Origin of the sequence: Clostridium sp. (assembly GCF_050717535.1) — a bacterium.
GTDB lineage: Bacteria > Bacillota > Clostridia > Clostridiales > Clostridiaceae > Clostridium_AD.
In genome coordinates, this window is sequence record NZ_JBOITM010000041.1 from 57,672 (window position 1) to 173,014 (window position 115,343).

The following is a 115,343-nucleotide window of genomic DNA, read 5'->3' on the forward strand; positions in this document are numbered from 1 at the left end:
AAGCATTTTTTATTTATCGTTGGTGCAATAAAACATTTGCAGGTCAATGGTTTTCAAAAAATACCTGAAATTATTACAACTGTTGATAACAAGGATTATATAGCACTTGAGAAGAAATATGCTTATCTAACACCTTGGGTAAACGCAAGGGAGTGTAATTACGATAATCCTGTAGAAATAAAGTTATGCACTTCAAAGCTTGCGCAGCTTCATAAAAAAAGTTTGAATTTTAAGGTTACACCAGATATGAAACCCAGGATAGCATGGCTTAAATGGATAGAAACATTTAAAACCAGGGAAAGGGAAATATTAGATTTTAAAAGAAGAATACATGAAAAAACATGTATTACTGAATTTGATAATAACTATTTAGCAATAATGGATGAGGAGCTGGAACGATGTAATAGATCAATATATAATTTATGCAAAAGTGAATATGTAAGTAAGATGAAGGAGGAAATAAAACATAGGGGATTATGCCATCATGATTATGCTCATCACAACGTATTAATAGGAAAAAATGGAGAAGTGAATATTATTGATTTTGATTATTGTATCTTAGATACTCATTTACATGATTTAAGTAGCCTGTTAATAAGAAGAATGAAAAATGGAAAATGGAGTTTAGATAACGCACTTTTTATAATGGATAGCTACAATGATATAAATCTAGTATACAAAGATGATAATGAGATAATGGCAGCATTTATGGAATTTCCCCAGGAATATTGGCAAATAGGAATTCAATATTATTGGGAAAAAAAAGACTGGGGAGAAGAGTTCTTTTTAAAAAAACTTCAGAAGAATTATGAGGATAGAGAGGAGAAGCAAATTTTTATTGATAAGTTTAGCAAAATAAAATATGGGAGGTAGTATTGTGGGGAAAAATAAAGATGATTTGTACAATGAAGAAGTGGAAATTGACATGTTACTGCCAGAAGAATCTACTGTAGAGGAATATGACACAAGACTTGATAATATGAAGGAGGAAGTTAAAAAACTTAAGAAAATAAGAAAAAGACAAAAGAAACTTAGAGAATTAGAATTTGAACAAAAAGAGATATTGAAGAAGATGGACAAAAATTATAAAAAGAATAGATAGATTAAATTAGAGGTGATGCCAGTGGCAATAAGCATCTATAATGAATTTTCTGACTATATGGTGTTTAGAGGTATTAAAAATGTAGAGCCAAATGAATTTAAATATATAGATATGGATTTAGACATAACTGAACAATTAGTAATTGAACAGTTTCGTGCTATTAGTGCTTTTCATGAAAAATCTTTAGGATTTAACGGGTATCTTAGAAATAGGTTAAATAACAATACAGGAAAAGTAATAGAGGAATATAAAATTTCTATTAAAAAGCTGGCTGGAGATATAAAAAATATTAAAAAAAATGAATGTACGGATCCCTGTGAAAAATTAATTATTGAATATGGACAGGAAGTTATAAAGAGAGGGGAAGGATGTATAAGAGCAGCATATGAATCAGATTATATAGGGATTATAACAAGGAGTATGAGAAGAAACGAAATATGTTTAGGTAATACAGGTTTTCAAAACCTACGAAAAAATCATTTTGTTGAAGTAGTTAGTTTCGACAATTGTAATTATAACATGGTGGAAATAGATTGTTTCATTTTGCTTAGTAAATTAAAAAGAAAAGGACTGAATTTGGACTTTCGTAAACTTATTAATGAATTCTGTTACATTGAGGAATTAGGTGAGAGGAGTTCTAAATTTCTAATTGCTCTAATTTCTTATCCTAATGAATTCATAAAGTATTGTAATAGGTATAGAGAAGCTAAAAAATATGGGCAGGATGACAAATTTGCAAAGAAACTTAGAAAAGCTTTAATTCAAGATGGAGATTCATTACTTTGATGAGAGTTTAGAAGGAGATTATAGTACTAAGGTTATGATTGAAGAGGTGATAACATGCTAGATGCTAGATATAAAGATAAGAATTATTTAAGTAAATATGATTTAGATGTAAATTTATTTAGCGAATTTGATCTATTAGTTCATGATGTGATTCCAGTAAGGAAGGTATTCATACTTGATACTGATAAAGGGGATAAGGTTTTAAAAAAAGTGAGTTATGGTATCTCCAGACTAGAATTTATTAACTATGGTATTGAGTATATTAAAAATAATAGTTTTAATAGAATTATTCAATTTGAAAAGACAAAAAATAATCTTATATATGTTCCTTGGAAAGATGAGATATATTGTATTATGAGTTTAGTAGAAGGGAGAGAATGTGAGTATAGCAATCCAGTTGATGTTATATTAACTTCAAGAGCACTCGCAGAGCTCCATAGTGCATCAGTAGGGCTTATAAAGAATGAGGATTTTGAAGTGCTAATAGCAAAAAATCACAAGAGATATTTTTGTGGTAAAATGATTGAAAATTTTAATGAAAAATTAAGAGAACTTATATTTTTTAAAAGTATAGCAACACTATACCAAAATAAAAATGAATTTGACTATATATTTCTAGAGCATATACAATATTATGAGGAAAATATAATCCAAAGCATAAAAATTTTGCAATCATCCGAATACTACAATTTATGCACGGAAAAAGAAAAAATTGTATTTTGCCATCATGACTTAGCTCATCATAATATATTGATTAATAAGGAAGAAGTATATTTTTTAGATTTTGATTATGCAATAGTAGATTTAAGGGTACATGATATTTGTAATTTTATAAATAAGGCTATTAAAGATTTTGCTTATAGTATAGAGAAATGCTACAGTATTTTAAATGAATATACACAAGTAAACCTACTAGATCCTAGAGAATTAAAAGTGTTGTATGGTTTGCTTAGTTTTCCAGAGGATTTTTACGGTGTATCTAGAGATTATTATACAAGGAAAAAACAATGGAGCGAAGAAGTGTTTTTAAATAGATTAAAAAGAAAAGTGGAATATAGAGAGGACAGAGAAAAATTTTTAGAGGATTTTAAAAATCATTATAATTGCTAGGTCCAATATTAACCCCCATTATAGTGTAAGGAGCACTATGATGGGGGTTAAATTTTGCTACTTATTCAATAATATATTTTCATAGGCATTTAGGGTAGATGCAGCGGTATGTTCCCAAGTTAGTGTGGATGCTTTTTTTAACCCTTTAGTTATAAGGGATTGTTTTAAAGAATTATCAACAAGCACGTTATACATTTTTTCACATAAGTCGTTAACGTCATATGGATTTACAAGTAAAGCTGAATCTTCCAGTATTTCTGGAATAGAGGTAACGTTAGAAGCGATTACAGGTACTCCACAAGCCATTGCTTCAATTGGGGGTAGCCCAAAGCCTTCGTAAAAAGAAGGGTATACAAAAAGCTCGCAAGCATTATACATGAAAGGGATATGGTCCATAGAAATAAAGCCTGGGAAAATCACTTTATCCTCAATCTTCAAATCTTGTGCTCTTTTTTTATATATATCATAAGATTTACCTTTGCTACCTGCAATTACAAGTTTCATATCTTTTTTTAGTTTTGCTAGGAGTAGACTAAATGATTCTAGTAATCCAACAATATTCTTTCTAGGACTAAAGCCCCCGATATATAGAATATAGTCTCCATCAATAGCATAATTCTTTTCAATAATAATTTTGCTAAGAGTTTTGTTATAAGGTCTGTAAATATCCTCACTAGCCAAATAAGTAACATATATTTTTTCGCTTGGAAAGTTAAAAGCTTTAATAATATCTTGCTTTGAATATTCTGACACAGTAATTATTCCATCGCACAAGGGAATAATATTAGGTATTTTTTCATTGAAAATTTTCAGATATTGTTCACCAACCGTATCTGGCATTTTATAGGGGATAACATCATGTAACGTAATAACAAAGGGGCAGCCTTTGCTATCCGGAAGTCCAATACCATTTTGAGGAACATGATATATGTCTATATATTTGTCTATTAATGGGTTAGGGATGTTCACTTCATTCCAAAAGTTACTTTGATTTTCTTTCGCAATATTATTAATATGAAAATTTTCTTTAAAGGGTATGGCGAGCTTACAGTCTTCAGGTACAAAGAGTGAATAATTATTACAATTATCTATTTTATTTAAAGAGTGAATTAGTTGGTAACAATAAGTTCCTATACCAGTTCCCCTGTACCATTTTGCAGCTCTAGCGTCAATTCCAATTCTCATTTTAAGACTCCTTAAAGACTGATTTAATATGTGAATATACTTCATTATATTAAAAGAACGAATAAATGTTATTAAATAATATAAGAATATATTCTAAAAAAAAATATTGGTAATATAAATTATAAAGGGGGGGGATGAGTAACATGATGAGGGAATTTGAAATTGAAAGACAATATGGTATTAAAATAGAAAGTATACGTCCCAATAAGGGGGTATATTTCTTGAAGACAAATGATGGAAATAAGTGCCTAAAGAAAATCAATTACGGAACACAAAAACTTTTGTTTGTATATGGAGCCAAAGAACATCTTGCAAATAATGGATTTGACAAGGTGGATAGGTATTTTTTGAATACTGAAGGAAATCCTTACGCCTTAGTTAATGAAGATATTTATACATTATCGTCTTGGATAGATGGTAGGGAGTGTGATTTTCATAATGAGGATGATTTAGTGGAAGCTGCAAAAAAATTAGCCTATATGCATATTGCATCTAAGGGATATGAGCCGCCAGACAATAGTAAGCTAAAGACGGATCTTGGTAGATGGCCACATTTAATGGAAAAACGAATAAAGTCTTTTGATAAAATGAAAGACATGATTAGAAAAAAGAAAAATTTTAAAACAGATTTTGATATTAATTATATCAAGAGTTATGAGGATCAAAAGGAATTAGCAAAAAGAGCTATGGCAATACTCGATGATTCTATGTATTTTGATATATGCAGGCAAACAGAAGATGAAAAAGGTTTTTGCCACCATGATTATACGCATCATAATATAATTATTGATAAAAATAATGATGTTAATATAATTGATTTTGATTATTGCAAAAGAGAAGTAAAAGCATTTGATCTATCTAATTTTTTGATAAAAGTGCTTAAGAAGCAGGATTGGGACATAAGATATGCTGAAATAATACTCCAGGCATATAGTAGTGTAAATCCTCTGTTAGAAGAAGAGTACAGGCTCATATATGCATTTTTAGTATTTCCACAGCGATACTGGAGGCTTTGTAACAGATATTATTATAATGAAGTTACCTGGATTCAAAATACCTTTAACAAGAAGATGGAGGAGTTAATTTCTGAAAAAGAAAAGAGCATGGCATTTATTGAAGATTATAAGAAAGTCTTCAATCAAAGGTAGCAGTCAGTATGCTATAAATAATATATATCAGTTTATAAATAGTATGTACCAGATTGTTTAATAAAGTTATGTAGATATAATGTTTACATAACTTTTTTACTTTCACCTATTGTGTACATTTCCATAATATATATTATGAGTTTGAATATGGAGATGATATTATGCAAATAGGCGACATTGTAGTAAGAAAATCCTATGGTGGTGACATTACCTTTAAAATAATAGATGTTATGCATGTAGATAATACTGATGTGTATTTACTTAAGGGAATAAATTTAAGAATTGAAGCAGACTCTCTAGTTGAGGATTTAGAATTAGTATCAGAAAATAATATTGGCGAAATCGATAAGGTTTTTAATAAAAAAGTAAATACGGCAATCAAGAGGATATTAGTGAATAGGGTTAAAGGAAATAGGGGAGATAGAGCAGGTGCTATAGATATTAATGGTAAAATCAAAGAGATGCAATCGAAACAAGAAAAGTACAAGGAATACAAAGAATATAAAAATAAAGATATGGTTTTTGGAAGACCAGGCAAAATACTACATGTTGATGGAGACCCAGAATATCTAGAAGTTTGTCTGAAAACATATAAACAGCTATCTTTAGATGCAGTAGGTAAGGTAATATCTGAAAAGGATCAACCTAATGAAATAGTAAATTTAGTTAAAGAAGTTAAACCAGATATAGTAGTAATTACAGGTCATGATGGTATGGTAAAAGGAGTAACTGATTATATAAGTTTAAACAGTTACAGAAATTCAAAGTACTTTGTGGAGTCTGTTATAGCTCTTAGATCTTATAATAGTAACTATGATGATTTAGTTATATTCGCAGGAGCTTGCCAATCTTGTTATGAGGCAATTTTAGATGCTGGTGCCAATTTTGCTTCTTCTCCAAATCGCGTCTTAATTCATTGTTTGGATCCTGTTCTAGTAGCAGAGAAGATAGCTTATACAAATGTGGAAAATGTTGTAGCTATAGAAGATGTTATACAAAATACTATAACAGGCCTCAAAGGTATAGGAGGCCTTCAAACTAGAGGAAAATACAGAGAAGGATTCCCTAAATCACAGTATATATAGACAAATACCCCATATTTTGTATGGGGTATTTGTTTCTAAAACTGAATATATATATAATTAAGGGAGATACTATAAAAGGCAGTATGTAAAATGTTATATAATTAGGATATATTCTTGGTTTACAATGTTAGAGTTCATAAAAGGGAGAAAAATCAATTCTGTGCCGAATAATCTGTAAAAATGCATTTTGTTAACATAAAATTAACATTGACAAAATTGTTATATTAGTGATAAAATAATTAGCTTACTTGACAAAAATAAATAAACCGTGTATAATGTATAATGTGGAGAGAAGGTGTTTACTGTGGAACAGATTAATGTATTGACTTCAATAAAAGATGAAATTGAAAGTCATGTTGGCGAAAGAGTAACATTAAAAGCAAATGGTGGAAGACGAAAAATTCTTGTGGATAATGGAGTTATTGAAAAGACATATACAAGTATTTTTGTTATTAGATTAGAAAATGACACCCACAGGACTGTGACATATAGTTATTCAGATGTTTTGACAAAAACAGTTCAAATAGTTTTTGCAGGATAAAACGATACTGTACCATGGTATCGTTTTTTAAATTTATAAATTGATTTTATGAATATGAAATTAACAAGGCATATATTAAATAAAGTGCATGTGAACATTAAAAACAATGCATTTTACAAAATATGTGCTTTAATTTTTTGAAAATTAAAGAATATGAGGAATTTTGCAATACGAATAAAAATATCAAATATCATATTTTCTTTACTATTTCTATATATATTAATAGTTAGTATTTTAGGAGGGTGGCAGTTCATAAATGCTACCCCAATAGAAATACAAGGAGGTATAGTATGGAGATAAATTTAATAAGAGAAAATATAGAGTATGAACAACTGCTAGGAGAAAATACTGCTGATACAGTAGTAAAAGAAGAATATGTAATACCAGATACTCATCCAGATGTTAGAGAAATTCTTATGCTAGATGTTAAAGCTCTTATAAACTCTAAAGAAATAATTCAAGATAAGGTATATTTAGAGGGACAAATTCAATACAATGTACTTTATATGACAAAAGATCAAGAACGGACTGATATGGAAAATGTTATATATAGTTCCAAGTTTTCAAATACAATTGATATAATGGGTGCTAAACCTGAAATGCTTTGTGATGCTGAGTGTTTTGTAGAACATATGGAGTGTAGGATAATTAATGAGAGAAAAATATGTTTAGAAGGTATCCTAAAATTAAAATCTGAAGTATATAAAAATTTTAATTTTGAAATAGTTAAAGATATTGAAGCTGTGAAGGATGTTCAATATCTAAAGAATCCTACTAGCATAGATAAAGTTATAAGAAGCTTTAATGGTGAACTAATTGGGAAAGCTAATATTAAAATTCCTATGGAGAAACCAGAAATTGCTAAAATTATAAAATGTGATGTTAATATTCATAAGAAAGAAGTAAAGCTGTACGATGGAAAAATTTCAATTAATGCTTTTGCATGTGTTAATATGATATATAAGGGAACAGATAGCAGAGAATTAAGTTATATTGAGCAGGAAGTTATGTTAAATAAAGAGCTAGACTTTGAGGATGTAAATCCTTACATGGATAATTATACAGACTTTACTGTAGATGCTATGGATTTTGACATTAAGGAAGATGACTTAGGGGAAAAACGAATTATTGATGTAGAATTTTTAATAAAAACAAATACAAGGGCTATGCACAAAGAAGAAGTGGACATGATTGAAGATATATATTCACCAACTACAAAGCTTGAGATGGATAAAAAAGACTACGTACTTAATGTAATGCAAGGACAATTATTAACTGAGACCTTGGTTAAGGGAGATATAGAACTAGATAGTAATATGGCAAAGCCAAGCAAGGTTATTATGTGTAATGCCAGCGTCTCTGTAACAGATAAAAAAGTTATTGAAGATAAGGTTATAATTGAAGGCATAATGAATGTAACCGTACTATATAGAAGCGACGATGAAGAAAGATATCTTTCAGCTGTGTCTGAGGAGATTCCGTTTACCTGTGGTGCTGAAATATTAGGAACTAAGATAAATATGAGCAGTGTGTGTAAGGTAGCTCTTGAAAATATAAATGCAGATATTGAGGCAGGAAATATATCAGTTAGAGCTGTAGTGAAAGTATATGCAAGAGTTAACTATATGGTACAAAAGAAATTTTTAGTTGATGTTTATCCTATAGAAGGTGAAGCACCTAAGAAAACAGCTAGTATTACTATTTATGTAGTGCAATCAGGGGATACATTGTGGAAAATTGCTAAAAAGTATAATACTACTATGCAAGAAGTTGCAAGAGTCAACCAAATAGAAGATCCTAATGTTATAAAAGTTTCACAAAAACTTATAATACCAGGTAGAATAATTATATAGGTGGATGTAAAAGAATAACAAGTTGATATACTAGTATATTGACTTGTTATTTATTTACATGTACCTTATTTTAAATTATATGTAGCAATATTAAATTTGTTGTAATATACTAATTTTATTAACAATATTTCACAAGAAAAGGCTCATCTTATATAAGCCTCTGAATTCCTAAGGGTGACTAAACAATTATTGGCTAATAAGTTGTTAGTTAAGCCATTTTAGTGGGTTAAGCCGTCTTGTTGGATAAAGCCACCTTAGTGGATTCCTAATAAAAAGTTGGAGGAAAATTATGTTAGTAAAAGCTTATGGAAAAATAAATATATCTTTAGATATAGTAGGTAAAAGAGAAGATGGATATCATTTACTTAAAATGATTATGCAAAATGTAGATTTATATGATTCTATGTCCTTTCAAAAATGTAATAAGGGTATTAATATAAGTTGTAATAAACCATACATACCTACGGATGAGAAGAATTTAGTATATAAAGCTGCAAAACTTTTTATTGATACTTATGATATTCACGAGGGTATAAATATATATCTTAAGAAAAATATTCCAGTAGCTGCGGGTATGGCAGGTGGAAGTGCAGATGCCGCTGCTGTTTTTAAAGCATTGAGACAGGTATTTGAAATAGAGGTAGATGACAATGAACTTATGAATTTAGGCATAAAAATTGGTGCAGACGTTCCTTATTGCATAATGGGAGGAACGGCCTTATGCGAAGGAATAGGAGATATTATTACTCCACTAGCACCTTTTAAAAATCAAATTTTAGTATTGGTTAAACCTAATTTTGGAGTATCAACTAAAGAGGTTTATAAGAACTTAGATATTAATAAGATCTTTAAGCATCCTAATACAGAAGCATTAATAAAAGCTATGGAAGAAGAAAAATTAGAGGCTGTATGCAGCGGGATGAAAAATTTGCTCGAAAATGTTACATTAAGAAAATACCCAGTTTTAAAAAGAATAAAAGAAGATATGGTTAGGATGGGTGCAATGGGCGCAATGATGAGTGGAAGTGGCCCTACAATATTTGCTTTTTTTGATGATATGTTAAAAGCGCAAAGATGTTATGATAAATTTAAGACCCAATATAAAGAAGTATACATAACAAGAACGATTTAGTAATGATTTTGTATTTAAATATGAGAACGTGGAAAAACCTTTGTGGCTTTTTCACGTTCTTGTTTTTTGCGTTCAGAATGGGAGAAATATAAGCTACATTTAAATGAATATTTTTTATCAGTGTCGTTAAAACTAGTTTAAGAAGTAAAATGAATTTACTAAAACAAGGAGAAAAACAATGAAAATCTTAAATTTATTTGATGTGTACTTTTTATCGATGATGGTAATTCAGGGTTCAGTAGTAGTTATTATAGACGCAAAAAACTTCAAAAAATCAGGTGATGACAGTACTAGTAAAAAAGCACGCATCTTAGGTTCACTTGCAATTATTATAGCAATTATTTTATTTATGCTAAGGTCCATATTTTAACTGAATTTCATCATTTAAGGCTATGGCTTAAATGAATCTGAACAGTTATAGCTTAAACCCAATTATTTATATATAAGGATGTGAAGACTATGAAAGAGATAATTGATGATAAGATCCAGCTTAATGCAGAAAAAAACATAGAATATTTAAAAGAACTTTTGGAAGATAACTCCGATGTTATTTTTAGAGTTTTTAATGTTGGAGAACGGAAAGCAGCACTAGTTTATATTGATGGGATGGCGGATAAGCTACTATTAGATCATTATGTTTTAGAACCATTAATGTTATGTTCAAAAGGTGTGGAGGATGTTAAGCAAATAAAAGACGAAATACTAGCAGTGACAGATATGCACGAAGTAAAAGAATTAAGTGAAGGAGTTAATTCTGCCCTTGCTGGAGATACATTAATGTTTATAGATGGGTTAGACTGTGCCTATGTTGTTGCAACACGTTTTTGGCCTGCTAGAGGGGTAGGAGACCCATCTAGTGAAACTGTAATTAGGGGAGCAAGAGATGGTCTTACAGAAACTATAAGATTCAACACTGCATTGATTAGAAGGCGAATTAGAGATACAAGGTTAAGAATTAAAGCTACAACAATAGGAACTAGATCAAAAACTGATATGGTTATTATGTACATTGAAGATATAGTCAATAAGACAGTACTTGAGGAACTTGAGGATAGAATAGATAAAATAAATATTGATGTAGTCTTTGACAGTGCTTACATTGAACAATTAATAGAGGATAATAAATATTCACCCTTCCCTCAAATACAAAGTACAGAGAGGCCAGATGTAGTAGCGGCAGCTTTATACGAAGGCAGAGTAGCGGTGGTTGTAGATAATTCTCCTTTTGCAATTATTGTTCCAACTACTCTGCCTAATTTATTTCAATCACCAGATGATTATTATCAAAGATGGATGCATAGTTCTATGATTAGATTTATTAGGATGATTTCTATAATCGTTTCGCTGACGGCACCAGCGCTTTATGTAGCAATTACCTCTTTTCAACCAGATATAATACCTACTAAATTGGCTTATTCTATAGCAGCTTCTAGGGAAGGAGTGCCATTTCCTGCATTTGTAGAAGCTATTATTATGGAATTGTTTTTAGCTCTTCTTATGGAGGCTGTAGTTAGGCTGCCAAGGCCCATCGGGGCTACTATTGGCATTGTAGGTGGGCTTGTTATAGGGCAAGCTGCAGTAAGTGCAGGAATAGTTAGTCCTATTATGATAATTATTGTGGCAATTACTGCTATTACTACGTTTATATCCCCTAATTATGAAGTTACTACAGCGCTTAGACTTGTACGATTTCTTCTTATCATCGCTTCAGCCATTGTAGGCCTTTATGGGATAGTCATGGGACTTATTATACTTCTCATTCATCTAGTTAGAATGAAAAGCTTTGGAATACCTTACTTAGCACCAGCGGTGAATACTAATTTTGCGGATTTTAAAGATATGTATATTAGAGCACCTATATCTGAGCTAAAAGAAAGACCTAAATACATGAAAACGGGGGATAAAATAAGACAAAAATAATGTATCATCTTTTATGTGGAGGGAAATATTATGAGAGACAAAAAAATAATTGGAGATTTTGGGCTATTTACCACTGTTGTGGTGACCATTGTAGGTATAGGAATATTTTCATCCCCAAAGGATATCATAGATAAAGTAGGTAGTGATGCTTGGATAGTTACTTTAGCTTCGGGGATAGTAATTTTTTTATTACTGTATCTTATATATTTGGTTATGAAAAAAAATGATTTTGAGGATTTTACAAATATATTACAGAATAATTTTGGAAAATTATTTGGAGGACTATTTGCTATTATCTTTGCAATTTATAGTATATTTATAGTTTCTCTAGGGATGAGAGAGTTTGTTGAAGTAATTAGACTATTTTTATTAAGGCAGACTCCCACAGAATTTATTTTAATGACAACTATTTTAGCAGGAAACTACTTAGTTAGAGGTGAAATAGGTGATGTAGTTAAGTTTAATGAAATTTCTTTCTGGATTATGTTCATACCAGCATTTGCAGTGTTCATACTTATCGCAATAAATGCAGATTTTACAAATTTACTACCAGTGTTAAATAATAAACCCTCTAATTATTTTAGTGCTTCTAGATATGCACTTTTATGCTTTGGAGGATTTGAAATAGCATATCTTATTCTTCCCTATGTTAAAAAAAAGAAAAACGCATTCAGTGTTTTAAGAAAGAGCATTATGTTTGTAGCGATTTTTTACATTACTATAACGGTGCTTGTTTTAGCTGTGTTCTCTAAAGTTCAAGGTAGGATCTTATTGTGGCCAACTATTTCTATGATAAGGTCTTTATATATACCAGGAACATTTGTAGAACGCTGGGAAGGGATAGTAATGGCGCTTTGGATACTTTTTTATTTCACTACTTTTGTTAATACTTATTTTTTTTCCAGCGAGATTGTAAAAAATATATTTAAATTGAAGGATATTAAAATATCTTCACTTTTAATGATGCCTATTATTTATGCCACAGCATTATATCCAGAAAATATAGCAGAAGTATATAATTTGAAATTTAAAACGACCCCAGTTTTATTAACTGGTATATTTGTTTTTGTAATTTTGCCTGTATTTATCCTAATCGTGGGTAAAGCTAAAGGTAAAAGAAAAGAGAAAAGGAGATGGAAAAGTACAGATGAAATTTAAGATGGGTTTACTCATTATCTTAAGTTGTGTTTTATTTAGTGGATGTTGGGATAAGGTAGAAATAGATAGGCTTAATTTTATATCAACTATAGCTGTTGACACAGGACAAGATATTGGTAAAGAAAAGGAATTAAAAAGTATTAATCCAAAAGATTCCTTTTCTGAGGGGCAAATTAAAAAAATTAATGTAACTTATGGATTTCCAGATATGAGCATGTTAGGGGCGGGGAAAGGTGGAAGTGCGCAGGAAAAATTTATTAATACTGAAGCTTATTCTATGGAAGATGCATCCTCAGAAGCTATGGCTAAAAGTAGTAGAGACATATATATGGGCCATGTTAAGCTATTAATATTAAGTAGCAACTTATTAGAGCATAAAGATACTGTTAAAGAGATAGTTGATTATCTAGAGCGAAATCCTAAAATAAATAGGATGATGGATATTGTTGTATCGGACGGTAAAGCTGAAGACTATATAAAATTTAAACCTATGACAGAAAACAGTGCTGGATATTATATTTCTGGACTTATGGCCAATAGTAAAAGAAATTCTAGGATTATGAGCATAAATTTAAATGAATTTCTTATTCTTTTAAGTGAAAATGGGAATGTGCTGCTACCTAGAATAACTTTAGAAAAGGAAAAAAATGAATTGATTTTGACTGGTGCTGCTATAATTAAAGATTATGAATTAAAAGGATATTTCACCCCCGTAGAATTAATGGATATCCAATTGCTAAGTGACAAGTTTAACATTGGGAAAAAAGTTATATACATTGATGGACACCCTATTGATTATATAATTAACGGATATGAAAGGAAAATGAGGGTGGAGGAAAAAGGGGGTAAGTTGTTAATCAATATAGATTTAGGACTTGAAGGGCAGATAAATGGATATTATGTAGGTAAAAAAATACTGGGAAAAGAAGAGCTACAAAGTTTGCAGAATACTTTTAATACCTCAATTAGTGATGAGTGTGAAAAAATCATGCAAACCGCTAAAGGCGAATTTGAAGTAGATCCATTTGGCGTTCGCGAATATATTGAGAAGTTTAAACCTAAATTATGGAATAAAATAGAGAAGGATTGGTTAGAAAAATATAAAAATGCAATTGTTAAGGTTACTGTTAGAACTGAAATAAGAAGAATTGGATCAGTTCAGTGAATACAATTACATAATGTGGTAATAATCTTAATATAAATCATTGTATTCAGGGGGGATAACATTGAAAAAAATTATATTAACAAGTATTACTATAATTATTATAATTTCTATAGCCTTAAATGGCGGTAGTGTAGCTACAAAAGCTACTCAAAGTGATATCGCTAGTAAACTTATAAGGTTTCACGTAATAGCTAATAGTGATGATAAAATAGATCAAGAATTAAAATTAAAAGTAAGAGATTCTGTTTTAAAATATGTATCACCAAAACTTGTGAATTGCAAAAATATAGAGGAGTCAAGAGAAATTATAAATAGCGAAGATAAAAATATTAAAAAAATTGCTCAAGGCATTATAAACAAAAATGGGTTTAAATATTCAGTAATTACAACACTTTCGCAGGAGTATTTTCCGGTTAAAACTTATGGAAACATAACTTTGCCTCAAGGAAAATACGAAGCCTACAGAATAGTTATTGGAAGTGGCAGTGGCCAAAATTGGTGGTGTGTTATGTTCCCACCTTTATGTTTTGTAGATATTACAAAGGGAAATGTATCTTACCAAAAAACCGAGAGCAAAATGAAGCAAGTATTATCAGAAGATGAATATAAAATGGTGGATAACACCATAAATAACAAAAAAATAATTGTTAAATTTAAACTAGTAGAATTTTTTAATGAATTATTTAGTTGAAAAGAATATATAGAACGCTACTAGGAGGAAAATATATGAAAATGATAAAGAAAAGAATATTGTATACAAGTGCTGTAACTATAATTGTTGTGTTTTCAACAACGTTTGCTATACTAATGTTTTTGGAGAGATTAGATTATAGAAATTATCTTCAAGGTCAATACAGTAAAAATATGTATGAACTTATTAGCTCTGTACAAAATATAAGAATAAATCTTGGCAAAGCTGCTATTGTTGGGTCTAGAGAGCAGAGCATAGTAGTTTTCGAAGAGATTTTCAGATATTCTGCTACTGCAAATGATAAATTGCATTCACTGCCAATAGATCAAGAGGTTGTTGGAGATACTAGCCAGTTTTTAACTCAAGTAGGAGATTTTTGTTATACACTTTCAATAGCAGCCTCGGAAGGCAAGGATCTTAATGATAAGCAGTATGGATTAATTGACGAACTAGAGAAACAATCTTATACTCTCCAGGAGCAATTAAATGGAGTTCTTTCTGATATAAATGACGGCAAAGTTAAGTGGGGAGAGATTAGAAGGAAAAGTACGGGGGTATTTGCAAAGGTAGGGGATGACCTTGTGACTGAGAAATTTAAGGGAATACAAAAACAAGTAGTTCAATATCCTGCATTAATTTATGATGGACCTTTTTCTGATAATACAATAGAAATAAAGCCTAAAATAATGACTCAAAAGCAAGTAAGCGAAAAAGAGGCAATGCAAACAGTAAAAAATATATTTGGAGAAGATAAAATTACAAGTATCGAAAATAAAGCAGTTCCAGGGAAAACAAGAATACCTTCCTATACTTTTTATATAACATTTAAAGGGCGAGATGAAAATCAGGCAAAAACTGTAATAGAAGTAAGCAAAAATGGAGGCAAAATAGTATATTTGTTGGATAGTAGGCCTATAGGAAAGAAAACTTTAGATATTAATAAGGCTATAGAAGGCGGAAGCGTATTTATTGGAAAGTTAGGATATAAAAACATGCAGCCTACATATACTCTTAATTATGATAATACAGCGGTAGTTAGTTATGTATATAATCAAGGAGAAATAGCTATTTACCCAGATCAAGTAAAGCTCAAAATTGCACTAGATGATGGTAGTATTATAGGAATTGAATCTGAAAAGTTTCTAGTGTCTCATGTTGAAAAAAGAGAAATAGCTACACCAAAAATAACTATAGCAAAAGCCCAAGAAAAAGTTGGAAAACGTTTGAAAATAAGTAAAATCAGTTTAGTTATTATACCCACTGAGACTAATAAAGAAGTTTTGTGTTATGAATTTTTAGGCTCATATAAGGAGAAAAGTTTTATTGTATATATTAACGCCAGTACTGGGTATGAACAAAGAATTATGGAAATAATAGATACTCCTAATGGCAAATTAACTATTTAGGAAAATATTAACTAATAGGTTAAACATACGGTATTCATTGGGTTAAGAGAGGATATATTGCGTAAAGTGCATATATATCCTCTCTTCTATTGAATAAATTATAAATTACCTTTATAATTTATAGTGATGTTATTATGGAAATTGTTTAAAATTACAATTTAGATATTAGAATTAAAATACAAAGTAATAGATAAAAATGATATAATATAGTAAATTTATTTAGTTCACGTATGTTTTTATTATTCATAAAATAGTTATTATGGTTATAAGGAGAGATTATAAATGAAAAAGAAAGTTGCAGTATTATTCGGTGGACAGTCTACCGAACATGAGGTTTCTAGAGTATCAGCAACATCAGTGCTAAAAAATATAGATATAACAAAATATGATTTATATCCTATAGGAATAACAAGAGATGGGTCATGGTTTGAATACACTGGTAAAATAGATAAGATAGAGAGCGGAGAATGGGAAAAGGACCAATTTTTTAAAGTTCCACAGGGTCAAAAGATTTTATTCAATAAGGAAGTAGATGTAGTATTTCCAGTATTGCATGGACTATTTGGAGAAGATGGTACTATTCAAGGCATGTGTAAATTATTGGATGTTCCATGTGTTGGGCCTGGGGTAATGTCTTCCGCTATTTGTATGGACAAAGTCTATACAAAATATTTATTAGAAAATTTCAATATAAAACAAGCGGATTATGTAGTGGTTAATGCACATGAATATGTAAAAAATAAAGATATATTAATAGAGAATATAGAAAAAAAGCTTGGTTATGCAGTATTTATTAAGCCTTCTAATAGTGGCTCGTCTGTAGGGATAACCAAAGCTCATAATAGAGAAGAATTAATATTTGGAGTAGAACAAGCTTTAAAGTATGATAGAAAAATTCTGGTTGAGAAGGCTATAAATGCAAGAGAAATAGAAGTGGCAGTACTAGGAAATGATTACCCAGAGGCATCCGTGCCAGGGGAAGTAATACCAGCCAAAGAATTTTATGACTATGAAGCTAAATATAAAAGTGAAGCATCTAAGCTTTTAATACCTGCGTTACTTAGCGAATCTAAGCTAGAAGATATTAAACAGCAAGCTATAAAAATTTATAGAATACTAGATTGCGCTGGCATGGCAAGAGTGGATTTTCTAGTAGATAAAGAAACTGAAGATGTTTATTTAAATGAGGTTAATACTATACCAGGTTTTACTAAAATAAGTATGTATCCTAAAATGTGGCAAGCCACAGGAAAAAATTTTGGTGTGCTTATTGATGAACTTATTGAACTTGCTATAGAAAGAAATAATAAATAGTAGTTACTTATTTGATAATCCCTTATATAGGGTTAAATCTATTTTATTAGTATCGAGTAAAATACAACCAGGAGAGGATAAGGTTTTATGACAACAGCTTTAGCTATGATTTCCGGAGGCCTGGATAGTATACTGGCAGCAAAACTTGTGAAAGATCAAGGCATAGAAGTTATAGGAATATGCTTTAAATCGTATTTTTTTAATGAGAAGAATGCATTGGATATGGTTAAACAAATAGATATACCCTTAGTAGTTGTAGATTTTTCAGAGGAACATTTCAGCATGCTAAAGGATCCAAAACATGGATATGGTAAAAATATGAATCCATGTATAGATTGTCATGCTATGATGATGAGATATTGTGGAGACTTACTGGAAAAATTTCATGCGGACTTTATTATAACCGGAGAAGTTTTAAATCAAAGACCTATGTCTCAAAATAGATCAGCACTAGATATTGTGAAAAATGAATCTGGTATAGGGAAAAAAATACTAAGGCCGCTATCAGCTAAGAATCTTAATCTAACTGAAATGGAGATAGATGGGTTAATAGATAGAGAAGCTCTTATGGATATAAAAGGAAGAAATAGAAAAGTTCAAATGGAATTAGCAGAAAAATGGGGGATTATAGATTACCCATCACCTGCTGGTGGATGTAAACTTACTGAACCTAGTTATTCTGTGAGGCTTAAGGAATTGCTAGAGCATAATAAAGACACATCTAAAAGAGATCTTGAATTACTTAAAATAGGAAGGCACTTTAGAATAACTAAAGATGCTAAGATAATATCCTCCAGAACAGAGGAAGAGGGGCAGTTATTAGAACAGTTTTTAACCGAACAAGATTTAATGTTTTTACCTGTGGATTATAATGGATCTACTGTTGTTATAATAGGAAAATCCACAGATGAAGATATAGAATTTGCAGCTAAGGTTTCAGGGCGATATTGTAAAGGTAAGGACGGCAAACTTATATCTATTAAATATGGGAAATATGGTAATGCTTTAGATAAATCAATAGACGTGAAACCAGCAACCGACGAACAAATAAATAAATATATTTTAAATTAGTGAGGAGTAGGGTTATGAAGAAAAATGCAGTGATTTCAATTGTTAGCAAACAAGCTGACGGTGAAGATGATGGTGATGCAATTGAGGTGGTGACACCTGGAGAATTTTACAAAAAAGATAATTGTTACTATGCAGTATATGAAGAGACAGAAATTTCAGGAATGAAGGGAACTACCACTACATTAAAAATAGATGAAGAACATTTTACACTTATAAGAACTGGAACTACTAATACAGAAATGAAGTTTAAAAAATATGGAAGAGACTTAACTTTATATAATACACCTCATGGTGCGCTAGATTTAACTGTGGATACTAGGGAATTAAAAATGAATGTAGATAATAATGGCGGAGATGTATTTATTGATTATGATATGATAATAGGAAATCAACAGATTTTAAGTACAACTTTAAAAATTAGTATTAAGGCACAATAGTTGGAAAGGCTATGTTCTATACAGAACGTAGCCTTTATTTAAGTTATTATAGGGTTTGAAATATTAGACTTATAAATATAAACATAAAGAGTTTTGTAAAAAAACTCTCCCAAAAAAAAGAAAACCACAAAAAACACTGGTTAATGACAAAAAAGTGTGATAAGATGTTAATATTGTTTTTGAAAATAAAAATACCATTTTACTTTATTATTCTATTTATAGGGTAATTTCTATTATAGATTTAAAAACAACATCTGTCAAGCTATTTTTATAAAACGATTAGGTAAAACTTTACATAACAAGGTATTAACAATAATAACCAGGTTAAAAACAAACAATTCGCAGTAAGTATCAAAACATTAGGAGGAATAATTATGAGTACTAAGTACATATTTGTCACAGGCGGAGTAGTTTCATCTTTAGGTAAAGGAATAACAGCAGCATCACTAGGCAGGCTGTTAAAGAATAGAGGCTTAAAGGTTTCTATACAAAAATTTGATCCATATTTAAATGTAGATCCAGGAACCATGAGCCCATACCAACATGGAGAGGTTTTTGTTACAGATGATGGAGCAGAAACAGACTTAGATTTAGGACATTATGAGAGATTTATTGATGAAAATTTAAGCAAGAGCAGTAATGTAACTACGGGTAAAGTATATTGGTCAGTTATATCAAAAGAGAGAAGAGGAGACTATTTAGGCGGTACAGTACAAGTAATACCTCATATAACTAATGAGATAAAAGAAAGAGTTTATAGAGTAGCTAAAGAAAAAAATGTAGATGTTGTTATAACTGAAATTGGTGGAACTGTTGGAGATATTGAGTCATTACCGTTTTTAGAGGCTATAAGGCAGGTAAAATATGAAGTAGGAATAGAGAATGCTTGCTTTATCCATGTTACATTAGTTCCGTATTTGAGAAAAGCAGGAGAGCTTAAAACGAAACCTACTCAACATTCCGTAAAAGAGCTTAGAAGTATAGGAATTCAACCAGACATAATAGTATGCCGCTCAGAAAAGGAAATATCTGAGGATATGAAGGCTAAAATAGGTCTGTTTTGTAATTTAGAAGCAAATTCCGTAATTCAAAATTTAGATGCAGATAATTTATATGAAGTACCACTTATGCTTCACAAAGAAGGATTAGATACTCTAGTATGTAAAAAATTAAAACTAAATTGTAATGAAATAGATAATGCTGCTTGGATAGACATGGTAGATAGATTAAAGAATTTATCTGGAAATGTAAAAATAGCATTAGTTGGAAAATATGTGGAACTTCATGATGCATATATTTCGGTTGTTGAGGCATTAAGTCATGGAGGTCTTTATAATGACTCTAATGTAGAAATTAAATGGGTAGATGCTTGCGACGTAACTTCAGACAATGCAGACGAAATACTTGGAGATGTTGATGGTATATTGGTTCCAGGTGGATTTGGAGATAGAGGAATAGAAGGAAAAATTCAGGCAACAAGATATGCTAGAGAAAATAAAGTGCCATTTTTTGGAATATGTCTTGGCATGCAGTGCGCCGTTATAGAATATGCAAGAAATGTGGTGGGCCTGAAAACTGCAAATAGTTCAGAAATCGATGCGCAGACGGAGTACCCTGTAATAGACCTTATGCCGGATCAAAAGGATATAGATGAAAAAGGTGGTACTATGAGACTGGGATTATACCCTTGTAAACTGACGAAAGATTCTAATGCTTATGAAGCCTACAGTGATGAAGTTATATATGAAAGACATAGACATAGATATGAATTTAACAACCAGTATAGAAAAGTAATGACTGACGCAGGACTTATGTTTACGGGGACAAGTCCTGATGAAAGATTAGTAGAAATAGTTGAAATTAAAGATCATCCTTGGTTTGTTGGGGTTCAGTTTCACCCAGAACTTAAATCTAGACCTAATAAACCACACCAATTATTTAAGAAATTTATTAAGGCATCCATAGAACATAAAATATAGTAATAAAAAAATATCCTGTAGTGTGGACAAATGAAAAAAGTCTACACTGTAGGATATTTTTATTTGTAATAAAAACATTACCAATAATTTCAATTATAATTTAGCAGGAATTTCATGAAATATATAGAATTTAGTATTAAAGAACAAAATGAGGCAAAATGAATTTGTTACTAATAATTTTAACTATTACAAAACAAATTCAATAAAAAATATAAGATATTGAGGTGAGGCAATTGACATTCGATACTAATATTGCTATGGCTTTAAAAGATTGTGATGGTCAATATAATGTGGTAGAAATGACTATATTTGAGTTAGAGAACCTGAACACTAAATTCTCTTCCTTGAACGTAGAATTACATAGAGGTAATGAAATATTAATTGAGGTTAAGTGTTGCCTTTGTGGAGAAAATCATTCCTATCATTATAATATTAAGGAACTTTTGAAAACAAATATGGTTATAGGTGGATGCGAGCAATTAGCCTTGCCTATATTTTTCATTGGTAAGAATGAAAAAGTTATAGAAAAAGTAAATGAACATAGACAAACTATAGAGAAAATATATGCTATGATATAGAAAAAAATAAAAATACATATAAACCACTAGTGGCTTTGTGTATTTTTAATATAGTGGATTAAATTTATGAAATAGGATATAATTATAAAGTATATCATTTCAAAAAAAATTCATTGGATAGTAAACACATTTTTAAATTCCTATGATATTTATTAAATAGATATTATACATAAAATACCCTTCGGAGGTGCAGATTTTTGATAAACAAAGATTTTGAAAATATGACAGTAGTCGAACTACGGGAACATTGCAAAGAGCTTGGCATTAAAAATATTTCTAAATTTAAAAAAAGTGAGTTAATTGAGGAAATAAAGAAAATAACGCCAGTTTCATTGCAAAGGGATGGAGTTATTTTAAAAGAAAAAATAAGTCCTAAAATCATTTCTAAAGTTCAAGATAACATTGTAGAAAATTCAGAAGCGCAAATCATAAGTAGTCCAATTCAAACTGAGAAAACTCCTGATAATGAAAATATTGATACAGGCTTTAAAAACCAAAATGAAAATAAAAAAGAGAAGTTACAAGAGATGATTAATGAATCGGGTTCATCTAGAGGAGTTCTAGAAATAATTGAAAATAATAGTTATGGTTTTTTAAGAGGACATAATTATTTATCAGGTGAGGATGATATTTATGTATCACCATCTCAAATTAGAAGATTTAATTTGCAAACAGGTGATGAAGTAGAAGGTAAAGTTAGAACACCTAAAGAAGGAGAAAAATTCAAAGCACTATTGTATGTACAGGGAGTAAATGGAGAAAATCCAGATAGGGCTGTAGGTAGAAAACCCTTTGAAAAATTAACTCCTATTTACCCAACTCAAAGGTTGACACTAGAAACTACTCCTACAGATTTGTCTTCAAGAATGATGGATATTATTTCTCCCATAGGTAAAGGTCAAAGAGGAATAATTGTAGCACAGCCAAAGGCAGGAAAAACAACACTTCTTAAAAAAATCGCTAACAGTATTTCTATAAATCACCCAGAAGTAAAATTGATTGTTGTACTAATAGATGAGAGACCAGAAGAAGTTACTGATATGCAGAGATCTATTAAGGGCGAAGTTATTTATTCAACTTTTGATGAAGAACCAGATCATCATACAAAAGTTGCTTATATGGTACTAGAAAGAGCTAAAAGAATGGTAGAACAAGGTCAAGATGTAGTTATCCTGTTAGATAGTCTAACTAGACTTGCTAGGGCCTACAATTTAACTATAACACCTTCTGGAAGAACACTATCTGGAGGACTCGATCCAAGTGCGCTTTTAATGCCAAAAAAATTCTTTGGAGCAGCTAGAAACATTGAAGAGGGTGGAAGTTTGACAATCCTTGCTACTGCACTTATAGAAACAGGAAGCAGAATGGACGATATGATTTTTGAAGAATTTAAGGGTACAGGTAATATGGAAGTTCACTTAGATAGAAAACTTCAAGAAAGAAGAATATTCCCAGCAATAGATATTTATAAGTCAGGAACAAGAAGAGAAGATTTATTACTTACTAAGATTGAAATGGAAACTATATATAATTTAAGAAAGATAATGTATAGAGAAGGTAATGCCACAGGAGTAACAGAAAAGCTCTTAAACTTAATAGCTAAAACTAAGAATAATAGAGAGTTTTTAGAAATGTTAAATAAAAACTTCGAAGTATTAGCTAGATAATAGGACATAAATTAAAAAATGGAAAAGATAATTAAATCTTTTCCATTAATATATTATTCTGCGTCATCTTCTACTTCAGCTTTTAAGTTGAATTTCTTCATGAATCTGTCTACTCTTCCACCGGCATCAATATTCTTTTGCTTGCCTGTGTAGAATGGATGGCAGTTAGAACATACGTCTACTTTAAGTTCTTGTTTAGTAGATCCTGTAATAAAAGTGTTTCCACATGCACATTTAACAACTGTATCATGATGGTATTCTGGATGTATTCCTTCTTGCATATTTTTCACCTCTTTCAAAAAATAAATATATATCCGTATTGTCAACTATTCAAGTTTATCATATAATTGATTATTAAGTCAATAAGAATAAAATTAAATTTGACTTTATTATATAGTGTATATTTGATAAAATACAACTAGTGAGTTTTTTTATGAAATTGGAGGTAAGATTATGTACGGACCAAAAAATCATGGTTGGGTGGAAGTCATTATAGGACCTATGTATAGTGGAAAGTCTGAAGAGCTTATACGTAGGATAAGAAGAACAAAAATTGCAAAACAAAAATTGCAGGTTTTTAAACCGGAAATTGACAATAGATATAGCAAGGTAGATGTGGTATCCCACTGCGGAGAGAAGGAAGAGGCTGTTCCGGTTAAGGATAGCGCAGAACTGTTAAGTCTTTTAGATGAAGATACACAAGTTGTTGCTATTGATGAGGTTCAATTTTTTGATAGTGGAATAATTGATGTAATTACTACACTGGCTGATAATAATAAAAGAGTTATATGTGCGGGACTAGATATGGATTTTAGGGGGAAACCTTTCGGACCTATACCAGCGCTTCTGGCTGTAGCGGAATTTGTTGATAAAATTCAAGCTATTTGTGTAGTCTGTGGTAATCCTGCTACTAGAACTCAACGTCTTATAAATGGTAAACCAGCTAAATATGAGGATCCTATTGTCTTAATAGGAGCATTGGAATCTTATGAAGCTAGGTGTAGAAAGTGTCATATTGTTCCTAGAGAAGGGGTGTAACTATGGCTAAGAATAATGTTGGAGGTCAGGCAGTAATTGAAGGAGTTATGATGAGAGGAAGCACCGGCATTGCTACCGCCGTTAGAAATGAGCAAGGGGAAATTGTAGTGGAGAAAAAAAGCTATACTTCCTACACTAAAAAGAATAAATTTTTAGGAATTCCAATAATAAGGGGGTTTGTTTCGCTAATTGAGTCCTTAATTATAGGAGTGCAAACTTTAAATTATTCAGCTTCTTTTTTTGAAGAAGAGGGGGAACCTTCAAAAGTAGATAAATTCATAAAAAGGTTATTCAAAGAAAAAAGTGATGATGTGATTATGGGATTATCCCTTTTTATTTCTTTGGTTATATCAATAGGGCTATTTTTTATTTTACCGACACTTGTAGCTAATGTTTTTAGAAAAATTGGGACAAGTAACATGGGTATGAATATTGTAGAAGGAATTATTAGAGTTTTATTGTTTCTACTATATGTGTATCTTATAGGTAAAATGGAAGATATTAAGAGAGTGTACCAATATCATGGAGCAGAACATAAAACCATATTTTGTTATGAAAGCAATGTTGAATTAACCCCAGAGAATGCAACTAAATTTGGAAGATTACATCCAAGATGTGGTACAAATTTTTTGTTCTTAGTTATGATAGTTAGCATAATAGTGTTCTCTTTAACTGGCTGGGATTCAATTGGTGAGAGAATAATGTATAGAATTATATTGCTTCCACTAATTTCAGGGATAAGCTATGAAATTATTAAATGGATGGGGAAAAGTAGCGGCTCTTTAGCTAAAATTCTTTCTTATCCAGGACTTAAGCTTCAAAACTTAACTACAAGAGAACCTGATTTGTCTCAACTGGAGGTAGCAATAAAGGCGCTTAAGGTAGCTGAGGGAATAGAAGAATAATAAGCATGGCAATTATTGAAGGGCGAGGGAAATCAATGAATATAGGTGAAACACTAGTTCAGGCATATGAAATTTTAAAGGAAGTTAAAATTGAGAGTTATTTGTTAGATTCACAACTTTTATTAAGTGCGGTTTTAAATAAAGACAAATTGTTCATAATGATTAATAGAGATTTTAATCTTGACAAAAAACAAGAAGATGAGTTCGCAAGGTTAATTCAGCTTAGAAAAAATAAGATGCCTGTAAAATATATTCTTGGTGAATGTGAATTCATGGGTATGAATTTCATTGTAAAACCTGGAGTTTTAATACCAAGACCCGATACTGAAATTTTAGTTGAAGAGGTAATTAAACATCTAAATGAAAAATTATATACTAGAGTATGTGATGTTTGTAGTGGAAGTGGAGCTATAGGTATAGCTATTGCAGAATTTAATGTGGATACTAAGGTAATGCTATATGATATCTCACCGGATGCAATAGCAGTATCAAAATTAAATATAGAAAGATTCCATCTATCAAAAAGGGTTAATGCGGGGTGTAGTGATTTATTACATGAGGCCATTACAGAAAATAAGAAATTTCAAGTGGTGGTGTCTAACCCACCCTATATAAGAGATGCAGTTATACCTACCTTAATGGAAGATGTAAAAAATTATGAACCACACATAGCACTTAATGGTGGGAAAGATGGTTTGGATTTTTATAAGAGAATTACGAAGGAAAGTTTATTGGTTTTAGAAAGTGGTGGGCTTTTAGCCTTTGAAATAGGATATGATCAAAAGGAAGAGGTTAGCGATATTCTTATAAAATCAGGGTTTAAGAGAATAGAATGTATTAAGGATTTAGCTGGAAATGATAGGGTTATTAAGGCCGTCTTAGGAGAATAAGCATCATTAGATTATGAATATACTTTAAAGTGTAATAAGCTAATTTGGAAATCTAAGCCGTTTTAGGCTACTAAGCTACATTGTGGATTCGCCACTAAAGCAGAGTAATTCGTAGTTATATTAATTTGTATATTGCTATTAACTATGATATAATATTAGGATGCGAAAATATATATACGGAGTGATAAAAAATGTTAGATAGGCTTGAGTTTACAGAAAGCAAATATGAAGAAATTACAATGAAAATTGGTGATCCTGAGGTTATTGCTAATCAAAAAGAATGGCAAAAGCTTTGTAAAGAACATGCTAAATTGGAAATACTTGTTACAAAATATAGAATATATAAAAAAGCTAAACAAGATATAGAGACAAACAAAGAAATGCTTAAAGATGAAGAAGATAGAGAAATGAAAGAGATGATCCAAGAGGAAATTAAAGACTTAATTGAAATTAAAGAGACTACGCAAGAGGAATTAAGGATTTTACTTTTGCCTACGGATCCCAATGACGATAAAAATGTATTTGTTGAAATTAGAGCAGGTGCTGGTGGAGATGAAGCGGCACTATTTGCAGCAAATCTATTTAGAATGTATACAAGATATGCAGAACGTAATAAATGGAAAGTGGAAGTCATGAGTGCTAATGAAACCGACATTGGCGGATTTAAAGAAGTAGTATTCATGGTAAAAGGTGACTCTACTTATAGTAAATTCAAATATGAAAGTGGAGTGCATAGAGTTCAGAGAGTTCCGGACACAGAGTCTAGCGGAAGAATTCATACATCTACGGCCACTGTTGCTGTACTACCAGAGGTTGATGATGTAGATATTGAAATTAATGCTAACGATTTAAAGATAGATGTGTTTAGAGCATCTGGTAATGGAGGACAATGTGTTAATACAACAGATTCAGCAGTAAGAATGACGCATTTGCCTACAGGACTTGTAGTTTCTTGCCAGGATGAGAAATCCCAGTTAAAGAACAAAGAAAAAGCTCTTAAGATATTAAAATCTAGATTATTTGATAAAGCTGAGGCTGAAAGATCTGCAGGAATAGCTGAAGATAGAAAGAGTCAAGTAGGTACTGGAGATAGAAGTGAAAGAATAAGAACTTATAACTATCCACAAGGCAGAGTCACAGATCATAGAATAGGGTTGACATTGTATAGATTAGAATCTTTTCTTGATGGAGATATAGATGAAATGATGAATACCCTAATAACTGCTGACCAAGCAGAAAAGATGAAAGCAATGGGTAATAATGAAAATGAATAAAAAGTCTTATTTTTTATAAGTGAAAGGTGATAATATGAATATAAATAAAGCCATTAGAAAGCAAAAAAAAACTTATAAAGGGTTTATGCTATCGATGTGCTTTATTTTTATTTTATTACCAGTTATGTTAATGGTATCAAAAGTTATAAATATGTTCCTTGTAATATATTTAATTTGTAATGAAATACTTATTGTTGTTGTTATGTTTCTTAGATTCGATGAAGAGTATATTGATTTCAAATGCGAAGGATATAAAATAAGTATATGGTGTGGAATTGCAAAAATTAAATTTGTTATTATATGCAAAAAAGTTGCTTTTGTTCATACACAGGACGATGGCAGAAACTTGAAAATTATTATAATAACAAAATCTAAATTTAGAAATAAAAAAATTCAACCTATTGATTTAAACTTTTGTAAGAAATACCCTTATGCAACTGGGATGTATAATAAAATTAAAATAGAAAGTCCAGAAGAAAATTATTTTTATTTTATAATTACGCAAGGCGGACTAAAAAAATATATTTTACTGGATGATTTATATAAATCATGTGTTGAAGCATTATTTTCTGATGATGCCATAGAAATGATTAAAGAATATAGAGAAAACAGCATAAACCCCCACTGATAGAATAAAATTAGATAAAGAGAAATAAGTATAGTGAATTAACCCTCTATATTTTATTCTCATCTGGAATTGTAAGGTGAATAATTACAACTCTAATTAAGTGGGGGTATTAAATTTGAATAGTAGAATTGTTTTAATAATCATATTCTCAGGAGTAGTGGCTTTAATTGGTACCATGTTAGGCGCTCTTTTAGGTGTTGTTATGAACAAACCTTCTAAAAAATTTCTGGGGACTATTATAGGATTTGCATCAGGTCTTATGCTTTCGATTGTAGTTTTTGAACTTATTCCAGAGGCTATAGTTAAAACAGGGTTTTTAAAAACCTTATTATTTTTGGTCCTAGGCATTATTGTTGTTGTGATAATAGATAAAATAAGCAATTTAGGAAGTAATGTAAATTCTCAATATACAAAGGTAGCTTTTATGGTTGCTATAGGAATAATGCTTCATAATTTTCCAGAAGGTCTAATAATGGGATTTGGATTTGTTAATGGCGAAAACTTAGGACTTAAAATGAGCGTAATAATTGCGATACATGATGTGCCAGAGGGGCTGGCAGTGGCAGCACCTCTTATGCTTTTAGGGACAAACAGTAAACGAATATTATTTTATGCTTTTTTAACAGCACTACCCACTGCAATTGGTGCTTGGATAGGGATTTATATTGGCAGCATATCTGTAAATATATTAGGCAGTGCTTTAGCGTTTGCGTCTGGCGTTATGTTATATGTGATCTATGGAGAAATGATCCCTCAGTCAAAAAAACTCTGGTCTGGTACAATAAATACTTTAGGAATACTACTGGGAATAATAGTGGGCTTGATAATGACTAATGTGATTTAACATATTTAAAGTTAAGAGGTGTAAGGATGAATACAAAGATTGTAATTTTAGATGAAAATAATATTGAGCAGAATATAATTAATGAGGCAGGACTTGTCATAGCTCAAGGTGGACTGGTGGCTTTTCCTACAGAAACAGTTTATGGTCTTGGAGCCAATGCTTTAGATGAGATAGCTGTGGGGAAAATTTTTAAGGCTAAAGGAAGACCACAGGATAATCCACTTATTGTGCATGTAGCTAACTTTAATATTGAACCTCTGGTTAAAGAAATACCTTATATAGCAAGGCAAATTATGAAAAAATACTGGCCTGGACCAATAACATTGATTTTTAATAAGTCTGATTTAATTCCAATGATTACAAGTGCAGGCCTTGATACTGTAGGAATACGGATGCCTTCGAATATCATTGCTAGAAAACTTATTGAGGCAGCAGGAACACCTATTGCAGCTCCCTCAGCTAATATATCTGGTAGACCCAGCCCCACGGATGTGGAGAGTTGTATTGAGGATTTAAGTGGAAAGATAGAGTATATTATAGGGGGAGATAAAAGTAAGGTAGGACTTGAGTCAACAATAGTTGATTGTACTTGTACCCCAACCTGCATATTAAGACCAGGAGCTATAACCATTGAAATGCTAAGAGAAATAGATAATGATATATATATTGATAAAAATATAATGTGTAAACCAAAAAAAGATTTTAAGCCTAAAGCCCCTGGTATGAAGTATAGACATTATGCACCAAAAGCCCCAGTAAAAATTATATGCGGAGATTTAGAAAAAACTGTTGCTAAAATCAATGAAATAGTGCAGAATAGTATGGGCAAGAAAAAAATAGGCATTATGGCAACAGACGAAACTAAAGAAAAATATCCTAAGGGTATTGTTATTTCTTTAGGTAGTAGAGAGCATTTAGATAGTATAGGTAGAAATCTCTTCGAAGTTTTAAGAGGGTTTGATGCTATAGATGTAGATTTAATATTATCAGAAGCTTTTGAAGAAAGTGGTATAGGTGTTGCTATAATGAATAGGCTTAAGAAATCAGCAGGTTTTGATATAACTTTCGTATAATTAGTATCTACTTATACGGAAATTCGAGGGGTATAACGATAATAGTTTTTATCTACCCCAAAGGAATACTAGGAGGGACTATGGATATATTGTATGTTTGTAATGAAAAAATGCGAAGAAGCTATATTTTAGGAGCTCTTTTCAATAAAATATTTACTAAAAATAATATAGACTCATATGTCCAGTATATTTCGACTTATTCAAAGACTTTTGGTGGATTAAAAAACAATGTATTCTTATTATTAGATAAGTTAATGAAGATAATGGTATTTAAATATGTTATTTAAATGCTGATATCTTCTTTTTTTGTAATTTAGTATCTATTAATAGGAAAATATTTCTTGGAGGTGTTTTATAATGAAAATAGCATTAGGTAGTGATCATGGTGGCTTCGGTTTAAAAAAAGAGATAATTATGTTTCTTGAGAGTAAACACATTGAGGTATCAGACTTTGGTACTTATACTGAGGATTCTTGTGATTATCCAGATTATGCATTAAAAGTTGCAAAGGAAGTAGCGGAAGAAAATTTTGAATTAGGAATACTTATATGTGGCACAGGGATAGGCATAGGGATTGCTGCAAATAAAGTGCCTGGAATAAGAGCTGCATTATGCAGTGATACCTTTAGCGCTCACGCTTCCAGGGAACATAATAATGCTAACATTCTTACTTTAGGTGCCAGGGTTATTGGCACTGGGTTAGCACTAGATATTGTGGATACTTTTATCAATGCTAAATTTCAGGGAGACAGACATCAAAAAAGAATTAATAAAATTACTGAAATTGAGAAAAGATATTCTAAATAAACATTAAAATATAAATAATAAAAAATTGGAGGAATTATATATGAGTAAAGTAACACAAATAACACATCCACTTATACAACACAAATTGGCATACATAAGAGACAAAAACACAGGTTCAAAGGATTTTAGAAATCTAGTTGAAGAAGTTGCGATGCTTATGGCTTATGAAGTTACACGTGATATACAATTAGAAGAAGTAGAAATTGAGACTCCTATTTGTACTACTAAATGTAATGTTTTAGCTGGTAAGAAAATGGCTATAGTTCCAATACTAAGAGCAGGTCTAGGAATGGTTGATGGTATGCTAAAAATCATACCAGCAGCTAAGGTTGGCCACATAGGGATGTATAGAAATGAGGAAACATTGCAACCGGTTGAGTATTTCTGTAAATTACCTCAAGATATTAATGAGAGAGACGTAATAATTACAGATCCTATGATTGCTACAGGTGGTTCAGCAATAGATGCAATTTCAGCTCTTAAGAAAAGAGGAGCTATAAATATAAGAATTATGTGCCTTATAGCTGCTCCAGAGGGAATTAAGGCTATTCAAGATGAACATCCAGATGTTGATATATACGTAGCTTCAATTGATGAAAAATTAAATGAAAAAGGATATATTGTACCAGGTCTTGGAGATGCTGGAGACAGATTATTCGGGACTAAATAGTTTATAACTATAATTTAAAAAAGCAACTTACAGAAAATTATCTGTAAGTTGCTTTTTTTACTTAATTGGATTTTACTTAAAATATCTATTAAGTAGACCTTTGAAAGCCATTCCATGACGAGCTTCGTCTTTGCACATTTCATGCACTGTATCATGGATTGCATCATAGTTAAGTTTTTTAGCTAAAGTAGCTAAATCTTTCTTGCCTTGGCAAGCCCCGTGCTCAGCATCAACTCTCATTTCAAGATTTTTCTTAGTATCAGCAGTTACTACTTCTCCAAGCATTTCAGCGAATTTTGAAGCATGATCTGCTTCTTCAAAAGCGATTCGTTTGTAAGCTTCTGCAACTTCTGGGAAACCCTCTCTATCAGCTTGACGACTCATTGCTAAATACATACCAACTTCAGTGCATTCACCGACAAAGTTAGCTCTTAATCCTTCTAAAACTTCTGGATTAACATCTTTGGCAACTCCTACAACATGTTCATCGGCCCAAGTCATATCATTTTCATCTTTTTCTATGAATTTATCACTTTTTGCACCACAAACTGGGCAAATATCTGGTGCAGAATCGCCTTCGTGAATATAACCACATACTGTACAAACAAATTTTTTCATATTAAAATTTCCCCCTCGTATTTTCTTTTGGGTAGTTAACAACTATTAATTGTTATCTCCCTGGCAGTTTTTTCTATAGATTAAAATTATTAATTACAATCTATTTTGTATGCTTTTGCTAAATATAATTCCCATGGGTATTATAACATGCTAAATAAATAGAAAATCTTAATTGGGATTACCTATAATAATAACTATACACCAACGGATAATAATTATCAAGTAAAATCTAATATTTACAAGAAAAAAGTATTGTATTTTGTAATGGCATTAAATTAATATGGCTTTAATTCTCTCAAAATCTATTATTTCAACTAAATTTTTATTAAAATCTATTAAACCATCTTGTTTCATATTAACAAATTCTCTTGAAAGGGAGGGTCTCTGAACGCCTAGATGCTCAGCAAGAGTTTTTCTAGATACAGGAAGTATCAGCGAAGTTGTTTTTTGAATTTCATATTGAGAGAGCAAGTAATTAGATATTTTTTGTCTTAGGGTTTCAAAAGAGAGCTCTTTAATTTTTCTGTTTAATAATAAAATTTTACTTGATAGAAGCTGCATGAAATTATTCAATACCACAGGGTAGGAACTACACATAGTTATAATATCTTTTTTTGAGATATAAAGTATTATTGAACCTCTAGATGATACTATAGTAGCAGGGTATATATTTGTCTCTGAAAAAGTAATAGCTTCGCCAAAAATTTTCCCCCTATTTAACTTTGTTAGGGTAACTACTTTACCACTAGCATAATGTTTTTGAACCTGTAGTTCACCTTGAATTACAATTCCTAAAGAGTCACAGATATCACCTTCTAGTGCGACTATGCAGGTATGGCATTCAATGCAGTTCTTGCAGTTATCAGCAATAGAATAGTTTGTATTTGTAATTAAATTTTGCAATTCCTGGGTCGTTAACCCTTTAAATAAAATGCAATATTTTAATTGATTTATTAGTTTATCCATAAACCCTCCTTCAAATTTTTGATTTTGTAACATGGGTTACATATTATCATAAGTAATTCTAATATACTTAGCATATACAGTCAATTAAAAAATTATTTAGGCTTATTAAAGTAAATATAAAATATATTGAATTGTTAATTATTTTAATACGTCTCAAGGTGGATATATATATAAAATTATAGGAGGAGTTATAATGAAAAGGAATATTATCAGCATAGATGAAAGTAAATGTAATGGATGTGGGATATGTATAAGTGGCTGTCATGAAGGAGCCATTGAGTTGATTGATGGAAAGGCTAAATTAATAAGTGACGAATATTGTGATGGACTGGGAGATTGTTTGCCGCAGTGTCCTACAGATGCGATTAAAATAGTGGAAAGGGATGCTGCAGACTATGACCTACAAGCTGTGGAATTAAAAAAACAGCAAAGTAGTGTTAAGCCTAATCTACCTTGTGGATGTCCTGGCACAATGGAAAAGTCTATAAAGAGAAATGTGGATTTAAATATAAAAAAAGTAGCTACTAAACTAAATAATTCAGAGGAAACAGCTGGAGCTTCCGAATTAAACCAATGGCCGGTTCAATTGAAGCTAGTTAATACTAAGGCGGCATTTTTAAATGGTGCAGATATATTAATTGCTGCTGATTGTACTGCATATGCTTATGGGAATTTTCATAAGGAGTTTATTAGAGGAAGAGTAACTTTGATAGGATGTCCAAAACTGGATGATAATGATTATTATAGAGAGAAAATTGCAGAAATATTAAAAAATAATGATATTAAAAGTATTACAGTAGTTAGAATGGAAGTGCCTTGTTGTACAGGTATTGTTAGTTCGGTGAAGGCAGCAATGCTTCAGACGGGAATAATAGTACCATATAAAGAGGTAACTATTGGTATAAACGGAACAATACTTTAGTTGAATAAATTATAGGCAAAGATAAATTTTGCCTATAATTTTTTTTGTACAAGTAAAATCCACTTATAAGGGTACATATTTTTTAAAATTAATAGTAAATTTATATATATGACACATTAAACACTTTAAATTATTATTTTTATAGTGTAAAATAATAGAGATTGATTATTAGATTATAAACTTAGTTTTTAATTTTGCGTCTACATAATTAAAATATATTTATGAGAGGTACAATTATGCAAAGAATTGACAAACATAATTATTATTTAGATATATGTGAAACAATATCTGAGCGAGGAACTTGTATGCGGAGAAATTTTGCAGCTATAATAGTAAAAAATGATGAAATTATGTCTACTGGTTACACTGGAGCACCTAGAGGAAGAATTAATTGTTGTGATTTAGGAGCTTGTAGACGAGAAGAGTTAAACGTTCCTAGGGGCACGAGGTATGAACTTTGTAGATCAGTGCACGCAGAGCAAAATGCAATTATTTCAGCGCGAAGAAGCGATATGCTAGGAGCGACTTTGTATTTAATTGGGAAAGAGGTAAGTAGCGGTGAATTAGTAGAAAATGCTTCGCCATGCTCCCTGTGCAAGAGATTTATAATTAACTCAGGTATAGAGAAAGTAATAATTAGGGGAAATAAAATACAATATAAAACTGTATATGTAGAGGAATGGATAGAAAATGATGACTCACTACAAGGTGATGGTGGATATTAATTATGGAATTGTGTAAATTACATTTGTTTATTAATTTCATGAATTTCAGCCTATATTTATCAAATAAAAACACTGCTTTTGTGAAAGAAAGGTTTTTTTATGAGTAATTTTTATATTTTAGCAATAATTACAGCATTAATTTCCTTTATAATTACTCCTTTAGTTAAGAAATTTGCAATAAGGATTAATGCAATTGATGTTCCTAAAGATGAAAGGAGAGTTCATAGTAAGCCAGTTCCGGTTATGGGAGGGCTTGCTATATATATTTCCTTTGTTATAGGTGTAATTTTATATAATGGGCTTTTGTCCGATTCTCAACTAGGAATAATTATTGGAGCAACTGTAATAGTTATGGGTGGTATAATAGATGATATTAAGGATTTAAGTCCTAAGTATAAGCTTCTAATACAAATTATGGGCGCGGTTTGCCTTTTATTATCAGGTGTAAGGATATCAATTCTAACAAATCCTTTTAGAGAATTCTATCCTTATTTAAACATAGGGTGGATTAATATACCTGTAACTATAATATGGATTGTTGCTGTGACTAATGCATTTAATTTAATAGATGGATTAGATGGACTTGCAGCAGGAATAGCATTTATAGCCTGCGTCACATTAATGATAGTTTCTATAATTAATGGAAGATTGGAGGCGGCATTTTTAACAGCCGTTTTAAGTGGTGCAATTTTAGGATTTATACCATATAACTTTAATCCAGCTTCTATTTTCATGGGTGATACGGGATCTCAATTATTAGGGTTTCTACTAGCCGCAATTTCAATTGAGGGGGCAATTAAATCTGCAACGGCATTTGTTATTGCAGTACCGATTTTAGCTTTTGGATTACCTATTTATGATACTATTTTTGCTATGATCAGAAGAAAAGCTAATGGGAAACCTATTATGCAAGCAGATAGAGGCCATTTGCATCATCGACTTTTGGATATGGGACTTAGTCAAAAGCAAGCCGTTATCATTATGTATTTTATAAGTGCTACTTTAGGCGGGGCTGCAATTCTTGCAATGCAAATAAGCAACAAAAGGGCATATTTTTTGTTGGGATTAACATCGGTTATAACTGTCTTCACAGCATGGAAATATGGAATTTTCAAGCATAAAGAGTAATTTGAAGATGCTTTAAATTAATAATTAATTTGAGATAATTTAGGAGGTAATCTGGTGGAAAATATTAAAGTTATAGCAATATTTGGTACGAGACCCGAGGCTATTAAAATGGCACCTCTAATTGTGGAATTAGAAAAAGCTCCTCAAATGCAGTGCATAGTATGTGTCACTGGTCAGCATAGGGAAATGCTGGATCAAGTTTTGGAGATTTTCAATATAGTGCCTCAGTATGATTTAAATATAATGAAAGAAAAACAAAGCTTAACAGGAATAACCTGCTCAGTACTTAGTGGGTTAGAGGATATTTTTGAAAAAGAACAACCGGATATAGTTCTAGTACATGGAGATACTACTACAACATTTGCTGCATCTCTTGCAGCTTTTTATAGAAAAATACTTGTTGGACATGTAGAAGCGGGACTTAGGACTCATAATAAGTTTTTACCTTATCCAGAAGAAATCAATAGGAAGTTAACTGGAGTTTTAGCAGATTTACATTTTGCACCAACTACTACTTCTAAAGAAAATCTATTAAGAGAAGGAGTAGATGAGAGCAGGATCTTTGTTACAGGGAACACAGTTATAGATGCTATGAAGTATACCATTAAGGATGATTATATTTTTGACAATTATGAGTTAAATGAGGTTGATTATAAAAACAAGAAAGTAATAATGGTTACGGCTCATAGAAGAGAAAATTGGGGAATTGGTATTGAAAATATATGTAATTCACTGAAAATTGTTGTTTCCGAAAATAGTGATGTAGAAGTAGTGTATTTAGTTCATCCCAATCCGGTGGTGAAAGACATGGTGGAAAGCATTTTAAAAGGTGTAGATAGAATACATTTGATCCAATTTATAGATATCAAAGAAAGCCATAATTTAATGGAAAAATGCTATCTAGTAATGACTGATTCAGGGGGGATTCAAGAAGAAGCTCCTCATTTAGGCAAACCGGTTTTAGTGCTTAGAAATGTGACTGAGAGGGTAGAGGCAGAGAAGGCTGGTACGGTCAGGCTAGTTGGAACTGATGTAAATGAGATTGTATTTGAGGCAAATAAGCTTCTTAGAAATTTAGATGAGTATAATCAAATGAGCAAATCTATTAATCCTTATGGAGATGGAAATGCTTCTTCTAAAATAGTGAATTCACTATTAAATTATTTCAATAATAATATAAATTGAGATTTATATGGAAATGTTATTAAAATGGGTCTAGGAATTAGAAATTGATTTCTCAGATCTTTTTTTGTTTGGATTTACAATTAACATAGCCTAAAATAACAGTTTGAAATGTGGCAAAATTCATAATGAGGTGAAATAAATCAAGGGGCTTTAATGTATTGGATATCCTGATATGAGTTATTTAAAAGCCTATGACTAATAAAATGTTAAAAAAACCATGTATATTTTCAAGTGCTAAAGGTAAAAATAGCATAAACATTAAAGGAATTATAAATAAAAAAGATAAAATAAAAATAATTTCCTGCAATTGTTTATTAAAAAGAAAAAACTGATTATAAATATATTATTTTTTAATTTCTTTGTAAATGTTTAACTAAATAAAATATATATTGCAGAGTTCACAAAGGGCAATGAAATAGCTGTTATTGAAATTTACGGTATGAGTATTGTGAATATTGAGAATATTGAGCATATTTAAATAAATAGATTAATTGAATAACGGAAGTATAAATTATTTGGATAGTTGCAATATATCATAATATAGAGCAATTTAGAAGAAACATAGGATATTATAGGATAAATCGACTCACATGGGCCTATACATTGAAAAAATGAGAAATTATAGGTTTTATTTATGAAAATTAGTAGACTATAATTGATTTTATTAGTAAATAGCGAGGGGAACAAGAAAGTGAATATTAAGTCAGCGCAGATGTATAAAGAAATTAATTTTTTCAATTTTTTTATAGCACTCATTGGAACTACTGTAATCTATTTTTTTGATAAAAAATACGCAGTGTTTTTTTTATTGGGTCTAATGTTAGCAAGTATTAATTTGTTATTTAATTTAATATCTGTTAATTTTATATTAGGCAAAGCAAAGAACAAATATAGATTTATTACTTCTTTTAGCTTTATCTTTAGGATACTTATAGTAGGCATAGTAGGAATAATGGTTGCTAGTTATTATTATTTTACTATATTTGCGTTTATATTAGGGTATAGTTCACAACTTATTTCTCTAGTACTTTACGGAATTAATATTAAAGAGTGTGAAGGGAAGTGAGTAAGTGGGAGAAATTACAAAATTACCTAATGTAAATTTATTTGGATATGATTTTCAAATTACAGAGACCTTAATAACGCAGTGGGTAATAGTTTTGATGCTGACCTTACTAATAGCATTTATTAATAAAAATCTTAAAAAGATTCCAGACAAAAAGCAAAGTGTAGTTGAAATCTTCGTAGAATTTGTCCAAAAGACAGTAGAGCAGACAATGGGCAAAAGTTTTAAGAACTTTGTTCCCTATATAGGCACATTAGGGGTATATCTTTTGTCAATGAATCTAGTAGGGATATTGGGAATAAAACCACCTACTACAGACTATAGTGTAAGTTTAGGAATGGGATTAACTACATTTATAGTGATACAGGGTTATACAATTAAAAAAGCTGGTATCGGACATTATTTTACTGGTTATGCAAAACCATTGGCAGTATTACTGCCGGTAAATATAATGGAGAGAATAATGCTTCCAGTATCATTAAGTCTAAGAATGTTTGGGAATATGTTTGCGGCAACTATAATAATGGAATTAGTTTATAGTGCACTTAGTAGTGTGACATGGGTTGCTCAACTGGGAATACCAATACCATTACATATGTATTTTGATTTATTTGATGGTACTATTCAAATGGTTATTTTCGTAATGTTAACAATGATTAATATTGTAATAGTTTCAGAACACTAAAATAAAAATGAAATAGGAGGAATATTTTATGGATTCAGCAGGATTTATAGCAGGAATGTGCGCAATAGGAGCAGGTATAGCAGCTCTAGGGGTTATAGGTGGTGGAATAGGTACAGGGAATGCTACAGCAAAGGCTGTAGAGGGTATTGCAAAACAGCCAGAGGCTGCAGATAAAATTACAAGAGCGTTAGTTATAGGTGGTGCGTTATCTGAAGCAACAGCTATTTATGGTTTCTTAATAGCATTATTATTAATTTTATTTGGTGTAAAAGGTTAAAGTGAAATAGTTAAGGAAAGGTAGGTGAAAGTCTCGGTTGTAAAAAAAATTATAAACTGGGATTTTATATAGATGGAGATAGGGATGAAATTAGATCAAATTATAGCTGCAATGATAAATTTCCTTATACTACTTTTCATTGCTAAACGTTATCTGTTTAAACCAGTAAATAAAATTCTGGATACAAGAAAACAGGAATTAGATTCTTCTTTTGAAAAGGCAAGACTTGATAAAGAAGAAGCTAGCAGATTGAAGATAGAAAATGGTGAAAAACTAAAGTTAGCGAAAAAAGAAGGCAAGGAAATAGTTGAAATATATAAGCAAAAGGCAGAAAAAATGTCTAGCGAATTAATCGAAGATGCAAGGAAAGAAGCTTCACTTATCATTGAAAGATCTAGAGTTGAAATTGAAAGAGAAACTGAAAAAGCACAAAGTGAAATTAAAAAGCAAGTTATAGATTTATCTTTAATATTGTCCGAGAAGGCTCTTGAACAACATATAGATGAAAAAGAGCATAGAAGATTGATTGAGGACTTTATTTCTAAGGTAGGTAACTGATATGTATGAATACTTAGACAAAAGATATGCACTGGCACTATATACAGTTGCTGAGGAAAAAGGAAAAGTAGAAGAATACCTAACTGATCTTAGAGAAATTGTTTCGCTTATGAAAAATGATGCTGAGTTTTTAAAAGTCATTAAATATCCACAGATAAGCACTTCTCAAAAGAAGAAAATGTTTATTAGAATTTTTAAGGGCAGAATTGATGAGGATCTTTTATCTTTTTTACTAATTCTTATAGAAAAAGATAGAATAATGTTTATTGAGCAAAAACTTAACGAAATGGAAAAAATCAATCTAGAGCGCAATAATACGTTACTGGTTGAGGTTAAAACAGTAATACCTCTTTTGGATTCAGAAAGAGAAAATTTGCGCATGAAATTATACAAGATGTATGATAAAAAAATTATATTTGATGAAAAATTGGATAAAAATGTTATAGGTGGAGTATATATAAGAGTTGGCGATGACGTTATTGATGGAACAATAAAAAACAGACTAGCGGATATGAAAAAACTAATGTTCAAATAGGGATAGAGGTGAGTTTATGAATATAAAACCAGAAGAAATAACATCCATAATAAAGAAAGAAATAGAAAGATATGAAAAGAAAATTGACACTGTTGACTCAGGAACTATAATTCAAATTGGTGATGGAATTGCCAGAGTGTATGGTTTAGACGAATGTATGGAAAATGAACTTTTAGAATTCCCTAACGGTATATTTGGTATGGCATTAAATCTAGAGCAAGACAATGTTGGTTGCGTACTTTTGGGACCAGAAAAGGGAATCAAAGAAGGCGACATAGTAAAAAGAACAGGTAAAGTAGTGGATGTTCCTGTGGGAGAAGCATTACTGGGAAGAGTTGTAAATGCATTAGGTGTTCCAATAGATGGTAAAGGACCAGTGAAGACTACAGAGAGAAGGCCAGTGGAAGTAGAAGCTCCTGGAGTTATTGAAAGACAATCAGTTAAAGTACCACTTCAAACAGGAATAAAGTCAATAGACTCTATGGTACCAATTGGAAGAGGTCAAAGAGAACTTATAATTGGAGATAGACAAACAGGTAAAACAGCACTAACTATAGATACTATTTTAAATCAAAAGGGTAAAGATGTTATATGTATATATGTAGCCATTGGACAAAAGCAATCTACTGTTGCTCATATTGTTAATACACTATCTGAAATGGGAGCAATGGATTATACAATAGTTGTAGCATCTACAGCATCTCACTCGGCACCACTTCAATATTTGGCACCTTATGCTGGATGTAGTATGGGGGAATACTTTATGCACAATGGTAAGAATGTATTAATAGTATATGATGATTTGTCTAAACATGCAGTAGCCTATAGAGCTATGTCACTGTTGCTCCGTAGACCACCAGGCAGAGAAGCTTATCCAGGAGATATATTTTATATTCATTCAAGACTACTGGAGAGAGCAGCAAAACTTTCAGATAAATTAGGCGGGGGATCATTAACTGCCCTTCCTATAATAGAAACACTTGCAGGTGATGTTACTGCATATATACCTACTAATGTTATATCTATAACAGACGGGCAGATATTTCTTGAAGCAGAGTTATTTCATTCAGGACAAAGACCTGCTGTTAATGCTGGAATATCCGTATCAAGAGTTGGTGGAAATGCTCAAATAAAAGCTATGAAACAAGTTACAGGAACATTAAGGCTAGAACTAGCCCAATATAGGGAGCTTGCAGCTTTTGCCCAATTCGGTACAGATCTTGATAAAGATGCAAAAATGAGACTTGAAAAAGGTAAAAGATTAATAGAAATTTTAAAGCAAGACCAATATATGCCAATGCCAGTAGAAAAGCAAGTAATGATTTTCTTTGCTGGAACTAATAACTACCTTACGGATATTCCAGTGCATCAAGTAACAAGATTCGAGAGTGAATTCTTGGAGCATATGGATACGCATCATAGAGAAATAGGCAAAACAATAATAGATAATGGTAAGATAGATGATAAATTAAAGGGGCAACTTATTGATGCTATAGAAGAGTTTAAGAAAATATTTTCAATTGAAAAGCATTAATCATATTTCATAGGGAAATAGTTAATGTAGCACCTTTAGGTGATAATTAATTTGCCTCCATATATTGTTTATGGAGGCTAAGGAGAGGTGAAACATGGCAGGTATGGGGCTTGTTGCAATTAAGAGAAGAATAAAATCCATAACAAACACTACAAAAATCACCAGGGCCATGGGACTTGTTGCCACATCCAAATATAAAAAAATAAAAGATAAAGTAGATATTAGCAATAATTATCTAGACAGGCTTTGCGAAACTATAATGCAAGTTAAAGATAATTATGAAGGTGATAATCTTTATATACGAGGAAATAATAGCAGCAAAAAGCTGTACGTTATATTGACCTCAGACACAGGTCTTTGTGGTGGCTTTAATTGGTCAGTAGTAAATGAAATCATAGAAACTTTAAAAGCTAATAAAGAAGAGTGTAGTGTAATTGTTGTAGGCCAAAGGGGAAGGGCTATATTTAAAAAGCTTGAAATCGAAACTGTGGCTGAATATGTAGAAATATTGGAGCCGCCTTGCCTAAAGGAAGCTACAACTATTATTAATCATGCACTTAATATGTATACAAGTGGTGAAGTAGGCGAAGTATATATTGTGTATAAAAAACTTATTTCAGCCCTAAAAAATGAAGTTAAAATCGAGAAGGTACTTCCTTTAAACTCTAATAATGAAGAAAATGTTAATACAGAGTATGTAGATATTGGAGCAATAGATAAACAAGCAATGTATGAAATTACCACCCTATTTTTAGGTGGTAAGATGTTGAATTCATTGCTACATTCAAAAGCAAGCGAACACAGGGCTAGAATGGAGTCTATGGGATCAGCTACTAACAATGCTAATGATATACTTGATAAACTTAATTTAAGTTATAATAGAATTAGACAAAGTGCAATTACACAAGAAATTTCGGAAATAGTTGGAGGAGCGGAAGCTCAAAAGTAATTTGAGATAAGGAAGCTCAAAAGTAATTTGAGATAAGGAAGCTCAAAAGTAATTTGAGATAAGGAAGCTCAGAGGTAAAAAGGAGTGAGTAAAGTGCCAGGACATATAGGAAAAGTAGTACAAATAATAGGACCGGTTATAGACATAAAGTTTGATTCTGATAGTCTGCCTAATATTTACAATAGCATTGAAATTCAGATGGACGATAGAGTTGTTGTTGCAGAGGTTGAGCAACATATTGGTGATGATATTATAAGATCAATAGCTATGGAAAGTACAGAAGGTTTAAGGCGAGGGCTTGAGGCTGTTGACACAGGGAATCCAATAACAGTACCAGTTGGAAATGTAGTGTTAGGAAGGTTATTTAACGTTCTTGGAAAGCCTATTGATGAATTGGGAGAAGTTAAGGTAGATACATATATGCCTATACACAGGTTAGCCCCAACTTTTGAAGAACAATCCGTTGAGCCAGAAGTGTTTGAAACAGGTATTAAGGTAATCGACTTAATAGCACCATATCAAAAGGGCGGAAAAATTGGTCTTTTTGGTGGTGCAGGAGTTGGTAAAACGGTTCTTATTCAAGAACTTATGAATAATATTGCAAAAGAACATAACGGACTTTCAGTATTTACTGGAGTTGGTGAAAGAACTAGAGAAGGTAATGATCTTTATAATGAAATGAAAGAGTCAGGAGTTATAACTAAAACAGCACTAGTTTTTGGGCAGATGAATGAACCGCCTGGAGCTAGAATGAGAGTTGCGTTAACTGGTCTTACTATGTGTGAGCATTTTAGAGATCAGGGTCAAGATGTATTGTTATTTATAGATAATATATTTAGATTTACACAAGCTGGATCAGAGGTATCTGCACTACTAGGTAGAATACCAAGTGCTGTTGGGTATCAACCAACACTTGCTACAGAAATGGGACAATTGCAAGAGAGAATTACATCTACAAAACAAGGTTCGATTACATCTGTGCAGGCTGTATATGTGCCAGCAGATGATTTAACAGATCCAGCTCCGGCTACTACATTTAGTCATCTTGATGCGACTACAGTTCTTTCTAGAGGGATAGTTGAACTTGGTATTTATCCAGCGGTAGACCCGCTAGAATCTACGTCAACAATGCTTGATCCTAGAATAATAGGTAGGGAGCATTATGATGTTACAATAAGAGTTAGACATATACTTGAGAGGTATAAAGAACTTCAAGATATTATTGCAATACTAGGAATAGATGAATTATCTGAAGAAGATAAGACGGTAGTATTACGAGCCAGAAAAGTTCAAAGATTTTTATCTCAACCATTTACTGTAGCTGAGCAATTTACAGGAATGAAAGGTAAATTTGTGCCTGTAAAAGAAACGGTAAGAGGATTTAAAGAAATACTTGAAGGCAAACATGATAAATTACCTGAAGCTGCATTTATGTTTGTTGGTTCTATAGAAGAAGCAGTAGAAAAAGCAAAAACAATGGCTATAGAATAAGGTATTTTTAAGAATATGCACAATGAAAGGTCAGGGTATTTATATGGAAAATCATATGAAGCTTACTATACTTACTTCAGAAAAACAGTTTTATAGTGGTGAAATCCTTAGTTTAAATACAGAGGGTGATGATGGTAGGTTTGGTATTCTTGCGAATCACGTTCCTATGGTAGCCCCACTTAAGCCCACTGTTACAACGTTTGTAGAGTTGAATGGAAAAGAGTTAAAAGCGTTTACCTCAACGGGGGTTTTAAGAGTAAAAAAGGGTGAAGTAGAGATGTTATGCAGTGCTTGTGAATGGCCACAGGATATTGATGTGGCAAGAGCAAGTAAGGCAAAAGAAAGAGCAGAAGAGAGAATGATTCATCGTGATGGAATTGATTTTAAAAGAACGGAGAGTGCTTTACTAAGAGCTCTTATGAGATTGAAGATAAAAGAATAGATATTATAAAATGGAAATATTAATTTATCTCCATTTTTTTTGCGTCTAAATTCTTTTGTGCACGTTTTTATTGAAATTTTATATATTAATAATATAGTGAAATGATATATTGTTAAATGTTTTATAAAAATACCCCCTATTTATTATAAATCAAATAGCTCTCTCCGCACCTGTGCTGAGGGATGATTTTATTAATATTAAAATATTAATAAACCATTTTTTTAGAATAAAAAAATAGATTGTGGTCAACAATTTAATTGAAGGGTAGGGGGATAAAATGAAAAGAAAAAATATTACACTTTTGTGTATAGTATTGTGTCTGATTATTTTACGAATAAATGTTAGATTATCAAATGCAAAGGATGAATTTGATTTATTTGATGAAATATTAATTCAAACTAAAAGTAAAATTGTAGAATATGGATTGGAGACAACATTTAAAACTCAGGAGAATCCAAAAGAAATTTGTAATAAGTTAATAGATAAATTAGAACTTGATAACAGTGAAATAAAATTAAATGTTGTTGAAAATGATAATTTTTACTGTATAGATTTTTTAGGTAAAAATATTAAGGGATATATAGAATCATCAAAATATAGTAATGAGGAAGTTGTAACTATAAACATAAGCAAGATAGGAAGTGAAAATGATTTACAATCGCTTAAAAGTAAGGTTAGTAATTGTATTGGTGATAGAGAAGAAAATATTAAATATTTTCAATACTTAAAGGCAAAGATTCCATACACTGCTACAAAATTGGGTGTTAAAGATATAAATCTTCTTAATGAAAAAATAATAAAAATTTTAAAATCTCATGGAACTGAAAATATTGAGACTGTAAAAATATATAATGGGTTAAGTACAGTGGCATATACCAAAAAATATGATGAAAAGTTAAACAACAACAAGTTAACTGATTTTAATTATGCTATATGTAATTATTCATCTGGAAGCTACATTATTATAGGAACACCTGAAATAATTACAACATACTGAACATTAACAATATAATGGAGGAAAAATATGGAAAAATTAGTCATAAAAGGTGGTAAAAAATTAGTGGGTGAAGTGAATATTAGTGCAGCAAAAAATTCAGTTCTTCCTATACTTGCGGCAACAATACTAAACGGTAATAATTGTACCATTGAAAATATGCCTATGCTTGAAGATGTATTTGTAATTTGTGAGGTGCTTAAATCTCTTAAAGCAAATGTTATCATAGATAAATTAAATAATAGGGTGAAAATTAATACTGCCAATCTATTTGATAATGAGGCAAATGATGAATTAGTAAGAAAAATGAGGGCATCTTTCTTAATAATGGGTCCAATGCTTGGGAGGTTTGGGAACTTTAAAATATCTTTGCCGGGTGGCTGTAATATTGGGACTAGACCAATTGACCTTCATTTAAAAGGATTAGCAGCCTTGGGAGCAGAAATATCTGTAGGTCACGGATATGTGGAAGCAAAAGCAAAAAAATTAATAGGTAGCAACATATATTTAGACTATCCTTCAGTAGGTGCTACAGAAAATATAATGATGGCGGCAACACTTGCACAGGGGGAGACCGTAATAGGAAACGCAGCGGAGGAACCAGAAATTGTAGATTTGGCAATGTTCTTAAAGGCTATGGGAGCGCAAATAAGTGGTGAAGGAACAGACACTATAAGAATCTTAGGAGTTAAAGATTTTAAAGAAGTTATCTATAAACCCATATATGACCGTATAGAAGCAGGCACCTTTATGATAACTGCAGCAATAACAAAGAGTTTATTTAAAATTAATGGTGTTAATGAGATTCATTTAAAACCAATAATAGCAAAGCTTACAGAAATGGGAGTAGCAATAGAAATCAACAAGGATAGCATAATAGTTGATGGTAGGAAAAAGCTAAATCCAATAGATATAAAAACTATGCCATACCCGGGATTTCCCACTGATATGCAAGCTCAAATGATGAGTTTACTATGTACTGTAAAAGGTACAAGTATAATTACAGAAACTATTTTTGAAAATAGATTTATGCAGGCAGTAGAACTAAAGAGAATGGGAGCAAATATAAAAATAGATGGTAGGAGTGCTGTAATAGAGGGTATACATGCTTTTACAGGCTCAGAAGTTAAAGCTACAGATTTAAGAGCAGGAGCAGCATTAATATTGGCAGGACTTACAGCTGAGGGTACGACAATTATAGAGGACATTTACCATATTGATAGAGGTTATGTTTCTATTGAAGAGAAATTAAAGGGATTAGGAGCAGATATAGAAAGAGTGAGCTATTATAAGTAATAGAAAATATAAATTTAAGAATTGGAATATATAAGTTATTAGTATATTTCAATTCTTTTTGTCTTGTATATTTTCTTTTCTTAATGAAATTAGACTTTGAAAAAAGTAATATTCCATATAATTATTTAATATGTATAAAGTAATGTTTAATTTATAAGGAGAGGAGAAAAGGATGAAAAGAGTTTTTATTACTATACATTTGAAAAACATCCTTATATTAATCACTGCATTTATTGTATTTATAGTTTTAACTTCTGCATTAATAGTGGGTATAGGAGATAATAAAAGCTTAAATAAAAATAAGAACTCTGTAATTAAATCAGAGGAGTATGATATTTCTATTAAAGATGTTATTAAATTTCAGTCACTCCCAAAAATTTCTAAGATTAAGGTGTTTATATCAAAAGAAAGTAAAATTAAAGAACTTAAGATAGAAGAATATGTTGCTGGAGTTGTGGCTGCAGAAATGCCTGCTGACTTTAGCATGGAAGCTTTAAAAGCCCAAGCAGTGGCTTCTAGAACCTATGCATTAGCTCATGTTGCTGAATTAGGTGGAAATGTATGCGAAAATGCTAAGGGGGCTAATCTATGCGATACAGTGCACTGCCAAGTTTACATGACTAAAGAAGAACGCATAAAATTATGGGATAAGAGCTCAGCAGAGAAAAATTGGGCTAAGATTGAAACAGCGGTAATGAGTACACAAGGGCAAGTCTTAATATATAACGATAACTTGGTAATGGAACCTTACTACTTTGCTACTAGCAGTGGTAAAACTGAAAATTCAGAGGAGGTATTTAGTAGTAATATACCTTATTTAAGGAGCGTAGAAAGCGGGGGCGAGGAAAGAGCACCAAATTTTAAGAGTAGTAAAATTTTTGGTTATAAAGAGCTAAGTCAAATTATAAACAATAATTATAATAATGCTAAGATAACCTCATCTATCATAAAGAAACAAATAACAATAATTGATAGAACTCAGGCAGGAAGTGTTAAAAATATTGAGGTTGGAAGTATAACCATGACAGGCGGTAAATTTAGAACTATGCTGGGACTTAAATCATCGAATTTTCAAATAGTGTTTAATGCAACCAATGTAGAAATAGATTGCAGTGGATATGGTCATGGTGTTGGAATGAGTCAATGGGGTGCAGATGCCATGGCTAAAGAAGGCAAAAATTATATCCAAATATTAAGTCATTATTATAAGGGAACTATTATATCTAAATGATAAATTATTTGTGCTTAGCCGGTTTAACCTTGTTTATAGAGGATAGCCGGCTTAATTTTTTATAAAAACAAGTATATATAATTAAAATTGAATAAACAAGGTTAAAACTTAAATTATAAAAGATAAATATATATAAAATTTTGAGAATAAAAAAAAATAAAATAAATTTTAGGAAATATGTATGTTTTAATACAATATGGACAAAAATACAAATGGAGGTGTTTGTATGGATAAGAAATCAAACAACAAAGCAATAAACTTTTTCAAAAAGGAAGGCTTCTATGTAATTCTATTTATTTGTTTATGTATAGTAGCAACAGTTGCATCTATAACGGCAAGTAATAATAAAAAAGTAGCAAGCAAACAAGAATCAATTAAAAAGGAACAAGCAAAGGCAGAGGATATTTTGCAAGAGCAAGAAAAACAATACCAGGGTGCTCTTCAAGTAAAAAAAGAAAATCTAGCTAAGACTGAGGTGCTTAAAGCTGTACCTAATATTAAAAAGGTTACAACTGGAAATATAACAGCGCCAGTATCTAAATCAGTTAATCCTTCGTTTATAAAGCCTGTAGCTAATGGATTCCTGGCAAGAGCATATTCAAAAGATATTGACCCTGTAATGTGGAAAACTGACGGAACATATAGAACAAACTTGGGTATAGATATTCAAGCAAAGATAGGTGAGCCAGTTTTAGCAGTTATGGATGGAACAGTTAAAGAAGTCGGTACTGACGTAGCTGGCCAAAATGGTCAGATGGTTGTAATAGATCATGGTAATGGATTTATTACTAAATATTCTAATTTAGAAGAAAAAACATTAGTAAAAGTAAATGATAAAGTTACTAAAAAACAGCAGATAGCTACAGTAGGAAATACTTCTTTAAATTCATTTAAAGAAGACTATGGATCTCATTTGCATTTTGAAGTTTTACAAAGTAATAAGGCTATTGATCCTGCTAGATATGTAAAATATGATAAATACCAACCTGTAGTAACAAAACAATAATAAGTAAACATTCCAATTAGTCAATTTTCCGAAATATATGGTTAAATGACTAATTGGAATGGAATTTAAAAGCAAGGTATTGCATATTTATAAATAGAGAAGGGTTAAGGAGGTAACACTTTGAAAGATTATATTGAAGATCGAGTACTAGAAGTTGCAAAGTATATTATTGAGTCAAAAGCTACGATAAGAAGAACTGCCAAAGTGTTTGGAGTTAGCAAGAGTACTATACACAAAGATATGACAGAAAGATTGCCTACAATAAATCCCCAAATTGCTAACCAAGCAAAAACAATTTTGGATCTAAATAAATCTGAAAGGCATATCAGGGGAGGAAGAGCAACACAGCTTAAATATAAGGCAGTAGAAGGATAAAAACATTTCAAGCTAAAAAACAATAATAATTATTAAAGTTAAAAAAGAGGATTTCTTTATAGCTTTATAGAATAGAGTTTAGTATAATTTAAATATTGAATATACTAAAGAGCGGAGTGAGTTTTGAGATGTTTTTTTTTAGAATGGGTACGGATATGGGAATAGATTTAGGAACAGCCACAGTGCTTGTATATATTAAAGGTAAAGGTGTTATCTTAAAAGAACCCTCTGTTGTTGCCATAGATAGAAATAATAATAGGGTATTGGCAGTAGGAGAAGAAGCTAGGCAAATGATAGGAAGAACACCAGGAAATATTGTGGCCATACGTCCTATGAGGGACGGTGTTATTTCAGATTATGATATAACAGAAAAAATGTTAAAGCATTTTATAAGTAAGGCTTGTGGAAAAAGAAGGCTATCGGCTCCAAGAGTTGTAATATGTGTCCCTTGTGAAGCAACTGAAGTGGAACGAAGAGCGGTAGAAGATGCTGCTAAAAACGCCGGAGCTAAGAAGGTTTATCTTATAGAGGAACCACTAGCAGCGGCAATTGGAGCAGGACTTGATATTACCCGCGCAAGCGGTAATATGGTTATTGATATTGGTGGAGGGACTACTGATGTTGCAGTTATTTCTTTAGGTGGTATGGTTGTTCGTGAATCAATCAAAGTAGCCGGAGATAAGTTTGATGATGATATTATTAAGTATATTAGAAAAAAGCATAAGTTAATGATCGGTGAAAGAACTGCGGAAAATTTAAAAATCAACATAGGGTGTGCTCATAAACAAGAAGAAGAGACCACTATGGAGATAAGAGGAAGAGATTTAATCACAGGTCTTCCTAAAAACTTAGAAGTTACATCAGAAGAGATGCGAGAAGCTTTAAAAGAGGCGGTAGGTTTAATAGCAGAATGTACGCATTCAGTGCTAGAGAAAACTCCACCAGAGCTTTCAGCAGATATAGCTGATAAAGGTATAGTTATGACTGGTGGAGGTTCACTTTTAAAAGGATTAGATAAGCTTATACAAGAAATTACTAAAGTCCCAGTATATCTTGCTGAGGATCCAGTTTCATGTGTAGCACTGGGAACAGGCAAAGTACTGGAATATATGGATAAGCTAGGTAATTCATTTAGTGGAGGAGAACAATATTTGGCAGACTAGAAAGTGTAAACAAGCTATATGAATAAGCAATGCAATTATTAAATTAATTGCATTGCTTATTTTTATATTATATAGAGTTTCTAAATTTATAAAATTTGTTAAGTTTATAAAGCTTATTGAATTAAAATTAGGGATAATTATTTACATTAAAGTAATTTGAGTATCTTAAACAGGATTTGAATTATTTTTTTCTTTATCAAGGGAATATAAATAATATGAATGCAAAAGGGCCCTGCTTAAAACACTAGCAATTTCCATTACCAAACTAAGTCTTATGTTTCTATTAGTGAACAGTTCACTATCATCACTCGAATCTACTATACCTATTAACGAAACATTACCTACCTTGGGAAGCGATTTTCCTACTCCTTTACCAGGATGAATGGGATAATTTCTAGCTTGAATTTCACCAATATTTGATATGTCTCCTAAACATGCATCTACACCTATTATGGTGCAATTTGGGTGTAGTTCATTTATTTTGGATAATTTACTATCAATGTTTAAGGCATGAATTGGATCATCTATAGTGCCATATACAGGTAATGGAAAGGAACTATCTTTTAAAAATGTACCCACGAGTGGGCCTAGGCAATCGCCTATACATCTGTCAGTTCCTATACAAACAATTAAAGTGGTTTCATCAATATAGTCTTTTAGAAAATTAGAAATTGTATAGTATGCTAAAGGGTCTTTATAATGGGTTTTAGCTTTACTCAAGAAATGTACCTCCTTGTATTAGGCTGGGGGATTATTTTTTTTCCAATCAATAATTTATATGAATATAAATTGTTTATTATTATTATAAAAGTATAAAAAAACAATTAATTGGAAAATAATCTATATATACTAATTTTTTTGAGGTGATGTTTACATGAAGAAAATAGATTTGTTATTTATTATTATATTCTCTACTGTAATAACGGTGATTACTATGCTGTATTACAGTAGTTATATAAATAATCCAAAGCAATATGAAGAAGAGCAAATGCAAAAGCAGTCCGTGGAGGAGGTTAACAAAACTTACATGGCCAAAGATATCGTAACTAATCATAATCAGAGTAAAGTGGTGGAAAAAGTTGATGAAGTAATTCCGAGTTCAAAAGATTATTTAGAAAAAGAGGATTTATCTAAGAGTGAATTATTAGATACTCAGAAAAGCGAAGATAGAAAAAGAACGGATAATTCAAATATAAATTCATCCAATATATCTATGGATAAAGCTAATGAACTCAAAAATAGTGGAGAAAATTATAGTGATTATATTAAAGAAGAGGAACAATCGGTATTTAAAGTGTCCACAGGTAAAATACAAGAAAATCTGACTGCTGGTGATAAAATAAAATTATTGTATGTAAGTTTTAAGCTAGGTAAAGAAAATTATAAAAAAGTGGAAGAGTATTTATATGCAGATGATGCTGAAGATGGCGTAATTAAGGCGCTGAAGCTATTAAAAGAAGATTTATCAACAAAAGAGTATGAAAAAGTGAGAAAAATTGCTGGAAAATTTATAAATATGGATGCTGCAGAAAGATTATATTAGTTGATTTTTAGTGGATTTTATATGAATATATAACTACTTTTTTATTTAGAATAATAAATTATATTAATGCTTAATATTGAGCAAATATGAGAAAAGTATAGCAATTCAGAGAAGAAGTCGTTAATTCGGAATAAATGAACTTGATATTAATTATTTAAAGTTGTATACTAATTCTTGTCGACAGGATAATGACATAAAAAATATAATTTGCTGGCATGGCTCAACGGTAGAGCAGCTGACTTGTAATCAGCAGGTTGTAGGTTCAATTCCTATTGCCAGCTCCATATGTGGAGGAGTTCCCGAGTGGCCAAAGGGGGCAGACTGTAAATCTGTTACGTAATGTTTCGATGGTTCGAATCCGTCCTCCTCCACCATTTATCACAATTATTATAGTTATGGGAGCATAGCTCAGCTGGGAGAGCATCTGCCTTACAAGCAGAGGGTCACAGGTTCGAACCCTGTTGTTCCCACCATAACAATCTTTTTAAAATAGAATGAAAAATGCTGGCATGGCTCAACGGTAGAGCAGCTGACTTGTAATCAGCAGGTTGTAGGTTCAATTCCTATTGCCAGCTCCAAATATGGAGGAGTTCCCGAGTGGCCAAAGGGGGCAGACTGTAAATCTGTTACGTAATGTTTCGATGGTTCGAATCCGTCCTCCTCCACCAAAAGACATCTGTAGATGTCTTTTTTATTGATTTGATTTCTAAGTCAATATAACATATTGACACTAAAAAAATTGTATGTTATTATTATTAAAACTTAATATTTATTACTCTTATCAAGAGAGGTGGAGGGAAAAAGGCCCTATGAAACCCGGCAACCGGTGTAATACACCATGGTGCCAATTCCTGCAGGTATACTCTGCGAGATAAGAAAGATGTTTAAAACACCTCTTCTTATATTTGGAAGGGGTTTTATTTTTTTTAAAAAGAGAAATTTTCAGCATTAGAAAGGAGAATTATAATGAAAAGACTATTTACATCAGAATCAGTTACAGAAGGGCATCCAGATAAAATTTGTGACCAAATATCAGATGCTATACTTGATGCTATTTTAGAACAAGACCCTTATGCTAGGGTTGCTTGTGAAACAGCAGTCACTACAGGAATGGTTTTAGTTATGGGAGAGATAACAACTAATTGTTATGTAGATGTTCCTAAAGTTGTTAGAAGTACCATTGAAGGTATAGGATATACCAGAGCAAAATATGGATTTGATGCCAGCACATGTGCGGTAATTACATCTATTGGTGAACAATCAGCAGATATAGCTATGGGAGTTAACGAAGCATTAGAATCTAAGGCCGGCAAACAGGATAAGACAGATTCAATAGGTGCTGGAGACCAAGGTATGATGTTTGGATTTGCCACTAATGAAACTCCAGAGTACATGCCACTTCCAATTTCTATGGCTCACAGACTAGCAAGAAGATTAAGTGAAGTAAGAAAAGATGGAACACTTAATTATCTAAGACCAGACGGAAAGACTCAAGTTACTGTAGAGTATGAAGACAATAAGCCAGTAAGAATAGATACTATTGTTATTTCAACTCAACACGGAGAAGAAGTAATGCATGATCAAATAGAAAGTGACTTAATTGAACATGTAATAAAACCAATAGTTCCAAGTGAATTATTAGATGAAAACACCAAATATTATATAAATCCTACAGGTAGATTTGTAATTGGAGGACCTCAGGGCGATTCTGGACTAACTGGAAGAAAAATAATAGTAGATACTTATGGAGGATACGCAAGACATGGCGGTGGAGCCTTCTCTGGTAAAGATGCAACAAAGGTTGATAGATCTGCTGCATATGCTGCAAGATGGGTTGCTAAAAATCTAGTAGCAGCAGGCGTTGCAGATAAATTAGAAATTCAGCTAGCTTATGCTATAGGTGTAGCAAAACCAGTATCTATAGAAGCTGAAACTTTTGGAACGGGAAAAATCTCCGATAATAAAATTGTTGAAATAATTGAAAAAGTATTTGATTTAAGACCAGCTGTTATTATAAGAGAATTAGATCTACGAAAACCTATTTATAAGCAGACAGCGGCTTATGGGCATTTTGGAAGACCTGATTTAGACCTGAGCTGGGAAAGATTAAACAAAGTTGAAGAAATAAAAAAATATTTATAAAAAAATTAGAATTATTTATACAAAAGAGGGATAACAATTAATAATTGTTATCCCTCTTTTGTGTTGATAATATATATTGAAATTCAATACTATTGAAATAATTGAATAATATTGAATTTTTATTCATTTGGTGGATTATTAATTCATATTTTGATAAAACTTAAGATAGAGGTATACTAAAAATATTAAAGATAAAAACGTAATATGTATATGATATAATATTAGCAGTATTGCTACTATATAAATTTATTAATAGGAGAGATTTTATGCCAGAAATACAAGGAATAATTGAAGATATAGTATTTCAAAATGAAGAAAATGGGTTTATGATTGCTCATTTGAATAATAAAAAAGAGAAAACAACTATTGTAGGAATTGTGCCCTACATAAGTGAAGGCCAGAATTTAAAATTAATAGGGGATTGGGTTACCCATCCTCAATTTGGAAAGCAATTTAAAATAACACAATGTGAGGAAGTAATGCCAAGTTCTATTGCGGGTATAGAAAAATATTTAGCTTCTGGAGTTATTCAGGGAATAGGGCCAGTGACTGCCAAAAAAATTGTCCAGTACTTTGGAGAAAATACCATGAATGTACTAGACAATGAAATACAAAGATTAAGGGAGATTGACGGTGTAGGAGAAAAAAAAATTAAGTTGATTTTGGAATCTTACTCTAAGCAAAGAGAAGTTAAGAATATAATGATATTTCTTCAAACCTACGGAGTAACACCTAACCAATGTGTGAAGATATATAAAAAGTATGGGGCAGACTCTATAAAGGTAGTGCAAGACAATCCTTATGTATTAACTGAAACCATTTCAGGGGTAGGATTTAAAATTGCTGATAAGATAGCACGAAGTTTAGGTATTGACAAAGAGTCACCTTTTAGAATACAAAGTGGAATTAATTACGTGGTTAACGAGTTTTGCGCTATGGGAAATACTTATATGCCCTTAGAAAAATTACAAAGGGAAGCTAAAAATATTCTTGAAGTTTCTGAAATTGAAATTGAAAATAATATTTTTGATAATGTAGTACAGGGTAAATTGAAAGTAGAAAATATTGATGAAGAAAAATGTGTTTACACTATGCCTTTTTACTATTGTGAATTAAGTATTACTAAAAAAATTATAACTTTAGCAGTAGCTAGTTATGATCCATTGGAAATAGATATAGATGAAGAAATTGAAAAGTTTGAAAAAGAAAAAAACATACAATTTGCAGAGTCTCAAAAGGCTGCTATTTGTGGTGCAGCAGAAAATGGCATGGAGGTAATAACTGGGGGGCCAGGTACTGGTAAAACTACTATAATCAATTGTATTATAGAACTATTCGAAAAAGCTGGAATGAAAGTTAACATGGCTGCACCTACAGGGCGCGCCGCTAAAAGAATGACAGAAGCTACTGGAAGGGAAGCTAAAACTATACATAGGTTATTAGAACTTGGAATGGGTGGAGATGATGGGTCGCAGTTTTTTAAAAGTGAGGAAGCTCCTTTAGATTGTGATGTAGTCATTATTGATGAAGCTTCTATGATAGACGTAATGCTTATGAACAGTTTATTAAAGGCTATAAGTATAGGGACTAGACTTATAATTGTTGGAGATGTTGACCAATTACCATCTGTTGGTCCTGGAAACGTACTAAGAGACATTATTGAGAGTAATTGTGTTAAAGTAGTTAAGCTTAAGGAAATTTTTAGGCAAGCCAGGGAAAGTATGATTATTGTAAATGCTCATAAGATTAATAATGGTGAAATGCCTATTTTAAATAAAAAAGATAAGGATTTTTATTTTATTGAAAGAAATGAGCCAGACAAAATTTTAGATAGTATAATTACTTTAATTAATACAAGACTTCCTAAATTTAATAAACAGTGGGATAAAATGAAGAATATTCAGATACTCTCACCAATGAGAAAAGGAATACTCGGTATAGAAAATTTAAATGAAAAGCTTCAGGAAATACTAAACCCCAAGTCTATTAATAAAAGAGAAAAAGAATATAGGAATACTATATTTAGAGTTGGGGACAAGGTTATGCAAATTAAAAATAATTATTCTATGAAATGGAATAAAATGGGAGCAAAACAAGATGAAGATGGTGTTGGAATTTTTAATGGAGATGTAGGATATGTTGAAGATATTGATGAAGATAATGAAAATGTTATTGTGATTTTTGATGATGATAAGCGTGTAGAATATGAAGGCATATTCTTAGATGAACTCACTTTAGCATATGCAATTACAATACATAAAAGCCAAGGAAGTGAGTTCGAAGTTGTAATTATGCCTATGTTTATGGGACCTCCGCTTTTAATGAATAGGAATTTATTTTATACAGGAATAACGAGAGCAAAGAATATGGTTGTATTAGTTGGGAAGACAAAAGCTATAAGTTTTATGAAAGACAATAATAGAAGTTTTGAAAGATATTCTGCACTGGGCTGGAGAATAAGACAAATAGTAGATGCAAATCTGAGCCATGATGTAAGTTAGTCCATTAAATTAAACAAATCTTTAATTGAAGAGGAGAAAATTATATGTTTTTCACCGAAAAATTAAACCTTAGTGAGGAAAAAGATGAAATAAGCAAAGAAATTTTAAGATGTTCTTTAAGTGGCAAAAAAAGAATTGATGTTGTATCTGTGTTTTACAATTCTTCTGATCTATTGTTAGAAACCATAATTGCACATGCTAATGAAAAGAAAAATATATTGTATATAACTGATGAAGATAAGCACAGCATTGATATTGTTACATTTATAAATAAATTTAGCAATATGGGCGAATATACATATTCACCTGAGAATAATTATAGTAGTGTAAATGAATATTTTCATATATGTAATTATGAAAAGGCATTAGAGCTTGGAGAAAAATTTGATTTGGTAATTTATAATGATATTAGAAGTTTTCCAAAATATAATAAGCAGCAGATAAAAAAAATAGTATTAAGGGTGTGCAAATCTGATGGAATAGCAATAGCTTATTCAGTGGAGAATGTTTTAAGTGAAGGCTCCCCAATTATATTTCCATTAAAAAACAATAGAATTCCGATCATAGAGCCTAGAATCATAACTACAAGAATAAATCTTAATATTGATATACCTTTGGTAGTTTATGAATATTTAAATTGGTCAATTATATCTAATAGAAAGGTAATAATTTTTACACCAGATGAAGAAAAAGCTAAAGTAGTATTTCAGTATCTAAGCAATTTTAAAGAAAAGTTAAGTGAAGATTTATTTCTATATATTAGTAAAAAAAGTGATGATAATATTCCACTGGCATTTATGCATAAAGATGAGAGCATAATAGTAACTAATGACTTTGAAGAGAGTTATTTAAAACTCAATGCAGTTGATGTTATAGTTTACTTTGCTGATAATACTAAATTTACTTATAAGCAATTATTATATTTATCAAGTAAGGTTGGAAGATATGAAACTATGCAAAGAGGGGAAGCTATATTTTTAGCTAATGTCGAAACTATGCAAATGGATAAAGCCAGAAGCATAGCTAGAAAATTCAATAAGAAAGCGTGGGAAAAAGGATTATTAAATATATAAAAGATATACTATATTGTCTGGCTTCACTGATATATTCAGGGAATGAGTGCTGCGTTATTTGTAATGGATATAGCCAGGAGAGTGAAGCTTTGTGTACTGAGTGCAGGAAAAAGTTGAGGCCATGTTCTGAAAGTTTTTATATAAGCCATGATGAAGAAAAATATCTGGTTTGGTCTGTATTTTATTATTCAAATATTGTAAAAGAGTTAATTATCAGGCTTAAATATAGGAGCGATTTTATATGTGGAGAAATTTTAGCAAAGTACATGCTAGAACTGGTAAAAAGTAAGGAATTAGAGTTTGATTTAATAGCTTATGTTCCTATGACTAAAAAAGCACTTAAAAAAAGAGGATATAATCAAAGTGAGTTTTTGGCTAATTATTTATCAAGGGTTTTAGACATTCCCTTAATTTGCAATTTAAACAAAACTATGGATACTAAAGACCAAATAGGTCTAAGTGGTGAAGAGCGGTGGGAAAACATGGATAAATGTTTTAGCATTGAAGAGTGCAAGTATATAAAAAATAAAAATATTTTACTTGTTGATGATGTTATAACCACTGGAGCTACAACGTTTCATTGTGCTCATAATTTAAAAGAAAGTGGAACAAATAATGTTTGCATATTGACTATAGCTAAAAGTAAGGTATAATATTTATTGTAGTAAGTTAGGTTTGTGGTTGAAAGTCGATGCCAGTCGCAGGCGAAACGATCCACGTAAGTTAAACAAAGTTTAGTGAGCATGGTGCGGCTTAGAGGTTAGTCCTGCCGTCTTAACGGGCGAGAGTGTTAGTAGTGAGAAGGTAATTCTGGGTAGCAAAAGCTCCAGCAGGCGAGTGTGGGGTCAAAGACCAGGTCAACTAACTTAATATATAAAAGCTCCTAATATTATATTAGGAGCTTTTATTTTATCTAGTTTATAAAACCATGGTATATATAAAAACCTAAGGTTGATTTTTAAACTCGAATAGTACAACTATATCATAAGAGAATATTATAAACAATGTGCAATGAACGTTAGTAAACGGTGGAATAACAAGTAATTTTAAGATAATGAACTTTAAATTTAATTAATATTGTGTAAATTCTGATTTTGGTGGTTGCTATTTAGTGATAAAAGTAATAATATAGAAATACAACTATAATACATGCTTTATAAGAAGCAGTATATAGATATTAGAAAGGGGCTGGACGGAATGAAAGTTAAAATAATAGGTAAAAACATAGAGATAACAGAGGCCTTGAAAAATATTTTGGAAAAGAAAATATCAAGATTTGATAAATATTTTAATCCAGATGTGGAAGCTCAGATAACTTTAGGGGTTCACAAGAATAGACACACTATAGAAATTACAATCCCTTTTAATGAAGTTGTTTTAAGAGCAGAAGAGCAAAATGATGATATGTATACTTCGTTAGACCTTGTTGTTGATAAATTAGAAGGACAAATTAGAAAACATAAAACAAAATTAGAAAAAAGAAATCGTGGAAATTCTCTTAAATTTAAAGGCATACCACTGTATGCTAATAATAATGAAGAAGATATGGAGCCTAAGATAGTAAAGACGAAGAAATTTGCATTCAAGCCTATGTCAGCAGAGGAAGCAGTACTTCAAATGGAGTTAGTTGGTCATAGTTTCTTTGTATATATGAGTGATGAGACATCAGAGGTACACGTAGTGTATAAAAGAAAAGATGGGAATTATGGTCTCATAGAACCAGAATTTTAATAATATTTTAGGAGTCTAAGTAATAATTTAAGTTATATTAATAAAAAAGACTAAAGTAAGATTATATTTACTTTAGTCTTTTTTAAATTCAAAAAACATGAATGCTTTTAAATTTTCATCAATATTAGCTTTGAAATATATCAAATCATATAAGTTGAATAGCGACAAATTAAGTGGTATAATTTATATTGTATATTTAGGAATTATTAATAAATTATTAATAAATTATTAAAATGAATATTTGTGAATTATTAAAATGAATAGTGAGGATGGAAAATATGAAATTTTTTGATAAAATGTTTGGTAGTTATAGTGATAGAGAAATAAAGAGAATAATTTCAATTGTGGATAAGATAGACGAATTAGACCCTATAATGACTGCTTTAAGTGATGAAGAACTTAAAGCTAAAACAGAGGAATTTAAGGCTAGGCTAAATAAGGGAGAGACTTTGGATGATATATTACCTGAAGCCTTTGCAGTAGTTAGAGAGGCTTCTTGGAGAGTTCTTAAAATGAAGCATTTTAGAGTACAACTAATAGGTGGTATAATACTACACCAAGGAAGAATAACAGAAATGAAAACTGGTGAAGGAAAAACCTTAGTGGCTACACTTCCATCATATTTGAATGCGCTATCAGGAAAAGGTGTTCACGTAGTTACAGTTAATGATTATCTTGCAAAAAGAGATAGCATAGAGATGGGAAAAATACACGAATTCTTAGGCCTTTCTGTGGGTGTAATTATTCATGATATAGACCAAACTGAAAGACATGCGGCTTATAATTCGGATATAACCTACGGAACAAATAATGAATTTGGATTTGATTATTTAAGAGACAACATGTGTGTTCGTAAAGAGGAAAGGGTTCAAAGAGAATTAAATTTTGTAATCGTGGATGAGGTTGATTCCATATTAATAGATGAGGCGAGAACTCCGCTTATAATATCTGGAGAAGGAGAAAAATCTACAGATTTTTATAAAGTAGCAGATTATTTTGTTAAGGGGCTAGTAAAAGAAGAAGATTACACTATAGATGAAAAAGCTAGTGCTGTTATAATGTCCGATGCGGGTATAGATAAAGCAGAAAAATATTTCCATTTAGAAAATTATGCTGATGCAGAAAATATGACTGTACAGCACCATGTAGTTCAAGCACTAAAAGCAAACTATATTATGAGAAAAGATAAAGATTATATGGATAAAGATGGAGAAGTTATCATTGTAGATGAGTTTACTGGAAGACTTATGGAAGGCAGAAGATATAGTGATGGGCTTCATCAAGCTATTGAAGCAAAAGAGGGTGTTAAAATTGAGAAAGAGTCGAAAACTCTTGCTACAATTACCTTCCAAAATTACTTTAGAATGTATAATAAATTATCAGGCATGACTGGTACTGCACTTACAGAGGAAAATGAATTTAGAGAAATATATGGGCTAGATGTATTAGTAATACCTACTAATATGCCATTAGCAAGAGTTGATAGTGCAGATTTAGTATATAAAACTGTTAAAGGAAAATATAAAGCTATAGTAGATGAAATAGTTGAGACATATAAGGTTAAACAACCAGTTCTTGTAGGTACTGTTAGTATAGAAAAATCAGAATTATTATCTGAGATGCTTAAAAGACGCGGAATCCCTCATCAAGTACTTAATGCTAAATACCATGAAAAAGAAGCGGAAATAATAGCTCATGCAGGAGCACTTGGTATGGTTACCATTGCAACTAATATGGCGGGACGTGGTACAGATATTAAGCTTGAAGCAGGAGTTGTTGAAGCTGGAGGACTTAAGATAATTGGAACTGAAAGACATGAATCTAGGCGTATTGACAATCAGCTTAGAGGACGTTCTGGTCGTCAAGGGGATATAGGAAACTCAAGATTTTATATATCGCTAGAAGATGACTTAATGAGAATATTTGGTTCTGAAAGGCTTCAAGGAGTAGTAGAGAAATTAGGATTAACCGATGAGGATGCTATTGAAAGTAAAATGGTAAGTGGAGCTATAGAAAGTGCTCAAAAGAAAGTTGAAGGAAATAATTTTGATATAAGAAAAAATGTTGTTCAATATGATGATGTAATGAACCAACAAAGAGAAATAATTTATAGACAAAGAACAGAAGTTCTTCAAGGAGAAAACATAAAAGATCAAGTTGAAGAAATGATGAAAGATGTTATTTTCTCTGCAGTTGCATCTCATATTAGTGGTTCAGAGGAAACTTTTGATGAGGAATTAGTAAAACTTATAAATTATCTTGAACCAATATATCTTCAAAAGGGTATGGTTTCAATAGAAGAACTTTCTAAAATATCTAACGAGGAGATTAAAACTACTCTGTTAGACATAGCTAAAAAAATGTATGCACAGAAAGAAGAACACTTTGGTCAGGAACAAATGAGAGAAGTTGAAAGGGTTATTCTATTAAGAGTTGTAGATAGCAAATGGATGGACCATATTGATGATATGGAACATTTAAAGCAAGGTATTGGACTTAGAGCATATAAGCAACAAGATCCTTCACAAGCCTATCAAATGGAAGGTAGCGATATGTTTGCTGAAATGATTGATAACATAAAAACAGAAACTGTTAAATACTTATTCCATGTGCAAATAGAAAAAGCTCCTGAAAGAGCAATGGTTGCAAAAATTACATCAACGAATCATGATGATTCTGTTAAAAAAGAGCCAACTAAAAAAGAAATTAAACCGGGAAGAAATGATGACTGTCCTTGTGGTTCAGGGAAGAAATATAAAAACTGTTGTGGCAGGGGATAACAATTAATATTTATTAGTTGCCTCAGAGAATGGCAAAGGGGTCAATAATTTAAAGGGGTGGGCAATTAATTTTTGCATGCCCCTTTTTAAGTATAATGAGAGAGGTGTAATAATTGATAGTACAAATGGAAGAAATAACAAGTGAACTAAATGTTATAAAAGCTAATTCAGAAGAAATACGGGTGTCTCTTTGACTTAGCAACACTAGAAAAAGAGTTGAAAGAGTTTGAGTTTAAAATGCAGGAACCTAGCTTTTGGGATGACACTGATCTAGCACAAGAAATTTCTCAGAAAGCTAAGGGGATTAAAGATAGAATTGATAGGTTTAATTTAGTTGTTAGTAAGATAGAGGATTTAGAAGTGCTTGTAGAGTTAAGTGAAGAGGAAGATGATGATTCCTCTATAGAAGAAATAAAAAGTGAATTAAAAGATTTAGCTCATGATACTGATAGGTTTAGGATAGAAATTTTACTGTCTGGGAAATATGATATAAATAATGCAATTTTAACGCTTCATACCGGTGCAGGTGGAAGTGATGCTCAAGATTGGACAGAAATGCTTTATAGGATGTACTCTAGGTGGTGTGAAAAGAAGGGTTACCATATTGAAGTAATAGACTATCAACCCTCTGATGAGGCAGGTATTAAGGCGGTTACATTAAAAATAACTGGTGAGTTTGCCTATGGATACTTAAAGGCTGAAAAAGGAGTACACAGGCTTGTAAGAATTTCACCCTTTAATGCAAATGGCAAGAGGCAAACTTCCTTCGCTTCTTGTGAAGTACTTCCAGAATTAACAGAAAGTCAAGATATCGATATAAGACCTGATGATCTTAGGATTGACACTTTTAGATCAGGAGGTGCTGGAGGTCAACATGTAAATAAAACTGAGTCAGCAATAAGAATTACGCATATACCTACGGGGATAGTAGTTCAGTGTCAAAATGAGAGAAGTCAGCATAGTAATAAACAAACTGCAATGAAAATGCTTATGGCAAAACTTTTAGATCTAAAGGAAAGAGCTCACAAAGATAGAATCGAAGACTTAACTGGGGATCTAAAAGATAATGGTTGGGGAAGTCAAATTAGATCCTACGTATTTCATCCATATAATTTAGTCAAGGACCATAGGACTAATACAGAAATGGGAAATATAGATGCAGTTATGGACGGGGATATTGATGTTTTTATTGAGGAATATCTTAGAAAAAGTAACAAATAGCATCAGGTACTTTAGAAAAAAAAACTCCAGCAGAATAATATTCTGCTGGAGTTTTTTTTTGAGTCATCAAAGATGATGCTTTAACTGGTAATATTAATTTCCACATTGGTGCTATTAGACTTTTTATTAGAGTTAAAACCTATTGATATCAAATTAGTTATAGGTACCATATATATATAAAATAAAAAAGGTATACATGTAGCATTTGTACCTAAGATTATAATTGGAGCAAGTAAAGCGATGTTCCAAGGAATCAAAGCAGAGATCATTATTGCTGTATTTTCTAAATCAATGGCCAAGCAGGAATTAGCTAGTCCATTTTTTTCGTAAGCCTTTTTATTTAACATATGGGTTAACATAACAGCAACGGACTGACTGCAACCCACGGCAGCAGTGAATATACTTGTAATAATTAGATTTGTGAAAACTCCATATCTAGAAGTTGCCCTTAAAGTTATAGCTTCAATATTATGCAACATTTTACTTTCTTCGATTACTCCCGAAATGGCAGAACCTACAAATATAACAAGGGATGCTTTGAGCATTGAAATAATTCCACCACCTTTAATTATTGTATAAAGTGGACTTGATTTCTCTGTGCTATACCCGAAAATCATAAACTTTATACAATTTAATAGTGTCTCATGTTGTATAAAGATACACAATAAATAAGAAATTATTATGCTTACAAGCATGGATTTTTTGACATTTACCCTAAATGCCGATAAAATTAATATAATTAAGGCTGGAAGCATAACAATTATATTTATATGGAAAGCATTAATTATTTCATTATTAATACTATTTGCAGAGCTATGCAAAGGGTATATTCTTGAAACTATTGCATAGAAAACAATTGAAAGGCTAAAAGGTACTAAGCAAGTCTTAAACATATTGGTAATATTTTTATAAATATCGGTTTTAGTAAGGTAGGAAACAAGACTTGCGCTAGAGGACATAGGGGAACATCTATCACCAAAGTATGCTCCGGAAATAATTGCACCTGTTGTAGCAGCAAGGTTTGCATTACCGCCTTTTGCAACAACCATAAGGGCTATTCCTATTGTACCCGTAGTTCCTAGGGAGGTGCCTATTAAAAATGATACAAAGCAGCTAGTTAGGAATGCAGATAAAATAAATAGATTGGGTCTTATTAGCTTTACACTATAATAAACTATTGTAGGTACTGTGCCACAGGCCATCCATATAGAGGTAATAGCTCCAATAAGAATAAAGATATTTATGATTATGAGAGATTTTTTGCCCCCAATAAAAGCCATATAAAATACCTCTTTTATATTGTTTCCTCTTTTAGTAGCTACTATAATGAAGAGTATTAGTCCTGCTATCAATGGGTATGCAAGAAATATGCCTTTAAAAACGCTGATAATCAAAAGTGCAAATGTAACAAAAAAGGCTATAATTAAGTCCAAAAAATATCACCTACTTAAAATTATTTTAACGACAATTTAAAACTCCACAGGAGATAATTTAACTCCGAGTTTTTAAATCTATCATTTACTATTATACCAAAAATAGACTTAAAAAGATTGTATCAAAATAATTTGATACAATCTTTTTAATGAGACAATAATAGTTATGTTTAATTTTATTTGTGATAAGTAGAATATCTGGTTAAAGCACCTAGCATACTGCCTTCAACCATATCATTTAAGTTACTTACTACTTTTTCAGGGGGCTCTTTCATATTATTTTTTATCCACTGCACGGTTATACCTACAAAAGCATAAGTATAAAAATCTGCAATAAAGTCTTTATCTGTGTCTAAAACTTTTATTCCAGTGGAAATATCATTTATAACTCCCATAATAAGATCATAGGTTTTTTCAAAAAGAAATCCATCAAATGCATTTTGGCCTGGTGTATTAAGGGCATTAATATAAAAAGATCTATTTTCCATAAAATATACTAAGGTTTTATACATTTCATCAGTCCAATGACCATATTTTATAGAATCATCGATATTTTCTATAGCCTCAGTATAATAGATCCAGTTTACAAGGTCGAATTTATCTTTGAAATGATAGTAAAAGGTTTGTCTATTAATGCCACAGTTATCCACAATTTCATGAATTGACAATTTAGCCAAGGGAATTGTTTCCATTAACTTCTTAATTGATAGGGCAAGAGCTTTTTTTGTTATCAGTGATTCTGACATCCATTTCACCTACAAACATAATTATTAATAAAAGGTAATAATATAAAGACTAACTTAAGTGCATTAACTTTTATTAATTTGATTATAACAAAAAATGTAATAGCATTCAACAGAAAGGGTAAATGGATCTACATAGTAAAATTTTAATAAGCTCTTCCCCAAGTAACCATGGATTTAGCTGGTTTTCCACAACATAAGCAAACACCTTTATCCTCTGGTTGATCAAATGGTATACATCTAGAGGAAGCACCTGCTATTTCTTTTACTCTATCTTCACAAGTCAGGTCTCCACACCATGGAGCATTAACAAAGCCTAAAGTTTTATCTAGGATTTCTTTTACTTCTTCAACGGTGTTTGCACTAAATGTTCTTTTGTTTTGTATAGTTCTAGCTTTTTCAAGTAATGATTTTTGAATATCTGCTAAAATTTCTGGAACTTTTGTTTCGAGTTCTGTCATTGGAACAATGATTTTTTCTCTAGTATCACGTCTGACTAAAACCACTTGATTATTTTCTATATCTTTTGGACCAACTTCTAGGCGGAGTGGAACACCTTTCATTTCATATTGGCTAAATTTCCAACCGGCCATTTTGTCGCTGGTATCTATTTTTACTCTAGCTATTTTTGATAGGGTGTTTTTAAGCTCTGTTGCTTTTTCAATCACACCCTCCTTATGCTGTGCAATTGGAATTATCATAAGTTGAATAGGGGCTATTGCTGGTGGTAATACTAATCCACTATCGTCACCATGAACCATAATTATAGCACCTATAATTCTTGTGCTCATTCCCCAAGAAGTTTGGTGAACGTATTCTAACTTACCTGTTTTATCAGTATACTGAATGTTAAAGGCTCTGGCAAAACCATCTCCAAAGTTATGTGAAGTTCCACATTGTAGCGCTTTACCATCATGCATTAAGCTCTCAATTGTATAAGTATGCTTCGCACCTGCAAATTTTTCTTTTTCTGTCTTTTGACCTTTTATAACTGGAATGGCAAGGGTTTCTTCACAAAAAGTTGCATATACATTAAGCATTTTAAGAGTTTCTTCTTGAGATTCCTCTGCAGTTGCATGAGCTGTATGTCCTTCTTGCCATAGGAACTCTAAAGTCCTAAGAAAAGGTCTTGTAGTTTTTTCCCATCTTACTACAGAACACCATTGATTGTATAATTTAGGAAGATCATTGTAAGATTGAATTATCTTTGCATAGTGATCGCAAAATAATGTTTCAGAAGTAGGCCTAACGCAAAGTCTCTCTTGTAACAGTTCGTTACCACCGTGTGTTACCCAAGCAACCTCAGGTGCGAAACCTTTAACATGATCTGCTTCTTTTTGTAGTAGACTCTCAGGGATGAACATTGGCATATATACATTTTCGTGATCTGTATCTTTAAACATTTGATCTAGGGTCTTTTGGATATTTTCCCAGATAGCATAACCATAAGGACGGATTACCATGCAACCTCTTATGCTTGCATAATCTGCAAGTTCAGCTTTTTTTACAATATCTGTATACCATTGTGCAAAATCCTCATCCATAGCGGTAATAGATTCTACTAATTTCTTATTTTTTCCCATAATTGTTCTCCTCTCATTTAATATAATTTATAAAAATGAATACAAAAAAAACTCCATCCCTAAAAGGGACCGAGTATTATCGGTGGTACCACCCTAGTTGATATAACAAAATATCCACTCAGTTTCTATGTAACGGTAGAAAGCCGCTGTAACTTACTGCAAAAAAAACATTTCGTACAGAACTCCAAGGCGGGTTCAAAATGATCTTTTGAAAATCTTACACCAATGATTTTCTCGCTGTGAAAAGATTCCATTTTTACTAATCCTTTTCTTTGAATTGGGTATATTCAGTTTTAACAGCAGTTCAATTTATACTTTAAAATTAATCATAGAATAAAAATAATCATATGTCAAGACTATTTTATCTCAATTAGGAGTTTTGAGATTTTAGAATGAAATTAATTAAATATATTTAAATAAGTGTATGTGATACTAAAAACAGAGAAAAATACCTAGAGAAAGAGAAAATAATGATGGTTTTTATATAATTAAGAGTTTCTGTATGTTATTTTAAATAAAGCAAGTATAATGAAATTAGTAGAGAAATAATAAAGAAGGTGAAAAATTGGCAATCACGGAACTATTCTATAATGTTAAAGAGATAATGAATAAAGAATTTATAAAAGTTAATGCAAATGAAAGCATCAAGGATGCCTTAAACAAAATGATTGAAACAAATAAAGATGAAGTTCTAGTAGTGGACCAGGCAGATGTTCTCATTGGAGTTTTTACCAGGAAAGATATAGCTAAGATTAAAAAAAATAAAAATATATCTTTTGAAGAAAAGGTTATAAAATATATGAACAAAAATGTGGTTACAATAAATATGAAGGCTTCTGCAAGAGTTGCAAGAAATTTAATGATTGAGAACGGAATAGGAAGATTGCCAGTAATTGAAAATGGTGTAATTAGAGGTGTAATTACAAGCAATAATATAAGAGATACTTTCTATCTTAAGCTGGATGGAATGTTTGATCTTCAAAATAATATAATTGATAATTTGCATGAAGCAGTATGTATATGTAGTTATATGGGAATAGTAAACTATTGGAATAAAAGTGCAGAACAACTCTATGGTGTAAAGGCTGACAATATAATTGGAAAACATATTGATTCTTTTTTCCCTAATGCTATGATTTCAAAAACCTTAAAAGATGGGAAACGAAGGGATAACATAAAGAATGAACCTGTTAAAGGAAAATTTGTTATTTTGAGTGCTGTTCCCATATATAATAGAAAAGGGGAGTTTGTAGCTGTTGTATCTACAGACCGAGATGTGACTGAAGTCACAAAACTTGCAAATCAATTAGAAACAGAAAAAAAGAAAGTTAAATTATTGGAGATTGCATACAAAAGGGAAATTGCTGCAAACTATAACTTTTCTTCAATTATAGGCAAAAATAAAAAGATAATTGAAGCTATTGCAATGTCACAAAAGGTAGCGCAAAGTTCTGCTAGTATACTAATTACTGGAGAGAGTGGTACAGGAAAAGAGATTTTTGCAAGAGCAATTCATGAGGCTAGCGGTAGAACAGGTAATTTTGTAGCAGTTAATTGTAGTGCGATTCCCGAACAATTAATTGAAAGTGAAGTTTTTGGATATGTTGAAGGGGCTTTTACGGGAGCTATTAGAAAGGGGAAAATAGGAAAATTCGAATTAGCTAACAATGGCACTTTGTTTTTAGATGAAATTGGGGATATGCCACTAGAGATGCAAGCAAAGTTTCTAAGGGTGCTGCAAGATGGCATAGTATACCGATTGGGAAGTGAGAAGGGAGTTATTACGGATACAAGGATTATTGCGGCTACCAATAGAAATTTAAATGATTTAATAAAGGATAAAAAATTTAGAGATGATTTATATTATAGGTTTGCTGTTGTTCAAATTGATTTACCGCCACTTAGAGAGCGAAAAGAAGATATAAGAGAATTGGTAGATATATTTATAAAGCAAATAGCTAAAAAAGAAAATATAGACATAAACAGCATAGATGAAAAAATATATCCACTGCTTTTTAAGTGCAAATGGGAAGGAAATATTAGAGAACTGAAAAACGTAATACAAAGGATGATTGTACTTTCAAATGAAGGAGAAATAACATTAGATACTCTCCCGGAATATATTTTAAACAATGGAGAAGATAAAAGAGAGGGTATCTCACAGGTGAAAGATTATGCAGGTTTGGAGCGAGAGCAAGATAAATATGATTTGGTGAAAATTTTGCAACGCGTAGAAAGAAGCACCATAATAGAGGTTTTATTATCCGTGGGTGGAAACAAACAGAAAGCTGCAAAGATATTAAATTTAAAGCGAAGCACTTTGTATTATAAATTAAATCAATATGGTCTTTTAGAAAAATAAAACTATAGTGTCAGAAAATTGACTGATTTGTCTGTTTTCTGACACTAATAACGTTATCTTAAACCTTGCAAATGGTAATTAAAAGTAATAAAGTAAAAAAAAGTGTCAAAAAAGCATACACTTTTTTTATTTAAAGAAATAAAAATGTGAATTTAAAATATCTATAGACCGGCAAAGCAGTATTTGCAACATCTATGGGTTAATTGTGAAAACGGTAACAAATTGGCACGAAAATTGCTTATATTTAAAACAAGAGAAATAATATGGAGGTGGTTTTATGTCAACGACCTATAGATTTCCGCTTAAAATGCATGTAGGTGCACCTTCTACTGCAATTGTAAAAGAAGGTCAAACTATAAAAAGAGGAGAATGCATTGCAAACCCAAAAGGACTAGGTGCTAAAATTCATTCTAGTGTCACTGGGAAAGTATCTAAAATTACAGAAAATGAAATCTTTATTTTAGCTGATGACAATCAAGGTACGGACTATATAAGAATCAAAAAATGTTCAAAGATAGAAGAAACTGCATATGAAGCAGGTATCGTTGGTGCAGGTGGGGCTGGATTTCCTACTCATATTAAATTAAAATCACAAATTCCAGATGGATATGTAATTGCAAATTGTGTTGAATGTGAACCAGCATTACATCACAATATGAAAGTTTTAGAAAATAATCCACAAGTTGTAATTAAAGGACTAAGATATGCTATGAGTGCAACAGGGGCTCCAAAGGGCTATATTGCAATTAAGGCAAAAAATAAAAATGCTATTGCATCACTTAAAAAAGCACTCTCTACAGATTTAGATATAGAAGTAAAAGAGTTAAGAGACATGTACCCAATGGGCGAGGAAAGAGCAATGATTCATGAAATATTTGGAACCTGGCTGAGTCCTGACCAATTACCATTTGAAGCAAAATGTGTTGTTTTAAATGGAGAAACACTAGAAAATCTAACAAATGCTATAGAAGAAGGAAAACCAGTTATAGATAAAGATGTTACAATAGTTGGAAAACTAAAAAGTGGAAATGAAAGTCATGTTTTCTTACAAGTGCCTGTAGGAACTTCAGTTAAACAATTAATTGAAAAAGCTGGCGGTATTGACGGAGCATACGGCGAAATAATAATTGGTGGACCATATACAGGCAAGTCTGAAGACATAGAAAGCGCAGTTGTTACAAAAACTTCAGGTGGGGCAATTGTTACTATACCATTTCCCAAATATGAAGGGTCAATAGGATTGCTAGTATGTGCTTGCGCTGCAGATGAAGCGAGACTTAGAGATGTTGCAGAAAAAATGCATTCAAAAGTAGTTGGAGTGGCAACTTGTAAGAATGTAGTTGTGGTAAGAGGTTTAAACAAATGCTTAACACCAGGACATTGTCCAGGTCAAGCAGAGGCTATTCTTTACCTTAAAAAACAAGGGGCAAAAAGAATATTAATAGCAAACTGTAGTGATTGCTCAAATACAGTGATGTGTATAGCTCCGAAAATGGGGATTTCGGTATACCACCACACAGACCACGTATTTAGAACCATAGATTATCCACTTACAAGAAGATTACCAATGGACGATAAGTAAAAAATATGAGGAGGTTATGTTCATGTCAATGAGTGATGAACACGCAGCAGAGTTTAAAGATGAAGTTGCAGTTGTATGTTGTAGAACAGAAGAAGGAACAATTCTTACCGCGGCTAATTTAGAAGACCCAACCATATTTCCAGATTTAGTGGATTCAGGACTGTTAAAAATACCTGCAAACTGTTTGAAAATAGGTCAGGTTATAGGAGCGAAACTTATTAAGACGATTGATTCACTAGTGCCACTGACACCAGAAATAGTAGAGGGTTTAATTGCTATTGCAGAAGATAAAAAAATGGTAGAAGTAACTCAAGGTGATGAAAGGGCGGTATTAAAGGTTAATAAAAGTTCAGGAGATGTTATTGCTGCTGAAGATTTGGAAAATCCAATGAATTTTGATAAATTACAAGACTCTTTGCTTATAAAATTGGATGATTCAGTTTTGAGCAGAAGCGCAGTAATTGGGTCAACTTTAAAAGTAGATGTAGTTGCTTTAACTCCTATAACGAAAGGTATGTTAGAAGGATTCGAGGAGGAAGTATTTATGAAGGCTGAAGGTGAAGCACCAGTAATGTCATCTGTTGTATATGGTGGAATATTAAAGATTAAGATAGCAGAAGGTAAAGGTATTGATATAGAGATTCCTCTTAATTCATTTGGACAAAATACAGCTCAAGCTGTAGAAACTGTAAAAACAGCAACTGCTGGAATAGCTAAAGAAGCTATAAAAGAAAGTGTGACCCCGGAAATAAAATTGGAAGATAAAATTGTAAGAGAGCTTGTTAAAAAGCACTTTAAAATAGAAGAAGTTAAATTTGGGCCTGTTACAAAAATTGAAGGAACAGCGCTTTATATTAGAGAAAATATCTGTGTAGATGCTTTAAAAATTAGTGAACTTGTTACAGATATAAAAATAGATATAATCACACCAGATAAGTACAACACGTATAGTGAAACAATTATGGATGTACAGCCAATTGCGACAAAAGAAGGAGAACATAAATTAGGGCAAGGAGTAACAAGAGTATTAGATGGTGTTATCGTTATGGTCACCGGAACAGATGAAAATGGAGTGCAAATTGGAGAATTTGGTTCTTCAGAAGGCATTTTAGAAGAAAATATTATGTGGGGAAGACCAGGCGCACCAGATAAAGGTGATATATTTATTAAGACGCAGGTTACAATCCTAGCGGGATTAAATATGGAAAGACCAGGTCCTTTTGCTGCACATAAAGCAACAGACATGATCACACAAGAAATAAGAGAAGCACTAAAGAAGTTAGATGAATCTTTAGTAGTAGATAGTGAGAAATTTACTCAATTCAGAAGAACGGGTAGAAAGAAAATAGTAGTAGTAAAAGAGATCATGGGTCAAGGTGCAATGCATGATAATTTAATTCTTCCAGTAGAACCAGTTGGAATACTTGGTGGAAAACCAAACGTTGACCTTGGAAATTTACCAATTGTATTTTCACCACTAGAGGTGTTAGATGGCGGAATTCATTCATTATGCTGTATAGGACCTGCATCTAAAGAGTGTTCAAGACATTACTGGAGAGAGCCACTGGTTATAGCGGCAATGAATGATCCTGAAGTTGATCTTTGTGGAATTGTATTAGTAGGAAGTCCACAAATTAACAGTGAAAAGTTTTATGTATCTGAAAGGCTTGGGATGACTATTGAAACAATGGATGTTGCAGGTGCAATTGTTACAACAGAGGGATTTGGTAATAACCATATTGACTTTGCTAGTCATATTGAGCAAATAGGTATGCGTGGAATTGGTGTTGTTGGAATGTCTTTCTGCGGAGTACAAGGAGCGTTAGTTGTTGGTAATAAGTACACTAAGTACATGGTTGACAACAATAAATCAGAAGCAGGAATTGAAAATGAAGTGTTAGGATGTAATACACTTTGCAAAGAAGATGCACTTAGAGCGCTTTCAATGCTTAAAACTGCAATTGCAGGAGAAGAAGTAGTGGCAGCAGAAAGACATTGGAATCCAAATGTTAAGGAAAACAATCTTGAAGCTGTTGAGAAAACATATGCGCTTTCTATTGAAAGAGTAGAGAATGAAACTTCAATTCCAGAAAGTAAAAAAAGATTAGAAAAATATTCAACAAAGTAAGGAGATACAATGAAATACGGCGATAAGATAATAGAAATGTACGGGATTATAGTAGAAAAGCATGATGGCATGGTGTGTATTGATTTAAAAGGAAGATTAGGTTATATGAAGATACCAATGAGGATGCTAATTACAGATTATCCTGTGCAGGTAGGTCAAGAAGTGGGTTTTAGAATGAGCTTTATTGAAGTCCTTGCAGAAGAGCCTAATGAAAAATATGTTAGTAATATAGAAATAAGAAATAGAAAGGAAGGGAAAGCATAATGAGTTTAACAACTGTTAAAGGTATGCAATCAGAAATATTTGTACCGATTACACCACCACCAGTTTGGACACCAGTAACAAAACCATTAAATGAAATGAGAGTTGCTTTTGCAACTGCGGCAGGAGTTCATTTAAAATCAGACAAAAGATTTAATTTAGCAGGAGACTTTACATTTAGAGCAATACCGGGTAATACAAATACTAAGGATTTAATGGTATCTCATGGTGGATATGACAATGGAGACGTAAATAAAGATATAAATTGTATGTTCCCTATTGATAGACTAAGAGAACTTGCAGCTGAGGGTTTTATAAAAGAAATTGCACCGATGCATTATGGATTTATGGGTGGCGGCGGAAACCAAGATAAGTTTAAAAACGAAACTGGTCCCGCTATTGCAAAGTTATTAAAAACTGAAGGTGTAGACGCAGTAGTATTAACAGCTGGCTGAGGAACTTGTCACCGTTCTGCTGTACTTGTACAGAGAGCGATAGAGGAGTCAGGGATTCCTACCATAATTATTGCAGCATTACCACCAGTAGTTAGGCAAGCTGGAACACCAAGAGCGGTTGCACCACTTGTTCCAATGGGAGCAAATGCTGGAGCACCAAACGATAAAGAAATGCAAACAAACATATTAAAAGCTACGTTATTACAACTTAAAGAAATACCATCAGCTGGTAAAATTGTACCATTACCTTATGAGTATGTAGCAAAAGTATAATTAAAAATTAGAAATGCATCGAAATTTAAATTCGCGGCATTTCTATATAAAAAATTAAGTGTGGCGACATGTATGGAAAATGAAATTGAGATGAGAAAATTGGTTATTAAGACCTTTCATATTGAAAAAGTAGAATTTGGTAAAAAAACTTTTATTCAAAATAAGATATTGTATTTAAGAGAAGACCTTAAGATAGATTTAATGCAAGAATCTGAGAATATTATAAAAAATATTAATGTAACAATAGTAAATTCAAAACAACATGATTTTTTTGTGAATAGTATTATGGATTTTTCACCAATAGCAACAAAAGTTTTGGGCAAAATTGGTGATGGAATAACCCACACTCTTACGGGGGTATATGTTATGCTTACGGGTATAGATGAAATGGGAGTTCAGGTTGCTGAATTTGGATCTTCAGAAGGCATTTTGTCACAGCAAGTAGTCTTTGGTCGTGCAGGTACTCCGGGTGTAAAGGATATTATAATTCATGTAGATGTAGTGTTAAAAGCTGCTATGGGCGCGATAAGGACAGGACCTATAGCAGCACATAAAGCTTGTGATAGATTGGTTCAAGAAATAAGAGAGAATTTAAAGAAAATCAATGGTAAGGAATACAATGAGAAATATGAATATTTCGATAAGGTTAAACCTGGCAAAAGGAAAGTAGTTGTAATAAAACAGGTGGCTGGTCAAGGCGCAATGTATGATACGCAACTACTCGGAAAAGAACCAGGTGGCTTTGAAGGTGGTAGGTCTATCATAGATTTAGGTAATGTACCAATAATACTAAGTCCAAATGAATATAGAGATGGTGCTTTGAGAGCTATGCACTAATTATTACTTTCAGTGCGGTGTACCTTGGATATCGTTAAATATATAATCAAGGTAAGGAGGAATACAATGGGAGTTGGTCCATCTACAAAGGAGACAACATTACATCATTTTAGAGATCCACTGCTAGACGTTATATCTAAGGATTCAGATATTGATTTGTTAGGTATAATAATTGTTGGGACTCCTCAATCAAGTGAAGATAAGTTATTTGTTGGAGAAAGAGCAGCAGCATGGACAGAGGCTATGAGAGCTGATGGAGTAATTATATCTGTAGACGGTTGGGGGAATAGCCATGTAGACTATGCTAATACTATCGAAGAAATTGGAAAGAGAGATATACCAGTAGTTGGTCTTAGTTTTGTGGGAACACAAGCTCGATTTGTAGTTACCAACAAATATATGGATACAATTGTGGATTTCAACAAATCAATAGAGGGTATTGAAACAGAAGTAGTAGGAGAAAATACAGTTTGTGAATTAGATGCAAAAAAAGCAGTGGCACTTTTAAAACTTAAAATGAATAGAAAGATGAGGGTATAACTTATGAAGGCAATGAGAATGATTAACGCAGTAGATTCACATACTATGGGAGAACCGACAAGAATTATAACTGGTGGAGTGCCGGTAATCCCAGGAAATACTATGTCTGAAAAGAAAGAATACTTAGAAAATCATTTAGATTATTTGAGAACAGCAATTATGCTTGAACCGAGAGGCCATAATGATATGTTTGGGTCCATTATTACTGCACCAACAATGGAAGAAGCCGATTTAGGGATTATATTTATGGATGGTGGCGGATATTTAAATATGTGCGGTCATGGATCAATCGGAGCTGCAACAGTAGTAGTAGAAACTGGTATGATTCCTATGGTAGAACCTTACACATACTTAACACTTGAAGCGCCAGCAGGACTAGTTAAAGCAAAAGTAAAAGTAGAAAATAAAAAGGTGAAAGAAGTTTCTATTGCCAATGTATCTTCTTTTCTTTATAAGGAAAATGTACAATTAGACGTTCCACAGTTAGGGAAAATTACTTTTGATATCTCTTTTGGAGGAAGTTTCTTTGCACTTGTTAAATGTACTGAATTAAACATTGATATTTGCCCAGAAAATGCAAATAAACTATCCAAAGCAGGTATGAAAATTTTACACGCAATTAATGAATCCATTCATGTGGAGCATCCATTGCTTCCACATATAAATACTGTAGATTTGGTTGAAATATATGGTCCTGCTAAAAGCCCAAAGGCCACACTTCAAAATGTAGTAGTGTTTGGGGATGGACAAATAGATAGATCTCCTTGTGGAACAGGAACCAGCGCTAAACTTGCATATTTATATGCAAAGGGATACTTGAAGCAAAATGAGGAATTTATTTATGAAAGCATTATTGGAACTATGTTTAAAGGAAAAGTACTTTCAGAAGTGCAAGTGGGACAATTCAAAGGCATTGTTCCAGAAATAACAGGCAGTGCTTATATTACTGGATTTAATCAATTTGTTATAGATGAAGAAGATCCTTTGAAATATGGATTCAAGCTATAGACAGTAGGCAATATTATTGGAGCAGGATTTGTTGCTAAACTTAATGTAAAGAAAATTCAATTGGACGATGTTTTTTGTAATTATAGTTGAATTAAGGAGATGATTTCTGTATTTTAAACGGAAATCATCTTCTTTTAATTGATATATATGTTTCAATAAATGCGTTTGAACCTAGGCATCCAAATTCTTCTGCATTAAAGCCTAAGAAAAGAATGCTTCTATTGGGTTTGCCAAGAGAAGTTAAATATCTATTCATCCTAAGCATGAAAGATAGACCAGATGTATTTAATATTTTGGTAGACATTTGTCGGATTGAATCTATATAGGGTATAATATATATGTGAACTGTAGAAAAAAAATAAAAGACAAAGTGACAGAAAAATAAGAGCATATTAACTTTTTCATATATTTCTCCTAAAAATACATATCTTTTATATAGATATGAGTATTGAACTTGGGGTATGATTAATTATGTTAATTTTGTGGCTTAAATTAAAATCATAAATTATGAGAGGAGGATTGGCTATTTAGGCACTTTTAAATAATTGTTTATTAAAGAGTTATTTATTTTAGTGTGATTTAAACGGATAGCTGAGAAATATGGAAAATATAGAAGGTAGATTAATTAGTGAATTTAAAATAACTAGGGAACAGGCTGAAAATGTAATTCAACTATTAAATGAAGGGAATACGGTTCCTTTTATTGCTAGATATAGAAAAGAGAGGACTGGAGGACTTGACGATATAGTCCTAAGAAATTTCACAGAGAGACTTATATATCTTAGAAATTTGGAAGAAAGAAAAACAGATGTAATACGTCTTATTGGGGAACAAGAAAAGCTAACGGAAGAAATTGAAGGATCAATAAATAAATGTGAAACACTAACAGAAATAGAGGATATTTACAGACCCTTTAAACCTAAGAAAAGGACTAGAGCTATTATTGCCATAGAAAAAGGGTTAAAGCCCCTTGCTGAAATTATTTTTAGCGGTGAGTTTAAAGGGGAAATAAATGAGTATGCGCAGGAATTCATAAGTGAAGAAAAAGAAGTGAATACTTTCGAGGATGCGCTTGCCGGTGCTGGAGATATTATAAGTGAAATGATTTCAGATGAAGCTGACTTCCGAAAATGGATTAGGGCACTGGTTCATAATCAAGGCATTGTAGAGACTAAGGGCAGTTCAGATGAAACTACACCATTTGAAATGTATTATGAGTATAAAGAGGGAGTTAAATCTATTCCACCTCACAGAATTCTTGCTATAAATAGAGGGGAAAGTAGCAAGATACTCTCCGTAAAGATTAAAGCTGATAATGATAAAATTACTGATTACTTAAGAACTAAATGTTTAAAAGGTAATAATGAAACTGACAAGTATATAGAACTTAGTATAGTTGATTCTGTAAAAAGACTTATATTTCCTTCAATTGAAAGAGAAATAAGGTCAGAGCTCACAGAAAAAGGTGAAATAGGAGCTATTGAAATCTTTAAAGCTAATTTAAAGGCGCTCTTAATGCAGTCACCTATAAAAGGTAAGGTAGTACTTGGATTTGACCCAGGGTTTAGAACCGGGTGTAAAATAGCAGTGCTAGACGATACAGGCAAGGTTTTGGATATAGCTACAGTATATGCCACTGCGGGAAGTAAAGATGGCGTCCAAAAATCTATAGGGATTATTAAAGATTTAGTAAAGAAACACAATGTAGAAGTGATATCCTTAGGAAATGGAACCGCTAGTCGAGAGTCTGAAGAAATTTTAGCTCAAATAATTAAAGAACTTAAAGAGGAATGCTCAAAAGATTTGTATTATGTTATTGTTTCAGAAGCTGGTGCATCAGTATACTCTGCGTCAGAGCTTGCTTCTAAAGAATATCCAGACATAGATGTATCTATTAGAGGAGCTATTTCCATAGGACGTAGACTACAAGACCCACTGGTGGAGCTTGTAAAAATAGATCCTAAGGCTATTGGAGTAGGCCAATACCAACATGATGTAGCGCCTAAGAAACTTGATGAATCCTTAAAAGGAGTAGTGGAAGACTGCGTTAATGCTGTTGGGGTAGATCTTAATATTGCAACTCCATCACTGTTATCTTATATATCAGGGATAAATTCTGCTATAGCTACAAATATCGTAGCTTATAGAGAAGAAAATGGTAAATTCGTAGCTAGAAAAGAATTATTAAAAGTAAAAAGATTAGGTGCAAAGGCATATGAGCAATGTGCTGGATTTTTAAGAGTAATGGACAGTAAAGATTTTTTAGATAATACCTCAGTTCATCCAGAGTCATATGTTGCAACAAAAAAAATGTTGGGTTTCTTAAAGTATTCAAAAGAAGAACTTAAAGCTTTAAATTTTAAAGATTTAGATCAGAGAGTAGAGAGTATTAGTCTTAATGAATTAGCTAAAGATTTAGAAATAGGTGTTCCAACTCTTAGAGATATTATTAAAGAAATTAAAAAACCGGGAAGAGATCCAAGAGAAGAATTGCCTAAACCATTATTAAAAACAGGCATAGTCCAAATGTCTCATCTTAAACCAGGAATGAAACTTATGGGCACAGTAAGAAACGTATCTGACTTTGGGGCCTTTGTTGATATTGGAGTTCATCAGGATGGGTTAGTACATATAAGCCAGCTATCAGATAAATTTGTAAAACATCCATTAGATGTAGTTACAGTTGGAGATATAGTTGAAGTTAGTGTGCTAGAAGTTGATGAAAAAAGAAAAAGGATATCATTGACAATGAAAAATATATAATTTAGATATTGCTTTTTATGCAAAATGTATATATAATTAAGTTATAAAATAAAACTTGATAATCTTCAGGGCGGGGCGAATTTCCCCACCGGCGGTAAAGCCCGCGAGCCGAAAGGCAGATTCGGTTTAATTCCGAAGCCGACAGTAAAGTCTGGATAAAAGAAGATGTGATATATGTGAATTCGCCCTGACATAGTTATATGTCAGGGCTTTTATTATATCCATCCCTAGAAGACATATTCAATTAGGGGGTATAAAAATGAGAGACGAAAAACTTATTAAACTTATTAAAATTTCGCTTTTATCTGTTTTGGCTTTTCTTTTAATGTACATTGAATTACCTATACCTATATTTCCGGAATTCTTAAAAATTGATATCAGTGACTTGCCAGCACTACTCGGAGCATTTGCATTAGGCCCAGTAGCTGGAGTAATCATTGAACTTTTTAAGAATATACTACATGGAATGCTAGCAACAAAAACTGCATTTGTAGGAGAACTAGCAAATTTTCTAGTAGGTTCCATCTTAGTATTGGTATCTGGATATATATATAAGGCTCGAAAAAGTAAAGGTGGTGCTATTGCTGGACTTCTAACAGGAGTGGTTTGTATGTCACTTTTTGCAGCCGTATTAAATTATTTTGTTATATTACCTTTATATGAGACTGTATTAGGATTCAAAACAAGTATGGTAGTAGGAGCAGGAGCAATTATAAATCCTAATATTGTGGATTTAAATTCTTTTGTTATATGGATGATTATTCCTTTCAATTTATTTAAAGGAGTAATTATATCAGCAATGACGTTAGCCTTATATAAGAGTGTTTCACCTATACTTCACAAAGAGCATATAGAGCAAAAATACAAAGATAGTCAAAGAATTATTGATGGAAAATAAAAAAACTAGCATTTAAATAAACGGGTGCCTATTTTATAGGTACCCGTTTATTTACTAGTTTTCTTAAAATATGTTATAGGTTTCGATTCCACATAATTACTGCATCTTCACCGTTATCTTCATAATAATGGCATCTAATGCCCTCCGTTTCAAAACCATATTTTTCATATAGGTTTATAGCAAGAAAATTTGATTTTCTAACTTCTAAGGTTATTGAGGAAACCTTCTGTTTTCTGCATATTCTAAATAAAGCTTCTACAATCATGTCTCCACCACCATGTCCACGAGCCTCTGGGTGAATAGCAACATTAGTAATATGGGCCTCATCTATGATTACCCACATTCCACCGTAACCTACTATAGAATTACGCTTTTTTAAAACAACATATTTAGCAAATTTATTATCTAACTCACTTTGTAGGGATTCTAAACTCCAAGAAATAGGAAAGCTTAGCTGGCTAATGTTGAGTATAGATTTAATAGATGAGCTATCCATTGGGGAAATTTTAAAATCACTATTCATTTTTCTTTTGCCTCATTTTCTCCTCGTATTCTCTTTCGGCTTGTGGTTTCCTAAGGTAAATAGGCACTGACGCATATATATCATCAAAAATATCCTTGGATAAAAGTTTAAGTCCCAATTCTCCAAGAGAAGAGGCTTTAGCTAAATTCAAATGGGCTGGAGCAAAGCTAGCCTTAGGTAAATGTGTTATAATTTTTTCTTTGAACTTTGGAACTCCATCTCCTACAAATGAAGTGGAACAATTTTTTTCTTTGAGAAGGTTTATTAATTCATCTATAGAAATATTCATATATTCACTTGTACGGATTAATTCCTGATTATCAAAAGTATATAAGGCAGTATAAACATTGTTCCTTAGCGCATCTAATATGGGGCAGATAATTCCATCCGTATATGCTAAGTTATTTGCTAAGGCATCTAAGGTAGATACTGTTACAAATGGCTTATTTGTGCCTTGGCTAAGCCCTTTGATGGTAGCAAGACCTATTCTAAGGCCAGTAAAGGAACCCGGCCCCTTAGAGCCTACAAAGGCATCAATATCTCTTATGCACATTCCTGTGTTATTAAATAATTCATCAATTATTGGCATAAGAATTAAAGAATGCTGTTTTTTATAGTTAAATGTTATTTCGCCAAGCACATTGTCATCCTCAAGGATCGCACATGTTGCGGCAGCTGTAGCAGAATCTATACTCAAAATCTTCATATTTTTATCTCCTTTATATAATCGTATCTTTTATCAGAATATTTAAGACTAATTCTTCTGTAATTATCCCCAAATTCAGGAAGTTTTTCTATGGTGATGGTTAAATTATTTGGGGGAATCAATTCCTCAATATAATTAGCCCATTCAATAATACTAACGGCATCACTAAATATATATTCATCAAAGCCTATAGCTTCTATTTCGTCAGGATCATTTACCCTGTATACATCAAAATGATATAATTTTAAACGACCGGTATATTCATTTACAATTGTAAATGTAGGGCTTGTTACATGGTCTTTAATATCTAAGCCTTTTGCAATTCCTTTTGTTAAATGAGTTTTGCCAGTACCTAAATCACCAATTAAGCAGATTATGTCACCTGAATTTACAAGCGCGCCCATTTGCTCTCCTATTCTATAAGTCTCCTCTACTGTAGTTACTACAAATTCCATAAGTTTCACCTCACTAAATATTTTATCCTAAAAAATAAAAAAAGAAAAGGTAATCTAGAATATTACCTATAATATATAGATTTATTTTTACTAAATATATTTTTAAAATTAAAAACAATTGTTTATACTTAAATTCTAAAATAATGTATAATAGTTTATATACCTATTAAGGAGGAGAAAATAATGTTTGTTAATAATTTGATGCTATTAAAAGAAAAGTTAACTACGGTAACACCAAAGGTGACTATAGGTAAAGCTTTAGAAATTATGGAAAAAAATAATTTTTTATCAATACCAGTGGCAGACGGCAATAAATTTATTGGAGCCATCTCAAAAGAACGGATTTATACTTATTATTATGAAAATTGCCTTGATAAGAAATGCTTGCTATCAGACTTTGTAGTTGAAAATGTAATGAGGACTGATGTGCCAGTTATTAATCCCATGCAACAAGCAGAAGAAGCAGCACATTTTTTAGAGACAAAAAGTGTTTCCTTCGTTGCCGTAGTGGATAACAATGGAAATTTTAAAGGCATAGTTACACATCATGCTATATTTCATCAATTTACTGAATTGTTTGGGCTTGATAAAGGAAGACGATTAAGTGTCATAGCTTATGATATACAAGGTCAGATTTCTAAGCTTTCAAAAATTATAACTGAAAACAAAGGTGATATAATTAGCTTTGTAGTTATTGATCCAAAAAGCCTTACTGAGGTAAAAGAAATTGTTGTGAGACTTGAGACTGATAATTTTGATGACATCGTCGCAAAAGTAAAGACTGCAGGCTTTAAAGTGCAATAAGCTACAAAAAATAAGAAAAATGTTAAGAGGCGCGGGGTGTACATTAGATAATTAATCTGTGTTTCTTAATAAGTTGAAAATATAAAAGACTTGCATTTTTAAAAAATACATGTTATGATTTGAATGTATTTTAGGGGTATAGCTCAGTTGGTGGAGTAGCGGTCTCCAAAACCGTTGGCCGTAGGTTCGAGTCCTACTACCCCTGCCATTTACTAAAAATTTTATATGCAATAAAGGGGTATGGCTCAATTGGTAGAGTAGTGGTCTCCAAAACCATTGGTTGTAGGTTCGAGTCCTACTACCCCTGCCAGACAAAACCTGTGAAATTATTTTCACGGGTTTTTACGTTTATTTATAATGAATAATCAAATTTTAATATTAGGTAGCCCCAAAAAATATACTGGTTTTTAACTAGTGATTTTTTTAAGACACCTTGTAATTGGAGGGTATGTAATGCAGCAATATGACATAGTAGTAATTGGAGGAGGTCCGGCAGGCCTTGCAGCTGCTATTTCAGCTAAAGAACACTATGAAAGTGAAATTTTGATTTTAGAAAGAGAAAGTCAATTAGGCGGAAATTTAAATCAGTGTATTCATAATGGATTTGGTATAAATGTTTTTAATGAAGATTTGACAGGTCCAGAGTTTATACAAAGGTTTATAGATAAAGTTAATAAGTTAAATATTTCATATAAATTAGATACTACGGTTTTAAGTATAAGTAGTAATAAAGAAATTAATGTAGTAAATGCTGAAGGTGGAGTTTTTAAAATTGTAGCGAAAGCTATAATAATTGCTACCGGATGTAGAGAGAGACCAAGAGGGTTTTCTAATTTGCCAGGCAGTACATGTGCAGGTATATATACAGTTGGTTCTGCACAGAAATTTGTGAATATAGAAGGATATATGCCAGGAAAAGAAATAGTTATTTTGGGTACGGGGGATATTGCATTAACCATGGCAAGTAGACTTTCCATTGAAGGAGCTAATGTGAAAGCTGTAGTTGAAAGCAAAGATTTTATTGAAGCAAGTGACAAAAGATTAGGTGATTTGTTAAATGATTTTAATATACCTTTAAGAACAAAACATAAGGTCGCTGATATTAAAGGCAGAGGTAGGATTGAGGGTGTTACCTTAGTAAAGCTAGATGATAATGATAAAGTTATTGATGGAAGTGAAGAATATATTTCTTGTGATGCTCTACTTTTATCTGTAAAGTTATATCCTGATAACGAACTCGCAAAACAAGCAAAAATAGTGATTAATTCAGCAACAGGTCAAATTGAGTTAAATGAGAACTCACAAACTAATATAGCGGGAATCTTTGCTTGTGGAAATGTAGCTCTTGGATATGATTTTTCTGAAAATGTGACAAAGCAAAGCCAAAATGTAGGTATTGTTATTTCTAAATACCTAAAAAATTCTATCCTTTAATAACTAACTGCTAGTCTAATCTAGCAGTTAGCTTATTTTTCGTAGAGAATTTTATAATTATAAACCTTAGAAATTGAGAAATATGATACACGAATATTTAAATCCTAAAAAATATAAACATTTAAAACATTTAAATTCCAAAAAAATAGTATTGACATATTTTAAGGTTAAGAATATAATATAATAAACAAAAGTAATTCATACTAAAACACTAGGAAATACTGTGAAAAAGGAAAGTAATATAAGAAAAACTTACAGAGAGAGAGTCTATAGCTGAGAAGATTCTTACGGATAACTTATATGAAGTGCCCTTTGGAGTTGTGCACCGAATTAGGCATATGAATATGTCTCTGGTAGGCTGCATCGGGATTCCCCCGTTATAGGGATAGAGCATAGCGCTGTGCTTGAAAGAGTGGCTTTATAATCACTTATGTGATTATAACTTAGAGTGGGACCACGAAGCGAAACTTCGTCTCTAAATTAGAGGGAGTTTTTTTTGTATTCAAAAATCTATAAATAATGCAGGGACACATATATAACAACTTTTTTTATCTTAGAAAATTGTATCAATATAGAAGCGTAGATAGCTTTTGAAGGTAAGTTAATTATTCAAATTTGGAGGGATATTATTATGATGTATAACAATGTTTTAGATATGATAGGAGCAACACCGATTTTAAAATTAAATAAATTAATAGTGGGTGACATGGCTGACATTTATGTGAAACTAGAAAAGTATAATCCGGCTGGGAGCATTAAAGATAGGGCAGCCTTAGGTATGATAGAAGAAGCTGAAAAATTAGGACTTTTAAAAAGAGGCTTTACTATAGTTGAACCAACAAGCGGAAATATGGGAATAGCATTGGCTATGATTGGAAAGATAAAAGGATATGAGGTAATTATTGTTATGCCAGATACCATGAGTGTCGAAAGAAGAAATTTAATTGCAGCATATGGAGCACAACTTGTGCTTACAGATGGTACAAAAGGTATGAAGGGTGCTATAAACAAGGCAAAAGAAATAGCAGATGGAAGTCCTACATTTTTTATGCCACAGCAGTTTACTAATTTAGCAAATCCAGAAAAACATTATGCGACTACTGCAGAAGAAATTATGCAAGACATTAAAGACTTAGATGTTTTTGTAACAGGAGTAGGAACTGGAGGAACAATTACTGGTGTTGGTAGAAAATTAAAAGAAATTAAAAAAGATGTTAAAATAGTTGCGGTTGAGCCAGAAAAGTCGCCTGTATTATCAGGAGGAGAACCTGGACCACATAAAATACAAGGTATAGGAGCGGGTTTTACCCCAGATATTTATGATGCAAGTGTAGTTGATGAAATAATAAAAATTTCTGATGAAGAGTCTTTTGAAATGGCAAAACTAATGGCCAGTGAAGAGGGAATATTAGTAGGAATTTCAACAGGTGCAAATATTGCAGCAGCTATACAAATTGCTAAAAAATTAGGCAAGGGTAAAAAAGTAGTTACTGTTTCACCTGATGGAGGAGAAAAATATATTTCAATGGGTATTTATAACTAAAATTGCAATAGAATTTTATAGGAGTGAATGATTGTATGCTTAAAATGTTAAAATATGAGATTAAAAATGTATTAGAAAAAGATCCAGCTGCTAAGAATTGGGTAGAAGTAATATTATTATATCCTTCTACACATGCTATAATATTATATAGGATAGCTCATTTACTATATAAGCATAAAATATATTTTATATCTAGGTCACTATCTCAAATAGCTAGATTTTTTACTGGAATAGAAATTCATCCTGGGGCTATAATAGGAAAAGGATTATTTATAGACCATGGAATGGGAGTGGTAATCGGAGAAACTACAGAAATAGGGAATAATGTTACGTTGTATCAAGGAGTTACTTTAGGTGGAACAGGTAAGGATAAAGGGAAAAGGCATCCTACTTTAGGTAATGATGTGGTGGTAGGTGCTGGCGCAAAGATTTTGGGGCCCATTAAAATTGGAACTGGAAGTAAAATTGGTGCCAATGCTGTGGTTTTAAAAGATGTATTAGCTAAGGCAACTGCTGTGGGTATACCTGCTAGAGTGATTTTTGGTAAAACTGTTTCTATAATAGAGATTAAAGATTTTGTTGGTAAAACAAGGAAAATATACAATGATATGATAATATAAAAAGGATGACAATATGAGTAAAAAGGAAGAAATAATTGAGTTTTGCAGTAAAAATGGTTTAGATACAATAGGATTTAGCGAATGTAAGATTTTTCATGAGCTAAATCCTTATTTTGAGAGAAGAAAAAAGTTTGGTCTTGAAAATGAATTTGAAGAGCAGAATATAGATAATAGAATAAATCCATTTTTGTATATGCCAGGAGGAAAGACTATAATTTCTATTGTATTTCCATATCTATATAGCTTGGAGGTTAATGAAAAGGCACATTTTTCAAAATATACATTAGGAAGAGATTATCATGTTGTTTTAAATGATTATATGGATAAAATTTGTAAATTCATTGAGGCTATGGGTTTCAAAGCTCTATGTTTTGTGGATAGTAATGCGTTACCGGAAAGATATATTGCCTGCAATAGTGGAGTGGGATTTATAGGGAAAAACAATGCACTGATAACTGAGAAATACGGCTCCTATGTTTTCCTAGGAGAAATTATAACAGATTTAATTATCCAACCAGATAAACCACTTCTTCAAAAATGTGGTGATTGCCATATGTGTTTAGAAGCATGCCCTACAAAGTCTATAGTTAAAGGGAAAGTAGGAATAAATAATGATCCCAATATATGTTTATCCTACATAACTCAGAAAAAAAACCTAGAAGATTACTGGTTTGAAAGATTAAATGGTAGGTTATTTGGTTGCGATACTTGTCAGAGTGTTTGCCCATACAACAAAGGGATTCAGCTTAGTAATCTTAGCGAGTTTAAGCCTTATGAATACATGGAAAACGTAGATTTGAAAGGATTAGTAAATATGGATAATAATTCATTCAAAGATAAGTACAAAATGACTTCTGCTGGGTGGAGAGGTAAGAATATACTTAAGCGGAATGCTATTATTCATGCGATAAATATAGATAAAAGTAAAATTAAAGCCATAGAAAAGGATACATCGCCCTATATAAGAGATTATTATTATAGACTTTTGAAGTTTTTCAAATTATAATAACTATATAAATACTTTTTTATGAAAGGTGGAATTTTGATGATTTCTCCAATATTATTAAGAATAATAGACGTTTTGCCAGATAAAGTGGTATCTTTTATAGCAAATAAATTGCTGGATACGTATATGAATAAATATGCAAATATAAAAACTTATGGAATGGAGAAAATTGCAACTACAAAGGCTCCTATAATATTCATATGCAATCATTTAAGTAATGCAGACGGTTTAATTATGAACAAGCTATTAAAGAATAATAATGTAACTTTTGTTGCAGGTATAAAGCTAACAGATAATAAGCTTACTAAACTTGGATTTCATGTGGCTAAGACTATAAATATAAAGCCCAATTCAGCAGATAAGGAAGCTATATCTAAAATTGTTAGTACTCTAAAACAAGGTGATAACATATTTATATTTCCAGAAGGTACTAGGAGTAGAAATGGGAAAATGGCAGAGGGCAAAAGAGGTATTCTATTAATGGCTAAATTATCAAAGGCAACAATTATTCCAATGGGCATTTGGGGGACTGAAAAATTATTGCCAATTAATGACAAAGGAATGGCCTCTGAAAAATTCAATTATGCAGATGTAAATATTAGTATTGGTGATCCAATTATGCTTTCAAGCAAAAATGAAGGTGAAGATAAAAATCAATATCAAGATAGGGCTATGAATGAAATAATGTCAAGGATAGCTATACTTCTTCCTGAGCAGTATAGAGGAGTATATTCTAATTCTAAATAGGCAATAATGATAATAAACAAAAAACTACGGTAATTGAAAACAAGAAATTCAGTTGAAAAACTGAAATATTATTTTTTAAATATGCATTTTATAGAATAAATGGTATTATTATAATCGTTACAAATGATGGCAAATATTCATGAATTTGAAAAATTAAAATAAATGTTGCATTTTAATAAGTATTTTGTGAATTTGTTTGGTATTTTGAACTAAAAGATATATAATAGACTTGTGATTAAATATGGAGTTCTTATAAATTTTTATAAGAACACATAAAATATGAGGTTGGAGGCGTATTACAATGGGAAGTAAAATATTAGGCAAATTCTTAAAAGAAAATTTAGATGATTTAAAAAGTAAAGGTTTATATAATGTAATAAATGTGCTGAAAAGTGCAAATGGACCTGTTATTAAAGTTGGGGATAAAGAATTAATAAATTTATCTTCAAATAATTATTTAGGTCTCGCTACTAATCCTAGAATGATTCAAGCAACTATTGATGCAACTAAAAAATATGGTGCAGGTGCAGGTGCTGTTAGAACTATAAATGGTACTTTAGAGATTCATACGCAATTAGAGAAAAAACTTGCTAAGTTTAAACATACGCAGGCAGCTATTGCATTCCAGTCAGGGTTCAATTGCAATATGGGAGCAATTTCAGCAGTAATGAATAAAAAAGATGCTATTCTTTCAGATTCATTAAATCATGCATCAATAATAGACGGTTGCAGATTATCTGGTTCCAAAATTATAAGAGTAGAACATTCAGATATGGTAGATTTAAGAAACAAAGCAAAAGAAGCAGTAGAATCAGGTTTATATGAAAAAATCATGGTTATTACTGATGGTGTTTTCTCTATGGATGGAGATATTGCTAAACTTCCAGAAATAGTGAAGATAGCTGAAGAGTTTGACTTAATAACATATGTAGATGACGCACATGGTTCAGGAGTACTTGGAAAAGGTGCTGGTACTGTACATCATTTTGGTTTGTCAGATAAGATAGACTTCCAAATTGGAACACTATCAAAGGCTATTGGAGTTGTAGGTGGATACGTAGCTGGATCAAGAGATCTTATTGATTGGCTAATGGTTCGTGCTAGACCATTCCTATTCTCTACATCATTAACTCCAGGAGCAGCAGGTGCTTGTATTGAAGCTATCAATATTCTTTCAGAAAGTACTGATTTAAATGATAAACTATGGGAAAATGCAAATTACTTAAAGAAGGGTTTAAAAGAACTTGGATTTAATATTGGAAACAGTGAAACTCCAATTACTCCTTGTATAATAGGAGATGAAGTTAAAACTCAAGAATTTAGTAAGAAGCTTTTCGAAGAGGGAGTTTATGCAAAATCAATAGTATTCCCAACTGTTAGAAAAGGAACTGGAAGAGTAAGAAATATGCCTACCGCAGCGCATACAAAAGAAATGTTGGATAAAGCATTAGCTATTTATGCAAAAGTTGGTAAAGAAATGAACATAATAAAATAATATATAAAATGTAGGCATAACTCCTAGATAATAGGTGTTGTGCCATACAATATTAAACGGTTACAAATATACATATTATTTAGTTGAATATGGAGGGAACATAATGAAAAAAATATTAGTAACAGGAGCCTTAGGACAAATAGGTTCAGAACTTGTAATGAAAATGAGAGAAATTTATGGCAATGATAATGTAATAGCTACAGATTTAAGAAAGCTAGAGAGCAGTCCTGTAGTTACCACAGGACCTTTTGAAATACTAGATGTAACTGATCATAGTGCAATGCTTGGACTTGCTAAAAAATATGAAATAGATACACTGGTTCATTTAGCTGCACTGTTATCAGCTACAGCTGAAGCAAAACCATTACTTGCTTGGAATATAAATATGGGTGGACTTGTAAATGCATTAGAAGTTGCAAGAGAATGTAATTGTAAGTTCTTTACACCAAGTTCTATAGGTGCTTTTGGACCATCTACTCCTAAAGATAATACTCCACAAGATACAATTCAAAGACCAACAACAATGTATGGTGTAAATAAAGTTGCAGGTGAATTATTATGTAACTATTACCATAAAAAATTTGGAGTTGATACAAGAGGAGTGCGTTTTCCAGGTTTAATTTCATATGAAGTTCTTCCCGGGGGAGGAACAACTGACTATGCTGTTGATATATATTATGAAGCATTAAAGTCAGGTAAATATACTTCATTTATTGCGGAAGGAACAAAAATGGATATGATGTATATGCCAGATGCAATAAATGCAATAATTAAGTTAATGGAAGCTGATGGATCAAAATTAATACACAGAAATGCATTTAATATTGCAGCCATGAGTTTTGAACCAGGAGAAATAGCTGCTGAAATAAAAAAACATATACCAAATTTTAAAATGGATTATAATGTAGATCCAATAAGACAAGATATAGCTAATTCATGGCCCAATTTTATTGATTCAACTTGTGCCAAAGATGAGTGGGGGTTTGCTGCTGAATATGATTTGGCGAAAATGACTACTGATATGTTAGAAAAATTACGTGCTAAAGGAATTGGTACTAAATAATATTTATAAAATATACGCTGGTTGCCTGAAGGGAGGTAAACGGCGTATTTTATTAATTGCTATGGTGTTAGATTATTTTGCTTATAGTATGATAGAATAATACTATAAAAGTAGGTGATTTATATGAATAAAAAATCAATTAAAGCTGTTCTTGATATTCTTAATGAAACATATAAAGGTGCAAAATGCGGACTTGATTTTACAAACCATTATGAGCTTTTGGTTTCAACTATATTGTCAGCTCAATGCACAGATGAAAGAGTAAATATTGTTACAAAAGATCTTTATAATGAATATAATACACCGGGTGCTATGATTACTTTATCACAAACGGAACTGGGAGAAAAAATCAAAAGCTGCGGCTTTTATAACAATAAGAGTAAAAATATTTTAGGGGCTACAAAACTTATATTAGAAAAACATAAGGGTGAGGTTCCAAGAACGATGGAAGAATTAATAGAACTTCCAGGAGTAGGTAGAAAAACTGCTAATGTGGTATTATCTAATGCTTTTGGTATTCCAGCTATTGCTGTAGATACTCACGTTTTTAGAGTTTCAAAAAGAATGGGGCTTGCATCAGGAAAAAATGTGGAAGAGGTAGAACAGCAGCTTATGAAAAATATTCCTAGAAAAATGTGGAGTGATGCTCACCATTATATTATATGGCATGGTAGAAAAATATGTAAAGCTAGGAAACCTAATTGTGATATGTGTCCTATAGCACCTTATTGTGAGTTTTTAAATGGAAAATAAATAGTTGAAAAATAAAATCCCTATAATATTTTGTGAATATTATAGGGATTTTATTCTTATGAGAATTATAGAATAATATTTAAAAGTTCTTCTTCAATAAGATAATTGTATTTTCCTTGTCTATATTCATTAACTAGATTTTTCTTTTCTTCTATTTTTAATGAGGTCATCATTTCTAATAGTCTTTTTGGAAACTCTATATAGGCTCCCTTTGGATTCATTTCTGAATCAAAAGTTATAATAGTTGGAATTCTAGCTTGACCAGTATACTCCTCTAAAAATTCTTCATAGCCACTTTTGGGAAAACAGTATAAGCTTATGTTTTCATTTTTTTCTTCCATTCTCTTTATAAAGGGTAAAGTAACAATACAATCAGGGCAGTAACCTTCAGAAAAAATTGCTACATTAACTACAGAAGTTAAATTTTCAAGTGAGTCTTTAGTGCTTGAAGAAAGATTAGTAGAATTATAAGCTATAAGTTGCATTTCACCATATTCAAGTTTTGATTTTTCTAAATATGCTTCAAAAGTTAAGCCTTTTAATAAGTTTATCATAGTTAAACATCCTCACTTTCAATGGAATCATTAATTATAATTTTACCATTTAACAATATATAATACAAATCTACAGTTACAAATTACATGAGATAATATTAGCAAGTATAGATTATTCGTAAGTATAGCTTACCTGTAATTAATGCTATATAATGAAGGAGAGGTGAAATAAATGGATTACAATAAGGAAAACTTAAATAATTTAATAGAAGAGATTATAGGAACAAAAGATGTTACTTTAATGGAAATTCCATGTGTGGATTTATATATGGATCAAGTTACAACTTTTTTTAATGAAAAGCTTGGAAGTCTTAAGAGAAATGAAGACGATAAAATTCTTACAAAGACTATGATAAATAACTATACCAAAGGTAAAGTATTGATGCCAGCAAAAAATAAGAAATATACTAATGAGCATATGATACTACTTATGCTTATATATAATTTAAAGCAAACTATATCACTTAATGATATTAATACAGTATTTGATTCCATTATTGATGTAAAAGATGCAAAAGATATAAGTCTTTCATTAGAGGACTTATACAACAATTTCATAGATATAAAAGAAATACAAAACCAAAATTTTGCATGTGATATTGATACAGATAGAGCATTTATAAAAGATAAAATTAAAGAAATGGGAAAAGTGGATGGAGAATTAATAGAAGTAATATTATTGGTATTGTTACTTATTAATAAGGCTAATATGCAAAAGAGAATGGCAGAAAAGTTAATTGATAATTTCTTAAAGAAAAAAGAATGATTTCTATGAATTTGATTAATTAACTTGTGAAAAGGTATTATTATGGGTGTTTAAAATTTTAACTCAATGTAGTATAATGTAATGTAACGGTATACAATAAATTGAATTATTTAGACACATTAAAATTGGTTGTTGCATTTAGTTGTATTTATGTTTTATGTGTTCATATTAAAAGTAGGGAGATGGTCATATGTCAAAAGTTGTAGAAAAATTTTTAAAATATGTAAGTTACGATAGTAAATCTGATGAGGAATCAACCACTGTTCCAAGTACGAAAGGTCAAATGCTACTTGCCAAGGAATTAGTTAAAGAATTAAAAGAGATGGGTATACAAGATGCAAGTGTAGATGATAATGGATATGTAATGGCATCAATTCCATCAAATGTAGAAAAAGCTATACCAACTATAGGATTCATAGCACATATGGATACTGCTCCAGATATATCTGGAAAAGATATTAAACCTAAATTTGTAGAAAATTATGATGGGGAGGATATTATATTAAATAGTGAAAATAATATAGTATTATCTCCAAAAGACTTTCCAGAATTAAAGAATTACATAGGGAAAACTCTTATAACTACTGATGGGACTACACTACTTGGCGCTGACGATAAAGCTGGAATTTCAGAAATAATGTCTGCTGTAGAGTATTTATTTGAAAACCCTAAGTTTTCACATGGTCCAATTAGTATTGGATTTACACCAGACGAAGAAGTAGGACGTGGAGCAGATATTTTTGATGTAAAAAAATTTGGCGCAGATTTTGCATACACTATGGATGGTGGAACTATTGGGGAATTAGAGTCTGAGAATTTTAATGCTGCGTCAGCAAAAATATCTATTCATGGAAGAAATGTTCATCCAGGTTCTGCGAAGGGAAAGATGATTCACTCTACACTTATAGCAAATGAATTTATCAATTCATTACCACCAAATGAAACACCAGCTACTACGGAAGGATATGAAGGCTTCTATCATTTAATTGCTATCAATGGAGAGGTTGAAGAAACAAAGCTTCAATATATTATAAGAGATTTTACTAGTGAAGGATTTAAAAATAGAAAAATATTTATAAAAAATATAGTAGATACATTAAATGATAAGTATGGTAAGGGAACAGTTGAAATAGAAGTCAAGGATCAATATTATAATATGAAAGAAAAAATAGAGCCAGTTAAACATATAGTGGATACGGCATTTTTGGCTATGAAGGAAGTGGGAGTAAATCCTATAATGGTTCCGATTAGAGGTGGTACAGATGGTGCAAGACTTTCCTTTATGGGACTTCCAACACCGAATATATTCGCAGGGGGACATAATTTCCATGGCAAATATGAATTTATACCTACATTTGCTATGGAAAGTGCGGTTGGAGTAATACTTAAAATAATTGAACTATATGCGGCAAAATAAGCTTATTTAAAACAAAGGAATCATTATATTTTTATATAATGGTTCCTTTGTTCTTATTATTAACAAACTTTATTAAAGATTTGTTAATAAAGTTGACATAAAACTGTAACATAGAAGCCTTAATATATACTTAAAGGTAAAATAAAAGTTTGAGTTCAATAATATGTATAAGAATTTTGTATAATAAAATTCACAAAAATAATAGTTCTAAATGATATATAATTACAAAACTACAAGGAGGAAAATAATATGAATGAAAATAAGAATAATGATGAATCGAATGAAGTGAATGAAACAAATGAAAGGATGTATAATGATGAAATAAATGATAATATAATTCCTAGTGAAAACGGAAATTGTGATGATAATATAAATGATTCACAAGTAAACATAAATGAAGAATCTAAAGAAGATTTTAATGGAAATGTATATAATAGTGAGCTTTCTGAAGAAGAGGGTAGAACTTTACCTATCCAATTAGAGAATACTAATTACACAGAAATAAATGATAAAAAGGTTAAAGAGAATAAAGGTGGTATGAGAAAGAGAATAGTGTCCTATATATTAGTAGGGGCTATATGTTCTACACTTGGAGGTGCGGGTGCGGCTGTCGTTACAATTAACATGATGAATAATTCTAGTAATACTAGTGCTACAACTACAGCTAAAGCAACTGCTACAACGGTTTCTAGCGATTCAAAAGCAAAGATTATAAACACCAATAGTACAGAAAATTTAACTACACCTGAAATTGTGAAAAAGGTAAGTCCAGCAGTAGTTGCAATTTCTACAAATAGCTCTAGTGTAAGTAGCAATATTAGTGGACAGGGTGGACCAGAGGAAGGTGTAGGAACTGGTATGATATTTAGTAAAGATGGATATATTTTAACAAATTATCATGTTGTAAGCGGAGCTCAGAGTATTAAGGTTATGCTTAGCGATGGTAAGGAAGTTTCTGCTAAAGTAATCAACTTTGATCAAGCAGCAGATGTAGCTGTAATTAAATTAGCTAATAATACAGTTGTGCCAGGTGTGGCCGAGTTTGGAGATTCAGATGCACTTGAAGTAGGAGAAACTGTAGTTGCAATAGGAAATCCATTAGGAAAAGAATTAATAGGATCTGTTACTACCGGAATTGTTAGTGCGGTTAATAGGCAGGTAAGTGTTGAAAATAAAGATTTGAAGTTTATTCAGACAGATGCAGCTATTAATCCAGGCAATAGCGGTGGTCCTCTTGTAAATTCTAAGGGTGAAGTTATAGGGATAAATACTGCTAAAATAAGTGTAGCAGGAGTAGAAGGATTAGGGTTTTCAATACCAATTAATACGGTAAAGCCTAAAATTGATAGTTTAGTTAAACCCATGCTTAATATAGGAATTTCTTGTAGAGATATTACAGCAGATATGGCAGAACAAAATAATGTGCCTATAGGAGTTTATATATTACAAGTCAAAGAGTTTAGTGCGGCAGAAAAAGCGGGTATAACTACTGGAGATATTATTACACAGTTTGATGCTAAAAAGATTAAAACTGTGGCAGAAATAAATAAAATTAAAGGTACTCATAAAGCTGGGGATATAGTTAAAGTAGAATTAAATAGAAATGGAAAGACAATAAAATTAAATTTAACACTTTCTGAATAAATTAAATATATTGTAAATAAAAGAAATTGAGAATCCTATGATTCCCAATTTCTTTTATTTACTAAAAAATTATAGTTTTAAAATGCATAAAAAACATTTATAAGGTTACCCTCTGCTCTTTAATAAGACCTTTCCTGTATGCTGTAAGAAGCAATTCTAAATCTTTAATTTGATCCTTAATGTCTAGTCCTACATCTGTATCTGTAACACGGATACGATTTGTAGATTTCTCTAAAACTATAGTAGATGAAAGGATGTCTACACCTTCATCAATAGCCTTTTGGGTTGATTCAAAAGGAGCATGGGAGGCTAAAAGCAGTCCATAGGAATTATAAATAAGGGTATAGCCTGCTATGCCTGTTTCTGGTTGATAGGCTTTTGAAAAGCCACCATCAATAACTAAAAGTTTACCATTGGCTTTTATAGGGCTCTCACCTTGTTTAGTCTTTACGGGAACATGACCATTTATAATGTGTGAATCATTGGGGTTTAATTCAAATTCAGCTAATATATTATTGCATATTGTTTCATCATCTCTATATTTATAATAAGGATTCTTAATTTCTTTATGAGTGATTTTATCATTTATAAAATATCTTTCAAAGGTAGTCATTTTATCCTTACCAAATAATGGAGAATTACAGCCGCACCACATATACCATATGGAGTCCAAAGCATAAAGCTTAGTTTCTGAATTGGCTTTGCCAAAGTAGGCTTCTCTTGATAATCGTTCAGTTCGATCTATATAAGATTTTCCACTATAAGTAATGTTATCTATTTTCATTTTCTTAAAACTACCATCTGCATTTAGTGCAATACAACCATGATAAAGTAAATTTGAATTGTATTTTAGGTACATACTTCCTTTAGAATACAAAAAACGTACATGCTTTTGAAGTTTTTCACTATTTAAGAAAGAAGATTTAAGCTTGTCAATAAGTTCTACTTCTTCTTGGGTTAATTTATAAGGATCATTAGGATCTATAGTTGGGAAATTAGTATCGTTTAGTGTGTATTCTTTTCCGTCAATGTCTATAGTGCCCTTTTCATAATTTATTTTATGAAGAAGTAATCTATTTTGCATTTCATAATTAGGGCGTCTTTTTATTATGGCGCCTTCAAGTTTAAATTGAATTATAGAAATTGCTTTATGCATCTGAGCCATTAGATTAAGGTCATTTTCTCTATAATTGTTCTCAAAAAAAACTTTAGGTTTAAAGGAGCTGCAAGGATCATCACTATAGAAATCTAAAGCAAAGGTTGCAAGGGGTAACAGGTTAATTCCATAACCTTCTTCTATAGTATCTAAGTTTGCATACCTGGTTGATATACGAAGAACATTAGCCATAGAGCTTTCACAGCCCGCGGCAGCTCCCATCCAAAGTATATCGTGATTACCCCACTGTATATCAATAGAATGATAGTGCATAAGAGTATCTAAAATTATATGTGCTCCAGGTCCTCTATCATAGATATCACCTAAAATATGAAGTCTATCTATAGTAAGTCTTTGAATTAAGTTTGAAATAGCAATTATAAACTCTTTAGCTCTTCCAATTTTAATTATAGTTTGAATAATTCCATTGTAATACTCCTGCTTATTAAAGGTATTTTGTTGTTCGTGAAGTAATTCTTCAATAATGTAAGAAAAATCTGCAGGGAGGGCTTTCCTTACTTTAGATCTAGTATATTTAGAGGAAACAGTCCGACAAATTTTAATAAGTTTATGAAGGGTAATTTTGTACCAATCATCTATATCATCTTCTTCTTTAAGCGCTAGGTCTAATTTTTGCTCAGGATAATATATAATGGTTGCCAGTTCTTTCTTTTCCGTTTCTCTAAGAGAATTACCAAAAATATCGTTAATTTTTCTTTTGATTACGCCAGAGGCATTTCTAAGAACATGATTAAAGGATTCATATTCACCATGAATATCTGTAAGAAAATGTTCAGTTCCTTTAGGGAGATTTAAAATAGCCTGTAGATTTATAATTTCTGTACAGGCATCAGGAACTGTAGGGTACTTACTAGCCAATAACTTAAGATATCTCAAATCTTCTTCTATAGTATCAATGGGTGTCTCATTAGAAAATATCATTTTTGACTCTCCTTTTAATTAAAATAATTCTATAGTGTAGCTTATTTATTATAAAGGCTACTCTTAATAGTATAATACATTATTATAGTAGATTGTATTATGAATACAAAATATTTTAATTTATATTATATATAAGTCCATAAATACACAATTATGGTTTTAAAATAAAATTATTTTATTGATTTAGAACCATATTTTTGGTACAATCTATTGAATAATAGCTAGGAATGTGAAAGTAACAATTTATAATAAGACTAACTAACATGTAAGGGGATATTTTATGGAACAAAATGAGTATTTGTTTAATATACATTCGTTATATAATCTAGCAAGATATGCTTTTTTAAAAATTGAATCTAATTATTCAAGAACAGTGGAAACTTATGAGATAACGTTGCCACAACTAAGAGTTCTTTGGATTACTAAGGCATTTCCAGGGACGTCACTTAGCAACATTGCCAGGATAGGATGTTGGAGCTTACCGACTGTTAGCAACATAATTAAAATTTTGATTAATAAAAAGCTAATATTTAAAGAAGAAACTATTAATAAAAAATTATATAAGTTTCAATTAACAGAAATGGGTATGTGGTTTATCAATATAAACAAACAAGATAAGCGAAAAAAACTTTACATTTTTCACTTAATAGGGTTATTTTCACATAGTGAATTAGATTTTATTATAGATATTTTTACGAGTATTATCATAAGAGAAAAGAAAGAGTTTATTTTTGAATATATTGAGAAGGTTAATGAAATGGATTTAAAAATTGACTTAACGGATTTTGATATAAATAAAGTTAGTATTATAAAAAAAATAATTAGTCTGTATAATCTTTTAAGAACATTCATTTTAACTGTTAAAAGTAATCATAGAGAACCACTTAAAGAGTTTAATGTTACATATCCTCAACTTAGAGCACTATGGATAATTGCTGCATTCCCAGGCATTACTTCAAGTGAATTAAGTGAAATTAGTTTTTGGTCACCTTCTACAGTTCATGTAATAGTAAAAAATTTAAATAGTAAGCATTTTATTCATAAAGAAAAAGCTTCTATCAAAAATGCTCAGTATTTATACATAACGCAGCAGGGAGAAACTCTAGTAATAGAAGACTATAAGAAAAATCAAAAAACACTATTAATCTTCCAAGAATTAAAAGATATAAGTTCCCAGGACATTTTAAATTTAAATTCTCTTTTAATCAAAATGAATGTTACATTGGGAAATTATAAAACTGAAGAATATATTAAAAAAACTTTTAACATTATTAAAAGAAAAGCATTATAGTATTGGTACTTAAAAAAGTGATTATGATTTTTGTAATCACTTTTTATATTTTTTGATATTATGCTTTTATAAAAATAAAAGCTTGTATATGAAATATATTAAAAATATGTATCATACAATACATAATTTATAAGAAAAAATAGCAAATTAGTATAGTATACAATTAAAGTTCATAACTTATTGTATAAGGATTTTTTTGACATAGTTAAATATGCTAAATAATTAATAAATATATATTCCATAAAATAGAAAGGTGGTAATGAGATGAATAAAACGTTAAGAACCATTGCGATTGTTATAGCAGTAATTCTGGTAATAACCATGCCTATTATTGGAGGATATAATAAGATGGTGAGTTTAGAACAAAAGGTAAAGGTAGCGGAAGGAAACATAGATACGCAATTACAGAGGAGGTCGGATTTAATACCAAATTTGGTAGCGACGGTAAAGGGTTATGCTTCTCAAGAAAAAGACATTTTTATACAAATAGCCCAGGCTAGGGCTAAACTGGGAGGAGCCCAAACGGTAGGGGACAAAGCACAAGCAGATAGCGAACTTGGCAGTGCACTTTCAAGGCTTTTAGTAGTTGTAGAAAAGTATCCAGATTTGAAATCTAGTCAGAATTTTAGGGATTTAGCCGTTGCTCTAGAAGGTACAGAAAATAGAATAGGTATAGCAAGGCTAGATTATAATAAAAGTGTGGATAATTTCAATACGACCATTAGAAAATTCCCCGGCAGTATTATAGCAGGGACTTTCAGATTCCAGGAAAAAGCATATTATAAAGCTAGTGAATCTGCTAAAGAATTACCAAAGGTTGACTTTAGCAAATAGGAGTTAAATTATGAAAAATTATTTAGTGAAATTGTTTGAAAATAACTATAATAATCATAGTATTAAAAATATAAAATATAAGCTTACATTTAGAAAGCTTATGTTGGTTATGATAAGTACATTTTTATTAAGCGGAATATTAGCTGTGATGTTTGTACATGCGGAGTCTAAATTCCCTGTGGCTACAGAGCTTAAATATGTTAATGATTATGCTAAAGTGATTGATAATGATTCTGCAGAGTATATCTTGTCAGTAGGTAAGGAATTAGAAGGGAAAACTGGAGCGCAAGCTATTGTTGTGGTGGTGGGTTCGCTACAAGGTGAATCTATAGAATCTTATGCTAATGGGCTTTTTAGAAGCTGGGGTATAGGGCAAAAGGATAAAAATAATGGGTTATTAATTTTACTATCTATGCAAGAAAAAAAATGGAGAGTAGAGGTAGGTACAGGCCTTGAAGGTGCTATTACTGATATATATTCCGCAAGTGTTATGAATGATTTTGCAGTGCCAAAATTTAAACAGAATCAATACGGTCAGGGACTTAGGGCGGCATATTCAATTATTTCAGATAGTATAGCTAAAGAATATAAAGTAAAATTAGATAAGAATATTAATGTCCCAAAATATAACGAAAATGTTAAAAATTCAGCTGCACCCAAAAAAGGTAGTGGATTTTTATTAATAGGGATAATCTTATTAATTTTTCTTGACTTTATTCTTAATAGAGGGAGAGTAACTAGATTTATTGTAACAATACTGTTTTGGAGTTCGATAGGTAGACGTGGTGGAAGAAATGGTGGTGGTTTTGGAGGTGGCTCAGGAGGTGGAACTGGAGGGTTTGGAGGCGGTTCATCAAGTGGAGGAGGATCCTCTGGCGGATGGTAATATAATGGTTTGGTAGAATATAATAAATATTAGCTAAATTATTGGATTATATTACAGTTTTAATTTTATAAAAATAAAAGTATAATATTAATTAGGCACACAGAATAGAAAAACACAATATGTTTATTTGAATGTGCTTTCTAGGACCCCTACTAGGAGAATTAAATATTTAAAAGCAGAAAAATAATTTATTTTCTGCTTTTAAACTATGTGAATTTATATTATAGATAGATTTAAAAAATAAACTAGCATTGTTGACTAGTTATTTTTTTTGAGGTTATAATTAGAAGCGAGAGGATAGGTGGAAATTATGCGTATAGGGATTGATTTAGGTGGAACTAATATAGTTGTTGGTATAGTTACAAACGAAGGAGAAATAGTTATTAAAAAAAGTACACCAACATTAGTTGTAAGAGGGGCGGTAAAAATAATAGAGGATATGGTGAATTTAATATATAAAACATTGGAAGTGTCCCATATACCTATGGAGGAAATTGAGCTCATTGGTATTGGTGTTCCAGGGCTTGTTGACTATAAGAGTGGGTTAATAATAAAATGTGTAAATCTAGGTTGGGAGAATATAGATATATGCACGATACTTAAAGAGAAAACCGGGAAAAAAATTCTTATAGATAATGATGCAAATGCTGCAGCTGGTGGAGAATTCCTTTTCGGAACAATGAAAAATCATTTAAATTCAGTTTTTATAACCTTAGGAACGGGTGTAGGTGGGGGAATAATTTTAAATGGTAAGTTACATAGAGGAATAAATGGATCTGCAGCAGAAATAGGACACATGATAGTAGGAAGTAATTTTTATGACTGTGCCTGTGGGAATAATGGATGTTTTGAAACATTTACTTCTGCTACAGCATTAATTAAGTATGCTAAAAAATTAATAAATGAAAATCCTCAACATACATTAATACTTGAAAATAATACTTTTGATGAAATTGATGCAAAAATAATTTTTGATTGTGCAAAGAAAGGCGACAAATTAGCTAATTTAGTTGTAGAAAGATTTGTTAAATATTTTGCCATAGGAATCTGTAATATAGTAAACATTTTGGATGTATCAATGATAGGCATTGGCGGTGGAGTGTCTGCAGCAGGGGAGTTTTTTATGAAACTACTAATAAGTGATATTAAAAAATACAAATTATTTAAAGAAATACCTGTTTGTTATATAAAAATCGCAGATTTAGGAAATGATGCTGGTATCATTGGAGCTGCAATGTTAGATAAATTATAGATTTAATAATTAAAAATAATCACTATGAAAATTTATTGATTAATTCAGGTTTCATGGTGATTTTATTATATTTATCTGTTTGCCACTTACTTGAGAACTATTGTTACATTTTCAAAACCCATATTTGATAATATGGTTTGTAAAAGTAATTTAGTATTACCGTTGGCTTCATCTAAAAATTTTGTTTTTAACAAATAGGCTTCAGTCTTACTTTTCTCATCACTGATTTCATTTATCATGTCTTGCATACTAAGCTTATTAAACATTGAGGATTTCTCATCATAAACAAACAAATCTTCATTATTTATTACATGGTCTAGAATTATAGCTTTTTTTAAAGTTATAGTGACACTTCCTTTGTTAACTACAATATCCAAATCTTTTAAGTCTACACCAGCTTTAATATAGCCGCTGTATTTTATTAAAAAGGATTTTTCAGTAAAAGGGATAGAGAAATCTTTGAAAGTTTTACTATTTTTTAGAGATATTATATTAGAATAGCTATATTTTACTGTGGAAAGCTCAGAAACTTTGGATAATCTTTCTGCAATAATAGTAGAACTTATAGCATTATCACTATTAAAATTGTGCATAATAGAATAAATCATTACTGTTATTATTGTAAAACTCAAAAGTATTATTAAAATAATAAGCTTATATTTGCCTTTTATTGATTTACAGGATGATTTTAAATACATACTGAAACAACTCCTTATAATATTTAACTACATAAAAATCATTGTTAAAGTATATTCATTGAATAAAGATAAAATGACAATTATAGGTTTAGCGCAAAGCTATTTTAATCAATAGTTTAGGGGTATTATCCTGGATGCAAATAAATTATGGTAGTATAGACTAGAATTTTACACAAACAATTGACGTAAATTAGTTGTGAACATACGTAAAATAAGGTATACTATATAAGTGCCACATTTCAACATTCGAATGATAACTAAATATAGCTAGAAGTTGACAATACCTGTTGTATTCCAACATTCGAATAATAACTAAATATAACTAGGAGCTGATAATACGTGTTACCTTTAATTAATAATCAAATAGATTGGCTTTCAATATACTTCGCATTTATTATAATCTTAGTATTTATTCCAGTGGCAATTTACACCAAAGGCTACGTAATGGAGTATAAAAAACATTACTCAGTAAAATACATGTTGTCATTAATTATTTTATTTGTGGTTTCAATGATAGGAGTTGTACTTTCTGATAATGCAATAAATTTCCTTGTATTTTGGGAAATTATGTCTATATCTTCATTTTTCCTAGTGATTTACGAATACTTAAATAAGGAAAGCTTGAAAGCTGGTATATTTTATTTTGTTATGACTCATATAAGCGGACTTTTTTTGATGATAATGTTTGCACTGTTGTATAAATACACTGGTAGCTTCGAGTTTAAAGAGATTCTTAAGGTTTCGGTGAATTTTTCACCAAAACAACAGTACATTATATTTATACTTGCACTATTTGGATTTGGTGCAAAGATGGGCATTGTTCCACTTCATGCATGGCTTCCTAAGGCTCATCCAGCAGCACCCTCCAACGTTTCAGCTTTGATGTCAGGGGTAATGCTGAAGGTTGCACTATATGGTTTTATAAGAGTAACGTTTGTTTTTTTGGGAAACATGCCAATACTGTGTGGAGTTATAGTACTGGTAATTGGAACTATTACTGCGATATATTCAATTTTAAATGCACTATTACAAAATAATATTAAAAAATTATTGGCATATTCTAGTGCGGAAAACATCGGACTTATTTTTGCAACCCTTGGAATATCAATGATAGCTATGAATTATAATTTGAAAATGTTAGCTTCTTTAGCACTAACAGCAGCATTACTTCATTGCTTGAATCATGCGATTTTTAAAAGCCTTCTGTTTTTAAATGCAGGAAGTGTATTGTATGCAACAGGTACTAAAAATATGGATGAACTTGGTGGACTGAGCAAAAGAATGAAGTTCACTGCAATCTGTGCATTTATTGGGACCTGCGCTATTTCAGCAGTACCACCATTTAATGGCTTTGCAAGCGAAATTCTTATACTAAGAAGTTTCATTGAAGCAATAACTAAGGTAAGTAATATTTGGGTTATAATATTGATTTTTAGTTGTGCCATTATTGTAGCATTAACAAGTGGAGCGGCTTTTTATGCATCTGTAAAATCTTTTGGAATTACTTTTCTTGGAAAGCCAAGAACTGAGAAAGCAGAGAATGTAAAAACCATTCCATTGTCTATGAATATAGGGCAAGGGTTACTCGCTGTTCTTGCTATAGTTACTGGTATATTTTCACCATTTATAATAAGGGAGATATCCTATTATACTAATAATTTATTAGAAATCAGTGAAAAAAGTCTTAGTTTTAAAAATGAAACTGAGATAATAGTATTCACAATAATATTAATTTGTATCACATTTATCTTATATATGTTTAATAAAATAAATTCATCAAACAAAAAACAAGAGATTAGTGATACTTGGGCTTGTGGATACACCCAGGATAAACCTTATATTCAGTACACTGGAAGTGGATTTGTTCAGCCGGCAGCAAAGTTTTTTGGGCCTATTGCAAATTATGAAAAGAAAATAAATTTAAAAGAGACTATTCATATAAGTCAAAAGACTAGTGATATAGTAGAAAACCATTTATATAAAAGTAGTATAAAAATAGTTGATTTTTTAACAAGAAAAATAATTGAAATTAACTATGGAAAAGTTCAAACACATATTTCTTACATCTTTATATCATTAATAATTGCACTTGTTTTGGTTTTGAAATTTGTGTAAGGAGGCATTCATTTGAAATATAATTTAATTTATTTTATTCAAAGTATAATGGTTATAATCTTATCACCATTATTTGTAGGAATCTTAAAAAAGATGAAGGCAACGCTTAGGGGATATAAAGGTTCATCTATTATTCAACCGTATTATGATTTGTGCAAACTATTAAAAAAAGGAAGAATTATATCAAATAGAAGTTCCTTTATAACAACTATTGGTCCAATAGTCATACTTGCCGCTACAATAACTACAGCTTTTTTCATACCGGTTTTTTATACAACCATGGGAAAGTCTATAGGAAACATATTTATCCTTATGTTTGCATTTGCAATAGTTAAAATTTTTACAGTGCTGATTGGACTTGATAGTGCAAGTACATTTGGTGGAATGGGATCAAGTAGAGAAGCGTTTATCTCAATGATGGCAGAACCACTAATGTTATTTTTAATAACTTTTTTGTACATAGAAACAAAGGATTTTAATGTTTTTCATATTTCCTTTATTAATAGCAATATTGTGCATTTTCATATGGAACATTATATTGCCATGATAACTTTTATTATTTGTATACTTGCTGAAAATGCAAGAATACCTTTTGATAATCCAGAAACACATCTGGAACTTACAATGATGCATGAAGCGATGATTTTAGATTTATCAGGTAGTGATTTAGCATATGTTGAACTATCTTCCTATATTAAGCTAATTGTATATTTGATTATTTTAATTAATTGTTATATTCCTATGGGAATTGCAACAACACTTACAGTGTCAGCGGTGTTTATAGGCTTTTTAATTTTTATAATTAAACTTTTAGTTTGCTTACTAGGAATTGCTATTATTGAAACAACTTTTGCTAAATCTAGATTATTCAGAGGAGCAGAGATTTTTCCAGCTACCATAGCACTGGGTATTGTAGCAATTACTTTAATTTATATTTTATAAGGAGAAAGATTATGATAGAGGCTTTACTTACAATTATATTAATCTCTAGCATTTATATGTCTGGAGTTAGAAGAATAAAACTCCTAACAGGAGGATTTAAATTTCAGTCTGCAGCTATTGGGCTCATAGCTTTAAAGCTTGGTTATGATACAGGAGAAATGCATTATTATATTTTAGCATTTTTAACAATAATAACAAAAGTTATTATAATACCACTAATAATAAATAAATCTGTAAAGAAATTAAAGATAAATAGAGAAATGGAGTTAATGGTTAATGCTTTTAATTCTTATATTTTAACTGGAACAGGGATAATGATAGCATTTGCTCTTTTAAACAAAAGCCAAAACAATTTTATAAAGACTGGAATTGCTCTGTTTATTATAGGAGTTTTACTCATGGTAGCAAGAAAAAAAGCTATTACGCAAATGATAGGATTTTTAATCTTTGAAAATGGTATTGTACTTTTTGAAATATCATTAACTAAGATGTCTATAATGATTGAGGCCGGTATAGTTTTTGAAGGCCTAATGTTAGCACTTATTATGGGGATAATGATTTTTCATATAAATAAAACTTTTGATTCAATAAATACAGACTTATTTGAAAATCTAAAGGAATAGTTGGTGAAATAATGTATATTGTACTACTCGGTATTTTGTTCTTAGTTATGATAGTGACTCCACTAATTTTTAAAAATATAAAAATTAGTGGATTAATAACAATACTTGGATCTATATTAGTTTTAGGTGTTGTACTAAAAATTATTATTCGTCTTTATGACGGCGGCTCTCTTAGTTATTTTAATAAATTTTTCTATATTGATAGCTTAAGTATAGTACAGCTATTTATTATAGCTAGTATAAATATAATTGTAAGTATTTATTCATATAGATATATTGCAAATGAGATAGAGGAGGAAATGATTTCAAATAAAAGAGGTAAATTATATTATTTTCTATTTAATTTTTTTGTATTTTTCATGATGTTTATTGCATTAACAAATAATATTGTAGCAATGTGGATTGGACTTGAAGGAACAACACTTACAACTGCATTCTTGATTGGGTTTAATATTAATAAAAATTCCTTGGAATCTGCTTGGAAGTATATTATTATTTGTTCAATTGGGATAGGTATTGGTTTAATCGGTATACTTATTTTTGTTAATTCTTATAGTAATCAAGATGCCAGCCAGATACTTAATTGGTCTTATCTTGTGAAAAATTCAAATGCACAAAATACTTATGCTATTAAAATAGCTTTTACGTTAATATTTGTAGGAATTGGAACAAAAGCAGGTCTGGCACCTATGCATACATGGCTTCCAGATGCCCATAGTGAATCACCATCGCCAGTTAGTGCCATGATGTCTGGGGTTCTTTTGAATCTTGCACTCTATGTTATTCTAAGATTCTATATAATAATAAAACATATACCAGGTCTTGTTAACACCAAGTGGTTGTTTATAGTTTTTGGTTGTGTGTCACTTATAGTTTCATCTTTTAGTATTTTAAGGCAAACTAACTACAAAAGGCTACTTGCATTTTCGTCTGTTGAAAATATTGGAATTATAGCCTTGGGGCTTGGAATTGGAACTAAAATTGCAGTGTTTGGTGCATTATTACATTCATTAGTTCATGCCTTTGGAAAGTCTCTTTTGTTTTTAACTGCAGGAAATATACTAAGTGCATATAAAACAAAGCGTATAGATAAAATTAATGCACTAATAAAAACTATGCCAATAAATGCGGTATTTCTTATTTTAGGAATGCTTGTTATTACTGGAGCACCACCGTTTCCAGCTTTCTTTAGTGAATATTACATAATTGTAGGAACTGTTGAAACAGGGAATTATTTTATTACTGCACTTTATAGTTTTTGTTTGCTATTAGTTTTTGCCGGATTTTTAAAAGTGTTTATTAAGATAGTTTTTAATAATGAACCTGGCGTTAAGTATGTTAAAATTGAAGAAGACAAAGAAAATATATTGCCACTGGTTTTATGTTTTGTTTCAATTATTATTATGAGTTTATTTATGAATGGTTATTTGTCTAATATGATAAATAATGCAGTTTCAATTATTTGTAATTAGGAAGTGAAAATATGAAAATAGAAGATACTATAAATAGTTTAAATGAATTGAATTTTGATTTGAAATATGAAGTTAAGAATGGTAATGAGTTGTACGTTAGGATAAAAGCAGAGCAAATTAGAAAGATTGCTTTGATTTGTATTGATGTTTTTAAATTTAATTATATTTGTGAATTTTCCGTTTCAGGAAAAGAACGTGTAATAAATTGTGTGTTTTCAAACAGTAAGCAAGGGTATTATGTAATATGGAGCTATATTACTGAAAACTTGCCTGTTCCTCTTGAAAATTTAATTTATCAAAGTAGATTATTTCAAAGAGAAATTAATAGTGATTTTGATTATAAGGTTAAGGAAGTTTCAGGTACTGATGCTTATCAGGTTGCAGTAGGACCTGTTCATGCAGGAATAATCGAACCAGGTCATTTTAGGTTTAGTGTTATGGGAGAACCTATAGAAAACCTTGAGATAAGACTTATGTACAAACATAGAGGAATAGAAAAGCTTTGCACTAATATAAATGCAAATTTATTAAATCTTATGTTTGAAAGAGTGTCAGGTGAATCAACAGTAGCTTATGGTGAAGCTTATGCTATTCTTGTAGAAAAGATCTTAAATAAAGACAATAGTGTGGAAATTAAAGCCCTTAGAATTGTTCTTTTAGAACTTGAAAGAATGTATAATTATATGGATGATTTAGGCGGTGTTGCTAATGATATAGGGTATAGTTATGTAGCCAAAAAATTCAGTTATTTTTCAGAAATTATTCATCAGTTATGCGAAAGAGTAAGTGGAAGCAGGTTTATGAGAAATGCTATTGTTCCACTTGGAATAAATATTGATTTTAATGAAGAGAAGAAGAAAGATATTATTGAAACACTAGAAAGTCTTAAAACTCGGGTAAATAGTATAATTAAAATGAGTTTAAATGCAGTTTCTTTTTTAGATAGGGTAGAAGATACAGGAATGGTAAGTACTGCGATGGCTAAAAAGTTTTGTATGACTGGCGTGGTAGGAAGAGCTAGCAATTTAAAATATGATGTTAGAACAAAATTTCCATATGAACTATACAAAGAGATAAAAAAACATATAAATACAGAAACAAAAGGTGGAGTTTTTGAAAGATATAAATTGAAAGCCTCTGAACTTAATGATGCTTTTGATTTTATAGAAAAAGCACTAACATATATTGATAAAGATATTAAAAGAGATAAACAAGAAATTTGTTTAGAAGAGGGATTAGAGGGAATAGTTTCAGTTGAAACTGTAAAGGGAGAATTGGTTGTTTATGGTTTAACGGGAAGTGAAAATAAATTCAGTAAAATTTATTTTAAAACTCCGTCCTTTACTAATTGGACGGGGATGACCGAAGCGGTTCTTGGAGAAATTATACCTGATTTTCCTCTTATTAACAAAAGCTTTAATATGTCTTATTCTGAAAATGATAGATAGGGAGTATTAAAATGAATAATATATTTGATAGAATAAAATATGGAACTGAAACAATAAAAGATCCACTTAATAATAATAAATTTTCTTATGGAAAAATAATTGCCAGTGAAAATACATGTGATAACTGTGGAGTATGTTTGAGTGTATGTCCTGTAGATGCTATAAAGATAAATACTAGTGTAAATGGTGATAATATAATAAGCATAGATAGCAAAAAATGTATTTACTGTAGAAATTGTGTTGATATATGTCCAAAATCTGTTTTGAAAATGACATCTGATTATAAGATGGCAGAATTAGAGTTTGCAGGCGACAAACTAAGGGAAAAAATTTATAGTGTTTATAAGAAATCACTAGTACTCAGAGTAGTAGATACTGGCTCTTGTAATGCTTGTTTGTCAGAACTTAGCGCACTTCATAATACTTTTTATGATGTTTCAAGATTTGGAATTAGTGTAGTTCCTTCACCAAGACATGCAGATGGACTGGTGGTAACTGGCACAGTTACTAAAAATATGAAAGAAGCTCTTCTAAAGACTTACCACGCAATGGCTGAACCTAGAATAGTTATAGCTGTTGGTAGTTGTGCATATGATGGAGGAATTTTTAAAGGAGGCGCGGGAGTCTATGATGTGCTTAAGAATATATTGCCTGTAGACTTGGTAATTCCAGGTTGCCCACCTTCTCCACAAGCAATTGTTTTTGGTCTTCTTAAATTAATGGAGAAGATTTAAAAAAAGATCAAAATTTAATATAGGTAAAAGATTATACGGTAATTGTAAAGACGGTTACTATATAATCTTTTTTATTTACTCACTATTATTTATTTGAGTTTGCTAATATATGTTCTAAGTATAATTATAAAATTTATTTTTATACCATAATTTTATGTGCAAACGGTTGCATTAATTATAAATATTATGTATAATAATTATAAAAACTATAACTAAAATAAATTGCGAAATTTATAGCACAATAAAGATTAAAATAATTAACTATTCATAAATTGTTTATTATTAAAAAAGAATATAGGAGGGAAAATTCAATGGATATTAACAAACTTCCAAGAGTCGCTTATTTTTGTATGGAGTACGGACTACACCCAGATTTTAAAGCTTATGCAGGTGGACTAGGAATACTTGCAGGCGATTATTTAAAAGGAGCTAAAGATTTAAATCTACCATTGGTAGGAATAGGTCTTAAGTGGAAACAAGGATATACAGAGCAACTTATAGATGAAAATGGAAAAGCCTATGATACATATCATAATAATAATTATGACTTTTTGCAAGATACAGGGATAAAAGTAACTGTTAAAATAAGAAAGTTAGATATAGTGTGCAAGGTTTGGAAATTAGAGGAATTTGGGAATGTTCCATTATACCTTTTAGATACTGATATACCAGAAAATGCAGACAATTGGATAACAGGACAATTGTATGGATGGTTTGGAGAAGAACGAATTGCTCAAGAAATAGTATTAGGCATTGGGGGAGTAAAAGCTTTAAGAGCCTTGGACATACCCGTAGATGTATACCATTTTAATGAAGGACACGCAGCACTTGCAGCTACAGAACTTATAAAAGAAAAAATGCAATCGGGATTTAGCTTTGAGGAGTCTTGGAACAAAACCCGTGAAGAGGTAGTATTTACAACTCACACACCAATAGTTGAAGGAAATGAATCTCATGATATTTCCAAATTAGAGTATATGGGAGCATTTAATGGATTAACTAGAGAGCAAATGATTAGGATTGGTGGAGAACCATTTAATATGACGGTAGCAGGACTTAGACTTTCAAGGAAATCTAATGCTGTAGCACAACTTCATATGTCAACTGCAAACAAAATGTGGAGAACCGTTGCTGGAAGGTCTGAAATTATCGGTATAACTAATGGAATTCATAAGCCAACATGGGTAGACAATCGAATTACTGATGCTTACGAAAATAATGGAGAGCTATGGGATGCTCATCAAACTGTTAAAAAGGAACTTATAGGATTTATTAACGAAAGGACAAATGTGGAGCTGGATGCAGATAAGTTACTTATTGGATTTTCAAGAAGGGCTGCACCATATAAGAGAAGTGATTTGATATTTACAGAGGAAAAAATTATTTCTCCACTGCTTAAAAGTGGAAAGGTTCAAATTGTATTTTCAGGGAAAGCACATCCCCTCGATGATACAGGAAAAGAAATAGTAGCAAAACTAGTAAGAATGATGAAAAAATATCCAAACAGTGTAGTATTTTTAGAAAATTATGACATGAACATAGGGAGAATGCTAACTAGAGGTTCAGACATTTGGTTAAATAATCCAAGAAGGCCACTAGAGGCTAGTGGAACTTCAGGAATGAAAGCTGCAATGAATGGTGTGCTTAACTGCTCTATTCTGGATGGTTGGTGGCCAGAGGCTTGTAATGATGGTGTAAATGGATGGCAGTTTGGAGATGGAGTAAGTCTTGATGATTTATCTCCAGTGGAACTGGATAAACATGATACAACTGCTCTTTATGATACTTTAATAAATAGAGTTATGACTACTTATTATGACAATAGGGAAAAGTGGGTAGAAATGATGAAGGAAAGTATTAAAACTACAAGTTATGAGTTCTCAGTAGAGAGAATGCTTGATGAGTATTATAATAAAATGTATATAAAATAAAATAAAAGAATGAAACCATGATAAATTTATCATGGTTTCATTCTTTGTAAAGAAAAAAACTAAAATTTATATTAGAAATTATTTAACTTCTATTAATTATTTAACTTCTACTAATTATTTAACTTCTACTAATTATTTAACTTCTACAATCCATCCTTCTGGAGCTTCTACTTCTCCAAATTGGATTCCATAAAGGGTGTCATAGAGTTCTTTTATAACGGGGCCTACTTCTGTCTCGCTATGGAAAACATGAAGCTCATTATTATATGCTATTCCACCAATTGGAGTTATTACGGCAGCAGTTCCGCAAGCTCCTGCTTCTTTAAAGTCGCTAAGATTATTTATTGGAACATCTCTTTCCTCAACTTCAAGTTTTAAATATTCTTTTGCAATGTTCATTAGTGAATATTTAGTTATACTAGGAAGTATTGATGGTGATTTTGGAGTCACAAATACATTATCATTTGTAATTCCAAAGAAGTTTGCAGCTCCAACTTCTTCAATTTTGGTATGAGTTGCAGGATCAAGGTAAATACAATCTGCAAATCCTTTTTCTACAGCAGTGGTATGAGCAAGAAGACTTGCAGCATAGTTACCGCCAACTTTTGCAGCTCCTGTTCCATGAGGGGCAGCTCTGTCAAATTCTTCTGCAATCATAAAGTTTACAGGGGCCATTCCACCTTTGAAGTAAGGACCTACAGGGCAACAAAATATGCTAAACATAAATTCTGGGGCTGATCTTACTCCAAGATTATCGCCAATACCTATAACATAAGGTCTAAGGTAAAGTGTTGCACCAGTTCCATAGGGTGGAACAAAAGATTCGTTTGCTTTAACAACTTGTATGCAGGCATCAACAAACTTTTCAATAGGAATTTCAGGCATAAGAATACGTTTACAGCTTCTGCTAATACGTTTAGCATTTTCATCAGGTCTAAACAATTGGATTTTACCAGACTTTGTGCGATAAGCTTTTAAGCCTTCAAAACACTGTTGTCCATAGTGAAGAGCTGTTGAAGCTTCACTTATAGTAATATTGTTATCTTCAACTAGTTTTCCATCATCCCATTTGCCATTTTTCCATATTGAAACATAACGTAAATCCGTCTTTGTATAAGAAAAACCTAGTTTACTCCAGTCGATATTGACATTCGTGCTCATATGAACCCTCCTAGTATGTAGTTTTTTTGAATGAGAACATTTTTATAACAGTATTATAACATAGAATATGGACATGTTATATTATAATAAGTATTTTAATAAATTAAATTCAGAATATTTTTAAAATGAACAGAAAGTTGCATTATTAAAAATTTATATTAATAAAAATTTATATCAATAGCATAGCTATATTTGTTGTTTATATGTATAAATAAGCAGAGACAGTAATTCCATGTGATTTCGTAAAATGAAACTACTGTCCTTAATATAATTTTTTGAAGCATTTTTTACATAATATAGTTTTGCCCTTGTTGGCAGAAATACAGTTATTCTTTAGTACTGGTCTTTTACAGATTTCACATATAAGTGTTGAAGGATCCTTATTAAGAACCACGGAATTTGATTTGTTTGATTTAGAACCTATGGTGTTTTTTTTGTTTGAAGGTGGGTCATAATTAATAGGTTGTTGTTTTTCGGTTTTTTCAATTATACTGTAATTCATAGTATAAATACTTTCACCAAAAAGTTCTAATTCAAATCTGGGATTTTCTTTATCGTAAAATTCTTCAATAATAAGTCTTGTAACCTGTGCATCATTTACTATAAGACCACTTTTTTCTATACCATCAAAAATACTTTTTGTAATGTTGTTTGTATCGGGATGCCTTTTTACACTTTTATAATATACCTTCAAAACAGCAATAAGTGATTCTGTTAAAAATATATTGGAATTTTGAATTCTACATTGATAGGCAATTTCTTCTTCATATAAAGCATATCTATCATGGTACTTACCAGAATTATAAGGTAGAATAGCTCTGCCATTCATATTGAAAAGTTTAAAGTTAGATTTTGAAATAGGCGAGCCTTTTATTATGACTTTAGCATAGGTGTTACTCATATTTTCCCCCTAGGATCTACTTCTAATAGATTGCAATTATTAATTTAAATTTTCTATGATATAATTACATATATAATTATATCATACAAAAAGAAAAAATAAGATTAAATGTGCCTGAGTGAACTTAAATAAGTGGGTGCAATTAAATAAAGAAATGCGCTTCAATAAGTGTATACATTTTAGAAATACATATAAAAATTTGATATGCTAAAGTTAATAAAGTATAATTAGTTTGTGTTATTAAGGTAAACACTCTTAAATATTAAACTTCTTAAAAGATAACTTTTTTAAATTAAACATTTTTAGAATGTTTTTATGAATATAAAAAAAATTATAAACTATATTAAAGGTGGGTAAAAACAATGGAAAAGAAGATTAAAATACTTGCAATTGAATCAAGTTGCGATGAGACAGCGGCTGCAGTAGTAGTTAATGGTCGCCAAGTTCTATCAAACATAATTGCATCGCAGATAGATATACACGAAAAATTTGGAGGAGTTGTTCCAGAAGTGGCCTCTAGAAAACATATAGAAGTAATAAGTGCTGTAGTTCAAGAGGCGCTAGACGAAGCTAAAGTAACATTAGAGGATATAGATGCAATAGGAGTAACTTATGGACCGGGGCTGGTAGGAGCATTACTGGTAGGGGTTCAATATGCTAAGGGCCTTGCATATGCAACCAGTAAGCCCTTAATTGGAGTTAATCATATAGAAGGTCATATAAGTGCCAATTTTATTCAATATGTGGAGCTTGAACCACCATTTGTATGTTTGGTAGCTTCAGGTGGTCATACGTTTATTGTATATATGAAGGATCATGGTGATTTTGAGGTCATGGGCCAAACTAGAGATGATGCTGCAGGGGAAGCCTTTGATAAGGTAGCCCGCGCTATTGGACTTGGTTACCCAGGTGGACCTAAAATAGATAAGATAGCAAAACAGGGTAATGCTGATGCTATAAAATTTCC

Annotated in this window: 108 protein-coding genes, 7 tRNA genes, 1 pseudogene, 2 riboswitches and 2 other annotated features (2 of these 120 cut by a window edge); of the genes and pseudogenes, 99 read left to right on the plus strand and 17 right to left on the minus strand. The window is 31.3% G+C overall.

Going from position 1 to position 115,343, the window contains the following annotated elements:
* The 4 genes in view from ACREVU_RS07130 to ACREVU_RS07145 are tightly spaced (at most 54 nt apart) and all read left to right on the plus strand, a layout consistent with a single transcriptional unit that may run on beyond the window.
* Positions 1-873 carry the 3' portion of a CotS family spore coat protein gene (locus ACREVU_RS07130; RefSeq protein ID WP_431550923.1) on the plus strand. It extends 138 nt beyond the left edge of the window, so only the last 873 of its 1,011 coding nucleotides appear in the window; its start codon lies beyond the left edge, outside the window; it ends in the stop codon at positions 871-873.
* A gap of 4 nt (positions 874-877) precedes the next feature.
* A complete protein-coding gene (locus tag ACREVU_RS07135; protein WP_431550924.1) occupies positions 878-1,102 on the plus strand; it encodes a hypothetical protein in 225 nt (74 codons plus the stop codon).
* 21 nt (positions 1,103-1,123) lie between these two features.
* Positions 1,124-1,888, plus strand: a complete 765-nt coding sequence (locus ACREVU_RS07140) for a spore coat protein (RefSeq protein WP_431550925.1) — start codon at positions 1,124-1,126, stop codon at positions 1,886-1,888.
* Positions 1,889-1,942: 54 nt separating this feature from the next.
* A complete protein-coding gene (locus tag ACREVU_RS07145) occupies positions 1,943-2,998 on the plus strand; it encodes a CotS family spore coat protein (RefSeq protein ID WP_431550926.1) in 1,056 nt (351 codons plus the stop codon).
* A gap of 57 nt (positions 2,999-3,055) precedes the next feature.
* On the opposite strand, the gene ACREVU_RS07150 is transcribed toward ACREVU_RS07145, so the two are convergent.
* Complete coding sequence (locus ACREVU_RS07150; protein WP_431550927.1) at positions 3,056-4,183, minus strand: glycosyltransferase family 4 protein; 1,128 nt, start codon at positions 4,181-4,183, stop codon at positions 3,056-3,058.
* A 143-nt stretch (positions 4,184-4,326) separates the two neighbouring features.
* Here ACREVU_RS07150 and ACREVU_RS07155 point away from each other — a divergent pair, with 143 nt between their 5' ends.
* The 17 genes from ACREVU_RS07155 (at position 4,327) to rho (ending at position 23,328) form a co-directional block, all read left to right on the plus strand.
* Entirely contained in the window at positions 4,327-5,331 is a 1,005-nt protein-coding gene (locus ACREVU_RS07155; protein WP_431550928.1) for a CotS family spore coat protein, read from the plus strand.
* Between the two features lie 161 nt (positions 5,332-5,492).
* Entirely contained in the window at positions 5,493-6,416 is a 924-nt protein-coding gene (gene yabG / locus ACREVU_RS07160) for a sporulation peptidase YabG (RefSeq protein WP_431550929.1), read from the plus strand.
* 304 nt (positions 6,417-6,720) lie between these two features.
* Positions 6,721-6,957: a Veg family protein gene (locus ACREVU_RS07165; RefSeq protein ID WP_164956945.1), complete on the plus strand. Its 237-nt coding sequence runs from the start codon at positions 6,721-6,723 to the stop codon at positions 6,955-6,957.
* A 290-nt stretch (positions 6,958-7,247) separates the two neighbouring features.
* Positions 7,248-8,810 carry a DUF3794 and LysM peptidoglycan-binding domain-containing protein gene (locus ACREVU_RS07170; RefSeq protein WP_431550930.1) on the plus strand — a complete coding sequence of 521 codons (1,563 nt, stop codon included), beginning with the start codon at positions 7,248-7,250 and terminating at the stop codon, positions 8,808-8,810.
* Positions 8,811-9,099: 289 nt separating this feature from the next.
* On the plus strand, positions 9,100-9,942 hold the full coding sequence (gene ispE, locus ACREVU_RS07175; protein WP_431550931.1) for a 4-(cytidine 5'-diphospho)-2-C-methyl-D-erythritol kinase: 843 nt from the start codon (positions 9,100-9,102) through the stop codon (positions 9,940-9,942).
* A 178-nt stretch (positions 9,943-10,120) separates the two neighbouring features.
* On the plus strand, positions 10,121-10,312 hold the full coding sequence (locus ACREVU_RS07180) for a CLC_0170 family protein (protein ID WP_431550932.1): 192 nt from the start codon (positions 10,121-10,123) through the stop codon (positions 10,310-10,312).
* A gap of 89 nt (positions 10,313-10,401) precedes the next feature.
* The gene (locus ACREVU_RS07185) at positions 10,402-11,862 is read left to right on the plus strand and encodes a spore germination protein (protein WP_431550933.1); all 1,461 of its coding nucleotides are present in this window, start codon (positions 10,402-10,404) and stop codon (positions 11,860-11,862) included.
* Positions 11,863-11,892: 30 nt separating this feature from the next.
* A complete protein-coding gene (locus ACREVU_RS07190; RefSeq protein ID WP_431550934.1) occupies positions 11,893-13,020 on the plus strand; it encodes a GerAB/ArcD/ProY family transporter in 1,128 nt (375 codons plus the stop codon).
* The gene (locus tag ACREVU_RS07195; protein WP_431550935.1) at positions 13,010-14,185 is read left to right on the plus strand and encodes a Ger(x)C family spore germination protein; all 1,176 of its coding nucleotides are present in this window, start codon (positions 13,010-13,012) and stop codon (positions 14,183-14,185) included. Before ACREVU_RS07190 ends, ACREVU_RS07195 begins: the two co-directional genes overlap by 11 nt.
* A 61-nt stretch (positions 14,186-14,246) precedes the next feature.
* Positions 14,247-14,876, plus strand: a complete 630-nt coding sequence (spoIIR, locus tag ACREVU_RS07200) for a stage II sporulation protein R (RefSeq protein WP_431550936.1) — start codon at positions 14,247-14,249, stop codon at positions 14,874-14,876.
* A gap of 35 nt (positions 14,877-14,911) precedes the next feature.
* A complete protein-coding gene (gene ypeB / locus ACREVU_RS07205; protein ID WP_431550937.1) occupies positions 14,912-16,282 on the plus strand; it encodes a germination protein YpeB in 1,371 nt (456 codons plus the stop codon).
* A 282-nt stretch (positions 16,283-16,564) separates the two neighbouring features.
* On the plus strand, positions 16,565-17,596 hold the full coding sequence (locus ACREVU_RS07210) for a D-alanine--D-alanine ligase family protein (protein WP_431550938.1): 1,032 nt from the start codon (positions 16,565-16,567) through the stop codon (positions 17,594-17,596).
* 87 nt (positions 17,597-17,683) lie between these two features.
* The gene (locus ACREVU_RS07215) at positions 17,684-18,667 is read left to right on the plus strand and encodes a tRNA 4-thiouridine(8) synthase ThiI (RefSeq protein ID WP_431550939.1); all 984 of its coding nucleotides are present in this window, start codon (positions 17,684-17,686) and stop codon (positions 18,665-18,667) included.
* Between the two features lie 14 nt (positions 18,668-18,681).
* On the plus strand, positions 18,682-19,104 hold the full coding sequence (locus tag ACREVU_RS07220) for a YwiB family protein (protein WP_216158319.1): 423 nt from the start codon (positions 18,682-18,684) through the stop codon (positions 19,102-19,104).
* A gap of 374 nt (positions 19,105-19,478) precedes the next feature.
* Positions 19,479-21,083: a CTP synthase gene (gene pyrG / locus ACREVU_RS07225; protein ID WP_431550940.1), complete on the plus strand. Its 1,605-nt coding sequence runs from the start codon at positions 19,479-19,481 to the stop codon at positions 21,081-21,083.
* Between the two features lie 257 nt (positions 21,084-21,340).
* Positions 21,341-21,661 (plus strand): hypothetical protein, encoded by a 321-nt coding sequence (locus tag ACREVU_RS07230; protein WP_431550941.1) that lies wholly within the window; start codon positions 21,341-21,343, stop codon positions 21,659-21,661.
* 197 nt (positions 21,662-21,858) lie between these two features.
* The gene (gene rho / locus ACREVU_RS07235) at positions 21,859-23,328 is read left to right on the plus strand and encodes a transcription termination factor Rho (RefSeq protein WP_431550942.1); all 1,470 of its coding nucleotides are present in this window, start codon (positions 21,859-21,861) and stop codon (positions 23,326-23,328) included.
* A gap of 53 nt (positions 23,329-23,381) precedes the next feature.
* On the opposite strand, the gene rpmE is transcribed toward rho, so the two are convergent.
* Complete coding sequence (rpmE, locus tag ACREVU_RS07240) at positions 23,382-23,609, minus strand: 50S ribosomal protein L31 (RefSeq protein ID WP_431550943.1); 228 nt, start codon at positions 23,607-23,609, stop codon at positions 23,382-23,384.
* 172 nt (positions 23,610-23,781) lie between these two features.
* On the opposite strand from rpmE, the gene ACREVU_RS07245 reads away from it, so the two are divergent.
* The 10 genes from ACREVU_RS07245 to upp all read left to right on the plus strand — a co-directional run bounded on the left by ACREVU_RS07245 (position 23,782) and on the right by upp (position 31,457).
* Entirely contained in the window at positions 23,782-24,366 is a 585-nt protein-coding gene (locus ACREVU_RS07245) for a thymidine kinase (RefSeq protein ID WP_431550944.1), read from the plus strand.
* A gap of 2 nt (positions 24,367-24,368) precedes the next feature.
* Positions 24,369-25,271 carry a DUF1385 domain-containing protein gene (locus ACREVU_RS07250; RefSeq protein WP_431550945.1) on the plus strand — a complete coding sequence of 301 codons (903 nt, stop codon included), beginning with the start codon at positions 24,369-24,371 and terminating at the stop codon, positions 25,269-25,271.
* A gap of 35 nt (positions 25,272-25,306) precedes the next feature.
* Complete coding sequence (gene prmC, locus ACREVU_RS07255) at positions 25,307-26,161, plus strand: peptide chain release factor N(5)-glutamine methyltransferase (RefSeq protein WP_431551050.1); 855 nt, start codon at positions 25,307-25,309, stop codon at positions 26,159-26,161.
* A 191-nt stretch (positions 26,162-26,352) separates the two neighbouring features.
* Positions 26,353-27,435: a peptide chain release factor 1 gene (prfA, locus tag ACREVU_RS07260; RefSeq protein ID WP_431550946.1), complete on the plus strand. Its 1,083-nt coding sequence runs from the start codon at positions 26,353-26,355 to the stop codon at positions 27,433-27,435.
* A gap of 34 nt (positions 27,436-27,469) precedes the next feature.
* A complete protein-coding gene (locus tag ACREVU_RS07265; RefSeq protein WP_431550947.1) occupies positions 27,470-28,063 on the plus strand; it encodes a hypothetical protein in 594 nt (197 codons plus the stop codon).
* 115 nt (positions 28,064-28,178) lie between these two features.
* Positions 28,179-28,907, plus strand: a complete 729-nt coding sequence (locus ACREVU_RS07270) for a ZIP family metal transporter (protein ID WP_431550948.1) — start codon at positions 28,179-28,181, stop codon at positions 28,905-28,907.
* 26 nt (positions 28,908-28,933) lie between these two features.
* Complete coding sequence (locus ACREVU_RS07275) at positions 28,934-29,980, plus strand: L-threonylcarbamoyladenylate synthase (RefSeq protein ID WP_431550949.1); 1,047 nt, start codon at positions 28,934-28,936, stop codon at positions 29,978-29,980.
* A gap of 80 nt (positions 29,981-30,060) precedes the next feature.
* Positions 30,061-30,267, plus strand: a complete 207-nt coding sequence (locus ACREVU_RS07280) for a hypothetical protein (protein ID WP_431550950.1) — start codon at positions 30,061-30,063, stop codon at positions 30,265-30,267.
* 70 nt (positions 30,268-30,337) lie between these two features.
* Complete coding sequence (gene rpiB, locus ACREVU_RS07285; protein WP_431550951.1) at positions 30,338-30,787, plus strand: ribose 5-phosphate isomerase B; 450 nt, start codon at positions 30,338-30,340, stop codon at positions 30,785-30,787.
* A 40-nt stretch (positions 30,788-30,827) separates the two neighbouring features.
* Positions 30,828-31,457 carry a uracil phosphoribosyltransferase gene (upp, locus tag ACREVU_RS07290; protein WP_431550952.1) on the plus strand — a complete coding sequence of 210 codons (630 nt, stop codon included), beginning with the start codon at positions 30,828-30,830 and terminating at the stop codon, positions 31,455-31,457.
* A gap of 72 nt (positions 31,458-31,529) precedes the next feature.
* Here the strand turns inward: upp and ACREVU_RS07295 are convergent, their stop codons facing one another.
* Together ACREVU_RS07295 and ACREVU_RS07300 are read right to left on the minus strand one after the other, a co-directional pair.
* Positions 31,530-32,075, minus strand: coding sequence for an NADH peroxidase (locus ACREVU_RS07295; protein WP_431550953.1), 546 nt, complete (start codon positions 32,073-32,075; stop codon positions 31,530-31,532).
* A gap of 270 nt (positions 32,076-32,345) precedes the next feature.
* On the minus strand, positions 32,346-33,041 hold the full coding sequence (locus ACREVU_RS07300; RefSeq protein WP_431550954.1) for a Crp/Fnr family transcriptional regulator: 696 nt from the start codon (positions 33,039-33,041) through the stop codon (positions 32,346-32,348).
* A 193-nt stretch (positions 33,042-33,234) separates the two neighbouring features.
* Here ACREVU_RS07300 and ACREVU_RS07305 point away from each other — a divergent pair, with 193 nt between their 5' ends.
* From ACREVU_RS07305 to ACREVU_RS07395, 19 genes are all read left to right on the plus strand, one after another.
* Positions 33,235-33,963 (plus strand): ATP-binding protein, encoded by a 729-nt coding sequence (locus ACREVU_RS07305; protein WP_431550955.1) that lies wholly within the window; start codon positions 33,235-33,237, stop codon positions 33,961-33,963.
* A gap of 236 nt (positions 33,964-34,199) precedes the next feature.
* On the plus strand, positions 34,200-34,688 hold the full coding sequence (locus tag ACREVU_RS07310; RefSeq protein ID WP_431550956.1) for a deoxycytidylate deaminase: 489 nt from the start codon (positions 34,200-34,202) through the stop codon (positions 34,686-34,688).
* Between the two features lie 99 nt (positions 34,689-34,787).
* The gene (locus ACREVU_RS07315; protein ID WP_431550957.1) at positions 34,788-35,816 is read left to right on the plus strand and encodes a glycosyltransferase family 4 protein; all 1,029 of its coding nucleotides are present in this window, start codon (positions 34,788-34,790) and stop codon (positions 35,814-35,816) included.
* Positions 35,817-35,870: 54 nt separating this feature from the next.
* Positions 35,871-37,001, plus strand: coding sequence for a non-hydrolyzing UDP-N-acetylglucosamine 2-epimerase (gene wecB, locus ACREVU_RS07320; protein WP_431550958.1), 1,131 nt, complete (start codon positions 35,871-35,873; stop codon positions 36,999-37,001).
* Between the two features lie 691 nt (positions 37,002-37,692).
* The gene (locus tag ACREVU_RS07325; protein WP_431550959.1) at positions 37,693-38,067 is read left to right on the plus strand and encodes an ATP synthase subunit I; all 375 of its coding nucleotides are present in this window, start codon (positions 37,693-37,695) and stop codon (positions 38,065-38,067) included.
* 4 nt (positions 38,068-38,071) lie between these two features.
* On the plus strand, positions 38,072-38,752 hold the full coding sequence (locus ACREVU_RS07330) for a F0F1 ATP synthase subunit A (protein WP_431550960.1): 681 nt from the start codon (positions 38,072-38,074) through the stop codon (positions 38,750-38,752).
* A gap of 28 nt (positions 38,753-38,780) precedes the next feature.
* Positions 38,781-39,029 carry an ATP synthase F0 subunit C gene (gene atpE / locus ACREVU_RS07335; RefSeq protein WP_431550961.1) on the plus strand — a complete coding sequence of 83 codons (249 nt, stop codon included), beginning with the start codon at positions 38,781-38,783 and terminating at the stop codon, positions 39,027-39,029.
* Positions 39,030-39,113: 84 nt separating this feature from the next.
* Positions 39,114-39,587, plus strand: a complete 474-nt coding sequence (locus ACREVU_RS07340) for a F0F1 ATP synthase subunit B (protein WP_431550962.1) — start codon at positions 39,114-39,116, stop codon at positions 39,585-39,587.
* Position 39,588: 1 nt separating this feature from the next.
* Positions 39,589-40,122, plus strand: coding sequence for a F0F1 ATP synthase subunit delta (locus ACREVU_RS07345; protein ID WP_431550963.1), 534 nt, complete (start codon positions 39,589-39,591; stop codon positions 40,120-40,122).
* Positions 40,123-40,138: 16 nt separating this feature from the next.
* Positions 40,139-41,656 carry a F0F1 ATP synthase subunit alpha gene (atpA, locus tag ACREVU_RS07350; RefSeq protein ID WP_431550964.1) on the plus strand — a complete coding sequence of 506 codons (1,518 nt, stop codon included), beginning with the start codon at positions 40,139-40,141 and terminating at the stop codon, positions 41,654-41,656.
* 94 nt (positions 41,657-41,750) lie between these two features.
* Positions 41,751-42,605: an ATP synthase F1 subunit gamma gene (gene atpG, locus ACREVU_RS07355; RefSeq protein ID WP_431550965.1), complete on the plus strand. Its 855-nt coding sequence runs from the start codon at positions 41,751-41,753 to the stop codon at positions 42,603-42,605.
* Between the two features lie 93 nt (positions 42,606-42,698).
* On the plus strand, positions 42,699-44,096 hold the full coding sequence (atpD, locus tag ACREVU_RS07360; RefSeq protein ID WP_431550966.1) for a F0F1 ATP synthase subunit beta: 1,398 nt from the start codon (positions 42,699-42,701) through the stop codon (positions 44,094-44,096).
* A 43-nt stretch (positions 44,097-44,139) separates the two neighbouring features.
* Positions 44,140-44,538: a F0F1 ATP synthase subunit epsilon gene (locus ACREVU_RS07365; RefSeq protein WP_431551051.1), complete on the plus strand. Its 399-nt coding sequence runs from the start codon at positions 44,140-44,142 to the stop codon at positions 44,536-44,538.
* 277 nt (positions 44,539-44,815) lie between these two features.
* The gene (locus ACREVU_RS07370) at positions 44,816-45,535 is read left to right on the plus strand and encodes a YwmB family TATA-box binding protein (RefSeq protein WP_431550967.1); all 720 of its coding nucleotides are present in this window, start codon (positions 44,816-44,818) and stop codon (positions 45,533-45,535) included.
* Between the two features lie 27 nt (positions 45,536-45,562).
* Complete coding sequence (gene murA, locus ACREVU_RS07375; protein WP_431550968.1) at positions 45,563-46,828, plus strand: UDP-N-acetylglucosamine 1-carboxyvinyltransferase; 1,266 nt, start codon at positions 45,563-45,565, stop codon at positions 46,826-46,828.
* 172 nt (positions 46,829-47,000) lie between these two features.
* The gene (gene spoIID / locus ACREVU_RS07380) at positions 47,001-48,059 is read left to right on the plus strand and encodes a stage II sporulation protein D (protein ID WP_431550969.1); all 1,059 of its coding nucleotides are present in this window, start codon (positions 47,001-47,003) and stop codon (positions 48,057-48,059) included.
* A gap of 226 nt (positions 48,060-48,285) precedes the next feature.
* Positions 48,286-49,065 carry a peptidoglycan DD-metalloendopeptidase family protein gene (locus ACREVU_RS07385; RefSeq protein WP_431550970.1) on the plus strand — a complete coding sequence of 260 codons (780 nt, stop codon included), beginning with the start codon at positions 48,286-48,288 and terminating at the stop codon, positions 49,063-49,065.
* Between the two features lie 120 nt (positions 49,066-49,185).
* Complete coding sequence (gene spoIIID / locus ACREVU_RS07390) at positions 49,186-49,440, plus strand: sporulation transcriptional regulator SpoIIID (RefSeq protein WP_216158258.1); 255 nt, start codon at positions 49,186-49,188, stop codon at positions 49,438-49,440.
* Between the two features lie 128 nt (positions 49,441-49,568).
* Positions 49,569-50,603, plus strand: a complete 1,035-nt coding sequence (locus ACREVU_RS07395) for a rod shape-determining protein (protein ID WP_431550971.1) — start codon at positions 49,569-49,571, stop codon at positions 50,601-50,603.
* A 165-nt stretch (positions 50,604-50,768) separates the two neighbouring features.
* On the opposite strand, the gene yyaC is transcribed toward ACREVU_RS07395, so the two are convergent.
* Complete coding sequence (yyaC, locus tag ACREVU_RS07400; protein ID WP_431550972.1) at positions 50,769-51,323, minus strand: spore protease YyaC; 555 nt, start codon at positions 51,321-51,323, stop codon at positions 50,769-50,771.
* Between the two features lie 154 nt (positions 51,324-51,477).
* Here yyaC and ACREVU_RS07405 point away from each other — a divergent pair, with 154 nt between their 5' ends.
* The 13 genes from ACREVU_RS07405 to prfB all read left to right on the plus strand — a co-directional run bounded on the left by ACREVU_RS07405 (position 51,478) and on the right by prfB (position 63,594).
* Positions 51,478-52,146, plus strand: a complete 669-nt coding sequence (locus tag ACREVU_RS07405) for a hypothetical protein (protein WP_431550973.1) — start codon at positions 51,478-51,480, stop codon at positions 52,144-52,146.
* A 209-nt stretch (positions 52,147-52,355) separates the two neighbouring features.
* Positions 52,356-52,430: transfer RNA gene (locus ACREVU_RS07410), tRNA-Thr, on the plus strand.
* A gap of 5 nt (positions 52,431-52,435) precedes the next feature.
* Positions 52,436-52,520: transfer RNA gene (locus tag ACREVU_RS07415), tRNA-Tyr, on the plus strand.
* A 23-nt stretch (positions 52,521-52,543) separates the two neighbouring features.
* Positions 52,544-52,619 (plus strand) — tRNA-Val (locus ACREVU_RS07420).
* Positions 52,620-52,649: 30 nt separating this feature from the next.
* Positions 52,650-52,724 (plus strand) — tRNA-Thr (locus tag ACREVU_RS07425).
* A gap of 5 nt (positions 52,725-52,729) precedes the next feature.
* A tRNA-Tyr gene (locus tag ACREVU_RS07430) sits at positions 52,730-52,814 on the plus strand.
* A 107-nt stretch (positions 52,815-52,921) separates the two neighbouring features.
* Positions 52,922-53,024, plus strand: a riboswitch (SAM riboswitch).
* An 88-nt stretch (positions 53,025-53,112) separates the two neighbouring features.
* Entirely contained in the window at positions 53,113-54,288 is a 1,176-nt protein-coding gene (gene metK / locus ACREVU_RS07435) for a methionine adenosyltransferase (protein ID WP_431550974.1), read from the plus strand.
* Between the two features lie 266 nt (positions 54,289-54,554).
* Positions 54,555-56,789, plus strand: a complete 2,235-nt coding sequence (gene recD2 / locus ACREVU_RS07440) for an SF1B family DNA helicase RecD2 (RefSeq protein ID WP_431550975.1) — start codon at positions 54,555-54,557, stop codon at positions 56,787-56,789.
* Between the two features lie 44 nt (positions 56,790-56,833).
* Positions 56,834-57,862 carry a hypothetical protein gene (locus ACREVU_RS07445; protein ID WP_431550976.1) on the plus strand — a complete coding sequence of 343 codons (1,029 nt, stop codon included), beginning with the start codon at positions 56,834-56,836 and terminating at the stop codon, positions 57,860-57,862.
* An 89-nt stretch (positions 57,863-57,951) separates the two neighbouring features.
* Positions 57,952-58,515 (plus strand): ComF family protein, encoded by a 564-nt coding sequence (locus ACREVU_RS07450; RefSeq protein ID WP_431550977.1) that lies wholly within the window; start codon positions 57,952-57,954, stop codon positions 58,513-58,515.
* A gap of 544 nt (positions 58,516-59,059) precedes the next feature.
* Complete coding sequence (gene hpf, locus ACREVU_RS07455) at positions 59,060-59,593, plus strand: ribosome hibernation-promoting factor, HPF/YfiA family (protein ID WP_431550978.1); 534 nt, start codon at positions 59,060-59,062, stop codon at positions 59,591-59,593.
* A gap of 278 nt (positions 59,594-59,871) precedes the next feature.
* The gene (gene secA / locus ACREVU_RS07460) at positions 59,872-62,373 is read left to right on the plus strand and encodes a preprotein translocase subunit SecA (protein ID WP_431550979.1); all 2,502 of its coding nucleotides are present in this window, start codon (positions 59,872-59,874) and stop codon (positions 62,371-62,373) included.
* A 113-nt stretch (positions 62,374-62,486) separates the two neighbouring features.
* Positions 62,487-63,594, plus strand: a protein-coding gene (prfB, locus tag ACREVU_RS07465) for a peptide chain release factor 2 (RefSeq protein ID WP_431550980.1) whose coding sequence is annotated in 2 segments (ribosomal slippage) — positions 62,487-62,564 and positions 62,566-63,594 — 1,107 coding nt in all. Because the reading frame shifts where the segments join, the coding sequence is not laid out codon by codon here.
* Between the two features lie 80 nt (positions 63,595-63,674).
* Here the strand turns inward: prfB and ACREVU_RS07470 are convergent.
* The 3 genes from ACREVU_RS07470 to proS all read right to left on the minus strand — a co-directional run bounded on the left by ACREVU_RS07470 (position 63,675) and on the right by proS (position 67,353).
* Entirely contained in the window at positions 63,675-65,027 is a 1,353-nt protein-coding gene (locus ACREVU_RS07470; RefSeq protein ID WP_431550981.1) for a Na+/H+ antiporter NhaC family protein, read from the minus strand.
* Between the two features lie 176 nt (positions 65,028-65,203).
* A complete protein-coding gene (gene dhaS / locus ACREVU_RS07475) occupies positions 65,204-65,773 on the minus strand; it encodes a dihydroxyacetone kinase transcriptional activator DhaS (protein WP_431550982.1) in 570 nt (189 codons plus the stop codon).
* A gap of 143 nt (positions 65,774-65,916) precedes the next feature.
* Positions 65,917-67,353 carry a proline--tRNA ligase gene (proS, locus tag ACREVU_RS07480; RefSeq protein ID WP_431550983.1) on the minus strand — a complete coding sequence of 479 codons (1,437 nt, stop codon included), beginning with the start codon at positions 67,351-67,353 and terminating at the stop codon, positions 65,917-65,919.
* 61 nt (positions 67,354-67,414) lie between these two features.
* Positions 67,415-67,635, minus strand: a binding site (T-box leader).
* 283 nt (positions 67,636-67,918) lie between these two features.
* On the opposite strand from proS, the gene ACREVU_RS07485 reads away from it, so the two are divergent.
* The 8 genes from ACREVU_RS07485 to ACREVU_RS07520 all read left to right on the plus strand — a co-directional run bounded on the left by ACREVU_RS07485 (position 67,919) and on the right by ACREVU_RS07520 (position 76,799).
* Positions 67,919-69,715 (plus strand): sigma 54-interacting transcriptional regulator, encoded by a 1,797-nt coding sequence (locus ACREVU_RS07485; protein ID WP_431550984.1) that lies wholly within the window; start codon positions 67,919-67,921, stop codon positions 69,713-69,715.
* Between the two features lie 277 nt (positions 69,716-69,992).
* Complete coding sequence (prdC, locus tag ACREVU_RS07490; protein WP_431550985.1) at positions 69,993-71,297, plus strand: proline reductase-associated electron transfer protein PrdC; 1,305 nt, start codon at positions 69,993-69,995, stop codon at positions 71,295-71,297.
* 22 nt (positions 71,298-71,319) lie between these two features.
* Positions 71,320-73,425, plus strand: a complete 2,106-nt coding sequence (prdA, locus tag ACREVU_RS07495; protein WP_431550986.1) for a D-proline reductase (dithiol) proprotein PrdA — start codon at positions 71,320-71,322, stop codon at positions 73,423-73,425.
* A gap of 9 nt (positions 73,426-73,434) precedes the next feature.
* Positions 73,435-73,689, plus strand: a complete 255-nt coding sequence (locus tag ACREVU_RS07500; protein ID WP_431550987.1) for a CBO2463/CBO2479 domain-containing protein — start codon at positions 73,435-73,437, stop codon at positions 73,687-73,689.
* Positions 73,689-74,414, plus strand: coding sequence for a D-proline reductase (dithiol) protein PrdB (gene prdB, locus ACREVU_RS07505; protein WP_431550988.1), 726 nt, complete (start codon positions 73,689-73,691; stop codon positions 74,412-74,414). Before ACREVU_RS07500 ends, prdB begins: the two co-directional genes overlap by 1 nt.
* A 72-nt stretch (positions 74,415-74,486) precedes the next feature.
* Complete coding sequence (prdD, locus tag ACREVU_RS07510) at positions 74,487-75,251, plus strand: proline reductase cluster protein PrdD (protein WP_431550989.1); 765 nt, start codon at positions 74,487-74,489, stop codon at positions 75,249-75,251.
* Between the two features lie 66 nt (positions 75,252-75,317).
* Positions 75,318-75,791 carry a glycine/sarcosine/betaine reductase component B subunit gene (locus tag ACREVU_RS07515; RefSeq protein WP_431550990.1) on the plus strand — a complete coding sequence of 158 codons (474 nt, stop codon included), beginning with the start codon at positions 75,318-75,320 and terminating at the stop codon, positions 75,789-75,791.
* A gap of 3 nt (positions 75,792-75,794) precedes the next feature.
* The gene (locus tag ACREVU_RS07520; RefSeq protein WP_431550991.1) at positions 75,795-76,799 is read left to right on the plus strand and encodes a proline racemase; all 1,005 of its coding nucleotides are present in this window, start codon (positions 75,795-75,797) and stop codon (positions 76,797-76,799) included.
* A 124-nt stretch (positions 76,800-76,923) separates the two neighbouring features.
* On the opposite strand, the gene ACREVU_RS07525 is transcribed toward ACREVU_RS07520, so the two are convergent.
* Positions 76,924-77,103 carry a M28 family peptidase gene (locus tag ACREVU_RS07525; RefSeq protein WP_431550992.1) on the minus strand — a complete coding sequence of 60 codons (180 nt, stop codon included), beginning with the start codon at positions 77,101-77,103 and terminating at the stop codon, positions 76,924-76,926.
* Positions 77,104-77,399: 296 nt separating this feature from the next.
* On the opposite strand from ACREVU_RS07525, the gene ACREVU_RS07530 reads away from it, so the two are divergent.
* Complete coding sequence (locus ACREVU_RS07530; RefSeq protein WP_431550993.1) at positions 77,400-79,562, plus strand: Tex family protein; 2,163 nt, start codon at positions 77,400-77,402, stop codon at positions 79,560-79,562.
* A 57-nt stretch (positions 79,563-79,619) separates the two neighbouring features.
* A riboswitch (FMN riboswitch) is annotated at positions 79,620-79,733 on the plus strand.
* Between the two features lie 88 nt (positions 79,734-79,821).
* The gene (locus ACREVU_RS07535; protein WP_431550994.1) at positions 79,822-80,460 is read left to right on the plus strand and encodes an ECF transporter S component; all 639 of its coding nucleotides are present in this window, start codon (positions 79,822-79,824) and stop codon (positions 80,458-80,460) included.
* 73 nt (positions 80,461-80,533) lie between these two features.
* Here ACREVU_RS07535 and rimI read toward each other — a convergent pair whose 3' ends face one another.
* The 3 genes from rimI to tsaE are packed head-to-tail and all read right to left on the minus strand — an operon-like array spanning position 80,534 to position 82,144.
* Complete coding sequence (gene rimI / locus ACREVU_RS07540; RefSeq protein WP_431550995.1) at positions 80,534-80,983, minus strand: ribosomal protein S18-alanine N-acetyltransferase; 450 nt, start codon at positions 80,981-80,983, stop codon at positions 80,534-80,536.
* Positions 80,976-81,689, minus strand: a complete 714-nt coding sequence (tsaB, locus tag ACREVU_RS07545; RefSeq protein WP_431550996.1) for a tRNA (adenosine(37)-N6)-threonylcarbamoyltransferase complex dimerization subunit type 1 TsaB — start codon at positions 81,687-81,689, stop codon at positions 80,976-80,978. Before tsaB ends, rimI begins: the two co-directional genes overlap by 8 nt.
* A complete protein-coding gene (gene tsaE / locus ACREVU_RS07550) occupies positions 81,686-82,144 on the minus strand; it encodes a tRNA (adenosine(37)-N6)-threonylcarbamoyltransferase complex ATPase subunit type 1 TsaE (protein WP_431550997.1) in 459 nt (152 codons plus the stop codon). Before tsaE ends, tsaB begins: the two co-directional genes overlap by 4 nt.
* Positions 82,145-82,327: 183 nt before the next feature.
* Here tsaE and ACREVU_RS07555 point away from each other — a divergent pair, with 183 nt between their 5' ends.
* The 11 genes from ACREVU_RS07555 (at position 82,328) to nth (ending at position 91,609) form a co-directional block, all read left to right on the plus strand.
* Positions 82,328-82,948: a CBS domain-containing protein gene (locus tag ACREVU_RS07555; protein WP_431550998.1), complete on the plus strand. Its 621-nt coding sequence runs from the start codon at positions 82,328-82,330 to the stop codon at positions 82,946-82,948.
* A gap of 132 nt (positions 82,949-83,080) precedes the next feature.
* A tRNA-Trp gene (locus ACREVU_RS07560) sits at positions 83,081-83,156 on the plus strand.
* 26 nt (positions 83,157-83,182) lie between these two features.
* Positions 83,183-83,258 (plus strand) — tRNA-Trp (locus tag ACREVU_RS07565).
* A 143-nt stretch (positions 83,259-83,401) separates the two neighbouring features.
* Complete coding sequence (locus ACREVU_RS07570; RefSeq protein WP_431550999.1) at positions 83,402-84,382, plus strand: NAD(P)/FAD-dependent oxidoreductase; 981 nt, start codon at positions 83,402-83,404, stop codon at positions 84,380-84,382.
* 214 nt (positions 84,383-84,596) lie between these two features.
* Positions 84,597-84,862 (plus strand) — a binding site (T-box leader).
* Positions 84,863-85,013: 151 nt separating this feature from the next.
* Complete coding sequence (cysK, locus tag ACREVU_RS07575; protein ID WP_431551000.1) at positions 85,014-85,925, plus strand: cysteine synthase A; 912 nt, start codon at positions 85,014-85,016, stop codon at positions 85,923-85,925.
* A gap of 35 nt (positions 85,926-85,960) precedes the next feature.
* Entirely contained in the window at positions 85,961-86,545 is a 585-nt protein-coding gene (gene epsC, locus ACREVU_RS07580) for a serine O-acetyltransferase EpsC (protein ID WP_431551001.1), read from the plus strand.
* 13 nt (positions 86,546-86,558) lie between these two features.
* Complete coding sequence (gene queG / locus ACREVU_RS07585; RefSeq protein WP_431551002.1) at positions 86,559-87,551, plus strand: tRNA epoxyqueuosine(34) reductase QueG; 993 nt, start codon at positions 86,559-86,561, stop codon at positions 87,549-87,551.
* Between the two features lie 39 nt (positions 87,552-87,590).
* A complete protein-coding gene (locus tag ACREVU_RS07590; RefSeq protein ID WP_431551003.1) occupies positions 87,591-88,298 on the plus strand; it encodes a lysophospholipid acyltransferase family protein in 708 nt (235 codons plus the stop codon).
* A gap of 301 nt (positions 88,299-88,599) precedes the next feature.
* Positions 88,600-89,793 (plus strand): glycine C-acetyltransferase, encoded by a 1,194-nt coding sequence (locus tag ACREVU_RS07595; RefSeq protein ID WP_431551004.1) that lies wholly within the window; start codon positions 88,600-88,602, stop codon positions 89,791-89,793.
* Positions 89,794-89,896: 103 nt separating this feature from the next.
* Positions 89,897-90,856, plus strand: coding sequence for an L-threonine 3-dehydrogenase (locus ACREVU_RS07600; protein WP_431551005.1), 960 nt, complete (start codon positions 89,897-89,899; stop codon positions 90,854-90,856).
* Positions 90,857-90,979: 123 nt separating this feature from the next.
* Positions 90,980-91,609 (plus strand): endonuclease III, encoded by a 630-nt coding sequence (gene nth, locus ACREVU_RS07605; protein WP_431551006.1) that lies wholly within the window; start codon positions 90,980-90,982, stop codon positions 91,607-91,609.
* A gap of 65 nt (positions 91,610-91,674) precedes the next feature.
* Here nth and ACREVU_RS07610 read toward each other — a convergent pair whose 3' ends face one another.
* Positions 91,675-92,163, minus strand: coding sequence for a thioredoxin family protein (locus tag ACREVU_RS07610; protein ID WP_431551007.1), 489 nt, complete (start codon positions 92,161-92,163; stop codon positions 91,675-91,677).
* A 172-nt stretch (positions 92,164-92,335) separates the two neighbouring features.
* On the opposite strand from ACREVU_RS07610, the gene ACREVU_RS07615 reads away from it, so the two are divergent.
* The 3 genes from ACREVU_RS07615 (at position 92,336) to ACREVU_RS07625 (ending at position 95,990) form a co-directional block, all read left to right on the plus strand.
* Positions 92,336-92,929 (plus strand): DUF1836 domain-containing protein, encoded by a 594-nt coding sequence (locus ACREVU_RS07615; protein WP_431551008.1) that lies wholly within the window; start codon positions 92,336-92,338, stop codon positions 92,927-92,929.
* Positions 92,930-93,119: 190 nt separating this feature from the next.
* Complete coding sequence (gene pepT / locus ACREVU_RS07620; protein ID WP_431551009.1) at positions 93,120-94,346, plus strand: peptidase T; 1,227 nt, start codon at positions 93,120-93,122, stop codon at positions 94,344-94,346.
* A gap of 249 nt (positions 94,347-94,595) precedes the next feature.
* Positions 94,596-95,990 (plus strand): S1C family serine protease, encoded by a 1,395-nt coding sequence (locus ACREVU_RS07625; RefSeq protein ID WP_431551010.1) that lies wholly within the window; start codon positions 94,596-94,598, stop codon positions 95,988-95,990.
* A gap of 97 nt (positions 95,991-96,087) precedes the next feature.
* Here the strand turns inward: ACREVU_RS07625 and ACREVU_RS07630 are convergent, their stop codons facing one another.
* Positions 96,088-98,088 carry a fructose-1,6-bisphosphatase gene (locus tag ACREVU_RS07630; RefSeq protein ID WP_431551011.1) on the minus strand — a complete coding sequence of 667 codons (2,001 nt, stop codon included), beginning with the start codon at positions 98,086-98,088 and terminating at the stop codon, positions 96,088-96,090.
* Between the two features lie 280 nt (positions 98,089-98,368).
* On the opposite strand from ACREVU_RS07630, the gene ACREVU_RS07635 reads away from it, so the two are divergent.
* The 4 genes from ACREVU_RS07635 to ACREVU_RS07650 all read left to right on the plus strand — a co-directional run bounded on the left by ACREVU_RS07635 (position 98,369) and on the right by ACREVU_RS07650 (position 102,351).
* Positions 98,369-99,379, plus strand: a complete 1,011-nt coding sequence (locus tag ACREVU_RS07635) for a MarR family transcriptional regulator (RefSeq protein WP_431551012.1) — start codon at positions 98,369-98,371, stop codon at positions 99,377-99,379.
* A 264-nt stretch (positions 99,380-99,643) separates the two neighbouring features.
* Entirely contained in the window at positions 99,644-100,213 is a 570-nt protein-coding gene (locus ACREVU_RS07640) for a LemA family protein (RefSeq protein ID WP_431551013.1), read from the plus strand.
* 100 nt (positions 100,214-100,313) lie between these two features.
* Positions 100,314-101,099, plus strand: a complete 786-nt coding sequence (locus ACREVU_RS07645) for a TPM domain-containing protein (protein WP_431551052.1) — start codon at positions 100,314-100,316, stop codon at positions 101,097-101,099.
* 310 nt (positions 101,100-101,409) lie between these two features.
* Complete coding sequence (locus tag ACREVU_RS07650) at positions 101,410-102,351, plus strand: ROK family protein (protein WP_431551014.1); 942 nt, start codon at positions 101,410-101,412, stop codon at positions 102,349-102,351.
* A gap of 86 nt (positions 102,352-102,437) precedes the next feature.
* On the opposite strand, the gene ACREVU_RS07655 is transcribed toward ACREVU_RS07650, so the two are convergent.
* Positions 102,438-103,049, minus strand: coding sequence for a DUF4230 domain-containing protein (locus tag ACREVU_RS07655; protein WP_431551015.1), 612 nt, complete (start codon positions 103,047-103,049; stop codon positions 102,438-102,440).
* A gap of 339 nt (positions 103,050-103,388) precedes the next feature.
* Between ACREVU_RS07655 and ACREVU_RS07660 the strand changes: the two genes are divergently transcribed.
* The 7 genes from ACREVU_RS07660 to glgP all read left to right on the plus strand — a co-directional run bounded on the left by ACREVU_RS07660 (position 103,389) and on the right by glgP (position 112,314).
* Entirely contained in the window at positions 103,389-105,164 is a 1,776-nt protein-coding gene (locus ACREVU_RS07660) for a proton-conducting transporter transmembrane domain-containing protein (RefSeq protein WP_431551016.1), read from the plus strand.
* Positions 105,165-105,176: 12 nt separating this feature from the next.
* A complete protein-coding gene (locus ACREVU_RS07665; protein ID WP_431551017.1) occupies positions 105,177-106,106 on the plus strand; it encodes a respiratory chain complex I subunit 1 family protein in 930 nt (309 codons plus the stop codon).
* A gap of 11 nt (positions 106,107-106,117) precedes the next feature.
* The gene (locus ACREVU_RS07670) at positions 106,118-106,729 is read left to right on the plus strand and encodes a hydrogenase (RefSeq protein ID WP_431551018.1); all 612 of its coding nucleotides are present in this window, start codon (positions 106,118-106,120) and stop codon (positions 106,727-106,729) included.
* Between the two features lie 35 nt (positions 106,730-106,764).
* Positions 106,765-108,201 carry a proton-conducting transporter transmembrane domain-containing protein gene (locus ACREVU_RS07675; RefSeq protein WP_431551019.1) on the plus strand — a complete coding sequence of 479 codons (1,437 nt, stop codon included), beginning with the start codon at positions 106,765-106,767 and terminating at the stop codon, positions 108,199-108,201.
* A gap of 11 nt (positions 108,202-108,212) precedes the next feature.
* Positions 108,213-109,649 carry a hydrogenase large subunit gene (locus ACREVU_RS07680; RefSeq protein WP_431551020.1) on the plus strand — a complete coding sequence of 479 codons (1,437 nt, stop codon included), beginning with the start codon at positions 108,213-108,215 and terminating at the stop codon, positions 109,647-109,649.
* Between the two features lie 11 nt (positions 109,650-109,660).
* Positions 109,661-110,383, plus strand: coding sequence for an NADH-quinone oxidoreductase subunit B family protein (locus tag ACREVU_RS07685; RefSeq protein WP_431551021.1), 723 nt, complete (start codon positions 109,661-109,663; stop codon positions 110,381-110,383).
* A gap of 311 nt (positions 110,384-110,694) precedes the next feature.
* Entirely contained in the window at positions 110,695-112,314 is a 1,620-nt protein-coding gene (gene glgP, locus ACREVU_RS07690; RefSeq protein WP_431551022.1) for an alpha-glucan family phosphorylase, read from the plus strand.
* A 132-nt stretch (positions 112,315-112,446) separates the two neighbouring features.
* On the opposite strand, the pseudogene ACREVU_RS07695 reads toward glgP, so the two are convergent.
* A pseudogene (locus ACREVU_RS07695) lies at positions 112,447-113,478 on the minus strand (branched-chain amino acid aminotransferase); the annotation flags it as partial.
* A 259-nt stretch (positions 113,479-113,737) separates the two neighbouring features.
* Positions 113,738-114,376, minus strand: a complete 639-nt coding sequence (locus ACREVU_RS07700; RefSeq protein ID WP_431551023.1) for a RusA family crossover junction endodeoxyribonuclease — start codon at positions 114,374-114,376, stop codon at positions 113,738-113,740.
* 362 nt (positions 114,377-114,738) lie between these two features.
* On the opposite strand from ACREVU_RS07700, the gene tsaD reads away from it, so the two are divergent.
* Positions 114,739-115,343, plus strand: the 5' portion of a protein-coding gene (gene tsaD, locus ACREVU_RS07705; protein ID WP_431551024.1) for a tRNA (adenosine(37)-N6)-threonylcarbamoyltransferase complex transferase subunit TsaD. It continues 418 nt past the right edge of the window; only the first 605 of its 1,023 coding nucleotides appear in the window; it begins with the start codon at positions 114,739-114,741; its stop codon lies off the right edge, out of view.

Bases quoted from the DNA above. Each gene is read 5' to 3' on its own strand.
- ACREVU_RS07230 (WP_431550941.1), top strand. From the start codon at position 21,341: ATGGCTTTAAAAGATTGTGATGGTCAATATAATGTGGTAGAAATGACT.
- ACREVU_RS07275 (WP_431550949.1), top strand. From the start codon at position 28,934: ATGAATACAAAGATTGTAATTTTAGATGAAAATAATATTGAGCAGAAT.
- ACREVU_RS07310 (WP_431550956.1), top strand. From the start codon at position 34,200: ATGCAAAGAATTGACAAACATAATTATTATTTAGATATATGTGAAACA.
- rpiB (WP_431550951.1), top strand. From the start codon at position 30,338: ATGAAAATAGCATTAGGTAGTGATCATGGTGGCTTCGGTTTAAAAAAA.
- ACREVU_RS07655 (WP_431551015.1), bottom strand. From the start codon at position 103,049: ATGTATTTAAAATCATCCTGTAAATCAATAAAAGGCAAATATAAGCTT.
- ACREVU_RS07220 (WP_216158319.1), top strand. From the start codon at position 18,682: ATGAAGAAAAATGCAGTGATTTCAATTGTTAGCAAACAAGCTGACGGT.
- ACREVU_RS07615 (WP_431551008.1), top strand. From the start codon at position 92,336: ATGGATTACAATAAGGAAAACTTAAATAATTTAATAGAAGAGATTATA.
- ACREVU_RS07610 (WP_431551007.1), bottom strand. From the start codon at position 92,163: ATGATAAACTTATTAAAAGGCTTAACTTTTGAAGCATATTTAGAAAAA.
- ispE (WP_431550931.1), top strand. From the start codon at position 9,100: ATGTTAGTAAAAGCTTATGGAAAAATAAATATATCTTTAGATATAGTA.
- rimI (WP_431550995.1), bottom strand. From the start codon at position 80,983: ATGAATAGTGATTTTAAAATTTCCCCAATGGATAGCTCATCTATTAAA.
- ACREVU_RS07150 (WP_431550927.1), bottom strand. From the start codon at position 4,183: ATGAGAATTGGAATTGACGCTAGAGCTGCAAAATGGTACAGGGGAACT.
- spoIID (WP_431550969.1), top strand. From the start codon at position 47,001: ATGAAAAGAGTTTTTATTACTATACATTTGAAAAACATCCTTATATTA.
- ACREVU_RS07145 (WP_431550926.1), top strand. From the start codon at position 1,943: ATGCTAGATGCTAGATATAAAGATAAGAATTATTTAAGTAAATATGAT.
- prfA (WP_431550946.1), top strand. From the start codon at position 26,353: ATGTTAGATAGGCTTGAGTTTACAGAAAGCAAATATGAAGAAATTACA.
- ACREVU_RS07680 (WP_431551020.1), top strand. From the start codon at position 108,213: ATGAAAATAGAAGATACTATAAATAGTTTAAATGAATTGAATTTTGAT.
- murA (WP_431550968.1), top strand. From the start codon at position 45,563: ATGGAAAAATTAGTCATAAAAGGTGGTAAAAAATTAGTGGGTGAAGTG.
- ACREVU_RS07650 (WP_431551014.1), top strand. From the start codon at position 101,410: ATGCGTATAGGGATTGATTTAGGTGGAACTAATATAGTTGTTGGTATA.
- ACREVU_RS07185 (WP_431550933.1), top strand. From the start codon at position 10,402: ATGAAAGAGATAATTGATGATAAGATCCAGCTTAATGCAGAAAAAAAC.
- ACREVU_RS07280 (WP_431550950.1), top strand. From the start codon at position 30,061: ATGGATATATTGTATGTTTGTAATGAAAAAATGCGAAGAAGCTATATT.
- ACREVU_RS07370 (WP_431550967.1), top strand. From the start codon at position 44,816: ATGAAAAGAAAAAATATTACACTTTTGTGTATAGTATTGTGTCTGATT.
- ACREVU_RS07445 (WP_431550976.1), top strand. From the start codon at position 56,834: ATGTTTTTCACCGAAAAATTAAACCTTAGTGAGGAAAAAGATGAAATA.
- nth (WP_431551006.1), top strand. From the start codon at position 90,980: ATGAATAAAAAATCAATTAAAGCTGTTCTTGATATTCTTAATGAAACA.
- queG (WP_431551002.1), top strand. From the start codon at position 86,559: ATGAGTAAAAAGGAAGAAATAATTGAGTTTTGCAGTAAAAATGGTTTA.
- ACREVU_RS07635 (WP_431551012.1), top strand. From the start codon at position 98,369: ATGGAACAAAATGAGTATTTGTTTAATATACATTCGTTATATAATCTA.
- ACREVU_RS07210 (WP_431550938.1), top strand. From the start codon at position 16,565: ATGAAAAAGAAAGTTGCAGTATTATTCGGTGGACAGTCTACCGAACAT.
- ACREVU_RS07525 (WP_431550992.1), bottom strand. From the start codon at position 77,103: ATGTCTACCAAAATATTAAATACATCTGGTCTATCTTTCATGCTTAGG.
- ACREVU_RS07190 (WP_431550934.1), top strand. From the start codon at position 11,893: ATGAGAGACAAAAAAATAATTGGAGATTTTGGGCTATTTACCACTGTT.
- ACREVU_RS07170 (WP_431550930.1), top strand. From the start codon at position 7,248: ATGGAGATAAATTTAATAAGAGAAAATATAGAGTATGAACAACTGCTA.
- ACREVU_RS07600 (WP_431551005.1), top strand. From the start codon at position 89,897: ATGAAAAAAATATTAGTAACAGGAGCCTTAGGACAAATAGGTTCAGAA.
- ACREVU_RS07315 (WP_431550957.1), top strand. From the start codon at position 34,788: ATGAGTAATTTTTATATTTTAGCAATAATTACAGCATTAATTTCCTTT.
- ACREVU_RS07630 (WP_431551011.1), bottom strand. From the start codon at position 98,088: ATGATATTTTCTAATGAGACACCCATTGATACTATAGAAGAAGATTTG.
- rpmE (WP_431550943.1), bottom strand. From the start codon at position 23,609: ATGCAAGAAGGAATACATCCAGAATACCATCATGATACAGTTGTTAAA.
- tsaE (WP_431550997.1), bottom strand. From the start codon at position 82,144: ATGGAATTTGTAGTAACTACAGTAGAGGAGACTTATAGAATAGGAGAG.
- recD2 (WP_431550975.1), top strand. From the start codon at position 54,555: ATGCCAGAAATACAAGGAATAATTGAAGATATAGTATTTCAAAATGAA.
- proS (WP_431550983.1), bottom strand. From the start codon at position 67,353: ATGGGAAAAAATAAGAAATTAGTAGAATCTATTACCGCTATGGATGAG.
- ypeB (WP_431550937.1), top strand. From the start codon at position 14,912: ATGAAAATGATAAAGAAAAGAATATTGTATACAAGTGCTGTAACTATA.
- ACREVU_RS07700 (WP_431551023.1), bottom strand. From the start codon at position 114,376: ATGAGTAACACCTATGCTAAAGTCATAATAAAAGGCTCGCCTATTTCA.
- ACREVU_RS07530 (WP_431550993.1), top strand. From the start codon at position 77,400: ATGGAAAATATAGAAGGTAGATTAATTAGTGAATTTAAAATAACTAGG.
- ACREVU_RS07195 (WP_431550935.1), top strand. From the start codon at position 13,010: ATGAAATTTAAGATGGGTTTACTCATTATCTTAAGTTGTGTTTTATTT.
- ACREVU_RS07365 (WP_431551051.1), top strand. From the start codon at position 44,140: ATGGAAAATCATATGAAGCTTACTATACTTACTTCAGAAAAACAGTTT.
- glgP (WP_431551022.1), top strand. From the start codon at position 110,695: ATGGATATTAACAAACTTCCAAGAGTCGCTTATTTTTGTATGGAGTAC.
- ACREVU_RS07640 (WP_431551013.1), top strand. From the start codon at position 99,644: ATGAATAAAACGTTAAGAACCATTGCGATTGTTATAGCAGTAATTCTG.
- ACREVU_RS07300 (WP_431550954.1), bottom strand. From the start codon at position 33,041: ATGGATAAACTAATAAATCAATTAAAATATTGCATTTTATTTAAAGGG.
- metK (WP_431550974.1), top strand. From the start codon at position 53,113: ATGAAAAGACTATTTACATCAGAATCAGTTACAGAAGGGCATCCAGAT.
- prdA (WP_431550986.1), top strand. From the start codon at position 71,320: ATGTCAATGAGTGATGAACACGCAGCAGAGTTTAAAGATGAAGTTGCA.
- ACREVU_RS07645 (WP_431551052.1), top strand. From the start codon at position 100,314: ATGTTGGTTATGATAAGTACATTTTTATTAAGCGGAATATTAGCTGTG.
- ACREVU_RS07515 (WP_431550990.1), top strand. From the start codon at position 75,318: ATGGGAGTTGGTCCATCTACAAAGGAGACAACATTACATCATTTTAGA.
- atpG (WP_431550965.1), top strand. From the start codon at position 41,751: ATGGCAGGTATGGGGCTTGTTGCAATTAAGAGAAGAATAAAATCCATA.
- ACREVU_RS07295 (WP_431550953.1), bottom strand. From the start codon at position 32,075: ATGAAAAAATTTGTTTGTACAGTATGTGGTTATATTCACGAAGGCGAT.
- atpA (WP_431550964.1), top strand. From the start codon at position 40,139: ATGAATATAAAACCAGAAGAAATAACATCCATAATAAAGAAAGAAATA.
- cysK (WP_431551000.1), top strand. From the start codon at position 85,014: ATGATGTATAACAATGTTTTAGATATGATAGGAGCAACACCGATTTTA.
- hpf (WP_431550978.1), top strand. From the start codon at position 59,060: ATGAAAGTTAAAATAATAGGTAAAAACATAGAGATAACAGAGGCCTTG.
- ACREVU_RS07265 (WP_431550947.1), top strand. From the start codon at position 27,470: ATGAATATAAATAAAGCCATTAGAAAGCAAAAAAAAACTTATAAAGGG.
- ACREVU_RS07685 (WP_431551021.1), top strand. From the start codon at position 109,661: ATGAATAATATATTTGATAGAATAAAATATGGAACTGAAACAATAAAA.
- ACREVU_RS07570 (WP_431550999.1), top strand. From the start codon at position 83,402: ATGCAGCAATATGACATAGTAGTAATTGGAGGAGGTCCGGCAGGCCTT.
- ACREVU_RS07180 (WP_431550932.1), top strand. From the start codon at position 10,121: ATGAAAATCTTAAATTTATTTGATGTGTACTTTTTATCGATGATGGTA.
- ACREVU_RS07555 (WP_431550998.1), top strand. From the start codon at position 82,328: ATGTTTGTTAATAATTTGATGCTATTAAAAGAAAAGTTAACTACGGTA.
- upp (WP_431550952.1), top strand. From the start codon at position 30,828: ATGAGTAAAGTAACACAAATAACACATCCACTTATACAACACAAATTG.
- dhaS (WP_431550982.1), bottom strand. From the start codon at position 65,773: ATGTCAGAATCACTGATAACAAAAAAAGCTCTTGCCCTATCAATTAAG.
- ACREVU_RS07625 (WP_431551010.1), top strand. From the start codon at position 94,596: ATGAATGAAAATAAGAATAATGATGAATCGAATGAAGTGAATGAAACA.
- ACREVU_RS07340 (WP_431550962.1), top strand. From the start codon at position 39,114: ATGAAATTAGATCAAATTATAGCTGCAATGATAAATTTCCTTATACTA.
- prdD (WP_431550989.1), top strand. From the start codon at position 74,487: ATGGAAAATGAAATTGAGATGAGAAAATTGGTTATTAAGACCTTTCAT.
- ACREVU_RS07670 (WP_431551018.1), top strand. From the start codon at position 106,118: ATGATAGAGGCTTTACTTACAATTATATTAATCTCTAGCATTTATATG.
- ACREVU_RS07385 (WP_431550970.1), top strand. From the start codon at position 48,286: ATGGATAAGAAATCAAACAACAAAGCAATAAACTTTTTCAAAAAGGAA.
- ACREVU_RS07245 (WP_431550944.1), top strand. From the start codon at position 23,782: ATGTACGGACCAAAAAATCATGGTTGGGTGGAAGTCATTATAGGACCT.
- ACREVU_RS07595 (WP_431551004.1), top strand. From the start codon at position 88,600: ATGGGAAGTAAAATATTAGGCAAATTCTTAAAAGAAAATTTAGATGAT.
- prdC (WP_431550985.1), top strand. From the start codon at position 69,993: ATGTCAACGACCTATAGATTTCCGCTTAAAATGCATGTAGGTGCACCT.
- secA (WP_431550979.1), top strand. From the start codon at position 59,872: ATGAAATTTTTTGATAAAATGTTTGGTAGTTATAGTGATAGAGAAATA.
- ACREVU_RS07215 (WP_431550939.1), top strand. From the start codon at position 17,684: ATGACAACAGCTTTAGCTATGATTTCCGGAGGCCTGGATAGTATACTG.
- tsaB (WP_431550996.1), bottom strand. From the start codon at position 81,689: ATGAAGATTTTGAGTATAGATTCTGCTACAGCTGCCGCAACATGTGCG.
- ACREVU_RS07500 (WP_431550987.1), top strand. From the start codon at position 73,435: ATGAAATACGGCGATAAGATAATAGAAATGTACGGGATTATAGTAGAA.
- ACREVU_RS07155 (WP_431550928.1), top strand. From the start codon at position 4,327: ATGATGAGGGAATTTGAAATTGAAAGACAATATGGTATTAAAATAGAA.
- epsC (WP_431551001.1), top strand. From the start codon at position 85,961: ATGCTTAAAATGTTAAAATATGAGATTAAAAATGTATTAGAAAAAGAT.
- ACREVU_RS07590 (WP_431551003.1), top strand. From the start codon at position 87,591: ATGATTTCTCCAATATTATTAAGAATAATAGACGTTTTGCCAGATAAA.
- ACREVU_RS07535 (WP_431550994.1), top strand. From the start codon at position 79,822: ATGAGAGACGAAAAACTTATTAAACTTATTAAAATTTCGCTTTTATCT.
- pyrG (WP_431550940.1), top strand. From the start codon at position 19,479: ATGAGTACTAAGTACATATTTGTCACAGGCGGAGTAGTTTCATCTTTA.
- yabG (WP_431550929.1), top strand. From the start codon at position 5,493: ATGCAAATAGGCGACATTGTAGTAAGAAAATCCTATGGTGGTGACATT.
- pepT (WP_431551009.1), top strand. From the start codon at position 93,120: ATGTCAAAAGTTGTAGAAAAATTTTTAAAATATGTAAGTTACGATAGT.
- ACREVU_RS07345 (WP_431550963.1), top strand. From the start codon at position 39,589: ATGTATGAATACTTAGACAAAAGATATGCACTGGCACTATATACAGTT.
- ACREVU_RS07250 (WP_431550945.1), top strand. From the start codon at position 24,369: ATGGCTAAGAATAATGTTGGAGGTCAGGCAGTAATTGAAGGAGTTATG.
- ACREVU_RS07305 (WP_431550955.1), top strand. From the start codon at position 33,235: ATGAAAAGGAATATTATCAGCATAGATGAAAGTAAATGTAATGGATGT.
- ACREVU_RS07395 (WP_431550971.1), top strand. From the start codon at position 49,569: ATGTTTTTTTTTAGAATGGGTACGGATATGGGAATAGATTTAGGAACA.
- atpE (WP_431550961.1), top strand. From the start codon at position 38,781: ATGGATTCAGCAGGATTTATAGCAGGAATGTGCGCAATAGGAGCAGGT.
- prmC (WP_431551050.1), top strand. From the start codon at position 25,307: ATGAATATAGGTGAAACACTAGTTCAGGCATATGAAATTTTAAAGGAA.
- ACREVU_RS07520 (WP_431550991.1), top strand. From the start codon at position 75,795: ATGAAGGCAATGAGAATGATTAACGCAGTAGATTCACATACTATGGGA.
- ACREVU_RS07405 (WP_431550973.1), top strand. From the start codon at position 51,478: ATGAAGAAAATAGATTTGTTATTTATTATTATATTCTCTACTGTAATA.